The organism is Isoptericola sp. b408, from assembly GCF_030588085.1.
GTDB lineage: Bacteria > Actinomycetota > Actinomycetes > Actinomycetales > Cellulomonadaceae > Isoptericola > Isoptericola sediminis.
This window is the reverse complement of the sequence record NZ_JAUQYQ010000001.1, coordinates 337,969-453,311: the sequence shown is the minus strand read 5'-3', so window position 1 is coordinate 453,311 and position 115,343 is coordinate 337,969. Positions and strand designations below refer to the sequence as shown.

Here is a 115,343-nt window from a genome sequence, read left to right as displayed (position 1 = left end):
ATCGCCCGGGTGCCGAGCCGCCTGGTCGTCTTCTCGAGCTCGCGAGCCAGCCCTCCGGTCCCCTTGCCCGCTCCGCCGCCACCGCGACGGGCCAGCAGCCGTGCCGGCCCGCCGGTGACCCACTGCGTGCGCACCTCGGCCTCGGCCTCGGCATAGGACCGCACCCGACGGTCGTGCGCAGCCGCGTCGAAACGGTCGAGCCCCTCGGTCCGGACGCGCTCGTCCTGGGAGGCCGAGGCGAGGCCGCGCTCGAAGGCCTCGAGGGCCTCCTCCGCGGCGAGCCGGCCGGCGAGGAGGTCGGTACGTGCCTCGGCCAGCCCCGCCTCGCGCAGCGGACCGAGCGCCGCGACGAGCTCCGACCAGCGCTGCAGCGGCAGCAACCGTTCGTGCTCGATCTGCCGGCGCCACTCGTCCTCGTACCGTCGGGTCGCCGCGACCAGCCCGTCGCCGTCCAGCCAGACCGCGAGGTCGTCGTCGGCCCCGCCGAGCAGGTCCCAGGCGCTCGACCAGGCGTCGGCCCACCGGGAGAGCTCATCGGCGTGGGCCGCCAGGTGGTCGCCGGCTGCGAGCTCCCGGACCGTCGCGGCCCAGGGCATGAACGCGCGCAGCGACTCGGTCTTCGCCAGCAGCTCGTCGTAGCGGCGGCGGACCGCGCCGACGACCCCGTCGAGGAAGACGTTGATGTGACGCCCGGCGGACAGCCCGGCCGTCCCGTCGAGCGCCCTCGCCGCCCAGCGCTCCGCCTCCTGAACCTTGATCAGGTCGCCGAGCACACGCGCAGCAGACGCGGGCTCAGGAACGGCCGCGCCCACGACGAACGGCGTCAGCGGCTCGAGCGCCGCCGCCTGCCGCTTGCTCCGGCCGAAGATCCCCGAGGCGTTGGCCGCCTCCAGCGCGGCCTGCACACCGAGCAGGTCGATCTCGAGGACCTCAGGGCGGAATCCCCGGAGGTACCCGGACCACTCGGTGACCATGCGCTCGCAGCTCGTGACGACGTGAGCGGCGTCGTCGACCCAGCCACGTTCCAGGATCGTCCGCAGCGTCGCCCCGCGCGGGAGACGCTCGTCGGTCGCCCGGACCAGCAGCTGCAGCTGGTGCGGGTGGTCGACGTCGTCGAGAGCAGCGCGCAGCGGGCCGCCGAGCCCGTCGGCCCACCGGGTGCCGTCCAGGACGGCACGCAGCGCGTCGCCCACCTCGCCGACCTCCCACTCCCGCTCCGGGGTACGGCCCACGAACCGCCACGGGTGGTCCGGGCGGACGTCGGCGGCGGCGACGACCGGCTGGACGTCGCGGAGGACCTCCCGGAGCTGCTCGACCAGATCGGGACGGTGCGCCACGAGCTCGGCCCTCACGGGCATCGACGGGCCGTCGCCGAGGACGAGGAGCTGGTCGTGCGCACCGTAGGCCGACCAACCCGCCGCGTTGGTCCGGTGGAGTCGTTCCGGGTACCTGCCGAGCTCGAACCGCGAGCTCTGGAGCCGTCGGCGAGCGGCCTCGAGGGCGACCGGGTCGTCCGCCACCCGCGCGGACAGCGACCGCTTGAGCTGTGCGCGCACGACCGCGGCGCTCGACCCCTCGTGGTGCAGGTTCAGCATGAACGGGGCCAGACCGATGGCCTCGACCCGTCGCTGGACCACCGCGAGGGCGGTGCCCTTCTCCGCGACGAAGAGCACCTTCTGACCGGCCAGCACGCACTCGGCGACCATGTTGGTGATCGTCTGCGACTTGCCGGTGCCGGGCGGTCCCTGCAGGACGAAGGTGCGTCCCTCGCGCGCCCAGACGACGGCCTTCCTCTGGGTCGCGTCCGCCGGGATCGGGGTCTCCAACGCCTCGAGCGCGTCAGGGTCGTCGGGCTCCGAGCCGACGACGGGGTCGACGAACGGCTCCGCAGGGGTGTGGACGAGGTGCTTGACCAGCGGCTGCTCGAGGAACTCGTCGCCGTGCTTCGTCAGGTCCTGCCACATCCGGAAGGCCGAGAGGTCGAGCAGAGCGAGCCTCGCCTGCGACTCGACGGCGAACGGGAGACCGCGGTCCGTGACCGCCGCCCGGACGGCGGCGAGGATCCCGGGGACGTCGACGCCCGCGGCGTCGTCCGCGGGTTCGGCGAGCTCCGGGATGGTCAGGCCGTGCTCGCTGCGCAGCCATTCCAGGAGCGCGACGTTCGGCGTCGTCTGGGAGGTGGTGTCCAGGGCGAGGGCGAACTGGCCACGGGTGCGCCGCTCGATGATGCGCACCGGCACGAGGATCAGCGGGGCGTCGAGCCAGGCGCTCTTGTGCTCCCAGCGCAGCAGACCGAGGCACAGGAACAGCGGGTTCATGCCCCTCTCGTCGTGAGCTTCCTTGGCCCGGCGGGCCATGGAACGGACCTCGGTGACGAACTTGCGTCGCCCGACCGGGCCGGGCGACGTCTTCGCCGTGCTGGTCCGCTGCACGAAGACCTTGCGGCTCTTCAGGAACGCCGACTGCTCCTCCGTCTTGAGGTCCGCGGCATCGCGGACGTCACGAGCACGCACGACCTCCGGCAGGTCCTCCCCGTGCAGGAGGGTGAACTCGACGTCCCGGTTCAGCTGGTCCTCGAGGGGACCGAGCACGTCCCCGTCGACCAGCACCGGCTGGACGGACGGCCCGTTCCGCAGGTTGAGCAGCGCGTTCCTCGCGTCGAGGCTGAAGAGCGAGGACTTCCACGTGCGGAATCGCGGCGGGTGCTGATCGACGCGCCTGCCACCGGAGGGGTTCATCGGCTCGGCCACCGCTATCTCGGAGGCCTCAGGAGCACCGTTCGCGCCGTAGACCACGACCTCGACCGAACCGTCGGCCTTCTCGTGCACGGCAGGGAGCGGCGCGACCCCCAGGAGCCGGGCCGCAGCGATGTCGACCACCTCGACCGGGCCCTCCGAGAATCCCTGGGGGAGGCGTTCGAACCGAGCTTCCTTCCTGGCCCCCGCCGGACCGGTCCTGTCATCACGAGCGAAGGCCGTCGTCTCGATCAGGCCGAGGAAGCCGCCCTCGATCAGCATCCTGATGGTGGCGGGGTCGTGGAAGACCGGCCGATCCGGGTACCACTCCTGAGTGCTCCCACGGCGGGGGTCGCGTCGCCAGTACCCGACGAAGATGTGTCCGTGGACGAGGAAGAGGACAGGGAGCAGCCCGACGTGCTCAAGGACGGCAGCCATGAGCACGGTCGTGTCCATGCACGTCCCGAGGCCCCGGCGTGCGACATCACCGTGATCCCGGATCCTCTGGCCCTCGATCCGGTAGTCCCACCCAGGCGGAGGCTCGGAGTAGGAGATCTGCCGCTGGCGCAGCGCCGTGTAGACCGCGTCGACGGTCTCCTCGACACGCCGTGTCGCTCGGTCGCCCTCGAGCTGGAAGGCGTAGAAGGAGGCATCGCCCGTCGTGGCCTTCAAGACGTCGGCAGCCTCCCTGGCGAGGGTGGCGATCTCCGGGTGGTTGGGCCGGACGTACGACGCCAGCAGCGAGCAGGACAGCACGCCATTGCGACCAGCGCTCGACCAGTACTGGTCGAAGAGCGCACGGCGCTCCGCTGTGATCGCGGCAGCGTCAGGTCTCTCCGGGTCCTGTCGGAGAAGGTCCGTGAGTTCGTCGTGCCGTTGGCGGATAGCGGTCAGCTGCTGCTCGCGCCGTGGCTCGCCCTGGCGAAGCCATAGGTCGCGCGGCTGCAGGTCCACCGGCTGCTCGAAGCGCGCAAGCACCGGACCACCGTCGTGCGTCCGCAGCGTGATCAAGCAGTCGGCCCCTCGGCGCTCCTCGACCCGCGCCATCGCACTCGCCGACAACGGCACGTGGATGCTGTCCACACGCAGCCCGGCGAACCCGATCGGCCCCTCGTGCACGACGACGCCGCCGTACCGGACCTCACCGTCGGTGACCGTCACCTCGACCCGCGCATGCTCCAGCGGGGCCGACACGGTGACCTCGAGGTCGTTGACCTGAGGAATCCGGGCGTTAGCCGCCGCCCACGACCACTGGTCGCTGACGGTGGCCCGCAACTGGGCGGAGACGCCGTGCCCCTCGGCGTCGGACTCGGTGGGCTCGACGTTCAGCACTTCGGTCACGGGTTGTTCCTCGCCGGTCGCACGATCACGAAATCCGGCACGTAACCGGCAATCGGGGCAACTGTAGCCCGCGCGATCAGTCTCGAGGCCCGATCACCTCGGACTTCATCTCGACGCAGCGGGTGAAATCTCCGTCGCCCGCCACCCAGCACCCGGCACCTGACCACGCCTCCGATGGCAGGCTGTCGCCATGACCTCGTTCCTCCTCGTCATCGGCGACCGGGAAGCGCTGGGCTGGATCCTCACCGAGTCGCGCACGGCCTTCCCCGCCGCGCGGCGCGCAGAGGTAGCGAATCTGGCGCCCGGCGACGAGGTCTTCCTCTACACGACCCGGGGCGCCTTCAAGAACCCGACCCGCGACCGCGGCCGGGTGATCGGTGCCGCACGGGTGGCCGGTGCCGTGTCCGACCTGGACCCGCCGATCCGCTTCGGAGCACGCGAGTTTCCGTGGGGCTGCGACCTCGAGATCGGGCCCGTCGCCCCGTTCGGCCACGGCGTCGAGATCGCCCCGCTGGTCGGCCGCCTCGAGGCGTTCTCGAGCCTCGGGACGTCCTGGTCCATCAGGCTTCGTCGCCCCCTCGTCCCGCTCTCGCCGGCGGACGCCGCGACGATCCGCGAAGAGCTCGACCGCGTCCCCCTCGCCTCGACGACCGAGCGTCTCGCGCCCTACACCCGCTGGTACGACACACGCGGCTGACTTCACCCCACCGCGGTGCCGTTTTGCCCGGTCTTGACGGTTACGCTTCCAGTGGCCACGGGCAACGGACCCCTGCCGCTCGGCAGGGACGATCCCCGCCCCGGGCCACGAACGAAGCACCACCGAGAGGTACACGCGTGACAGCAACGACGGAGCCGCGGACCACCGAGTTCGAGGCCGCGCCCGGATCGACCGTCGTCGTGCGGGACGAGGAGTGGCTCGTCACGCAGGTGGAGCCGACGGCGGACGGGCACTTCGTCCACGTGGTCGGGCTCTCCGGCCTGGTCCGGGACACCGAGGCGACGTTCTCCACGGCGATCGACGACGTCGCGGTCGCCGACCCGGCCGACGCCGCGGTGGTCGCCGACGAGTCCCCGCGCTACCGCGAGTCCCGGCTGTGGCTGGAGGCGATGCTGCGCAAGACGCCGGTACCCGTCACGGAGGACGCGTTGACGACGGCGCACCGCGCGCTCGCCGACCCGCTGCCGTACCAGTTCGAGGCGGTCCGCAAGGCCCTCGACCCGGACAACCTGCGCCCCCGCATCCTGCTGGCCGACGCCGTCGGGCTCGGCAAGACGCTCGAGATCGGCATGATCCTGTCCGAGCTGTCCCGCCGCGGCCGGGGCGAGCGCATCCTGGTGGTCACGCCCAAGCACGTGCTGGAGCAGATGCAGTTCGAGCTGTGGACCCGCTTCGCCCTGCCGTTCGTCCGCCTGGACTCCACGGGCATCCAGCGCATCCGCCAGAAGCTGCCGGCGAACCGCAACCCGTTCGCGTTCTTCAAGCGGGTCATCATCTCGATCGACACCCTGAAGTCGGACAAGTACGTGGCGCACCTGCGCCGGCACCGGTGGGACGCCGTCGTCATCGACGAGTCGCACAACGTCACCAACGCCTCGACGCAGAACTTCCGTCTGGCCTCGATGCTGGCGCGCCAGACGGACGCGCTGGTCCTGGCCTCGGCCACGCCCCACAACGGCGACCCGCGGTCGTTCGCGGCACTGGTCCGCATGCTCGAGCCGTCGGCGGTGAAGCCTGACGGCGTCGAGCTGGACGAGAAGCAGGTGGAGCGGCTGATCGTGCGCCGGCACCGGCACTCGCCGGAGGTCGCCTCGGTGGTGGGCGACCACTGGGCGGAGCGCAAGCAGCCTCGGAACATCCCGGTGACGCCCTCGCCGGTCGAGGAGGAGATCGCGGTCGAGCTGGAGGACACCTGGCTCTGGCCGACGAGCGGCACCTCCCCGTACTCGGGCCGGGGCGGCGCCACGCTGTTCCCCTGGACGCTCGCCAAGGCGTTCCTCTCCTCGCCGGCGGCCCTCGAGGAGTCCGTCCGCAAGCGGCTGCGGGCCGTGGAGTCCGGCCGGGAGACCGCCGACGACGACGAGTCGCTCGTCGCGCCGGACGACGCCGACACCGCCGGCACCACCGAGGACGAGACCCCGACGCCCGGCACCCGCGCCGGCGAGCGCGCCGCGCTGCAGCGCCTCCACGACCTGGCGACCCGCTCGCTCATCGAGCGCTCGGCGAAGTACGACGCCCTGCGCGACCACCTGCGCGGCATCGGCGTCGGCAAGGGCTCCGACACGCGCGCGGTCGTCTTCGCCGAGCGCGTCGCCACGCTGGGCTGGCTCCAGGACAGGCTGGTCAAGGATCTCGGGCTCAAGGCCGAGAACGTCGCCGTCCTGCACGGCGGGCTCTCCGACGTCGACCAGCAGGCGGTCGTGGAGTCCTTCAAGCTCGCGTCCTCCCCCATCCGGGTGCTCGTCACGGGTGACGTGGCCTCCGAGGGCGTGAACCTCCACAGCCACTGCCACCATCTGGTGCACTACGACATCCCGTGGTCGCTGATCCGGATCGAGCAGCGCAACGGCCGCATCGACCGCTACGGGCAGAAGCACCCCCCGCAGATCACCACGCTCCTGCTGGACCCCCAGCGCACGCGACAGTTCGGCGGCGACCTGCGGGTCCTGACGCGCCTCGTCGACCGCGAGCACCACGCCCACCGGGCGCTCGGGGACACGGCCTCGCTCATGGGCCAGTACTCGGTCGCGGCCGAGGAGAAGAGCATCGCCGACGTCCTGCGCCAGGCCCGCACCCTGGAGAGCGTCGTCAAGGAGGTCGACCAGGTCGCCGACGACGGCGGCCCAGCAGGTCTGCTCGCCCGGCTCATGAACCTCGGCGCGAGCACCGAGACACCGACCCCCGCCCCGGAGCAGGCCCCGACGGGCGGCCGCACGGGGGTGTACGACGACGACCTCGCGTTCCTCGAGGACGCGCTGACGCAGATCTACACCACGCCCGGGCAGGAGCCCTCGAACGGGGTGGCGTGGAAGAAGGCCGCCAACGGCTCGGTCGCGTCGCTGAAGCCCCCGCGGGACCTGCGCCAGCGCCTGGAGGTGCTGCCGCAGTCCTATCTCGCCGACCGGCGCGTCACCGAGGTGCTGCGCCTGGCGACGACGACGGCGCAGGGCACCCGCGAGCTCGCCAACGCCCGCAGCGCCGAGTCGACGTCGGTGTGGCCGGAGGCGCACTACCTCGGCCCCCTGCACCCGGTCGTGGAGTGGGCGTCCGACCGGGCGCTGGCGTGCCTGGGCCGCAACCAGGTGTTCGCCGTCCGCGGCGACGCCGAGATGCTCACCGTGCTGGTCCAGGCGGCGCTGTACAACGTACGCGGCCAGGTGGTCGCGACGTCGTACCAGACAGTCGGGTTCCCGAACCCCGGGAACCCGGGCTTCGCGCTCCCCCAGCCGCACGCGACGGCCGCGGAGGCGATCGGGGCGCTGCACGTCGGCGCCACGAACACCGGCGGCGTCGTCGGAGCGGAGTCGCTCCAGCCGTACGTGCGCCAGGCCGTGCGCTCGGCCGAGAGCGCCGTCGGCGACCAGGTCGCCTCCATCGAGGTGAGCACCCAGCAGCGCGTCGAGTCCTGGCTCCAGCGCAGCGCGTACTGGCGGATGGAGGCGTCCGCCCTGCTGAGCCGCGAGGCCGCGGCCGCCCGGGCCGGGATCACCACCCGGCAGTCCGACGTCGACGAGGAGTCGCGCCTGGCACGGGAGATGCTGCCGGAGCGCACGCTGCTGCGCCCGCTGCTCGTCGTCGTCCCGCCCGGGCTCGACCTGCCGGCCGACGAGCCGACCCGTACCGAGGAGAACATCTGATGGCCGCCAGTGACGCGATCGTCGTCGGCGAGGACTGGATCAGCGAGCACTACTTCGCCACGGACGGCAAGCAGTCGTTCCGCACGAAGGTCCTGGAACGGCGCAAGGCCTGGGACGACGCCGCCAAGGACGGCACGCCGACCACCCGGTCGCGCTTCGTCGCGGCCCGCCCGGAGCTGCTCTCCACCCTGGCCGGGCTCGGCGAGGAGGGCGGCCGGTTCGCCGTCCTGCCCGAGCTGTACGAGCGGCTGCGCGCCGTCCTCGGGTACACGACGGCCGCCCTGCAGGCCAAGCGCGAGGGACCGGTCGAGTGGGTCCACGCGACCGGGCTGGAGGCCAAGGCCCCGCTGGTGGTCGTCGAGGCGGTCGCCGTCAAGGACGTCGAGTCGCTGCTCGCCAAGGGCGACCCGGTCAGGCCCACGCGCACCGACCGCACGCTGCTGGAGCCGTACCAGGTCGACGAGAAGACCGAGATCTTCTCGGTGGCGAGGCTGCTCTCGCACCTGTTCGTCCAGGAGGAGGGCCCCGAGTTTGCGCTCGTGCTGGCCGGCGGCTGGCTGCTCGTGGCGGAGAAGGCCCGATGGGCCGAGGGCCGGTACCTGGCGATCGACCTGCAGCTCGTCGCCGAGCGCGCCGACGACAAGCGCGGCGGCGAGACCGACCGCGCGCTGACCTGCGTCGAGGCCGCCTCGCTCGCCCCGGACCCCGAGGGCAACCTGTGGTGGCCGGGCGTGCTGGATGAGTCGGTCAAGCACACCGTCGGCGTCTCCAAGGACCTGCGCGAGGGCGTGCGGCTGTCCATCGAGATCATCGCCAACGAGGTGGTCAGCCGGCGGGCTGCCCAGGGCCTCGAGCCGCTGCCGCAGGCCGAGGCGCAGAACCTCGCCCGGCAGTCGCTGCGCTACCTCTACCGCATCCTCTTCCTGCTGTACGCGGAGGCCTCCCCCGAGCTCGGCGTGCTGCCCGTCGGCGAGCCGGTCTACGAGCGCGGCTACAGCCTCGACCGCCTGCGCGAGCTCACCCTCGTCGAGCTCGCCGACCCGGCGGCCGAGCACGGCACCCACCTGTACTCCTCGCTCGGCACGTTGTTCCGCCTGGTCGACACCGGGCACGACGGCGGCACCACCGACGCCGAGGCGGGGGACGCCGGGCTGACCTTCCGCCCGCTCAAGGCCGACCTCTTCCTACCGAAGGCGACCGAGCTGATCGACGACGTCGGGCTCGGCAACGCCGCGCTGCAGCAGGTGCTGCGCCACCTCCTGCTCAGCAAGGAGTCGAGGGGCAAGGACCGCGGGTTCATCTCGTACGCCGAGCTCGGCATCAACCAGCTCGGCGCGGTGTACGAGGGCCTCATGAGCTACACGGGCTTCTTCGCCACCGAGGACCTGCACGAGGTCGCCAAGGACGGTGACAACGAGAAGGGCTCCTGGGTGGTCCCGGTGGTCCGGTCCCAGGGCATCGCCGAGAAGGACTTCGTTCGGGAAGATGATCCGGTCACCGGCGAGAAGAAGCCCGTGGTGCACGAGCAGGGCACGTTCGTGTTCCGGCTGGCGGGGCGCGAGCGGCAGCAGTCGGCGTCGTACTACACGCCCGAGGTGCTGACCCGGTTCACCGTCTCCCAGGCCTTGGTGGAGCTCATCGGACCCGACGACCCCGACCCGGAGTCGGTGGAGTGGAAGGGCCGCGAGATCCCGCGCAAGCTCTCCGCTCGCGAGATCCTCGACCTCACCGTCTGCGAGCCGGCCCTCGGCTCCGGAGCGTTCGCCATCGAGGCCGTCCGCCAGCTCGCCGCCGCCTACCTGCGCCGCCGCCAGGCCGAGACCGGCGAGACGATCGAACCGGACGAGTACGCCCGCGAGCTGCAGAAGGTCAAGGCGTACATCGCCCTGCACAACGTGTACGGGGTGGACCTCAACAGCACCGCTGTCGAGCTCGCCGAGATCTCCCTGTGGCTCGACACCATGGGCGAGGGCCTGGCCGCACCCTGGTTCGGCCTGCACCTGCGCCGTGGCAACTCCCTCATCGGCGCACGGCGCGCCGTCTACCGCCGCGACCAGCTCGCCAAGAAGGCGTGGCTCAAGGCCGTGCCCGCAGACGTGCCGCTCGCGCCGACCGACGACGACCGCGCGGCCGGGCGCACCAGCTCGCTCGGCGACGTGGGCGGCCGGATCCACCACTTCCTGCTGCCCGCCGCCGGCTGGGGCAGCGCCGTCGAGGCCAAGGAGGCCAAGGAGCTCGCCCCCGAGGCACTCGCCCGGCTCAAGGCCTGGCGCAAGTCGGTGCTCGTCACGCCGTCGAAGAAGCAATCGGACGAGCTCGTGAAGCTCGGGCACCGCGTCGAGGCGCTCTGGGACCTCACGCACCGGCGCCTCGCGATCGCCGAGCGGCAGATCCGGCGGTCGCTCGATGTGTGGAAGCCCAAGGAGCCGCTCGAGCCCGGCGGCGAAGTCACCCGCGAGCAGATCGAGGAAGCGCTCGCCGATGCGCACGGTGCCTACCAGCGACTCCGCCTCGTCATGGACGCCTGGTGCGCCCTGTGGTTCTGGCCGCTCACCGACGAGCTGACCAGGGTCGACTCCGCCGATGCCTCGGACGAGCCCACCGTCGTCGAGCCGCCGACCCTGGACGAGTGGATCGCCGGGCTCCGCGCGGTGCTCGGCGTCCAAATCAAGACCCGGGTGACCGGTCGCGGCTCTGGCTGGCGTGGCGGGAACCAGGATCTCTTCGACACTTCTTCCTGGGAAGATCTGGGTGCTAAGGAGACCGACGACCTCAGGCTCGCTCAGGTCGATTCACCAGCGCGGTTCCTTGATGACCACCCGTGGCTCCGCGTCTGTCAGAAGGTGGCCAAGCGGCAGGGCTTCTTCCACTGGGAGCTCGACTTCGCGCCTGTCTTTGCCACACGCGGCGGCTTCGACCTGCAGGTAGGAAACCCGCCGTGGGTGCGGCCGCGATCCGACGTCGAGGCGCTGCTCGCAGAGGGCGATCCGTGGTGGCAACTCAAGAACAAGGTCACACAGGCGGAGGTCAAAGCGCGCCGCCAGGAGACACTGTCTCTCCCGAGTATCGAAGAGCTCGTCGTCGGCGGGACCGCTGACGTTGCCGTCACGGCCGCATATGTTGGGGAGGGCTCCAACTACCCGCACCTCGTAGGACTCCAGCCCGATCTGTACCGCTGTTTCATGGAGCAGTCGTGGCGACATCAAGCACCGTCGGGATCGATCGGCCTCATTCACCCGGAGTCGCATTTCACGGACGAGAAGGCCCGTTCGCTGCGCGCAGCAACCTACCGTCGACTGCGACGGCACTGGCAGTTTGTCAACGAGCTTCATCTTTTTGAAGTGCACGGGAACGTCAATTACGGCGTACACGTATATTGCACACCAAAAAGCCAGCCATCCTTCCTTCAGGCCGCATGGATGTACCATCCCGAAACCGTCGATCGCTCCCTGATCCACAACGGGAACGGCACTGAACCGGGGATGAAAGATCCTGACGGAAACTGGGATCTCTCCCCTCACCGAGAGCGGATAACCGCGACCGACTACGAGGCGCTCTCGACATGGCATTCAATCCTCGAGGACTCGAGCACTCAGGTTATCCAGACGCGCATGGTCTATGCGGTAAACCATTCTGCCGCCACCGCCCTTCGCAAACTCGCGACCGCCGATCGGATTGAATCTCTGAACTTCCGCTTTTCGCGCGGATGGGACGAGTCGACAGACCGAAAGAGGGGCCGTTTTGACTCGGAGTGGGGTACCGTAACAGAATACGAAGACACGATCCTTCAGGGCCCCCACATCTATGTAGCCAACCCTGCCTACAAAGTGCCAAACGCTTCGATGAAGCACCAACTCGACTGGTCGCTCATCGATCTGGAAGAGATGGCCCATAATGCGAAACCGGCAACATCATACAAGCCTGACGGGAATCGCAAGGAATACGACGAAGAATATACGCACTGGACTCGCAGGATCTTGTTAGGTGCGGACGGAAGTCCCGCCGACGGTTCGCCCGCCGTTGCCGCTCAATACATCCGTAGCGCAGAAATCGCCAGCCAAGCAGATGGACGCATCGTGCGCGTTGAAACCGTCTCGGCACGGGGCTTTTATCGCCTTGCCTGGCGCAACATGGCCGCCAACCGCAATGAGCGCACGTTGGCACCAGCGCTGATACCCCCCGGCGCTGCACACATTCACACCGTGTATTCTTTCGGGTCACCCAGTGACACCCGGTCGCTCGCTCTGGCCGCCGCAACGATGAGTTCGCTCGTGGCGGACTTCCTCATCCGCGCAGTACCCAAGTCTTCTATCAGTTGGCAAACTGCAAACCGACTTGCATTATCTAGCGGCGAACTGGAAAGCCATCTGCTCTTACGAGTCCTGCGTCTCAACTCTGTCACTGACGCCTATGCCGACCTATGGGCCGAGTGCTACGTCCCGGCATTCCGCGATGACTCTTGGACGGGGCTGCCCGAGCGCACTGGCTGGGCCGACCTCGGCGATGTCGGGCCGCAGTGGGCCCCGGATACTCCGCTCCGTCGGGCCGAGGACCGCCGTCAGGCCACGCTGGAGATCGACGCCCTGGTCGCCCTCTCCCTTGGCCTGACCGCCGACGAGCTGTGCACGATCTACCGCACCCAGTTCCCCGTGCTGTACGGCTACGACCGTAACCGCGACCACTACGACGCCAACGGCCGCCTCGTCCCCAACAGCGTCCTCACCACCTGGCGCAAGCGCGGCGGCAACGACGGCACCTACTCCGACGAGGACCTCACCGCCACCCACCCGGGCAGCAAGGTCGAGTACATCTACGAGCTTCCCTTCGAGACCCTCGACCGCGAGGCCCACATGCGACAGGCCTACGCCGTCTTCGAGTCCCGGCTGCGAGAGCACTCCGATGACTGACCCGTACGGGAGCGTCCCGCCGAACCTCCCACCGCCTCCGCCGTCGTCACCACCACCGCCGGCCCGATACGGCGCGCCGCCTCCGCAGATGCCGCCTCCTCCGGGCTACGGTCCTCCGCCGTCGTCGATGCCGCCACCGGTCCCCGGAACGGGCGCGAGCCGCGATGTTCATCACCACGAGCCCGTTCCTGTTCAACCGGGTCCGCCTGCTGGTCATGCGCCCTACACCCGCCCCGACAAGTCGCTCGTCGCGGCGTACGTCTGGTGGTTCTTCCTCGGCTATCTCGGCGCGCACCAGTTCTACCTGGGCAAGGGCTGCCGGGGCGCCGGATACGTCCTCACCGTCGGATGGTTCCTCATCGCCTGGTTCGTGGACCTGTTCACGCTCCCGGCGCAGGTCAAGCGAGTCAACCACGAACGCCGGGCAGGTCTGCGATGAGGAGTACAGATCGATGAGCGCCAGCGGTCCCGACGGCTACCGCGAAGAGGTCCGCAGGATCTACGTCAGGGACGGTGCTGAGCTCTCCGACTCGCGTACGCACCCGGGATACAGGAGCGACCTCGCACGAGACCGGAACACGAACGACCTCTCGCACACGGTGATCGGTGACCTGGTGGACACCGACGAGTCCTCGGCGGAATCGGCGGATTCCATCCACGTCGGCCGCGACGACGAGGACGACCTCGAGATCCCGGGAGCGCTCCTTGCCTTCGGCGCGGGCATCGCCGTCGGCGCCGCCGGGTTTCAGTACATGCAGCATCGGAGGAAGAAGCGAGAGAGCAAGGCAGCGGAGACCGAGACAGAAGCTCCCACTGAGGCACCTCCGGCCGGTTGGTACACGGACCCGTCGGACAGGACCCAGCGGCGCTACTGGGACGGGAGCGCCTGGACCCACCATGTTGCGTCAGCAGCGGCATCACCGGGGACGCCCGCCGACTGGTACCCGGACCCCTCGGACGCGTCGCAGCTGCGCTACTGGGACGGGAGCGCCTGGACCCACCACGTCGCCCCACGGCCCGGTACCGCCCCGGCGGTCCGCGCGGACGACGTGCCCCGGCCGCGGGAGCTCCCTGCCGGCAGCTCCGAACCCACCGTCTCGATGAGCAGCGCCGAGTGGCAGGCCCACGGCCGCGCCTGGGCGGCGGCAGCCGCGATGGAGCAAGAACTGTGGTGGCGGTTGACCCACGCCCAGATCGTCGATGCCGACCCGACCCTTCGAGCAGCGCAGCACGAGCTCGCTCGACTCACTCCGGAGCAGGGCGCACACCGCATCCGGCTGACCTTGGAGGCCAACCCGCACCTACGCGACGGGCTGGATCTCGCCCAGCTCCTCCGCATCGCAGGCGACGTGCGGACCGCTGAGGATCCCGCGAAGATCGGACGCGTCGACGCCTCACACGACGAGATCGGGGGTCACGCCTGATGAGCACGCTCGCCGGGGGACAGCAGATCCGCGACCTGCTCTGCGGCACTGAGGCGCTGCTCAGCCAAGGCTTCAAGTTCCGCCCCGCCTGGTGGACCGGCCGGGTCGACCCGTCCGTGTCGGGCTGGCTCTATGAGCTCCCCGACGATCCGGGCGGCCGCGGATACCGCCAGATCGACCGGGGCCGGATGATCGCGGTCGCCGATGGCGGCCCTGGCTGGGAGTCTCGCGCCCTGCTGGCGGGATACGTCTGGGGCACGGGCCACCTCGGGTTCCTCGTCGGGCGACGAGCCCGCACGTTCCGCGACACCGCGCCGGCCGACCGGCAGAAGCGGCTGGAATCCTCGGTCGAGGCTCTTGCCGGGGACGGACCGACGGCCGCCTACAGGGTGCTGGACCGCGGTCCAGGATCGATCAAGCACCTGGGCCCGGCGTTCTTCACCAAGTTCCTCTACGTCGCCGACGCGTCGAGGGTCGATCAGCCGGACGGCGCGCTGATCATGGACCAGTTCGTGGTGAAGTCGCTCAACGCGCTCCACGGCTGGTCGGAACCCACCTACGGGTGGTCGCCGTTCCGGTATCCCGAGTGGCTCGCCGTCGCCACCGAGCAGGCAGCTATCGCCTCCGACGAGCTGGGCCGCCCCGTGCGCCGCGACGAGATCGAGCTCGCCTACTTCCGCCACGGCAAGTCCGTCTGACGAAGGAGTCACGATGAAGGCCGACGCACTCACACCGCGGCAGCTGTTCGACGGGAAGATGCATTACGAGATCCCGTCGTTCCAGCGCCCCTACGTCTGGAACGAGGAGGACCAGTGGGCGCCGCTGTGGGAGGACATCCTCCGCGTCGCGGTCAGCTACCTCCCCTCGGAGTCCGGTGCGGCGGTCGACCCGGAGCGACACTTCCTCGGTGCGATCGTCTACGAGTCGCGGCCGCCCGTCGTCGGCGACGTCACCCGTCACCTCGTGATCGACGGCCAGCAGCGCACCACGACGCTCCAGCTCGTCATCGACGCCGTGCAGTCCGCCATATCGACCCGTGGGCACGAAACGCTCGCGGAGGACCTCGAAGACCTGGCCCTGAACAAGTCGGCGGCCTTCCGCGGCAAGCCGGAGCGCTTCAAGCTCTGGCCGTCCCGTCAGGACCGCGCCGCGTTCGAGCAGGCCATGGACGACACCCTGCCGTCCGACGGCGAGCACCGGGTGCTCGAGGCCCACCGATTCTTCAGCGGGGAGTCCCGTGCTTGGCTCGAGGGCAAGCCCGACGAGGACGGCAACCTCCCGCCCGGCACCGAGGAGCAGCGCGCCTGGGCGCTGACCTCGACCCTGCAGGACGGCCTCTACGTCGTCGCGATCAATCTCACCGGGCACGACGACTCCCAGCTCATCTTCGAAACCCTCAACGACCGCGGCACACCCCTGCTCAAGGCCGACCTCATCAAGAACTGGGTCTACAAGGTCGGCACCGACGTCGGGGCCGACGTCGACAAGTGGCCCGACACCCACTGGGTCGACTTCGACGACGAGTGGTGGCGCGCGGAGATCACCCAGGGTCGGCAGATGCGGTCCCGCATCGACATCTTCCTGCAGTACTGGCTCACCATGCGGATGCAGGACGAGGTGAAGACCGAGCAGGTGTTCCGCACATTCACCCAGTACGCCAAGCCGCACATGGCGGACGCGACAGGAGCAGAGGAGTTCCTCGGTGCGCTGCGACGCGACGCCGACACCTACCGGCAGCTCACGCAGCTCGATCCGACCTCACCCCAGGGTTCCTTCCACTCGCGCGTCGTGGAGACCATGGAGCTCGCGGCCACCAGCCCGCTCCTGCTGTGGTTCGTCTCCGAGAACCACGAGGTCCCCGCCTCGCAGGTCGCCGTAGGGCTCAACGCGCTGGAGAGCTGGGTGATCCGTCGTACCCTCGCCCGCGCCACCATGAAGGGCGTCAACCAGCTCATGGTCGCCATCCTGAAGGTCGTGGCCGACGCGCCCGTGGACACTGCTGGGGATGCCGTCCGCGACTACCTCGCCAGGCAGTCCGCGGACGCCCGGTACTGGCCGACGGACGAGCAGATGCTCGCCGTGCTGCCCGGCCTGCGCCTCTACGGCAACATCCGGCAGTCGCGCATCGCCGAGGTCCTGTGGGCCGTCGAGAAGAGCCTGCGGACCAAGTTCAACGAGGACCTTCCCCAGCCGCCGAAGCTCCAGGTGGAGCACGTCATGCCGCAGGGCTGGCGTACCCACTGGGACAGCGAGCCACCACTCGACCCCGAAGCGGCCGCGAATCGCGACCAGCTCGTCAACACCCTCGGCAACCTCACCCTCGTCACCCAGCCGCTCAACGGGTCCCTCTCGCACCGGCCTTGGACAGACGCCGAGGCCTCCGGGATGAAGGCCGGAGGCATGGTCGGACGTGGCAAGCGGGGGCTCCTCGAGGAGTTCGCCCTGCTCGTGCTCACCAAGCAGATCGTCGCCCACCACGTCGATGCCTGGACTGATGACGACATCCGTACCAGGTCCTCTGTCCTCACCGAGGCGATCTGCGGCGTCTGGCCCGGGCCACCCGCCGTCGAACCCATGAGCGCCACCCCGGAACCGCATCAGGCGGACCCCTCCGATGCCGGTGCGGAGGAGCTCACCAAGGTGCCTTGGACCGAGGACGAGCTCAGCGAGCTCGCCGGACGCCTCGCCCCGACCACGATCGCCGTCCTCGACCACGTCGCGACCGAACGTGCCGGCGATCTGCTCCTCGGCACCGACTTCGCAGGCCTGAACCTCACCTCGGCACAGGTCGCCGGTGTCACCGGAGCCCTCGCACGAATGGTCTACACGCGCTACCAGCGGTCCAACCCGCCTATCGGCTTCGTCAAGATCGGCGGCCAATGGCACTACCGCATGGAGACGCACGTCGCCGAGCTGTGGCGGCACGTCCGCGGGGCCCGGTGACGACCGACCCGACGCAGGTTGCGATGAGCGTAGCGAGCGGCCCTCGGCGACGAACAGCGGACCCGACCGACTGGGGGAAGTGCGCGGGCTACGACTTCGGGAACTTCGACTTGAGCACCGCTTCGATGATCGGCTGCAGGTAGTCGAACACTGGCCCGACCTGGTCGGGGTCGATCTTCCTCGAAGCGATGCCGTCGCACAGGTAGAGCCATGCTTCGCCCGCAGCGTACGTCCACGCGCTCGCCACCGCCGCGTTGATCACCGAGCCCGCTCCCGGGACAACCTTGACCAGACTCGCTACTGCAGCCCTGCCTGTGAGCTGTAGTGCGAGCTGGAGGAGGGCGGTACCACCGCCGAGCACCCCTTTGAGGTTCAGACCGTACATACGGGCGATCTGCCCCATCATCCCGAGCTGGATCGGGGCCAGGACCGCTGCGGTGGCCACGGGAACAGGTATGGCAGCGGCGGCGGCGGCAGAACCCGCTGCCGCGGCGATCAGCCCACGCGCCGCGCGGCGCTTCGCCGCCGCATCCAGCTTCTGCGCGGCATCGATCGCATCTCGAAACGTGGCATCAGCCGCCGTCCGCGATTCGTCCAGGAGCTGGACAAGACCAGCGCTCGGGGCCTTCGAGCGGGTGAGGCAGACGATCGGACTGCCGGTGTCGTGCGACCAGAGTCCAGCGACGTGGTTACGGATCCATCGACCGAATTCTTCGATCTCTGCAAGCTCGTCGTCGCGAACCTTGGTCACCACCGCAATCACCGGAACTTTCCGCGCCTCGAGCTCCGCGATCGCTGCTCGGTGTGCGTCCTCGACGCGGCGGGGTCCCTGGTCCCAGCAGAACCATGCGAGGTGGATCCGGTCCTCCTCGGGGCCTTTCTGGATGGTGGACAGTTCGTCCTTGATGATCGTGACAGGGTCGCGCCCGTTCTTTCCCAGTTCGAAACCTGGGAAATCGTAAAGACGCAGCGTGCCGGCCTCGTTGTCGTGTGCCGTGACCTCCTGGGTCACGGGTGCGCCAACGCCCACCTCGGCGCGGATCTCGCCGAAGATGGCGTTGACCAGGCTGGACTTACCAGCACCGGTGTTCCCCAGCACCGCAAGGTTGAAGCGCGGCACGACCTCGTGGAGTCTTTCCCACCCATTCGCCAGGTGTTCGGCCGCCTCGTCCTCGGTCAGGTCATGAGCATCGTCAGATCGTCGGTCGGCCGAGTCCGGCTCGTCCATCGACGCATATTGCCCTTGGGCCTCCTTCCACTGGCGGAGGAAATCTTCAGGGAGGCCGCTCGAACTCATGGGCGGAGGCTACCGGTTGTCGGATCAACGAATGGCAGGCCGGGCGGGTGAAGTCTTGGCCGCACACCCCCGTCGACGTGCACAGTTGCCCCGGGAGTCTGAAACGATGCGCAGGTGAGCGAGCTTCTCCCCGTCGTCCAGGCCGAGTCCCTGCGCACCGCCCTGCTGGAGTACCTCGGCACGACGTTCGCTCTCGCCGACGCCAGCACCCGTGCCTCGCTCGAGGAGTTCCTCGCCTCGCCGACGACGGGGCTGTTCCGCGGCCCGTACGTACGCCTGCGGCTGCCCTTCCGCCCGGCCGAGGACGGCTGGCGCGACACCCTCGACTGGTACGGCGGCTATCCCACCCCCTACGGGCACCAGGCAGCGGCGTTCCGGCGGCTGTCCTCCCTCGGTCCGGACGGGTCGATGCGCCGTCCGGAGCCGACGCTGGTGACCACGGGCACAGGGTCAGGCAAGACGGAGTCGTTCCTCTACCCGATCCTCGACCACGTGCTGCGCGCCCGCCGCGCCGGGATCCCGGGCACCAAGGCGATCATCCTGTATCCGATGAACGCCCTGGCGAACGACCAGGCGAAGCGCCTCACCGAGCTGCTCACCGGCGACCCGGACCTCCGGGCGGTCACCGCGGCCCTCTACACGGGCCAGCAGGGCCCGGACCGGTCCAAGGTCTCCGCTGCTGGGCTCATCACCGACCGGGCCGTCATCCGGGACACCCCGCCCGACATCCTGCTCACCAACTACAAGATGCTCGACCAGCTCCTGCTCCGGGACACGGACGCGAGGATCTGGTCGGCCTCCGCACGGTCGCTGCAGTACCTCGTGCTCGACGAGTTCCACACCTACGACGGCGCCCAGGGCACCGACGTCGCGATGCTGATCCGCCGCCTCGGTCTGGCGCTCAAGGCCCACTGCCCGACCGAGCCTGACGCCCGGGCCGCCGCCGGGCTGACGGAGGACGACGCCGACCGGCCGCTCGGCACGGTGACCCCCGTGGCGACGTCCGCGACCCTCGGGGACAAGGGCGACCCGTCCGCGATGCTCGACTTCGCCCGCACGGTGTTCGGCGAGGACTTCACCGAGGACGCCGTGGTCACCGAGTCGCGGCTCTCGCTGGCCGAGTGGGTGGGCGACGCCGCGCGCACCGTCGCCGACCGCGGGCTCGCCCCCATCGATCCTGAGCCGCTGGTCGTCGACGCCCTCGGTGCCGACCTCGGCGGCTGGACGGGTCACGACCTCCCCCACCTGCGCGACGTCGAGCCGGACGCCCTCACCCGCGCCGTCGTGGCGCACCTGTACCGCGAGCGCCCCGAGCGCGCGAAGGACGACGACGTCGTCGAGCCCGGATGGCCGCGTCCCGACCTGACGACCGAGACCGACGGGGGCCTGCTCACGCTGCTCAAGGCGCACCCGCTGGTGCAGCGTCTCGTGGAGGCGACCGGCGACGCCGCCGACCTCGCCGAGCTGCCCCCGATCCTGACCGACCACTTCGGGGACCCGGCCCGGGCCCCGCGCGCCGAGGCGTTCCTCGCCGCCGTCCTCTCCGCGCTGTCCCACCTGCGCACGACGGTCGGGCGGTCCGCGCTGTCCGTCGACGTCCACCTGTGGATCCGCGAGCTCACCCGCCTCGACCGCACCACCGCGGGGGTGGCGCAGTTCAGCTGGCAGGACGACGGCGTCGCGACCGACCCGGACGTCGAGGTCGACGACGGGAGCCGCACGTTCCCCGCCCTGTTCTGCCGGCACTGCGGCCGGTCCGGCTGGGGCGTCACGCTGGCCCCGACCGGCACGGACCTGGACACCCACGACCGCGACATCCGCGGGCGGCACCTGCGCGGCGACGACCGCTTCCGCGCCCTGGTCCACGCCCCGGCCGAGGGCGAGCGCGCCGAGAGCGGCGAGACGGTCGAGAACCTCTGGTGGTTCCTCGTCGAGCAGCGGCGCCTGGTCTCCGCACCGCCCTCCGAGGACGACGCGGACGGCGGGGTCCTGCCCGTCCTGGCGCACCGCATGGACGACACCGGCGGCAAGCCCTCGAAGGACGACGACTGCCCCTCCTGCGGGCAGCGCGACGGCATCCGGTTCCTGGGCTCCGCCATCGCGACGCTGCTGTCGGTGTCGCTGTCGAGCCTGTTCGGCACGGCCGGTCTCGACACCGCCGAGAAGAAGGCGCTCGTCTTCACCGACTCCGTGCAGGACGCCGCCCACCGCGCCGGGTTCGTCCAGTCGCGGTCGCACGCCCTGACGCTGCGCGCGGTGCTGCGCCACGCCGTCGGCGACGACGCCGTCGACCTGGACACCCTCGTGGACCGGGTGATCGCCGCGGCCGGCAACGACGCCAAGAAGCGCTACCGCCTGCTCCCGCCGGACCTCGCCGAGCGCGAGAAGTTCGCCGCCTTCTGGCAGGCCGAGACCTGGGCGAAGGTGCACCACTCGGTGCGCAGGCGGGTCCGGCGCCGGCTGCTGCTCGACGTGCTCCTCGAGCACGGCCTGCGCTCCGCCGTCGGCCGCACGCTGGAGGCCACCGGCACCGTCGTCGCCGAGGTCCGGGCCGAGCCCGAGGTCCTGCTCACCGCCGCGCGCAGCACGCTGGCCGAGGTGGACCGCCAGGGCGTCCTCGAGGGCTTCGAGCCGACCGAGACCGAGCTGGTCGCCTGGGTGCGCGGCGTGCTCGAGCACATGCGCACCCGCGGCGGGATCGAGCACGAGTGGTTCCAGAAGTTCCGCGAGGAGGACGGCAACCGGTGGTGGATCACCGGCGGCCGACGGCGCCACGAGGGCATGCCCGGGTTCGGCAAGGGGTCCAGCGCCCCGTCCTTCCCCCGGGTCGGCGGCTCCGTCAGCGGCACGGCCGGCAAGGTCCGGACCGGCGGCGAGGACCTCGAACCGGTGGCCTCGCCGCGCGGCTGGTACGCGACGTGGACGGTCAAGTGCCTGCGCACCGACACCTCCGAGGCCGCGACCCTCGCCCGGCTGCTGCTCAGGCACCTCGCCCGGCTCGACGTCGTCGGGTCGCTGCTGAGCTCCTCCGGGGCCACGACCTACCACCTGGCCCCGCACGACGTCGTGGTGCGGGGCGCCGCCCTCGACCCCCTCCTCGGTGGGGAGCTGTGCCTGGAGTGCACGGACTGCGGCTCGCAGACGCCCGGGGGCGCCACCGTCGTCGACCAGCTCGACGGCGCCCCGTGCCTCGTCGCGCGCTGCACCGGGCGGATGCGCCGCCACGCGCTCGCGCACAACTTCTACCGCGGGATGTACGGCGACTCCGACCCGGCCCGCGTCGTGGCCCGCGAGCACACCTCCATGCTCGAGGACGAGGTCCGGCTCGCCTACGAGACGGCGTTCAAGTCCACGAACCCGGAACCCGACGCGCCGAACGTCCTGGTCGCCACCCCCACGCTGGAGATGGGCATCGACATCGGCGACCTGTCGACCGTCATGCTCTCCTCCCTGCCGCGCTCCGTCGCCTCCTACCTGCAGCGCGTCGGGCGCGCGGGCCGCCTGACCGGCAACGCCCTGGCCCTCGCCTACGTCACCGCCCGCGGCGACCAGCTGCCGCGGTTCTCCGACCCCTCCTCGGTGGTCAACGGCGCCGTCCGACCGCCGGCCACGTACCTCGACGCCGAGGAGATCCTGCGCCGCCAGTACGTCGCCTCGATCGCCGACGAGCTCGCCCGCCGCCCCGACGCGCCGCACCCGCGCACCGCGCAGGACGCCCTCGGGTCGAGCGAGCCCGGGTCGTTCCTCGGCGAGCTCGTCGCCGTCGCCGAGACCGAGGGGCCGGCGCTCCTCGACCGGTTCCTCGACGGCTTCGAGGAGGTGTCCGACGCCGTGAAGGACCGGCTGCGCACCTGGGCGCTGCCGTCCGTGGACGCGGCCTCCGGCGAGGCCGTGCCCTCGGGGCTGGCGGCCCGCGCGCACGCCGCGTCGATCGAGTGGCGCACCCGCCTGGAGGCTCTCGCCCACCGCGAGCAGGAGATCCAGAAGGCGATCAACGCCCCCGACGGCCTGCGGGTCAAGGCCGATTCCCCCGCCGCGACCAGCGACGACGAGCGGGCGCTGCGCACCGCGCAGGCGGCGCTGCGCCTGACCCAGCACCAGCGCGGCCGGGCAGCGTCCGAGCACTGGGTCGGCGTGCTCGAGGAGCACGGTCTGCTGCCCAACTACACGCTGCTCGACGACTCCGTGGCCCTCGAGGTCTCGCTGTCCTGGATCGACCCGGAGACCACCGAGTTCCGCGACGAGCACCTCGAGCTCAACCGCGGGTCGGCCCAGGCCCTGCGCGACTTCGCCCCCGGCTCGACCTTCTACGCCCGCGGGTACGCGATCGCCATCGACGCGCTCGACCTCGGGCGAGACGACGACGCCGTGCGCACCTGGGCCTGCTGCCCCGCCTGCGGGTTCTCCGCGGACGTCACCGACGCCGGCGGTCCCGGGGCCGATCCCGCCCCGACGACGTGCCCCCGCTGCGGCGACCACGGCATCGCCGACGTCGCGCAGCAGGTCGAGGTGGTCGAGCTGAAGCGCGTCTCGTCGGTCATCCGCCGCGAGGAGGCCACGATCGACGACCGCAGCGACGAGCGGGACCGCGAGCGGTACACGATCCGCACGCTCGCCGACGTCGACCCGGACGACGTCGCGCGGCAGTGGTTCGTCGAGGACCACGGGTTCGGCGCCCGCTACCAGCGGCAGATGACCATCCGCTGGCTCAACCTCGGCAAGGCCTCGGCCCAGGGGGCGACGGTCCAGCTGGCCGGCCAGCCGCACGACGTCGCGAAGTTCCGCGTGTGCGAGCGGTGCGGCAAGCTCGACACCTCCACCGGCGCCAACCGGGCCTCCGAGCATCGTCCCTGGTGCCCGCTGCGCCGGGCGAACGAGGAGCAGGTCCGCACGGTCGCGCTCGCGCGCTCCCTGACGACGGAGGGCCTGGTGCTGCGCCTGCCCGAGTCGGTGACGCTCGGCGACGACTTCTCCCTGCCCTCGCTGCGGGCCGCCCTGCTGCTCGCGCTGCGGATCCGGATCGGCGGCGACCCGGACCACCTCGAGGTCACGACCGTCGTGGACCCCAGCCCCGCGGCCGGCCGGCCCGCCGAGGCGCTGCTGCTGCACGACGTCGTGCGCGGCGGCACCGGCTACCTCGCCGAGCTCGCCGACCACGAGGTCGTGTGGACGATGCTGCGCGACGCCTGGGCCCACCTGGAGGACTGCCGCTGCCAGCAGGACGGCCGGCTCGCCTGCGAGCACTGCCTCCTGCCGCATGCCGGGCTGCACGAGGTCGACCGCGTCTCGCGCGCCGCGGCCGCCCGGCACCTCAAGGCGATCCTGCTCGGGCGGTCGCAGGTCGCCGCGGAGGACGAGGTCCCGACGTCGAGCCCGTGGACCGTCACCGTCGACGAGCCCGCGCGCACCGACCCCGAGTCGCACATCGAGCTCCTGTTCCGCCAGGTGCTGCGCAAGCGGCTCGAGCAGCTGGGCGCCACCCTCACCGAGAAGCCCGGACCGAACGGCAGCACGTGGTCGGTCACCATGCCGGGCGGGGCGCACTGGCGGCTCGAGCCGCAGGTGCTCGTGACCGACGCCGGCACCCGGCCCGACTTCGTGCTGCGCAGCGACCGCCCCGGCATCCCGCCGACGGCGATATTCACCGACGGCTGGCGGTACCACGCCTCCCCCGCGGCTAACCGGTTAGCCGACGACGCCCGCAAGCGTCAGGCGCTGCGCCAGATCGGCTACCAGGTGCTCGCCTTCACGTGGGACGACCTGGACGGGGCCGGCGACGCCGACCAGGTCCCGTGGCTGCACCCGCAGGCCACGGCGGCGGTGCTCAGCGAGGCCAAGGACCAGCTCTCCCCGGCGATGCTCGGCCTCGTCACCCGCCCCGCGCTCGAGCTGCTGCTCGACTGGGTGCAGCGACCCGACGTCGAGGGACGCCGTCGGCTGGCGCGGTGGATGCCGATGCTCGCCGCCCCGTCGCTCACCGGCGGTGTCATCTCCACCGACGTCGGCATCGACCAGGTCGCGCTCGACGTGCTCGACGGCTCGCCGCTCCCGCCGGGCACCAAGTTCGGCGGCGTCTGGCGCCAGGGCTCGCTGGCGATCGGCGTGCGCGACTTCGCGCTCGGGGCGTACGAGATCGGCGTCGTCCTGGACGACGCCGACGACGCCCTCGGCCCGGACCACCGGGACTCGTGGCGGGAGTGGCTGCGCCTGTCCAACCTGCTCAACTTCCGCGACGACCTGCCGCTGAGCATCGTCACCCGCTCGGGGCTCGAGGGCACGGAGGCACCGGTCGGGGCGGCCGGCGAGGCCGCGAGCGCCGCCGAGGAGGCGAGCCGCGTCGAGGACGCCCTCCGGACGAGCCTCGTGAACCACCCGTCGTGGCGGCAGGCGGCCCGCCTCGCGACCTCGGCCGAGCACGACCTCCTGGTCGAGATCCTCGACCTCGCGGGGCTCGGCGTCGAGGCGCCGACCATCGGTGACGAGGTCGGCGACGGCGTCCCGCTCTCGCTCACGTGGCCCGACCGCAAGGTGACCGTGCGGTCCGACGACCTGGACCCGACGACCACCGCCGACCTCGTCGCCGAGGGCTGGACCGTCCTCGACCCCGACGCCGACACCATCCGCACGGCTCTGAGCCGCTGACCCGGAAGAAGCACCACCGATGCCCCAGATCATCCTCGGACCGTCGTTCGGCAAGCTCGACGGCGCCGTGCGCAAGGCCGCGTTCGCGTTCCTCGAGAAGCTCCAGGAGAGCGACGCCACCCCCGGCCTCCACATCGAGCCGATCAACGGGTCCGCCGACTCCCGCATCCGCACCGGGCGGGTCAACGACTTCTGGCGGGCCGTGCTCGTCAAGGTCCAGGGCCAGGCCGCCGAGGCCCACTACGTCTACCTGGGCACCTACCCGCACGACGAGGCGATCTCGTACGCGAGGAACGCCGTCGTGCGCGTCAACCCGCGCAACGGCATCGCCGAGCTCGTCAAGGCCGACCAGCTCGTCGAGCCGACGCTCGAGGAACGGGTCACCCAGGTCCCGAGCAAGCCCAGGCCGAAGCCGGACGACGTCGACCTCACGACGTACCCGCTGCTGCAGACCCAGGGCATCGCGGTCGCGGACCTCCTCGACCTCGGCATCGACACCGACACGGCCGTCGACGCCGTGACGGCGGAGACCGAGGACCAGATGCTGGCCGTGGCCCAGCGGGCACCGGCCGCCTGGCAGGGGGACGCCCTGCTGGACCTGTCCATCGGCACGGGGCTCGCGGCGGTCAAGGAGAAGCTCGGGCTCACCGCGCCCCCGGTCACCCCCGACCCGCGCAGCGACGAGCAGCTCCTCGACGCGCTCAAGCAGCCCGCCGCCCGGATGGACTTCGCGTTCATCGAGGACGACGCCGAGCTGCGCGCGGCGATCGAGGACGACGACTTCGGGCGGTGGCGGGTGTTCCTGCACCCGGAGCAGCGCGACTACGCGTTCCGGCCCCGCAACGGCGCCTTCCGGCTCTCCGGCGGTGCCGGCACCGGCAAGACGGTGGTGCTGCTGCACCGGGCCCGGCACCTCGCCCGGGCGAACCGCGACGCCCGGATCGTCCTGACCACCTTCAACAAGACGCTCGCCGCCTCGCTCGCCGAGACGCTGCGGATGCTCGACCCGACGGTGCCGATCGCCGAAGCTCCGGGCGATCCCGGCATCCACGTCGCCGGCGTCGACGCGCTGGCGCGCCGCGTCCTGGCCCGGGCCGAGGGCAAGCACTCGGCGTCCCAGGCGTGGGGCGAGACCGTCGCGTCCGTGCTCGGCCCGCGGTCGCCCTACGTCCTCGGCGTCACCACGGCCGCGCGGTGGGACGCCGCGATCTCGAGCGCCGGGTCCGAGCTCCCGGCCGAGCTGCGCAGCCAGACCTTCTTCGTCGCCGAGTACTCGACCGTCGTCGTGCCGAACCGGATCGTCAGCCGCGACGACTACCTCCGGGTGCGGCGCCCGGGGCGCGGAGTCCCGCTGACCCGCGCCCACCGCGTCGCCGTGTGGGAGGTCATCGAGGCCTACCGCGCCTCGGCCGACGCGGCGGGCTCCACCGACTGGGACGAGAAGGCGATGATCGCCGCGGCGCACCTCGACACCGTCGCAGCGGGGGGCGGCGACCGGCTCGCCGACCACGTCCTCGTCGACGAGGCCCAGGACCTCGCGCCGGCCAAGCTGGTGTTCCTGCGGTCGCTCGTCGCCCCGGGCCCCGACGACCTCTTCCTGGCCGAGGACTCCCAGCAGCGCATCTACGGCCAGAAGATCGTGCTGTCCCGGTACGGCATCAACGTGCGGGGACGGTCCCGGCGCCTGACCCTCAACTACCGCACCACCGCGCAGGTGCTGCACTACGCCGTCGGCGTGCTGGCCGGCGAGGGATGGGTGGACATGGAGGCCGAGGACGCCTCGGCCAACGGCTACCGCTCGGCGCGCTCCGGTCCGACCCCGCACGAGGTCGGGGTGACCTCCCTGGTCGACGAGTACGAGCGGACCGGCGACCTGGTGCTCGGCTGGCTCGAGCAGGGCGACGCCCCGGAGACGATCGGCGTGCTGGTGCGGACCAGGACGCTCGGCGACAAGGTGGTGCACGCCCTCAGCGAGCGCGACGTCAAGGCCAAGTTCGTCCAGGACGACGCCACCGCCGGCACCGGCAGCGTGCTCGTCATGACCATGCACCGGTCCAAGGGCATGGAGTTCAAGCGGGTCGTGCTCTTCGGCGTCTCCCCCGACGAGACCGGCTGGGGCGTCGGACTCTCCTCGCTGCCCGCGGCCGACCGCGCGGACGCCGAGCTGCGCGAGCGGTCCCTGCTCTACGTCGCCGCCACCCGCGCGCGGGACGAGCTGGCCGTGCTGTGGAACGGGCGTCGCAGCGAGCTGCTGCCGGGGGCGGCGGAGGGCTCCTCGGTGACGGCAGACCGGTGAGAGCAGGAGATTTCACCCTCGGGCACGGGACGGCGGTCCGCAACGGTCGGGCCGCCTTCCCGTAGCGTCCAAGGGTCCCTGACCTGCAAGGAGGCCCTCATGCCCGCAGTGATCCTGACCTGGAACCCGGAGCGGTCCGACCTCGACAGCGCGGAGTGGAGCGAGGAGATCGCCCATACCAGGGCGGGAGGACTGGTGGACGGGCAGTGGTCCGTCGGCAACCGGCGGGCGATCCCGGAGGGCCAGCGCGCGTACCTCCTTCGCCAAGGGGCCGAGCCGCGGGGAGTCATCGCGAGCGGATGGACCACGTCGGAGGTGTTCGAGGACGAGCACTTCTCGGACCCCTCGCGCACCGCGCGCTACGTCGAGGTCGTCTGGGACACCCTCGTCGAGCTGGAAGCACCGCTCCGGACCACCGACCTGCTGGCCGAGGTTCCGGAGGTCAGCTGGAACAACATCATGGGCTCGGGGATCGACATCCCGGACTCGGCCGTGAACCTCATCGAAGGCCTCTGGAGCGACCACCTCGATGGCTCCGGCTACGCCGCATCGGTTCCGACCTCCGCCGACAGCGAGGGACAGGGCTTCGAGCCCGGCACCGCTGCTCGTCGAGCCGTCGAGAATCATGCGCAGCGCCTCCTCGAGGGTTACTACCGCGCCGCCGGCTGGCAGGTGGAGGACACGCGGGTCGGTCGCCCCTACGACGCCGTCGCACGGCGAGACGGCGAGGTCCGCTACCTCGAGGCCAAGGGCACCCAGGGCCCCGGGACGAAGGTCATGGTCACCGCGGGCGAGGTCCAGTTCGCCGTCGACCACCCCGGCCAGTGCTCGATCGGTGTCGTCACGGGTATCAAGCTGACCGGATCCGGCGAGGTCGTCGCTGGGAGCGGGCAGCTCGAGGTGTTCGACTGGAACCCCCTCGAGGACGAGCTGGAGCTGGTCTCGCTCCGCTGGACTCCACCGCGTCACGACAGGTCGGAGCAGGAAGCCTCTGCAGGGGGAGAGTCATGACGGACCCTCGCCTCAAGCCCCGCGCATCAGAGACCCACAGGCCGCTTCCCGACATCGTCACCGAGCGTCGCCGTGCCGATGCCGTCCAGCACCTCCAGCGGTACTTCCGCGACGTCACGGCGACCAGCGGCTGGGCGGGGAGCCGGTTCGAACGTCTCGCCGGCGGTGGTGACGCCCCGGGTGTGGTCGACCACTTCACCGCGGACGACCTCGTCGCCGTGAGCCTGCTCTCCGTCGAAGTCCCGCCCTTGGCTGCGCTGCAGATTCTCGAGTCACGCAAGCGGGAGATCGACACTCTGCTCGCCGCCTTACCGGACCGGGTCGACCTCGTGGACGTCGACCCGTCGACCATCGACGAGAGCTGGCCGGCCTGGAGGCTCTGGTCGGAGCTGAGGAGTGTGCCGGGGATCGGCTGGGTCACGGCAGGCAAGCTCCTCGCTCGGAAGCGGCCTCACCTGGTGCCGGTCTACGACACCGTCGTCCAGCGGGCAGTGAACCCCGACGGGTCGTTCTGGGTCTGGCTCGCGAGCGCTCTTCGGGCCGACGACCGTGCGCTGCACCGGCACCTGCTCTCGCTCCGCGAGGAGGCGGGCATCGGTCACGACATCTCAGCCCTGCGGGTCTTCGACGTGGCCGTGTGGATGGACAACCAGAACCGCTAGACCCCTGCCGTCACAGCTTCGACGCGCGGAATCCCGCCGCCTCCGCAGCGCCCGGCGTCGCGAAGCACCGCTCGGGCACCGTGACGTCGTAGAAGCGCCCGCCGGGGACGTGGTAGATGTGCTCGCCCTCGCTGTTGATGTTGCCCTTGACGACGCAGTCCTCGTCGACCGCGCGGGGCGCCGCCGGGCCGGACCCCTCCGTGAAGCCGCCGTCGCCGGTCGAGGCCCCGGCACTCACCCCGTCGACCGGCTCGAGCGAACCGCGCTCGACCAGGCCCCCGGCGGGCAGGCGCTGGTCAGGACACGTCGACAGCACCCGTTCCATCGCGTCCTGCTCGGCATCGGTGACCCAGAGCTCGTAGAGCTGCTTCACCGCGACCTGGCGTGCGACGTACTCGCAGCGGAAGGTCTTGTTCGGCGGCAGCCACGTCGCGGTGTCCCCGGCGCCCTTCCGCTGGTTCTCCTCGCCCTTCGACGCCAGGAGGTTCAGCGGGTCGTTGGCGAAGATCTCCCTGGTCCCCGGCGACCACTGCCGGGCCCCCTTCTGCCAGGCGTCGGCGAGGGCCACGACGTGGTCGATCTGCACGAGCTCGCTGGTCCCCCACCCCCGCTCGAAGGCGATCGTCTCGCCCGCGTACGGGTCGTGGAAGGTCCCCGCGGCGACGACGCACCCTCGGGTGCCCGCCCTCACGACGACGTCCGTCAGGTCCCGCTGCAGCACGTCGTTGCGGGTGTCGCACCCGTTGCGGTCGACGTCCGACCAGGCAGGGCCGAACCGGTCACGGTCGTAGCCCGTCATCGGCGCCCGTCCCTTGACCGTCAGGGTCGCCACCGCGGCGAGCGCCGACCCCCGGGCGGGGTCGGCGCTCGCCGCCGTCGTCGGCTCCGGGCTGGGCGCCGGGCTCGGCTCCGCCGCCGGCTCGGAGACGTCCGCGGGCTCGGGCGCCGGGTCGGCCGACTCCTCCACGTCGTCGGCGCCGACCGTCGGCGACAGGGTCTCCGACACCACCGGCGCGGCCTCCGGAGGCGCCGGAGTCCCGCCCGACGCGGTGCCGACCACGATCAGCGCCGTGACGGCGACGGCACCGACGATCGTGGCGTCACGGCGAGCCGTGCGCCCCCACCAGACCCGGGTCGTGACGATCGCCCAACCCGCGCTCACGGCGAGGTAGAGGAGGGCGAACGCCAGCGCGATGCGCCACCCGCCGAGGAGACCGACGAGGGCGACGAGCCCCAGCCCACCGAGGCCGACCCAGAAGGCTGGTCGACGGGTGTCGACGGTCGAGCGCGGCATGTCCGGTCGGCCTCAGTGGAAGGTCGGCTCGGTGGCCGCCCCGGTCGGACGGCGGTCAGCGGTCTCGGACGGGGCTTCGACGGGCGGCTCCGGCGACGTGTGGAACAACGTGAGGTCGTCGCCGGCGAGCCGGCGGGAGACGTCCACGCGGACGGCGACGTCGGCCGTGGAGCGACGCTCGACGATGTCGTCCGCCGTCACCGTGCCGGCGGCCATCGTGGGCAGCCAGACCGCGGACCGTGTCACGTAGTGCTTCCGCTCCTGCTTGGCCACGGGACCGAACATGTCGGCGACCAGCATCGTCGAGGTGCCCGCTGCCGCCCGGTAGAAGTCGGGTTCGAGCACGTGCTCGCCGTCGCCGTGCGGGCCGAGCCGACCGACCCGTCGTGTGGGCAGCGTGATGAGCTCGTCGTGGACGGCCTCTCGCAGCTGGGCCACGGCCCGCTGCGTGAGTGCCTCGGCCGCACGACCGGACTCCCAGAACTCCGTGAAGAGCCGTCGAGGACCGTGCGCGCTGGACACCGTGTCGAGGTCCGGGGCGATGAACCCCGCGTCGTCGTCACGGGCCTGCTGGGTGCGATGCGCCTCGTAGGCGTCGTCGAAGCACTGTCCCGCCCAGCCGACCGGGTGCAGCCTGCGGACCGCGGAGACCACGGTCGCTCGCCCGATGTCGTCGTCCTCGGCGGTGCGGGCGACGGCGAAGGCCGCCGGGAAGGTCTCGACGACGCGGTCGTCCAGCCGGCTGGACGACGGGGCGACCGACCCTCGCGGATGGTGGAGCACCCACCCGACGATCGTCGCCCAGTCGACGAGGGTCTCGTACAGCTGACCGAGCCGGGCGGACTCGCGCCCGTAGTACACGACGTCCTCGGACGCCTGCCGCCGCCGGTCGGCCACCCGCTGCACGTCCCACGCATAGGCACGGGTCGCGCGATAGAAACGATGGTTCGCCACGGCGATCAGGGCGAGGGAGACCGCGACGACGCCGCCGACCCCGACGATCCAGTCGACGACCTCTTCCGGCTGCCCGTCGTAGCGGAGCCACGCGAGGACGACGCCGAGAGCGACGAATCCTGCCGTCAGCAGCACGCGCCACCGCCGCACGAGCCGCTTCTGGGCGGCCTCGAGCGCCTCGTGCGGGGGCACCTCGACGGTCAGCCGTTCGCGCGACTCGTCACGCAGCCGGCGGAACTGCTCCAGCCGTCCGGAGACGTCGTCCAGCAGACGCCACAGTACGGATGCCGACGCGGCGCCCTGCCACGTGCGGAACTCCTCGCGTTCGGCGAGCGCCGCGTCGTACGAGGCCCGGACGTCGTCGCGGGTGCTCGTCGCGGCCCCGTGCTCGGCCTCGGCCGCGGCGAGAGCCGCCGTACGGTCCCGTCGGGCCTTCGGGGCGCGCCGACGGTCCGCCGACTTCCGCCCCTTGCCGTCACCGCCGTCCTCCGTGGTCCCGCCGGGAGCGTCCTCGGTGTCCGCGTCCGACGGCGAGCCGTCCGCGGGCGTCCCGCCCGCCGACGCCTCCTCCGGCGGCGCCGGGGTCAACAGCTCGTCGAGCGCCGCCTGCGCCCGCTCGACCTCCCGCTCGGAGTCCTCCAAGGCGGTCTGCCAACCCTGGACACGATCGTCGAGCCGCCGCTCGACGCGACGGGTGACCGTCGGGTCCGTCGGGGCGATGGTCTCCCCTCCGTACTCGTACGTGTTCGTCGGGTCCGGCACCACCCGGTCCGCCGGGAGGATCTCCCGCGTCCCGGCGTAACGGGGCGTCGGGACGGCCTGCGGAAGCTCGCCGCCGTCGACGGCGGCGAAGGCCACCGCCCGCAGCTCCCCCCAGGACCGCGGGTCCGGGACGGCGACAGCGCTCGCCTCCCTCTCCAGCTCGTCCCGGCGAGCCTGCTCGTCGACGGACCGCAGGTAGTCCGCGGCCGCTCCGGACACCGTCTCCGGCCTGCCCGGACGCAACCTGATGACCGTGTCACCGCCCCCGCCGACGACGACGTTCGTCGCGCTCTCCTCCAACCGTGCGATGCGTCGGCCCAGGACCCAGCGCGGCACCGTGGCGAACGTCGTCGCGTTGAAGCGGGCCGCGTCCAGGACTCCCCGCAGGAACCCGCTCTCCCGGCGGTCCGCCCGCTCGACCTGGACCGGGCCGTCGGACCTCCAGGGCGAGGTGCCGACGAGGTGACGGGTCAGGTCCTCGACGATCCGGTCGGGGTCGACGGCGAGCCGCGCCCACTCCACGAAGGCACCCGCGCCGCTCGCCTCCCCGTCCACCTCCTCCAGGGCGCGTGCGAGGAGCCGCGCCTCCAGGTCCTCGCCGATCACGGCACGGACGTGCACGCGGACGACCTCGACCTCACGGCCGTTGACCGTCGACTGCGGGGGCGCGAGGACCTCGAAGACCCCGGCGTCGACGCCGGCGAGGACACCGCCGCACACCACCATGGCCGTCGCGGTGTGCCCGACGGAGTTGCCCGGCGAACGGACGAACACGGTGGAACGGTCGACGTCGGGCCGGTCCTCCGCGGACACGACGACGTTGACGTCCCAGCCCTCGACGATGGCCTCCTTGGACAGCCCCGAGGCGCCGCTCACCGGCGCCAGCAGGTTGATCCGCAGGAGCGTCGTCGAGTGCCCGTCCTCCTCGGTCGAGCGGGGCAGGGCGTCCCGCAGGGAGTCCGCGACGCGTTCGGCGGCGTCCAGGAGCGCCGTGTCGTGCGCGGCACCGAGGGTCACCGACTGGGCCACGACGACCCGGACCGTGCTGAGCCGTCGTCGGCCGACGAAGCGGAACAGGTCGTCCGTCTCGCGCGTGCCGCACGCCACGAGCTCGGCGTCGACGCGTGGCGGTCCGGCGGACTCCACCTCCACGCTCGCCGGGGTGACCCAGAGCGACGGCACGACGAGACCCTCGTCGGCCCAGAGGGCGACGGTCTCCCGGAGCGCGGTCCCGTCCTGGTCGTCACCGACGACGAAGACCGTCAGCTCGCTCATACCCACACCGACTTCCCCGCCGGGGCGGCGTCGAGCGCCTCGACCGCACGGTGCAGGTCGCCGATCGCGGCGAGGATCTGGTGGCGCAGGTCGTACGTGGGCGGGAACTCGAGAGCCTCCGACCTCCTGCCGACCTCGAGGAAGTGGTTCTCGTAGGTCGTCCGCAGCGCGTCGAGGCGGTCGAGGACGAACGTCTTGCGGCTCTCCGCGTCACCCTGTGCCGGCTCCGCGTCCGGTCGACGGTTCTCCCCGCTGACGATCCACCGCTTGAGCTCGACGCTGAAGGTCTCCTCGTCGCCGGCCACGCCACCCGCGCCGCCGAGCGTCACCAGGCGGTCGTAGGGCTGGATCGGCTGCAGCGACTCCTGGCTGTTGACCTCGACGAGCGCGAGCACGATCGACTCCAGGACGACGGCCAGTCCCTCGGGTCCGTTGATGGCGAGGTTGCGCAGGGTCGGGCTGGGGAACGGCAGGAAGTCGCCCCCGGACCCGGTCCGGGACGGTACGAAGACGGCCGCCGACCCCTCGTCGAGGTAGATGTGCTTGAGCGTCCCCGCGACGAACCACCCGCGGATCATGGCGTCGAGGACCTCCGGCGACATCGGGAGGGACTCGTTGAGCGGACGGGCCCGACGCCAGCGCCAGAACTCCGCCCGCGAGTCGGGCGCCTTGTTCTTCGCACCCCAGTCGCTGGCGATGGGTCGCATCAGCGAGTCGAAGACGACCGGCTCGTAGGGCGCACCGAGGTGGGTGAAGACGTCGATGAAGCCCCCCGCGCCGTCGGTGTACGACTTCTCGATGTCGTCCGACCACTGGTCCCGCGTCTCCAGCACCCGGCGGAAGACGTCGCGTGCCGGTGACTTGTCCGGCAGGGGGATCTCACCGAACTTGTTGAGGTGCCGGACGCTGTTCTGCCCGTGGACCTGGACCAGCACCGCCGGGTTGATGGACACGAGCGGCTCCGCCGCCTGGAGGGCGGCACCGAGCTGGTTCTCGAACCGCCGCAAGCGGTCGGCGTGCTCCGTGGGCGTCGACTTGCCGGGGTCGAGGTAGTCCCGCAGCCCCTGCGCCATGTAGGACCCGACGGCCGTCCCCTCCTTGGTGAGCCAGTGGCTCGCCCGTTCGACGAGCTTCTCCTGGCCCGAGGCCACGACGAAGGCGGCCCGCGTCGGGACCGCGGTCGACGACGGAGCCAGGTTGTGGTCGCGCGGCACCCACGACGTCGTCCGCCGGATGAGTTGCTGGTCGGTCCCCTCGGGCTCGTCCGTGCCGAGCATGACCTGCAGCTCCGCGTCGCTGCGGGCGCGGCGAGGGTCGTCGGAACCAGTAGTCCGCTGCACGAGCCGCTCCAGGATCACCGGGTAGTCGTCCGGGGAGTCCAGGAGGAACTCGTTCGGCGCGGGCCGGAGCCGCACCGGGATGACGTCGCCCTCAGGCCAGGTGGAGACGGGCGATCCCACCTGGTCACGCTCGTGCGCGAGCCGTTCGTGGGCGTAGCGGACGGCCATGGCGAGCGGCTCGACGAAGCCGGTCAGGAGGTCGGGCAGCAGGGCGGCCGCGAGCTCCCGCAGCTCCGCCTCGGCCTGGTAGTACAGCCTTCCGACACCCTGCTTCACCGCCGCCGAGAGGGCATCGGACGTCGGGGTGATGAGCCCCCCGTCCGGGTCGCCGAGCTGCTGGGCGACCGGGGTCGCCAGGTCCTCGCCCCAGCGCTTGTACCGGGCGGCCTCCTGCTGCAGCTCGTCGCGGACGAAGTGCAGCTCGCTGACGAGCTTGTGGAGCACCTGCTCGGTGACCGCGGCGCCGCTCACCGCGACCTGACGTGCCGTCTCGGACACCAGGTGGTCCTGGATCTCCGTGACCCACTCCCTGCCCACGGAGTACCGCGCCTGCCGGACGGAGGTCAGGAACTCGCTCGACCGGTCGCGGACCGCGCTGACGATCAGGCTGTGCACCCGCGCGTGCTTCTCCCCCTTGGGGGACATCTCGGACCGGATCCGCTGAGTGATCTGGCCGGCGAGGCTCAGCCCCTCCTCCTTCTGCGTCGGGGGCCGCAGCGCGTCGATGACGTCGTTCCGGTCCTCGCCCCGCTCGTCCAGCCGCGACCGGCTGAGGAACCCGCGGAAGACCTCGTCCGCCGTGTCCCGGACCAGCTGCTTCTCGGTCCGGTCGTCGTCGTGACCACGACGCTTCTCGTGCTCCCGCGTGATGCGGTCCACGACGGTCCGGGCGAGGTGCTCCGAGGCGTAGTCCGCGAAACGGTCGCGCCCGAGCCCGACGCGGGCCGACCCGATCGCCGAGAACGGCGTCTCCGTGCCGGCACGGTGGATCGGCAGGCGGTCCGGGACGCTCGCTGCGGCCGAGGCCCAGTTCCCCTGGAGGAACGCCGTGAAGCTGTCCTGCAGCGCGGCGCTCGCCACCCACGACGCGATGGAACGTCCCATGGCGCGGTAGATGTCGTTCTGGGTCTTGTACGTGACGCTCGAGTTCTGCGCGCCCACCAGGAACGGGTAGCGGGGCCCGCTCCGCTTGTCCGTCCCGCCGAGCGTCACGCCGTACCGGGCGAACAGCTCCGTCGTGGCGTCGGACGGACCCAGCGAGTTCCAGTAGCCGTTGAGCAGCTCGGCCAGCGTCGCCAGCGAGTTCGGCCGGACGCCGCGGCGCGCCTCCTCGGGCAGGTAGTCGAACACGTCCGGGGCGTAGAGGAAGCCGACGGACTCGTCCGCCCACTTGTCCGCGAACGACCGGATGGCGTCGCACACGTCGATGACGGCACCCGCCCCGGAACCACCCGCGATGGACGAGATGACGATCACCGTCGGGTCGGCCGCCGTCGGGGCCGACGTCCCCCCGAGGAGCCGTGAGACGTCGGCGAGCTCGCCCGCGACCTCCGCACCGGTCAGCGCACGACGGGCCCTGTTGAGGGCTTCGCTGATCCTGTCCAGACCGGCCACCGCGATGATCCGACCGAGGGTCCGGTACTGGCCGGCCCCCTTCGACGCCGGCACGTTGACCTTGTTCGGGTCGGGACGCCACGTCGACACGGCGTCACGCAGCCGCTCACCCGGCACCTGGAGCAGTGCGCTGTCGATCGTGCGGTAGTCGAGGCCGGACGCCACCAGACCCTGGTAGTCCCGGGCCGGGAGCTGAGCAGGCAGGTCCCGGTCGTTGCCGTCCGCGTGGGTGGGCACGTCCACGTGCAGGAACTGCCACGCCTGGGGGATGTCACCGGTCCAGCCGGCCTGGGCGAGCCGCCGCTGGAGATCCTCGCGGATCACGCGCAGGGTCTTGCCACCGGAGCCGCCGACGCCGACGAGGAGGAACGGTCGCAGCATGCGCTGCTCCTTTCGCTGTGGTTGATGCTGAGAGATAGAGAGCGCGATCGCTACCAATCGATACGCGGGGGCTGGTCGTCGTCGGGCGCGGACGACGACGGCGGTGACGCGCCGAGCCCGTCGGCGGGCTCGCGGCCCGACCGTCCCCGCCGGGGGGACGCCGGCCCGGATTCCTCGCCGAACACCGACGGCGGACCGTCCGACGACGACGGGTCCGGGGCGGCGGCCGTCTCCCCACCCTGCGGGGCGGTCGCGTCCTTGGCCCTGTCCTTGGCCCTGGGCCGCCGCGACGGGGTCGGTCGCCCCGCCTGCTCCGCCGCTCGCGCGGTGCGCGCACGACCCGCTTCGGCGATCAGCTCGGGCCACTCCGTGTACCCGGCGAGCTCCGTCTCCCAGCTCTCGATCACCGCCCGGGTGCTGCCGCCCGGCGTCTCGGCGAGCAGCACGAGGTCGGCGTCGAGCGACGCCGTCTCCGCGCCCGCGCCGGTGCCCGACGCAGGGTCGGGGACCAGGTAGACGTGGCGGGTGCCCGGGAACTCGACCGGCGCGGAGCTCGCCGTGCTGTCGAGCGTGTGCGACGGCACGTCCATGCCGGTCAGGACGATTCCGTCACCGCGCGCCCGCACCCGGCCGCGGTAGGCCTTCCACGGCCACCACCACGGCCCCCGGCGGTCGAACGTCAGCCCCGGGACCTCGAACCGCGACTTCCTGGCCCCCTGAGCGACCGGGTAGAAGTCGTCCGGTGTCAGCAGCTGTCCGCCGTCACGCCGCCGCACTCCTCCGGCCGTGACGGTGACCGGCACGCGCGCCCGGCGGAGGTCCTGACCGAGGGGGTACCGATCCGTCAGGTGCCGGCCGGCGAACGCGACGAGCCAGGCGAGCAGGCCGGCGAGCGCGAGGAGTCCTGCGGTCAGCCCCCACCGCGTGCCCTCGTCGACCGGCCGGAAGATCGAGCCCTCCACCGGGACGTCGAGCGTGATGGTCTCGTCGGTGTGCGCACCGGAGACGACGACCGTCAGGTCACCGGAGAGGGCACCGTCCGCACCGTTCTGCGCGGTCAGCGTCACGGGTACCGACGCCGTGGCACCGGGGTCCAGGGCGACGCAGCCCCCGGGCGCGACGGCCTCGTCCACGGTGAGCGTGATCTCCCCCGCGTCCTTCGGGCCCTGGACCGTGGACGGCTCGATGCAGACCTCGGACTCCCCGTCGGACGGCCCCTCGACCTGGAGTGCCGCCTCACCGGGAGCGTCGACGGTCATGCTGCCCACGTCCAGGCGGGTCGGGGTGATCGTCGGATAGCTCGGCGGCAGCCTCGTCGGGAGCCTCGTGCCGACAACGATCGGCCCGAGGTCCACGTCGTGGGGACTGCTCGACGCGCCGGCGGTGACGGACACGTCGACCTCGGAGGCCGCGCGCCGGGTGTCGAGCTCGACGGGGACCGTGTAGGTGCCGTCCCGCCGGGCGGTGACCTCGGCAGCGCTCCCATCGACCTGCACCGACAGGTCCAGGGGTTCTGAGAACAGCTCCGGGCCCGCCACCGAACCGTCGGCGGACCGAGGCGTGATCACCACGGTGTTCTCCTGGCCCAGGACCAGTCCGCCCTCACGCGAGGCCGAGGCGATGTCGAGGTCCGCGCCCCACCGGTAGTAGAGGTCGACGACCGTCGCCCCCTCGGCGTCCAGCAGCCAGTCGCCGACGCCGTCAGGGCCTGGGGTCACGTCCGTCACGAAGAGGCGGTCGTTCTCGTGCGTGGTGATCGTGGAGCCACCCGCCTCGACGGTTCCCGGTGCGACCTGGTGCGTGTCGCCGGCAGGGCTCGTGAGCCGCGCGGCACTCGCCCCCTCGTCGAGCTCGTGCACCACACGGAAGGACCCGACGGCGGCGTCCGCGTGGATCGTCACCGGGCAGTCCCGCGGGCACTCGAGAGAGCCGTCGCCCGCCGGGGTGTAGCCCTCCATCAGCGCCCCGGCACCACCGAACAGCCTGCGCAGCGCGGACGGCTGGTCGGCCCGCAGATAGGCACCGCCCGTGGCCCCCTCCGGGGCCGGCGACGTGCCGCACTCGACCTTGCCGCCGGCGCCCTCGGCCACGGCCTTGAGCTGCAGGCGGTCCTTCCGCGTCACGGTCTCGTCACCCTGGGCGAACAGCGCGAGGGCGATCACCGTCGTCCGCGCGGCCCGGACGTCGTCGACCAGCCCGTCCGGTGCGCACAGCTCGGCCAGCGCTTCCTCGTCCGTGGGGTCGGCGCCGTCCGGACCGACGTCGAGCTTGCCGTCGGTGAACCAGAGGATGGCCGAGCACGAATCGGTGTCGAGCCGTGCCCGCTGCGCGTCGACGGATCTCTGGGCGTCGCGCAGCGCCTTGCGGTAGTCGGTGTTCTGCGCCTGTTTCCGGTCCGGGAGCTGCGTCGAGATCGTGTCGCGCATCTCGGCGCCGTGCGCCCCCGACGGTGATCCCCATCCGACGACCTGCGTGTACTCCGTCCCGAAGACGGCGAGCTCGGTGACGACCTCGGCCCCCGCTGCCTCGAGCGTCTCCAGGGTGTCGACGGCCACGAGGACCGCGCCCACCCGCTGGTCCTCCGGGTCGGTCGTCCTCAGGCTCGCGGACTCGTCGACGACGACGGAGGCGACCAGGGTGTCCGTCCTCGCCACGCACGCCGCGAGCTCGGCGAAGGCGTCCGCGCCCCGGTCGCTGAGGTCGGCGGCGCCGGCTGGGACCGTTCCCACGACGGACAGCGCGATGACGGCCGCCACCAGTCCGGCGAGGCCACGCGCGCGGCCGGGACGGCCGGTCACTTCGCCAGCTCCGTGGCCAGCAGGAACGCACTGAACGCTCCCGCCGCCAGACCGACGAGCATCCCGACGACGGCGACCTGCGACCAGAGGGGGCGGGGCCGGAAGTCCGGGTGTCGACGTGCCGACTGCTCCTTCGCTCGTTGGACGCTCCACAGGATCGTGCAGACGATGGCGCCGAGGACGTAGCCGGTGCTCGTGAGGACGACGACCGCGCCCGAGGTCACGACCGTCGTCGCGGCGACGCCGGCGACGATGCTCAGCACGGCGCACGACGCCGCCGCGATGGCGCCGAGCCTCGGCGGAGAAGGCGCCGGTGTCCTCGCCGTCGTGAGCGGATCCGGCGCCGTCGGCAGATAGTCAGAACTCACGTGCTCCTCCACAGCGAGCGGGTCGCGGCGGATCTCGATCCGGTCGAACCCGAAACCACAGGATATGAATCAGTTGCAGCCTCTGACCCGCCGCCGGCGCGCACTGACGATCCGAGAAAGCCGAGGTGTTCAAGTGTAGACAAATGGGCATACATGGTGAGACCACACATGAACGACCACTCTCGAAAAGCCTCTTCGCGGGTCGCGGATCTCCCAGAAATCCGCCAATCAAGACCAAGGAGGTGTCGCATAATTTCACCCGGCAACTGACGAATGACGGGTTGTCACACCGCCGGTAGCCATGCCTCCGCCTTCTCCAGCCGCTTGCGCACGGCCTCCCCGCCGATCTCCTCGATCCACGACCGGTCCCCGACCACGACGAGCAGCGTCCGCGCCCTCGACAGCCCGGTGTAGAGCATCTTCCGGGCCCGCTCGACGTCGCGGATGCCGTTGACCGCCAGCACGACCACGGGCCGCTCGAGCCCCTTGAAGCCGAGCACGTGCCCGTAGAACACGTCCTGCTGCGCGAAGAACGCGTCCCAGTAGGCGGCGTGCCCGCCGAGCTCCACCTCGTTGACCTGCTCGGGATGACGCCGCCCCGTCGCGAGCAGCACGACGTCACCGGGATCCCACCCCTCGTCGAGCAGCGCCTCGACGGCGTCGTCGGCAGCGTCCAGCGCCTCGTCGGCCGGCACGTCGACGAGCCGCACCGGGGGCCCGTCGAGCCCGCGCGGCTTCACGACGGCCGGGGACAGCGATCCGAAGACCTGCGCGATCTGCTTCGTGGACCGCAGGTTCTCGTCCAGCGTCACGGGCGTCAGCTCCAGCGGCACCCGCCCGTCCCGCGGGAAGACCCGCTGGGCGTCGTCGAGGAACGCGTACACGCCGCCGCACTCGGCGTCCCGCAGGCAACGCAGCAGCGAGGGCCACCACAGGTCGCCGAAGTCCTGCGCCTCGTCGACGACGACGGCGTCGAACAGCTCCTCCGGCGCGCGCTCGCCGGCGAGCCGCCCCAGCTCGAGCGGCAGGTGCCGCTCCCAGTAGTCCGGGTCGTCGTCGCGCCCACCGGCGGCGCCCCAGGACACCGGCAGGTCGTGGAACAGCCCGACGTACGCAGGCCGCTCGCGACGCGGCCACATCGCGGTGATCCGCTGGAAGTACCGCCCCAGGCCGCGGGAGTAGCAGAGCAGCGCCACCCGCTCACCCGCGCGGGTCCGCCGTCGGGCCTGCTCCAGCGCCAGGTAGGTCTTGCCGGAGCCCGCGCCCCCGAGCACCCGCATGCGCCGCACCTGCGACAGCGCGTCGAGGATGCGCACCTGGTCGCGGGTCATCTGCTCCAGCCGTGTCTCGTGCTCCACAGCACGGGTCAGGTGCTCCGACTGGCTGGGGAACCCGCCCGCGATGAGGTCGACCAGGCCGTCCACCGCCGCGTGGTCCAGCGGCTCGTACCCCTGCCCATGACGCTCGACGGCGTGCTTGACGTGCTCGGCGACCCCACCGGACCGCTCGAGGTCGTCCCGCCCGATCAGCATGTCCCGCGGCAGGTCGAGGGAGTCCCACCCGCCGGAGACGTACCGGTGCGGGAACGCCACGAGGTGCGCCGTGCGCGCCCTCGAGGCGAGCTCGCCCCGCTCCTGCAGCAGCGCCTGCAGAGCGTGCCGGGAGCCCTGGACCTGCGCGACCGGGTCGATGCGGTGCCGTGCCGGCCCGCTGCCCTGGTACCAGGCGCCGTCGGCACGCTCGATGTGCCCGCCCTTGACCTCGATCGCCGCGACCCCGACACCGGGCCAGGCGACGAGCAGGTCGATCTCGTACTCCTGGTCGCCCTCCTGCAGGTGCACCCCGTGGCAGACGACGGCCTCGTCCGGGAGCTGCTCGCGGAGCGCCTCCCAGACCGCCCGTTCCGCGCCGCCGTCGTCCGGGAAGTCGGGTGTCGGGGGGTAGGTGCGCGGCATGTCCCTTTCGTACCCGACGGGACGCCCCCGGTCACGCACCGGCCAAGGACTGGTTCGCCGAGTCACCTGATTTCACCCTCGCCGCGCATCGGTGGGCGCGTCAGGTCACCGTCGCCTTCCAGGCGGGGGACCAGAGAGAACCCGTCGGGTGTCTTCGGGTCGTACTGGACGACGGCGTTCAGCTCCCGCAGGCCGGAGCGCCACGACGTCAGGCGGTGCCGGTCCACCGAGCGCAGCCCGCGGCCGTCCAGGTCACGGACCGCGCAGCCCAGCATCATCAGGTGGTAGCTGCCGCGGTGCTTGTCGTGGATCAGCCACGGCAGCCGGGCCAGGATCCGCTCGTCGAGCTCGGGATGCATCGCTCCTCCTTCGTCCCAGGAGCCGGCCGATGGCCCGAGACACACCTGTGCCCCGGAGGCCATCGACGACCCCGCACTTCCCCACACCGATCAGCGCGGGGCCGGTCTTCCTCCTGGGGCACCGTGCGCGAGGAGCGCGGTTGCCGGACCGGCACGCGGAGGACGTGTCGCCGATCACTCGTTGACCTGCACCGATGTGTACCGGACATCCCAGGCGGACCGCAACCCTGTCCCGCTCCGGCGAGTCTTCGCCACAATGGCCCGCATGCCGCCCAGCCCTGCGCCCCGCACCCCGGCAGCCCGACGGCCGGTACCCGCCACCGCGGTCGCCGTCGCGGCCGCTCTCACCCTCGCGGCCGCTCTCACCCTCGCGGCCTGCTCCTCCGTACAGGCACCCGCACCGGACGACGCCGCACCCGCGGCATCCACACCGACCACGTCGGCGGCCTCCCCCACACCGAGCACCCCGTCGCCCGAGCCGTCAGCGGAACCGTCCCCGACGCCGTCGGGCACCCCCACGCCCACCGAACCCGAGCGCCCGACGTTCGACCCCCGTACCGAGCGCGCTTTGCAGACGATCGCCGCGATGGAGACGAGCTTCGGAGCGGGCGCCTTCGCGGTCGAGGGCAACGGGGACGGCGCGGAGTGGAAGCTGGAGCTCGCCCAGGGCGACGATCGGCTGAAGGTGAAGGCGGAGGCGGACACCACCGGCGTCGCTCCGACGGACACGAAGCGCGACGATCTCGACGACGACGACCGCGCGGCCCTCGGCAGCGCACGGGTCAGCCTCAGCCAGGCGATCGTGCGCGTCGTCGAGGCGTCCGGCGGCATCCTGGACGAGGCCGAGCTCGAGGAGGACGACGGCACCGCTCTGTGGAAGGTGTCCGTGCGCCTGGGCGACGACGACGTGGACTACCGCGTCGACGTCACCACCGGCGCCGTCTGGCGTGACGACTGAGGGCCGTCATCGCCAGTGGCCACCACGGCCGGCGTCACTTCACCGAGACCTCGACACCGCCGGAGAAGGCCGAGTCGTGGAGCTCCAACGTCGCGGGCTTGGCGTCCTTTGGCATGTCGAAGACGACGATGCCGTCCACGGTGTTGCCGGGGTTGATCTCGTTGAGGAAGCTGTTCGAGTCGTCGAGGTAGATCGCCGCCTCGGAGTCCGCCGAGTGGGTGCGGCCCTCGGTGTCGACGAGCTTCTGCGAGCTGCCGTCGAAGTACTGCGCCTCGTCGCCGATGTTCTCCACCGACATGTGGACGAGCACGAACTTCCCCTGGGCCTCGGTGTTCAGGTACTCGTTGCCGATCTTCTCGACGCCGCGCTCGAGCTCGGTCACCGTGAACTCGAACTTGCCGTCCCGGACCGGGTCCCCGATTCCCGCCGGCTTCGCGTCCGCGTCGGCCTGCTCCTCGGCACCCGACTCGTCGCCCGCGGCGTCGTCAACACCGTCCGTCGTCTCCTGGTCCTCCGCGGGGGCGTCCTCCTGGGTGCCGCTGTCCTCGGAGGAAACCTCGGCCGTCGTGCCGGCAACCGCCGGATCCTCCTCACCGCCACCACTGACGGCACTGCCGACGATCGCGAGGCCGACCAGCACGCCGAGGCCCGTCAGGACCTTGTGACGGGCGAACCAGCTCTTCCGGGGCGCGTCCGCCCCGGGCTGCGCGGGGGACTGCTGCGGAGGGACGGGCTGCTGCGCAGGCTGCGGGGACCACTCGGGGTGCTGCTGCTGGTCGGACATGATCGCTCCTTCGTCGGGCCGGTGATCGAACGAGATCGATCCTCGGTCCGGACGGTCCCCGCACGGATCCCCCGGGCGGTCGGACCCGGCGACCCCATCGGGGGACCCTCGGGCCTCCCGGCCGACCCGATCGGGTGACGCCCGGCGTCGGTGGCGGGCCGTACGCTGCCGAGCATGTACCCGCCGTCGTCGAGTCCCGCCGAACCGACCCACGGGCCGGCATCCGGGTCCTTCGGCGAACACGGCTCCGGAGGCCCCGGCGACCCGTACGCCGCCGCGCCTCCCGGCCCGTACTCCGTGCCGCCGTCCCCGGCCCCGTACCCCGGCGTGGCGCCGCATCCGTACCAGCAGCACGGTCCGTACGCCGTCGCCTCGTACCCGACGACGGTCGCCGCCCCCTGGCAGCCCGGACGCCGTCGTCGGCCCTGGAGCACCTGGGGTTCGATCGGCGCCGTCACCGTCACCTGGTTCTGCGCCGTGACCGGTGCAGCCATGGACTCACCCGCCGTGGCCGCGACCACGCAGAGCGCCCTGTTCCTCCTGTGGATCGTCGTCGCGTCCGGCGTGGCGGCGGCCGTGTGGTGGAGAGCCGCGTATCCGGTCGCGGTCTGCCTCGCCACCGCCGCGGTCGGGATCGTGAGCCCGCTCGGTGCGGTGGCCCCGCTGCTCGCGCTGCCGTGGGTGGTGGCACGCACCGACCTGCGGCGCAGCCTGATCTGCACCGGGGCGACGGCACTCGCGCTGGTCTCGGCGTTCTGGCGTGACGGGTCTCGCGAGGGCGAGAACGTCATCTTCTCCACGGCCCCGGACGCCGGCGGCGCCGTCGCGTACATGACCCCGCTCGGCTACGTGATCCTGGGAGTGCTCGCCATCGGGCTCGCCGTCGGCGTCGGGATGCTGCGCCGCGTCGCCACCCGGGCAGACGCCGACGCGGACGCCGCCCGTTCGGCGGCGACCGCCGAGTCCCGGCGCGCCGACACCCTGGAGCAGCAGTCGGAGTCGTTGCGCACCGAGCTCTCCCGCCAGGAGGAGCGCGACCTCATCGCTCGCGAGATGCACGACACGGTGGCGCACCAGCTGTCGTTGATGTCGCTGCAGGCCTCCGCCCTCGAGGTGTCCTCCGGCGACGCCCAGACAGGGGACGCCGCCCGGTCGATGCGGAGCTCGGCCCACCGGGCGCTGGAGGAGATGCGCACGCTCATCACCTCGCTGCGCGAGGGCGCCGAGGACTACGCCGGACGCGACTGGACGCTGAACGACCTGGCGGACCTGCTCGACGGGGCGGGCTCGCGCGGGGTGGACCTGGTCGCCACGGTGTTCGTGAGCGACGGCGACGCCGCACCGCCGACCCTGACCCGCAGCGTCTACCGCGTGGTGCAGGAGTCGCTGACCAACGCGGCGAAGCACGCGCCCGGCACGCGGGTCGCGGTCAACGTCCGGGCCCGGCCGGGCGCCGGCGTGGACGTCACCGTGCGCAACCCGGCGACGGCCGGCGACACCCAGGTGCCGGGCGGCGGGTCCGGGCTGCGCGGGATGCGCGAGCGGTGCGAGGCGCTCGGGGGCACCTTCGACGCCGGCCGCCAGGACGACGGGTCGTTCCTCGTCCGGGCGCACCTGCCCTGGTCGCCCGGCCCTGCGCACTGACCGCGAGCGCTGCCGACCGACGACCGCTGTCGCAGGTGAGCAGTAACGTCGCCCTCGTGACACGGGTGATGGTCGTCGACGACGACACGATGGTGCGGCAGTTCCTCCGGCAGATCCTGACCGCGCGGGGACTGGACGTCGTCGCCGAGGCCGCGGACGGTGACGAGGTCGTCACCGGCGTCCAGGCCCACCACCCCGACGTGGTGCTGATGGACCTGCGCATGGCCCGGACGGACGGCGTCCGCGCCACCGCCGCCGTCGCCGCCCTGCCCGATCCGCCCGGCGTCGTCGCGATGACGTCGTTCGACACCGAGTCGGCCATCCTGGACGCCGTGCACGCCGGTGCCGCGGGGTTCCTCGCCAAGGACTCCGGCCCCGACGAGCTGGTCGCCGCCGTCGAGGCCGTCGCCGCCGGGGAGGGTGCCCTCTCCCCGCGCGCGGCACGGGTCGTGATGGACCAGGTGGCGGCGACCCCGACGGCGCGCGGCCGGGAGGAGGCCCGCGCGGCCCTCGCCCGGCTCACCGACCGCGAGCGGGAGATCGCCCACGGCGTCGCCGAGGGGCTGACCAACGCCGAGATCGCCGGCCGCCTCTACCTCGGCGCCGCGACGGTCAAGACACACCTCGGCAACGCGTGCCAGAAGCTGGGGGTCAACCGCGTGCGGCTGGCGCTGCTCGTGGACCGCGCGGCCTGACCGTGCGCCACCATGGACCCGTGGACGACGCGACCCGCTGCCCCTGCCTGTCCGGCCTGCCCTATGGCGAGTGCTGCGGCCCGCTGCACCGCGGCGAACGCCCCGCACCGACCGCCGAGGCCCTGATGCGCTCGCGCTACAGCGCGTTCGCCGTCGAGGACACCGCCTACCTGGGCGCGACCTGGCACCCGAGCACCCGCCCGGCGGAGCTCGACCTCGTCCCGGGGCGCCGCTGGCGCCGCCTCGACATCCTCGCCACGGACGCCGGCGGACCGTTCGACGACGCCGGCACGGTCGAGTTCGTCGCCATGTTCCGGGACGACGACGCCACCCGCGGCCGGCTGCACGAGCTCAGCCGGTTCGTGCGCGAGGACGGGGCGTGGCGGTACGTGGACGGTGACGTCCGTCCCTGACGCGTCCCGCCCGTCGTCCGCCCACGGCGAACCCGGAAATTGAGTCGGGGTGACTCAAGTTGTACCTCTCGGAACCACCCACGAGAGGAGCCCCCCATGACTGTCACCCTGACCCGCACCCCGCTGACCGACGCCCTGTTCGGCGACCTGCGGACCACCCGCCCGACCACCACGCCGGACGCCAAGCCCGCCGCGGACGTCTACCGCGACGGCGAGGACCTCGTCGCCCGCCTCGACCTGCCCGGGATCGACCCGGCCGAGGACGTCACCGTCGAGATCGAGGGCCGCAAGCTCGTCGTGCGCGGCGAGCGCAAGGACCCGCGCAGCGAGGAGTCCGAGGGCCGCCGCGTCTCGGAGGTGCGCTTCGGCGCCTTCCGCCGCGTCGTCACGCTGCCGAAGGCCGTCGAGGCCGAGGCGGTCACCGCGTCCTACGACGCCGGTGTGCTGACGGTGACCGTGGCCGGCGTTTTCGCCGGCACGACGCCGCGACGCATCGAGGTAACGACCGCGGCCTGACCGCCCGCCCTGCACCGGGGCGACGCAACCTGATGACGGCGCCCGACCACCCGGTCGGGCGCCGTCGTCATGTCCGCGGCGAGCGGGCCGCGGCCTGCACCGATGAGTTCGCGGAGCCGTCCCGGTCGGACCCGCACAGGCATCCCCACGCCTGTGGCCGACCCGACCGAAGGAGCAGGGCATGAGCGACCGCAACACCCTCTGGACGGCCGTGCACGAGGAACGGCGCCGGCTCGCCGACGACCTCGCGCAGATCTCCGCGGACCAGTGGGACGTGCCGTCGCTGTGCCCCGGCTGGACGGTGCACGACGTGCTGGCGCACCTCGTCGACTCGGCGTCGACGACCCGCTGGGGGTTCGTGCGTCAGATGTTCGCCGCCCGCGGCGACTTCGACCGCGCCAACGAGGCCGGGATCGAGCGGCACCGGGCTGCCGACCCGCGGCAGACCCTGGAGGCCTTCCGCGCCGTCACCGACCTGACCAGCACGCCGCCCGGCCCCCTGGCCACCCGACTGGTCGAGGCGTACGTGCACGGCGAGGACGTCCGACGCCCCCTGGGGATCGAGGCCGCCTATCCCCCGGAGCACGTGGCGACGGCTCTGGAGTACATGACCCGCACCGGCGCGACGTTCGGCGGCGGCCGGGAACGCGTCGCCGGGCTGTGCCTGCGCCCTGTGGATACCGACCACCACCTCGGCGAGGGCGCCGCCGTCCGCGGCAGCGCCATCTCGCTGCTCCTGGCGGCTTCGGGACGGCCTGTGGACGCCGCCGAGCTGTCCGGAGCGGGCGCCCCCACGTTGACCGCACGGCTCGGGTAGGCGACGCCGCCCCTCGTCGAGCCTCCGGATGTCCCCGGGCGCCGGAGCGGGCACCATGGACCCGCCCACCGACTGGAGGTCCGATGCCCCGCCCCGTCCACCGACGCGACGACGTCCGCCCGGAGGAGGCCGACCACGACTACCTGCCCGGCCTGCCCCAGCGCTGGCTCCTGCCCTGGTACGACCTGGTCGCCCGGGTCCGGGGCGTCCACCGGATGTACCGGCGCACCGTCGAGATCGCCGGCGTGGTCGACGACGCCCACGTGCTCGACGTCGGCTGCGGCACCGGCAACCTCAGCCGCGAGGTGCTGCGCGCCGCGCCCGACGCCGTCGTGACCGGCCTGGACCCCGACGGCGACGCCCTGCGCCGCGCGGCCCGCAAGCTGCGCCGCGGCGACTCCGGCGAGGTCACCCTGATCCGCGGGTTCGCGCACCGCCTGCCGGTGCCGGACGCCAGCCAGGACCACGTCGTCTCCTCGCTCGCGCTGCACCACGTGCCGCTCGAGGAGAAGCAGCAGCTCGCCGCCGAGATCCTGCGCGTCCTGCGGCGCGGCGGGCGGGTCACGATCGCGGACTTCGCCGGGGACCATGCCGCGAGCCACGGGGACGACGGCGGGACTGCGGACGCGCAGCACGGCGACGGCGCGCACGCCCACCGCACCGGACGCGGCCACCGCCACGGCCGCGGTCACCAGGGTCACGGCGGTGCCGAGCACCAGCCCGGCCACGGCCCCGGCAGCACCGCCTACGACGCGGACAACGCCGACGGTGGCATCGAGAAGCTCCTCACCGAGGCAGGTCTCCGGGACGCCTGCGCCGTGGAGCGCATGCCCCTGCTCGGCGACTCCGTGGTGTTCGTGCAGGCCCAGCGAGCCTGAGTCGACTTCACCCCGCTCCCCGTCGGCGAGTGCTCGGGACCCGGCAAAGAGTGGGTTCCGTCGCGTCCCGCCCCGGAGAGGAACCCTCATGTCGATCCACCGACGCCTCGTCGCCGTCACCGCCACCTGCCTCGTCGCCCTCGGGCTGACGGCCCTCCCGGCGCACGCCGACGACGTCGTCGTCACCGAGTCCGACGGCGTCTTCCAGGCCGACGGCACCTACCAGGCCTCCTCCACGTGGGCACCGGGGAACACGGCGACGCTGTCGGCGTCCTGCTCGCCCGACGGCGACGCCACCGTGGCGGTGCGGTTCGACGCCACCGACGAGGGCGTCAACATGTTCGACTTCTTCCCGACCCTGGAGGTCTGGGGCCTGAGCGACTCCGGGTTCATCCCCGCCGGCACGCTCGGAGGGTCCGCCGCGATGCGCGTCGTCTCCGGCGAGAAGAACACCAAGGCCACCACGGCCTCGTTCTTCGTCGCCACGAGCGGAGACCTCGTCATCTATCCCGTCACCTTCGAGGTCCCGCACCTGAACTGCCCCAGCGGCAAGGGCGCGATCCCGGCCGACGGCGAGTAGTCCCGACCCGGGAGCCGAGCGGCAACTTCACCCGGGGGAGCCGTGGCGAGCGTCCGGAGGCGGGCGCACAGTGGGCCGGAGAAGCCCGCGTCACGGTCGACGCGGCGACGCCTTTGTCCCCGGCCCCCGGGCCGCACCGACGCACGCGCGGTGGGCACCGCGGCGAGCGCCCCCGTCGCGCCACCCGGCCGCGACCTCGTCGTCCTGCCTCCCAGGAGCCCACCATGAAGCGCGTTCTCTCCGTGAGCGCGGCCGCCGTGGCCGCGCTCGTCCTCACCGCGAGCCCGGCGCTCGCGGACAGCCACGTGCCGTCGGACACGATCGCCGACGGTCTGATCACCCCGCTCAGCCTCGCCGCCGGCCCGCACGGCACCACGTTCGTCAGCCAGAACTTCGTCGGCCTGCTCACCGCCGTCGAACAGGACGGCAGCACGATGGACCTCTACAGCTCCGGCGGCGCGGAGGTCGGTGGTGTCAGCTACCGCAACCGCACGGTCACGTTCACCCAGACCGGTGAGACACAGACGGTCATGACGCAGCGGCTCAACAGCAAGGGCGGTCCGGCCGGAGACCCGAAGGTGCTCGCCGACGTCGGCGCCTACGAGGAGTCCGAGAACCCCGACGGCGGGGTGGTCTACGGTTTCCGCGACACGCCGGAAGACTGCGTCGCGCTGCTGCCGCCCGACTTCCCGGGCCGGTACACGGGGATCGTGGACTCGCACCCGTACTCGACGACGACCCGGGGAGCCACGACCTACCTGGCCGACGCCGGGGCGAACGCGATCCTGGGGATCAGCCGCCAGGGGGACATCCGCACGGTGGCGGTGCTCCCGCCGATGCCGACGACCCTGACCGAGGAGATCGTCGAGGCGCAGGGCCTGCCGGACTGCTTCGTCGGCGAGACCTACTGGTTCGAGCCGGTCCCGACGGACGTCGAGTTCGGCCCGCGAGGGGTGCTGTACGTGTCCCTGCTGCCGGGCGGTCCGGAGGACGACTCGCTGGGCGCTCGCGGCGCCGTCGTCACGGTCAACCCGCGCACCGGCGCCGTCGCGCTGGTCGCCTCCGGCTTCTTCGGGGCGACCGGTGTCTCGGTGGACGGCCAGGGCACGGTGTACGTCGCCGAGATGTTCGGCGGGCAGATCACCATGGTCGAGCGGGACGGCACGAGGTCGGCCCTGGACACGGTCCCGCTGCCGGGCGACGTGGACGTCACCCAGCACGGCCTGCTCGCGACGGTCAACGTGCTGCCGGGCGACGGGGTCCCGCCCGACGGGCAGCTCGTGAAGTACACCTTCACGCCCGGCCTGCAGTGAACGTCGTCCCGGGTGCCCGGCCCGTCACCGGCCGGGCACCCGGGACAGGCGCGTCAGCGGGCGGTGATCCAGTAGCGCCGCTTCGGCACGCCGTACGGGACGGGGCGGACGTCCTCGAGGACGCCGCCGCACGCCTCGATGACCTTCGCCGACCCGAGGTTGTCGTCGTCGCAGGTCACCAGCACCTCCTCGACCCCGAGACCGGCCAGCCGCTCGACGGAGAGCCGGAGCATCTCGGTGGCGTACCCACGGCGGCGGTGCTCCGGGGCCACGCCGTAGCCGACGTGCCCCCCGAGGTCGTGCAGGAACGGGGTCAGGGAGTGCCGGATCGAGACGCGGCCGACCAGCACCCCGTCGACCTCGGCGACGAGGAAGTCCGCGCGCACGCGGTCCGGGGGCAGGTCGGTGCCATCGGCCTCGCGCGCGACCTGCGCGAGGATCTCGTCCCACGTGCCCTCGGCCAGCAGCACGTCGAAGTGCTCGGCGGCCATCTGCGCGTGCATCCGGCGCAGGGCGGCTTCGTCGTCGGGGCGGGGTGGGCGCAGGATCATCGGCACAGGGTCAGTCTGACGGGCGTCGGCCACGGGGTGCACGGCGTTTTTCCGCAGGTGCTCAGGGCACGGACCGCGAGGTGTGAGCGCCCCGGGCACGATGCGTGAGTGCCGGGACAGCGACGTGTGCGGGCCGAGGGCGGTTGCGAATCGCGGGGTGTCGGCGAAGCCGGATTCGCGCCCGCTGAACGTGATGCGATCACGGATGGCGTGAAATTCACGCCATCCGTGATCGCTTCACGCCGTGGTGACGCCGTTCCGTGCGTGCTGACACCCCGTGGCAAGACATCGTCGACCCGACGGCGAGGGCTCGGCGACAGCTCGGCGACGGCCCGCCCTGTGGACAGCAGCGGTAGCTTTCAGCGCGCCGTGCCGCCGTAGTGGGCGGCCAGCCGGCGCATCCCCTCGTCGAGGCTGACGGCGGGACGCCATCGCAGGTCGGCCCACGTGGCGCGCTGGTCGAACCAGTGCGCGGTGGACAGCTGCTCGGCGAGGAAGCGCGTCATCGGCGGCTCGTCGTCGCCCGGACGCACCCGCCACACGGCCTCGACCGCGCCGCCCGCGGCCCGGGCCAGCCCGGCCGACACCCGCCACCGCGGCGGCTCCACCCCGGCGGCCCGGCAGATGCCGGTGAGCAGGTCGGCCACGGGACGCGGCTCGCCGTTGGTGATCACGTAGGCCCGGCCGCGCACCGCGGACGGCTGGTCCGCCAACCGGTCCAGGGCCGCGACGATCCCGTCGGCAGCGTTGTCCAGGTAGGTCGTGTCGATGAGCGCCGCCCCGTGCCCGAGCAGCGGGAGGCGCCCGGACGACGCCCGGTCGATGACCCGCTCCACGAGCTGGGTGTCCCCCGGGCCCCACACGATGTGCGGCCGGACCGCCACGACACGCAGCCCGCGGCCGGCACCCGCCCGGTCCCGTCCCAGGGCCAGCAGCTCGGAGGCGGCCTTGGTCCGCGCGTACTCCCCACGAGCCCGGTCCGGGTCGGCCGGCCCGGCCCCCACGCCGACCAGCGACGTCCCGGTGTGCGCCACCGACGGCGAGGACACCTGCACGAACCGCTGCACCCCGGCCCGCTCGGCGGCGTCGAGCAGCGTGCGCGTGCCCTCGACGTTCACGGCGGTGAACTCGGCGGGGTCCCCGGCCAGCGAGACCTTCGCGGCCAGGTGCACGACGGCGTCGACCCCGTCCACCGCGGCGGCCACGACCGCCGGGTCGGTCACGGACCCGGCCACGTCCTCGGCGCCCGGCACGCCGGACGGGCGACGCTGCAGGGTGCGCACCGTCTCGCCCCGGGCGACCAGGGCGCGCGCCACCGCCGACCCCAGCAGCCCGGACGCGCCGGTGACCAGCACCGTCACGGCAGGGTCACCCGGCCGCCCGCCAGGATCCCGGCCGCCCAGTCCGCGAGCCGGGCGCGGTCGATCTTGGAGTTGTGCCGCACGTCCGTGGGCATCTCCGGCGCCAGCAGCACCGCCGCCAGGGGGACCGACGACACCGCGCGCACCGCGGCGTCCAGCCGTTCCGGGGCCCGCCCGGGGCGGGCCGACCCCGCTCCGGGGACCGGTTCGACGACGGCCACGGCCTGCTGCACCCCGGTGGGCCCGACGCCGACGACCGCCGCCCGCCGGACGCCGTCGGCCCGCTCGACCGCCTGCTCCGGGCCGACCGGCGCCAACGGTCCGGCCGGCGTCGTCAGCACGTGCGCGAGCCGCCCCTCGATCCACAGCCGCCCCGCGTCGTCCAGGTGGCCGACGTCGCCGGTGCGGTGCCAGTGCCCCGCGGGGGTGTCCCGCTCGGCGGCGACGTCGGTGAGCCAGCGCCGGTCGTATCGCTCCTTGAGGTGCGGGGCGCTGACCAGCACCTCGCCCAGCACGCCCGGCGCGTCCGACGGCGTGCCGGTGGCCGCGCCGTCGTCGTCCAGGGCGCTGACCAGCACCCGGCCGGCCCCGACGGGCCGTCCCACGCACACGCCCGCGTCCGGGGCGTCGGCGACCTCGTGGATGCCGTCGAGGGTGATGTCGGTGACCAGCAGGCACTCGGTCATCCCGTAGGGGGTGTGCGCCTCGGCGGCCGGCATCAGCGACCGGGCGGCCTCCAGCAGCTCGGCGCTGATCGGTGCGCCGGTGGACAGGAACGTCTGCACGCGGCCGAGCGCCTCCCGGTCGACGGCGGTGAGCCGGTCCGCGGTGTCGACGACGTGCAGGATCCCCGCCGGGGACAGGAAGACCATCCGGGCGTCGGCGGCCTTCACGGCGTCGGCGACCGCGCGGGCGGTGAGCGTGCGCGGGGCGGAGACGTCCATGTCCGGTGTGACCGACCGCGTACCGAGCGCCGGGCCGAGCAGCGCGAAGGGCGCGAACCCCGTGACCAGCCCTGTCTCGGGGCCGACGGCGAAGTGCGTGGCCAGGGCGTCGCGCAGCGCGGACAGCCGACGGTGCGTGTACAGCACACCCTTGGCCGGCCCCGTGGAACCGGAGGTGAACAGCACCGCCGCGTCGTCGTCCGGCCCGGGCTCGGGCGGCAGGTCCACGCCCTCGCCGGTGCGCGCGACGTCGATCAGCTCGTGCTCCACCCCGAGCACGCGGCGTCGCACCGGGTCCAGGGGATCGACGGCGATCCGCACCCCCGGCCAGCCCATCGTGCGAGCGGCCGCGAGCGCCGTCGTCTCCCCGAGGAGGTACTGCGGCCAGGCGCCGCGCTGGGCCCGGGTCAGCCCGCGCACACCCAGCCCGGCGTCGGCCACGACGACCACGGCACCGATGCGCAGGCACGCGTACACCAGGGCCGTGAGGGTGGGTCCGGGCCGGACCAGCAGGGAGACACGGTCGCCGCGGCGCACCCCGATCTCGTGCAGCCCGGCGGCGATGCGCCGCACCTGCCGGTCGAGCGCCTGCCAGCTCACGCGGCGACCCGCACCGGTGGTCGTCAGGTCGAGGACGGCCGGCTCGGTGCGCGACGCCGGGTCCGCGGCGCGCTCGTCCAGCCCGGCCCACATCGGCCGGAACGCTGGAACGCCGGCGGCGGTCGAACCCGAAGCCGACGCGGTGTCGGGGGACGACGCGCGCGTGGGCGTCATCCCCGAAGTGGAGGGCCCCCCGGGGCCCGTGAACGCGTCCGCGCGCGCGTCGTCCCCCGACACCGCCGATCCCAACCAGCGCAGCACGGTCGGCGCGTAGTCGACGTCCTCGGCGATCAGGTGCCCGGCGTCCTCGAACCGGTGCACGCTCGCCCGCGGCAGCCGGTGGACGAGGTCGTCGAGGTAGCGGTCGGAGAACACCGGGTCCCGCGCCCCCCACAGCAGCAGGGCCGGGACGTCGAGCCGGCGCACCCCGTCGGCGATGCGGTCCAGCTCGGGGCGGCTGACGTGCTCCGGCGAGGCGGGGATGTCGGCGACGAACTGCTCGATGCCGGCCCGGTCGTCGGCGGCGCGGTAGGGCAGCCGGTAGGCGTCCGCGACGTCGCGGGCCAGCCGGGGGCGGGCCAGGCCGAGCGTCGTCTCCAGGAACGCCCGGGTGGTCCGGGTGCCCCACCGGTGGACCCCCCGGGCCAGGGCGAGCCGCAGCGGAGCGGGGATCGCGGCGTCGTCGGGCTGGTGCACGGCGGTGTTGAGCAGCACGACGCCGGCGAGCCGGTCGGGGTGGTCGACCGCCCAGCCGAGGGAGACGACACCGCCCCAGTCGTGCCCGAGGGTGACGACCGGACCCTCCAGGTCCAGGTCGGCGGTGAGGGCCGACAGGTCGGCGACACGGTCGGCCAGGGTGCGGTGTCGGCCGGTGCGGGCGGACAGCCCCATCTCGAGCTGGTCGACGGCCACGACGCGCCAGGCGCCCTGCACGCCGTCCGGGTACTCCCCGACCGCCGCGGCCGCCTCGATCGCCCGGTCGGTGGCCGTCTCCAGGAGGTCGCGCCACAGGTAGGACCAGGTGGGGTTGCCGTGCACGGCCAGCACGGTGCCGACCGGGCGGATGCCGTGCGCGGACAGCTCGGCGCCGTTGTCCAGGTAGTGCCAGTCGCCGCGGACGTGGCTGAACCGGGCGAGGCCGGGCAGTCCCGGCGGGACGGTGCTGGCGGGCCGGGGCGTCACCAGGCCAGCTCCAGCATCGCGGTGTTGATGCCGGAGCCGACCCCCATGAGCAGCACCCGGTCGCCGGCGCCGAGGGTCTCCGCCTCCTGGGCGAGCGTGATCGGCACCGAGGCGGGTCCCACGTTGCCGAGGGTGGGATAGGTGGTGGGGACCCGCGCGCGGTCCAGGCCGACGGCCTCGACGATGGCGCGGGTGTGCACCCGGGACACCTGGTGGGTGACGTAGCGGTCCATGGCCTCCCAGTCCCACTCGGGGATGGCGTCCTTCCAGGCGTCGACGACTAGCTCCAGGCCGCCCTCGAGCAGCCCCTCGGCGTCGGTGAACATGCCCTCCGGGCTGCCGATGCACAGGCGGTGGTGCTGGGTGGCGGCGCGGGTCACCCCGCCGAGGACCCGGTGCCCCTCGGGGTGGGCGTCGGCCGGGCCGAGCACCGCGGCGGCCGCCCCGGACCCCAGCGTCAGGGAGGCGAACTCCTCCATGAAGCCCTCGCGACCGCGGTCCTGGGTGAGCAGCCGGTCGACGGTGGTGCGCTGGATGTCGTCGGCGTCCTCGCCGTTGACGATCACGGCGTACCGGATCTGACCCGACTCGATCATGCCGGCGGCGAGCGACATGCCGTTGATGAACCCGAGGCACGCGTTCGCTACGTCGAAGTTCACCGCCGAGCTCGGCAGCCCGAGGCCGTGGTGCAGCCCCACGGCCACCGACGGCTCCAGGTGCTTGCGGGTCACCGAGGTGTTGATGAGCAGGCCGACCTCGTCGGGTTCGACCCCGGCCAGCTCGAGGGCCTCCCGCCCCGCCGCGACGGTGGCGGAGTCCGCGTCCTCCCCGGGAGCCCAGTTGCGCCGCTCCTCGACCCCGGCGACCCGCTCGAGCAGGTTGCTCGGCAGCCGCAGACGCTTCAGGGCGGGCGCCAGGCGTTCCTGGATCGCGGACGACGTCGTGACGAGGGACGGCAGCCGCCGGGTCACGGACAGCAGCGCGACGTCGGCGAACCGGGTGGTGGCGTTTCCAGTCACACGAGCTCCAGACATCCGGACGCCCGCGCGACGCCGGAACGACGACAAGTCACCGGACCGGCGCGTGACGGTCGGCCGGGGCGTCCCGCAGGACACCCGTTGTTGAGAGTAGGACGGTCGGGCGGCGCCCGCCGTTCCGCCCGGCCGCTGTGTCGCACACCACCGGTGGACGAAACGCCCCAGACCGGGGCGAGTCGGGACGGCGCCGGCCGGGCGGCAGTCTCCCCGGCCACCCGTAGTCTGGTCGGGTGCCCGAGACACCCGCCGCCCTCCCGCCGTTCGCCTCCGACAACTACGCCGGCACCCACCCGGACGTGCTGGCCGCCGTCGCCGCGGCCAACGACGGGTTCAGCGTCGCGTACGGCGACGACCCGTGGACCGCGCGACTCGACGAGCGCACCGCCGAGGTGTTCGGCCCCGGGGCGCTCGCGTTCCCGCTGACCAACGGGACCGGTGCGAACGTCGTCTCCCTCATGGCGCTGTCCGAGCGGTGGGGCGGCGTCGTCGCCTCCGACCTCGCGCACGCCAACACCGACGAGAACGGCGCCCCCGAACGCGTGGGCGGGCTGAAGATCCTCCCCTGCCCGTCCACGGACGGGCGGATCACGCCCGACGACGTCGCCCGCTGGGCCGGGCAGCGCCACGACGTGCACCGCGCCCACCCCGGCGTGCTGACGCTGACGCAGTCGACCGAGCTCGGCACCGTCTACTCCGTCGACGCGACGCGTGCCCTCGTCGAGGCGGCCCACGGGCTCGGCATGGCCGTGCACGTGGACGGCTCCCGGCTCGCCAACGCCGCCGCTTCCCTCGACTGCTCGTTGGGCGCCCTGACCCGTGACCTCGGGGTGGACGTGCTCTCGTTCGGCGCCGCCAAGAACGGCGGCATGATCGGGGAGGCCGTCGTCGTCCTCGCCCCCGAGGACGCCCCGCAGGTGCCCGGGTCCGGGTACGACGGCGCGGCCCGGCGTCGCGCCGCGGCCGACGCGGTGCCCTACCTGCGCAAGGCCACGATGCAGCTCGTCTCCAAGACCCGCTACGTCTCCGCCCAGCTCCTGGCCCTGCTCGGCGAACCCGGCGAGCCGGTCGACGCCGCGGACGGGTCGGCAGCACCGCTGTGGCACCGCAACGCGGCGCACGCCAACGCGATGGCCCGGCGCCTGCGGGACGGGCTCGGGGCCGCCGACGTGCTCGACGTGACGCCGGGACCGGCCGGGACCGAACCGGACGAGCTCGTGGTGCCCCAGGGGATCCGGGTGACCCGGCCGGTCGAGGCGAACGCCGTCTTCGCCACGCTGCCGCGCGAGGCGGCCGACCGGCTGCGCGAGCGGAGCCGGTTCTACGACTGGGCGGCCGGCGAGACCCCGGACCGCGTCGAGGTGCGGTGGATGTGCTCGTGGGACACCCCGGCCGACGCGGTCGACACCTTCGTCGCGGCCGTCGCCGCGGAGCTGTCCTGACCCGGGACGGCGCGCCTCGGGTCGATTCGGCCTCCGGCACCGACCGGGGTTAACGTCGTGCCGACGGGTCGCGACGGTGCGGTCCGGACCGCACACCAGGCCGAGGAGGCGTCATGACCGACGGGGGCACCACCGGACACACCGCCACCGCGTCCACGCACATCGCCGAACCCCCCGAGCGGGTCTGGGCCGAGCTGATGCACCCCGGCGCGCGCTGGATGCTGGGCGCCAACATCGAGACCGACTTCCGCCCGGGCAGCCCCGTCACCTTCGAGGGGCACTTCTTCGGCCGCCAGTTCACCGACAAGGGCCGGATCATCGCCGTCGAGCGCCCGCGGCTGCTGCACTTCACGCACTTCTCCCCGCTCGGCGAGCGGCCGGACGTGCCCGAGAGCTACCACGAGATCCGCATCACGCTGGAGCCCGACGACGGCGGCACCCGCGTCGAGGTGGTCCAGGCGAACATCGACACGGCGGAGCACGCCGCCCGGTCCGAGCAGCACTGGTGCCAGGCGCTGGCGACCCTCGCCCACCGCGACACCGCCCCGACAGCGGGGTCATGACCCCCACCTCCCGGTGGACGACGGCCGTCCTGACGACGGCCGTGCTCGCCCTGGCCGCCTGCAGCACGCCCGGCACGACCCCCACCCCCAGCGCGGGCCCCTGGGAGTCGAGCGCGGGGCCGACGCCGTCCGGCACGCCGTCCGCGAGCCCCCGACCGAGCCCGTCGCCCACGCCGTCGGCGTCGAGCACGCCCGGTGCCGCGGCGGAGGGCAGGACCGACGCCGACGACCCCCTGGCCGGGATGTCGCTGGAGGAGAAGGTCGGTCAGCTGCTCGTGGTCGGCGCGCCGGTCGCCGAGGGGGGCGTGCACGCCCCCACGCGGACCGCCGTCGTCGACCACCACGTCGGCAACGTGTTCCTGCACGGCCGCAGCGAGGCGGGGCTCGCCGCGACCCGCGAGCTGGTCGACGCCTACCGGGCGCTCGCGCCGTCGTCGGCCCCGCCGATGCTGGTGGCGACCGACCAGGAGGGCGGCGCGGTCCAGGTGCTCCGCGGGGCCGGGTTCTCCGAGATCCCGGCGGCCACCCGGCAGGCGACCTGGCCGCGCGCCCGGCTGGAGCGCCTCGCGACCCGTTGGGGCACCGAGCTCGCCGACGCGGGGGTCGACCTCAACCTGGCGCCGGTGATGGATCTCGTCCCGGCGGGCAACCAGCAGGCGAACGCCCCGATCGGCTACTTCTCGCGCAACTACGGGAACACGGCCCGGTCCGTGGTCGACGGGGCCACGGCCTTCTCGGCCGGCATGCAGTCCGCGGGGGTCGAGCCGGTGATCAAGCACTTCCCGGGGCTGGGCCGGGTCACCGAGAACACCGACACCACCGCGTCCGTCGTGGACGACACCATCACCGCCGGGTCGAAGGACGTCGAGGTGTTCGCCGCCGGGATCGACGCCGGGGCGCGGTTCGTCATGCTGTCCAACGCGGTCTACACACGGATCGACCCGGACCAGCAGGCCACGTTCTCCCCCGCCGTCGTGGCGATCCTGCGGGACGACCTCGCGTTCGACGGCGTCGTCATCACCGACGACGTCTCCGCGGCGGCCGCCGTGGACGACGTGGCCCCGGCCGACCGGGCCGTCGCCGCCGTCGAGGCCGGCGTGGACCTCGTGCTGGCCTCCGCCGACCCCTCCGTCGTGCCCGCGATGGCCGACGCCCTCGTGGAGCGGGCCCGCGCGGACGAGGAGTTCGCGGCGCAGGTGGACACCGCCGTCGAGCGGGTGCTCGCCGCCAAGGCCGACCTGCCGGACTGACGCGCGCTCAGTCCTCGTCGGCCAGACCCAGGACGTCCAGCGTCCAGGCGTGCTCGAAGGCGATCTCCTCCCAGCGCGCGTAGCGGCCCGAGACGCCGCCGTGGCCGGCGGACATCTCGATCTTCAGCAGCGCCGGGGCGCCGGCGGCCCGCAGCCGGGCCACCCACTTCGCGGGCTCGACGTACAGCACGCGGGTGTCGTGCAACGACGTCACCGCCAGGATGCGCGGGTAGTGGGAGGCGTCGTCGGGCACGTTCTCGTACGGGCTGTACGAGCGCATGTAGGCGTAGACCTCGGCGTCGGCCAGCGGGTTGCCCCACTCCTCCCACTCGACCACCGTCAGCGGCAGCGACGGGTCCAGGATCGAGGTCAGCGCGTCGACGAACGGCACGCCCGCCAGCACGCCGGCGAACAGCTCCGGCGCCAGGTTCGTCACCGCGCCCATGAGCAGCCCGCCGGCGCTGCCGCCGTCGGCCACCATGCGCTCCGGGCTCGTCCACCCGGCGTCGACCAGGTGGCGGGCGCAGGCGACGAAGTCCGTGAACGTGTTGCGCTTGTGCTCCAGCCGCCCGCCCTCGTACCAGGCGCGGCCCAGCTCGCCGCCACCGCGGACGTGGGCCACGGCGAAGACGACGCCCCGGTCCAGCAGCGACAGCCGCGGCACCGAGAAGAACGGGTCGACGCTGATCTCGTAGGCGCCGTAGCCGTACAGCAGCAGCGGCGCCGGGTCCGCCCCGGTCCCGGCGGAGTCCAGCGTCACGGCGTCCCGCTTCCACACCAGCGAGATCGGGACGCGCGTGCCGTCCTCGGCGGTCGCCCATGCGCGCTGCTGGGCGTAGTCGGTGGGCTCGTAGCCGCCCAGCACCGGCTGCTGGCGGCGCACGAGGCGCTCCCCGGTGGCCAGGTCGACGTCGAGCACCGTGGCCGGCGTGACGAACGACGTGTACTCCACCCGGACCAGCGGCGCCGCGAACTCGGGCGTCTCGCCCGGCGCGGCGGAGAAGAGGGCCTCGGGGAAGTCCAGCTCGCGGGGCGTCCACGGGGCGTCCGGCGCGAGGGTCGCCAGCGTGACGACGGCGACCCGCGGGGTCGCGTCCCGGCGCACGCCCAGCACGACGTGGTCGGCGAACGCGTCCACCGACTCCAGACGGACCCCGGGGTCGTGGGCCACGACGACGGTCGCGTCCGCCGGGTCCAGGCCGTCGGCCCCGCCGTCGTCGTGCCCGTCGTGGCGCGGCGGCACGTCCGTGACCGCCAGCTCGAAGTTCTGCGCCCCGTCGTTGTGCAGCACCAGCAGGGCGTCGCCCCGGCCGGGCAGGACGGCGTGCTCGACCGTGTACTCGACGCCCTCGCGCCGCCGCCAGACGGGCCGGAACGCGCCGGTCGGGTCGTCGGTCTCGAGCAGCCAGCACTCGCCGGTCATCTTCGAGCCGAGCTCGATCTGCAGGTACTGCTGGGAGCGGGACAGCCCGACCCCCACCCAGAACCGCTCGTCCGGCTCGTGGAAGACCTGGACGTCGTCGGCCACCGGGGTGCCGACCTCGTGCCGCCAGATCGTGCACGGCCGCCACGCGTCGTCGACGGTCGGGTAGAACACGTACCGCCCGTCGGGGGTGATGACGGCGCCCGGGAACGTCCCGTCGATCTCGTCCGGCAGGTCGGTCCCGGTGCTCAGGTCGCGCACCCGCAGCGTGTAACGCTCGTCGCCGGTGGTGTCGACCGCGTGGACGAGCCGGTCACCCCGCGGGGCCACCGCGAACGACCCGAGCGAGAAGAAGTCGTGCCCGGCCGCCGCCTCGTTCTGGTCGAGCAGCACCTGCTCGCCGGCGGGCACCTGCCCCGGCTCGAGGACCGGCGGCGTCCAGTCCTCGGGGTCGGTCACCGGCACGCGCGCGTGCACCGGGTACTGCTCGCCCTCGGTGAAGCGCACGTAGTACCAGTGCCCACCCAGGCGGGTCGGGACCGACAGGTCGGTCTCGAGCGTGCGGTCCTTGATCTCGCCGACGATGCGTTCGCGCAACGGCCGCAGCCCGGCGAGCTGGTCCTGGGTCCAGGAGTTCTCGGCCTCCAGGTGCGCGAGCACCTCGGGGTCCTCCTTGGCGCGCAACCACTCGTAGTCGTCGACGAAGGAGTGGCCGTGGTGGCTCCGGGTGGTGGGTCGGCGGTCGGCGGCCGGCGGGGTGCCGGGCTCGGGCAGGCCTGCGGTGGCGGCGTCGTCGTGCACCCGGCCAGCGTACGTGTCCGGCCGCCGTGTCCCCGGTGCGGGCTCTCGCCGGTACCCGCCGCGGACGCCGTGACGGGTGCAGGGCCCGTCAGCATCGCTTGGCCACGGCGGTCGGCACGCCGCACACGGTTGATCACGTCTCGGCAACAGTTTTTCTGCTCCCCGAGGCCGAATCGGCCCGTCGTGGCGGTTCTGCCCGCCTCCACAGGCGTCTCGGAGGCGCCGGTGTGACCTACAAGTGTCATCCAGGTCACACCACGCGGCTACACTGCCCGGCACGCTCGCACCACGAGATCGTCAACAGGGCCTTCAGCGTCACTGCATGGCTGTCGAGGGGTGCAGCGCAGTCCCGGGTGGACCCGGGCGCACGACCCTGACCCACCGGAGGACTCGTCCGATGACAGCGGACCGACTCGACCTCGCGAGGAGGACCCGGCGCGCGATCGCCGCCGTCGCTCTCGCGTTGCTACCGGCGATGCTCGTCGCGCACCCCGCGACCGCAAGCACCGACGACGCCACCTGCCAGCCCGACAACGAGACGGCCTGCGTGGCCGGCATGGTCCTGACCGCCGACAACGACCACGTCGCGGGTGTGGAGCTGCTCGTGACCGGCGAAGGGTTCACGGCGGACCTGATCACGACGGACGAGCGGCCCGTGGCGGTCGCCGTGCCGGAGGTCGGGCGCTACGTCGTGGCCATCGACCCCTCGACGCTCCCCGACGACCAGCAGCTGCCCGAGGGCGCCGAGCTCGAGAGAGAGGTCGTCGCCCAGACCGGGGCCACGGCCCGCGCCGCCTTCCGGGTCGGCAGCGGTGCCGAGGCACCCGCGGCGCCGTCGGAGACCGCCGAGGACACCGAGGGCGCCACGACGGCGCCGGAGGGCGGCGACGAAGGCGTGGGCGCCGCCCCGGAGGGCGACGCCTCCCAGCGCGACTTCAACTGGGGTCAGCTGTGGCAGCAGATCGGCTCCGGGCTGCGGTTCGGGCTCCTGCTGGCCCTGGCCTCCATCGGCCTCAACCTCGTGTTCGGCACGACCGGGTTGTCGAACTTCGCCCACGGCGAGCAGTTCGCCCTCGGCGCCGCGCTCGGCTTCCTCACCATCAACGTGATGGGCATGCCGATCTGGCTCGGCGGCATCCTCACGATCGCGGTGTGCGGCATGACGGGCTGGGCCCAGGACGCCGGGATCTGGCGTCCGCTGCGCAAGCGCAACGTGCCGGTCATGCAGCTCATGATCGTCTCGATCGGCCTCTCGATCACGCTGCAGTACGTCATCCAGCTGCTGATCGGCGGTGGCTCCGAGCGGATCCTGTCGTCCAACCCGCGACCGATCACGATCGTCGGCATCACCCTCAGCGCCGCCTCGTGGATCTCCATGCTGGTCGCCCTGGTGTGCGTGCTCGGCATCGCCTGGTTCCTCACCCGGACCCGGATCGGCCGCGCCACCCGTGCCGTGTCGGACAACCCGGCGCTGGCCTCGGCGACCGGCATCGACCCCGACAAGATCATCCGCCTCGTGTGGGTCATGGCCACCGGGTTCGCCGCGCTGGCCGGCCTGATGTGGGGCACCTCGTTCGGCTCCTTCAACTGGCAGCTCGGCATCCAGCTCCTGCTGCTCATGTTCGCGGCCGTCACCCTCGGAGGCCTGGGCACCGCGCTCGGGGCGTTCGTCGGATCGCTGCTCATCGGCCAGGTCGTCGAGCTGTCGAACCTCGTCATCCCCAGCGACCTGCGCTACGCGTCGGCCCTGGTGATCCTCATCCTCGTGCTCCTGTTCCGGCCGCAGGGCATCCTCGGCCGCCGCGAGCGGGTCGGCTGAAAGGAGTCACACCATGGAAGAGTTCCTGCGCATCCTCACGCAGTCGGCGGGCGAGATCCTCGCCCCGACCACGGCGGCCTTCGCGATCGCCGCGATCGGCCTCAACCTGCACTTCGGGTACACCGGACTGCTCAACATGGGCCAGGCCGGCTTCATGCTCCTGGGCGCCTACGGGTTCGGCATCACGCTGACCCTCGGCGGCCCGATCTGGCTCGCCTTCCTCATCGCGATCGCCGCCGGCGTCCTGTTCGCGCTCCTGCTGGGCATGCCCACGCTGCAGCTCCGGGGCGACTACCTGGCGATCGTGACCATCTCCGCCGCGGAGATCGTCCGATGGTTCGGCCGGTCCACCCTCTGGCAGGAGTGGACCGGCGGCGCCTCCGGTCTGCAGGGCCGCTACTACAAGGACCCGTTCCACGCGCTGTCGTTCCTGCCGGAGGGCCGCTTCGCCCTCGGCCCGTTCGAGTACATCAACACCGGGTCGGACTCCTGGTTCACCCGCATCTTCGCCTGGGGCCTCGTCGCGCTGGTGCTGATCTTCGTCTGGCTCATCACGCGCAGCCCCTGGGGCCGCGTGCTCAAGGGCATCCGTGAGGACGAGGACGCCGTGCGGGCGCTCGGCAAGAGCGTCTACTCGTACAAGCTGCAGGCCCTCGTGCTCGGCGGGGCGATCGGCGCGCTGGCCGGCGTGGTCTACGCGATACCCCTGGCGATCTCCCCCGACTCGATGGGCGGGCGCACCATGACGTTCTTCGTCTGGACCGTCCTGCTGCTCGGTGGTGCCGCGACCGTCTTCGGTCCGGTGCTCGGGTCGATGATCTTCTTCACCGCCTACATGTTCATGCGCACCGGGATGCGCGCCCTGTCCGAGGACACCGCCGTCGGCACCGTCATCTCCACCACCCAGGTGGAGTACATCGGCGGCATGCTCGTGGGCATCACCCTGATGTGCCTGGTGATCTTCCGGCCACAGGGCATCCTCGGGAACAAGAAGGAGCTGGCGTTCAATGTCCGTTGACGAGACGACGACGGCCCGCAGCACGTCGCTGGCGGACGTCGCCCACGAGCCCGGGGCGGCCAAGCCCGACCCGATCCTCGTCGCCGACCACGTCGTGCGGCGGTTCGGCGGCATGACGGCGGTCGACGTCGACCACCTGGAGGTCCAGGAGGGCGTCATCACCGCCCTCATCGGGCCGAACGGTGCCGGCAAGACCACGTTCTTCAACCTGCTCACCGGGTTCGACACCCCGAACACCGGCGAATGGACCTTCCAGGGACGGTCGCTGTCCGGCAAGAGCGGTGCCGCGGTCGCCAAGGCGGGTGTGGTCCGCACCTTCCAGCTGACCAAGGCGCTGGGACGCCTCACCGTGCTGCAGAACATGCTGCTGGCCTCCCGGGACAACCCCGGGGAGAACCTGTGGCTGTCCTGGCTGCCGTTCCTGTGGAAGAAGCACGAGGCCGACTCCACCGAGAAGGCCATGGAGATCCTCGCCCGGTTCAAGCTGGACACGAAGGCGAACGACTACGCCGGCTCGCTGTCCGGCGGTCAGCGCAAGCTGCTCGAGATGGCCCGCGCGCTGATGACCGACCCGACGATGATCATGCTCGACGAGCCCATGGCGGGCGTGAACCCGGCGCTCGTCCAGTCCCTGCTCGGGCACGTCCAGGCGCTGCGCGACGAGGGCATGACCGTGCTGTTCGTCGAGCACGACATGCACGCCGTCCGGCACATCAGCGACTGGGTCGTGGTCATGGCCGAGGGCCGGATCGTGGCCGAGGGGCCGCCCAGCAGCGTGATGAAGGACGAGGCCGTGGTGGACGCCTACCTCGGCGCCCACCACGACACCGACCTCGGTGACGACTCGCTGCTCGACCCGGCGGTCCTCGCCCGGTACGAGGCCGAGGAGGAGGAACGATGAGCCAGACCACCACCGCTCCGCGGGAGACGCCGATCGACGACGTCCCCACGGAGGATCTCCTGCTCCACGCCGACAACCTCGTGGCCGGCTACCTGCCCGGGGTGAACATCCTCAACGAATGCTCGCTCAAGGTCCGTCAGGGTGAGCTCGTCGGGATCATCGGCCCCAACGGCGCCGGGAAGTCGACGCTGCTCAAGGCCCTGTTCGGCCTGGTGAAGATCCACTCGGGCACCGTCACGCTGCAGGGCAAGGACATCACCGGGATGAAGGCCAACAAGCTGGTCGCCCAGGGTGTCGGGTACGTGCCGCAGAACAACAACGTGTTCCCCTCGCTGACGGTCGAGGAGAACATGCGGATGGGCACATTCCTCAAGCCGAAGATCTTCAGCGAGCGCTGGCAGTTCATCGGCGACCTGTTCCCCGTGCTGCACGACCGCCGCGCCCAGCGGGCCGGCGCCATGTCGGGTGGTGAGCGTCAGATGGTCGCGATGGCCCGGGCGCTCATGATGAACCCGTCGGTGCTGCTGCTCGACGAGCCGTCCGCCGGCCTGTCGCCGGTGCGCCAGGACGAGACGTTCCTGCGCACCCGCATGATCAACAAGGCCGGCGTCTCTGTGATCATGGTCGAGCAGAACGCCCGTCGCTGCCTGCAGATCTGCGACCGCGGCTACGTGCTCGACCAGGGCACCGACGCCTACTCCGGCCCCGGGCGCGAGCTGCTCAACGACCCGAAGGTCATCTCGCTCTACCTGGGCACGCTGGCCGAGGACGTCGAGGAGGCCGACCAGGCCCGGGAGGCAGATCAGGCCCGGGAGGCCGACCAGCTGCCGGAGAGCGACGCGACGGACCAGGCCGAGCGCACGGACGTCGCCGAGCCGGCCACGGAGACCCCGCGGGCCTCCCGGGACGGGGAGGCCTGAGGGGGGGACCACTCCCCGGCGAGTCAGGGCGGTCCTGCGCGACTCAGGACGGCCCTGCGCGACTCAGGACGGCCCTGCGCGAGTCAGGACGGCCCTGCGCGACTCAGGACGGCCCTGCGCGAGTCAGGAGTCCTGACGGATGAGTGAGGACGGCGGGCGTCCGGGTTTACCCGGGCGCCCGCCGTCGCCGTCCTCCGTCGAGAACCCGTGTTCGGAGCGCATGGTCGCCCGTCGGTCGACCGCGGGTCAGGACGCATGACGGCCCGGGACCGCCTCCGCCCGGATCCGCCGTCAGGAAGCGCGGCCGACGGCGGCGCTCCGGCGACGTCCCAGCCGTCGGTAGTACGCCTCGCGCATGGACGCTCCCGGGTCGTACCGATCGGCCAGGTCGTCCCAGCCCAGCCGCACCAGTTCGACACCGGCCTCGGCGATCTCGGCGTGGCGTCGCTCCTGACGCCGCAGCACCTCGATCGGCACACCGAAGGACCCTCCCGAGTACTTCACGGCACCGTCGAACTCGACACCCACGCCGATCTCCGGCCAACCGAAGTCGACGAACCGCGTGCCCGACGTCGTCGCCACCTCCATCTGGCACTCGGGCCGGGGCAGGCCGTCGTCGATGGCGATCAACCGCGCGACCGTCTCGCCGGGGGATCCCGATCGTGGGTCGCAGACGTCGAGGAGCCGGCGTGCCTGGATCATTCCGCGCTTGCCCGCCGAGGCCGTCATGATCCGCGAGACCTCCCTCGGGTCGGCGCCGCGGCGAAACAGGGAATCGGCCACCACGAGCGCTCCCTCCGGCGACAACGTCCGCAGACAGTCCACGAGCGTCCGCTCGGGCGAAGTCACCGGAACGCCCTCGATCAGGCCCTGTTCCCGGGTCGGCAGGCACGTGAAGTGCCGCCGCACCGTCGGCTCCGCCGTCAGGGAGACCCGCGGCTTCACGACGTGCGTGACATGGACGAGCGCAGGGGTCGCATAGGTCCACGCACCGTGCAGCATCGCGGCGGTCGCATGACTGAACCAGATGCGGCTGCGCGACGAGCTCACCAGCGCCCGGACACCCGCCAGGACGGCCTCGGCGTGCTCGGTGTCGCCGTGGCCGGTCGGCGTCATGACGCCGCGGTCCGACCTCAAGGCTCCTTGCGCCACCTGGGCCGCGATGCGGTCGCGGTCCGCACGGGAGAGGTCCACCGCTCGAGGGACCGTCGGTGGGCACGCCCGGTCGGCTGACAGCATGGTGCGCAGCGGTGAGCCGGGCACCGCCATCGTCGACAGGATCTGCTCGAGGCGGTGGATGGCGGGGAGGTGCGGTGGATCGCTCATGCGACGAGGCTCGCGCGACACGGCCCGCGGAGGGCGGGTCGTGCGGGCCTTCGGTGGACGAACGGCGCTGTGGACGACCGACAGCCCGCACTGCTGCTCAGGGGCGACGTGCGCTCCCGGGGGCTCCTGACCGGCCGGAACTCGTCCTGCCTCGCGGCACAGCACCCTGACCCGCCGGGCAGCACCCTGACCCGCGGCGGAGCGCGAACGCCGAGGGGCAGCTTGTGGACGACGACGGCCCGGTCCCCTCCGCAGAGGAGACCGGGCCGTCGTCAGCAGACCGGGATGAACATCCCGGCAGGCTCGACCGGGGCGTCAGCCGCCGATCTGGCCCTCGATCTGCCGCACGTAGGTGTACGTGTTGTCGTCGCCGTACTCGTAGATGCCGATGAACGCGGACGACGGGTCGTTGTCCTCGTTCAGCGGGCCGGTGCCCGACGGACCGGTGTAGTCGATCTCCTCACCGGCCTCGAGCGCCTCGACGCCCTCGGCGAAGGTGGTGACCTCGGTGCCGCCCTCGGCGCCGGAGACGGCCGCGATGTTCTCGGAGATCGTCACGCCGTCGGTACCCTCGCCCCGCACGGCGGCCAGGGCCGCCAGGATGGTGGCGTCGTACGACTCGGCCGCGTAGGAGTACCCGTCGAGGGACGAACCCTCGTTCTCCTCGTGCCAGGTGTTCAGGCGCTCCTTGAAGTCGTCCTCGGCCTGCGCACCGGGCAGCGTGCCCTGGACGCCGGCGAGGGTGCCCTCGTCGAAGTCACCGCTCCAGTCGGACAGGTTGCCGTCCGTGAAGTAGGTGGTGCCGTCGAAGTCCCAGCCCTGGGCGACGAGCTCGTTCACCGCGGCCACGGTCTCCTCGAAGGCGATGACCACGAGGGCGTCCGGGTCGGTGCCCAGCGCCGCGGAGACCTGCGAACCGAAGTTCGTCTCACCGGGCGGGAACTCCTCGCCGGCGCCGTTGGCGCCGTAGACGACCGTGCCACCGCCGGCCTCGATCGCGCTCTGGGTGTGGTCGCGCAGACCGGTGCCGTAGGCGTCGTTGAGGACGATCATGGCGACGTCCTGGTGGCCGCCGTCGAGGATCAGCGAGCCCAGCGCGGCGCCCTGGACGGTGTCCGGCGGGGCGGTGCGCGTGTAGAAGTCTCCGTAGCCCGACAGGTCGGCGGCGGTGTTCGCCGGCGAGATCTGCATCACCTGGGCCTCGGCGAAGACGTCGACCACACCGAGGGAGACCGACGACGACGCAGCGCCGATGACGGCGTCCGCACCCTTGGAGATGAGGTCCGTGGCGGTCGAGTTCGCGACCGTCAGGTCGGTGTTGTCACCGGAGTCGCCCCACTCGACCTCGACGTCGCTGCCGAGCACGCCGCCGGCCTCGTTGATGTCCTGGATGGCCAGACCGACGCCGGCGATCTCGGGCGGGCCGAGGAAGGACAGCGTGCCGGTCACCGGGAGGATGGTGCCGATGGTCAGGGGGTCGGCCGACCCTTCGTCCATCGACTCCTCGGAGGTGTCCGCGGCCTCGTCGGCCGAGTCGTCGGAGCCGCAGGCCGTCAGGCCCAGGCTGAGCGCCGCGGCGAGGGCGAGGCCCTTCGCGGCCGTCATGCGTCGAGTCATGAGTTTCCCTTTCGGGGTCGGGCGTGCCACGGCACTCAATGCCGCATGTAGTGGCGCTGAAACTAGTCCTCATGTGTGACATACATGTGTCAGATCCGTCACTCTCGACAGATCGTGACGAACCTGTGATCTGGCTCACCCCGGCGACATCGGCCTGCCGGCCTGCCGGATTCCGCAGGATTCCGGGCGAACAGCATGGTCACGGTGCTGCCGACCTCCCCACCACCACCGTCACGGCACCGCCCGCGTCGAGGCGGCCGCCCCGTCCGGGACCGGACCACGGGAGCTCACACCGGGTACAGATCGACTCACGGGGCACCCGAGCCGGGGTCAGGACCGGCCTTCGGACGCCGTCGCGGGTGATGTTCGGGACAATCGGACCGAGAATCTCGCCGATGTGCTGGTGCGAGGACTTCCGCTCGCGTACCGTTAGGGCCGTTGCAGTGTCTTGCTCGTACCGGACGGACCCCCGTCCTGCGTCGGGAGGCGGGGTCGTTCAGGATTGACCCCGGCGCACCGGCGGACCTTGGTTCCACAAGAGTTTGACGACGAACACCGTGATGCGCGGTCCCCGACAGGCGGGGGCTGCGAGCTCTTGAAGGAGTACCCATGGCCACCGGAACCGTGAAGTGGTTCAACAGCGAGAAGGGCTACGGCTTCATCGCTCCCGAGGACGGCACCGCTGACGTGTTCGTCCACTTCTCCGCGATCCAGACGCAGGGCTACCGCAGCCTGGACGAGGAGCAGAAGGTCGAGTTCGACGTCACGCAGGGCCCGAAGGGTCCGCAGGCGGAGAACGTTCGCCCGCTCTGATCTCTCGTCCGCGTGCTTCCTGACGGCGGCACGCACCAGAGACTCGCACGGCCCGCACTCGCTGCCTCACGGCGGCGGGTGCGGGCCGTTGTCGTCTCCAGGGACCGCCCGCCCCACCCGGTTCCCCCGGGAACCCCGGGGGACCACGAACCGTTCCACCACCATGGGATTCCTCGACCGACTCCTCGGCAGGTCACGTGACGAGCGCTCCATCCCCGGGATGACGGGCGGAGGCACCCCGCGCGGGTACGCCACGCCCGCACCGTCGTCCGCGGACCCGCGAAGCGGGGGTCCCACCTCGCACCGTTCACCCGACGACGTGGCGATCGACCGCTACCGCTACCTGCTGCGCACCGCCCCGCCGGACGCCGTCGAGCAGGCCCATGCCGAGGCGTTCGCCCAGCTCACTCCGGAGCAGCGCCGCCAGGTCCTCACCGAGGTCGGCGCCACGGTGCCTGCCTCCGAGCGCGCCACCACCGACGACCCGCAGTCGCTGGCCCGGATGGCGACCCGCGCCGAGATGCGCAACCCGGGCACCCTGGAGAACACGTTCCGCTCCGGCGGGCCGGGGGCCGCGGCCGGTGCCAGGGGCCCGAGCTTCGGCTCGATGATGGGATCCAGCCTCCTCGGCACGGTCGCCGGTGTCGTCATCGGTTCGGCCGTGGCCAACGCGATGTTCGGTCCGGCGTTCGGCGACCCGACGACGCCGGTCGCCGAGGACGCGGCCGCTGCGGGCGAGGGGGAGGCCGGCGAGGCCGGCGAGGCCGGGGCGGACGCCGGTGCCGACACCGAGGCCGCGGGCATGGATGCCGGCGGCGCGGAGGCCGCCGGGGACGACGGCATGTTCGGTGGGTTCTTCGGCGGCGGCGAAGAGGGCGGCGGCGGCCTCGGCGACTTCTTCGGTGGCGACGGCGGCGGTTTCGACTTCTGACTCGCGCAGTCCCGTCCTGACTCGCCGCAGATCGCCCTGATTCGCGGGTCGGTGGTCGGGGGTCGCGGGTCGGTGGTCGCGGGTCGGTGGTCGGGGGTCGGGGGAAGCCTCAGCGAGCGGTGAGGCGCAGGAACGCCCCGAGCTGCTGCAGGTCCGTCACCGACGTCGGCAGGTAGTCCGTCAGCCGCGGCGAGCGGATCACGACCGCCCGCCATTGCCCCCGGGAGACCGCGACGTTGATCCGGTTCCGGCTGAGCAGGAACCCCATGCCCCGGGGCACGTCCTCCGGCGAGGAGGCGGCCATGGACAGCACCGCCACGGGCGCCTCCTGCCCCTGGAACTTGTCGACCGTGCCGACGCGCACGTCGTCCAGGCCGGCCCGGGCCAGCGCGCGGCGGATCGTGTGCACCTGCGCGTTGTACGCGGCCACGACGATGACGTCCGCAGGCCCGAGGTCCCGCGGCTCCGCGCCGACGGTCCGGACCCAGGGCCGGCCCAGCACCGCCCGGACCTGCCGGACCACCTCCTCGGCCTCCTCGGCCGAGGACACCGCCCGGCCGGCGTGGTCGACGAGCACCTCGTGCACACCGGGCTCCACCGGGTCCAGCGACCGCCCGTGGACCGAGGCGTGGGCGTGCAGCCGACCGGAGTACGCCAGCTCGGACACCGCCGTGCACAGCGCCGGGTGCATCCGCCGGGACGCGGGCAGGAAGTAGCCGAACTCCTCGGGCAGCGTCTCGTGGCCGTCGGCGAGCCAGCCGAGCGCCGAGCCGGCGACCCCCGGGTCGGGGTGCGCCCCCTGGGACACCTGCGGCAGCTGCTGCGGGTCGCCGAGGAGCAGGAGACGTGCCGCCGCCCGCGCGACCGCGACCGTGTTGGCGATCGCGAACTGACCGGCCTCGTCGATGACGAGCAGGTCCAGCCCCTCCGGCGCCCATCGGTCGTGCGCGAAGTCCCAGGCCGTCCCTCCGACGACGCAGCCACGTCCCGCGTCGTCGGCCTCGGCGGCGAAGGCCTGCAGCCCGTCGGCGTTGACGTCCTGCCACGGGGTCCCCGACTGCGCCGGCGAGACGCCGGAGGGCAGCTTCTTCGCGACCTGCTCGGCAGGGACGCCGGCGGCCAGCACCCCGTGCAGCAGGTTCTCCACGACGGCGTGCGACTGCGCCACGACGCCGACCCGCCAGCCGTCGGCGACCAGCGCCGCGATGACGTGGGAGGCGAGGTAGGTCTTGCCGGTGCCGGGCGGACCCTGCACCGCGAGGTAGGACCGGTCGAGCGCCCGCACCGCCCGCTCCACGGCCGCGACCACGTCGGGCTCGCCGTCCGGCCCCACCGCCGGTGTTGGCAGTCCCCCGGCGACCCGGGCGGGGCGTCGCTGGAGCAGGTCCGTCATCGGCCCGGCGGGCAGCCGCTCCGCCATCGGCACGCCTGCCGCGGCACCGGAGCGCCAGGCCTCCAGCGCCGCCCGCCCGGCCTCCTCGGTGGCCGTCTCCAACGGGCCGGCGGGGACGTGGCTGTTGACGCTCAGGGCGCACGGCAGGTCGTCGTGCGTCTCCTGGCCGGCCCCCACGTGCTCCCGCACGGTGAAGACGTCCAGCTCACGGTCGCCGTCGACGACCCGCTCGACCTCGGCGATCGCCATCTTGCCGTGGAACCACCGCTCGGCCAGCGGTCCCACGTTCGCGACCACCGGTGGGCACGGCACGTCGTAGAGCAGGAACGCGCTCGCCCCTGCGCGCAGCTCGCTGCCCTCCACGGCGGGACACGCCAGGGCCAGGAGCCGCGACGGCGCCCGCTTGCCCGGCTCGACCTCCCAGTCGCGGAGCACCCGCCCGCCCTCGACGACCGCGGCCGACCGGCGGCCCGGCCACTCGGCGGGCGGAAGCTGCATGCGGGAGAAGTGCGCCTGCCAGAACTGCTTGCCCTCGCGCCGGTGGTAGCCGACCGCGGCACCCAGCAGGCTCAGCGCGCGGGCAGCCGCCCGCTCGGCGGGCTCGTGGGGGTGCGCGTGCGCGACGGCGTCCCGGATCTCGGCCTCGAGCGCCTCCCGGGCGGCTCTCTCCGGGTTCTCGGGGGTGGGCTCCTCCAGGGGCAGCGGCTCGGCGACCGGCCGCTCGACCGGGCCGACCACCTCGTCGTGCGCCCAGCGCAGCCAGTCCAGCAGCCGCAGCGTGGACAGGCAGTCGTACCGGTTGTAGTCGAGGATCTCCTCGCGGCGCTGCGCGGCCTCGTCGTGCTCCCCCGCAGCCAGCAGCTCGCAGTACTCGGCGTACTCGACCACCGACGTCGCGGCGTCGGTCACGCCGGACCGCGCCGCCTCGTCGCCCATATACAGCGGTTCGAGCTTCTTGATCGACCGGGACCGGTCGGAGATCCGGATCGCCGACCGCACCGTGGCGTACAGGTCGACGAGCACTCCGGAACGCAGCAGCTCGTCGACCTCGTCCTCGTACACCCCGTGCCGGGCCGCGATGGACAGCAGGTGCGTCCGTTCGTAGGCGGCGTAGTGGTAGACGTGCATGTCGGGCCACCGACGACGGCGTTCGGCCATGGCGTCGACGAACCGCACCAGGGCGTCGGCCTCGTCGGCCCAGGTGTCCGCCCACAGGGCGTGGAACGACGGCCGCCCCTCGGCGTCGAGGTCACGGGTGACCCAGCCGAAGAGGTAGTCGATCCCCGACTCGGCCGGGGTGAGCGCGTCCGCGGGGGCCCACAGCGGGTCGCCCTCGAAGTCGAAGAAGACGTCGCCGTCGCTCGGCGGCGGCAGTCGTTCCACGGGCGCCGGGTCGGTGAGCGCCCAGCGCAGCTCGCGTGACCCCTCGGGCGTCTCCAGCAGCACCGAGCCGTCGCCCGGGTCGGTGCCGAGCTGCAGCGCGGCCTGCCGTTGCAGGCCGGCGAACCGGTCGGCCGCCATCCCCGCCGGGGGCTGCTCGGCACAGGCCAGGTCCTTCATCGTGGTGAGGCCGGCGGCGGCGAGCCGAGCGCGCTGCGGGGCGTAGACGCCGGCCACGAGCAGCACGTCCGAGTGCGTGGCCGCGGACTCGGCGCAGTCCGGGCAGACGCCGAGCCGCTGGCAGGCGACGTGCCCCGGGGCGTCCCACTCGACCGGCGCTCCCTCCTCGACGTGCCGGGCGACGACGTCCAGCAGCCGGTCACGCCGCGCCCGGAACACCGGCAGCACCTCGGCGAGCGCGTGCTCGGTGATCTCGCCGGTGCCGAGCACCAGGTGGGCGTGCTCGGTGGGGTCGATCCCGGCGGCGAGGAGCTGGTCGGCGTACGCGGCGAGCTGCAGCACGGCCCGGACCTTCTCCCGCCGGGCGAGCTTGGTGTCCCAGACGGCGTACCGCGGCCGGCCGTCGCTCGGGCCGGCGTCGCGCACCAGGAAGTCCGCCCGCCCGTGGAAGCTCCCGTCGAAGAACGCCGCCTGGTAGACGACGTCGGCCCCGCGTTCGAGCCCGGCGAGCGTCGCGGAGTGCGCGGCGACGAGGTCGTCGTACGCCATGCGCCGCGGCGCCGGGAGCTCGAGCACCCCGCCGGGGCCGCCGTCGTCGGGCGAGGTGCCGAACCGGGCCCGGAAGTCCTCCAGCACGGACGCCTCGTGCGCCTCGCCGAGCGCGACGGTGCGCGCCAGCATCTCGTCGGCGTCCCGGGGCCGCTGCGGCACCCGGCCCAGGACCTCGTCGAGGCGGCGCAGGAGCGCGTGCTCGCACTCGGCGGCCACCACCAGGTCGCTGGCCGAGTGCACGAGCCGCGGCTCACCGGCGCCGTCCAGGAGGAACATGTCCCAGGTCTACCAGCGACCGCCGACATGGACCTGAAGGGGATGTTTCCGCCATAGTGGGGCCGCACGACGCCGAAGGAGACCCATGACCGTGCGATTCAACCCCCCGCCCGGCTGGCAGGTCCCCCCAGGGTTCCGGCCAGACGCGCACTGGGCACCCGACCCCTCGTGGCCCCCGGCGCCTCCGGGATGGCAGTACTGGGTGGAGGACTCCCCGCCCCCGCCCCAGCCTGCGCCTGCGCCTGCGCCTGCGCCTGCTGCGACGACGCGCGCCGCAGCCGTGCCTTCCGCCCCGCCCCAGGGTGCGGGCGACCCGGGGGCGACCACGGTCATGGCACCCGTGCGGCCCGACGCCGGTCCGCCGCCCGCACCGTCGGCCACCCGGGCCTCGGCGCACGGGTCCGCGCGGCCGGTGCACGACCCGCACCCCACCGCTCGCGCCACGACGCCGGTCCCGCCGCAACAGCCCGCCGCCGCGCCGCCGAACGCACCGGGCCACGACACCAACCGGGGCGAGGCACGCGCCGGTCGGCGGCAGCGTCCGGCGACCGTGCTCGTCGCGGGGGTCGCCGTCGCCTGCCTGGCCCTCGGGGTCATCGTCGGCGTGATGTTCTCGATGGTGCAGACCGGTGACGCCCGCCAGGCCATCGCCGACGCCGAACGGCAGGTCGAGCAGGCCGCCGCGCTGGAGGCCGAGGTCACCGAGGACAAGGCGGCGCTCTCCGAGCGTGCCGCCGAGCTCGAGGCACGGGAGAGATCCCTCAAGGAGCGCGAGTCCGAGATCGCGGAGAAGGAGTCGCAGCTGGTCAGCCGACAGGCCGAGCTCGACGACCAGGCCGCCCAGCAGCAGCAGCTGCAGCAGCAACAGCAGCAGGGGAACGACAAGAGGGACGACGACGGCGGCGGCCAGTGGTGGTACTGGAACTGCGACGCCGCCCGTCAGGACGGCGCCGCGCCGATCTACCAGGGCTCGCCCGGCTACCGCAGCGGTCTCGACCCCAACGGCAACGGCATCGCCTGCGAGGAGGGGGAGTAGCCGTCAGCCGGCCGGCCGGCCCACGGCGTCCCACCAGGCGTCGAGGCTGCCGGCCGGCGCCAGGGTGCGCAGTCCGAGCTCATCCTCGAACGACGGCTCGCCGTGCTCGTCGGGGTCGGGCAGCATCCGCTGCTCGTCGTCCGTCAGGTCCTCGACGCAGAAGGTCACCTTGAGCTGAGCCTCCACGGGGTCCTCGGCCGGCTCGGCGCAGGAGACGACGCCGGACCCCTCCGGTTCGGAGACCGCCATGTAGAAGGCACGCTCGGCTCGGACGTCCGTCCCGCAACCGACGCGTCCGGAGGCCTGGCGGGTGGTTGCCGTGGTGTAGACGAGGTGGCGTCCCGGCTGCTCGGGGACCTCCGCCTCGCCCGGCGGAGCCGTCGGTTCCGTCGACGGCAGACCCTCCGTCGCGCGTCGCTCGGCCACGCGACGGTCCATGTCCGCGTGGTGCGCGGCCACCGCCTCGACGATCGCCGTCGTCGGTGCGTCGGCGGCGCCGTCGACCGTCACCCGCGGCACCCCCGGAGCGGGTCGGCCGGCCAGCGCCTCCCCCGTCCGTCTCCCCTGTTCATCACCGCCGGGGACGACGACGGGCTGCACCGACGTGATGAACATGGCCTCGGCGGTGGCCGTCACCCGGACGCGGAGATCATCCTCAGCGCACCCGGCGAGGCCCGCGGCCACCGCGGTGCCGTCGTCGCCGTCCCACACGCCGCTCAGCGCGCCGGACGCCGCCGGGACGACCGCCCCGACCACGGCCACCGCCGCGACGCACCCGGCCGCGAGCGTGGCCCGGTACCGCAGGCGCTTGCGCCGGCTCGACCGCAGCACCTCCTCGAGGTCCAGCTGCGACGGCGGGACCTGGGCGGTCGTGCGGCGCAGTCGGTCGATCAGTTCGTCGTCGTTCATCGGTCGCTCCTCAGTCCGTCGAGGTCGAGCAGTGTGCGCAGGCGGTGCAGCCCTCGGGATGCGGTGGACTTCACGGTGCCGGTCGGGAGGCCGAGCTCGCCGGCGACCTCGGCCTCGGACAGTTCGAGCAGGTGGCGCATCACCACGACACGGCGTTGCTTGACGGGCAGGAGCAGCAACGCCCGCACGACGGCGTCCCGGTCGTCGACCGTGCCTGTCTCGGCCCGGCCCGGCGGCGGCCGCCCCGTCCACGACGGCGCGCCCGACAGGTCATCGTGGCTGGTGGACACCTCGCGGCGGGTGCGCCGCCAGGTGTCGATCCGCACGTTGGCCAGGATCCGGCGGGCGTAGGCCAACGGGTCACCGTCGCGTGCACGGCCCCAGTGCCGGTAGGTGCGCTCGAAGGTCTGCTGCACGAGCTCCTCGGCGCGGTGCCGGTCTCCGCACAGCAGGTACGCCATCCGGTGCAGCACGTCGGTGTGCGCCCGCATGAAGGCGGTGAACTCGGCGTTGCGGTCCGCGTGGGTCAATCGCACCTCGACGTCGGTGTCGCGACCTGCCCGCGCGGAGTCCCGCACCGGTGGCGCCGTCCCCTCCGCTCTCCTGGCTGTCATGATCGGTACACGCAGCAGCCGGCCCCAAGGTTCCACCGGATCGCGACCGCTTCCGCGGATCGCGACCGCTTCCGACCGGTCAGTCGGCCACGCGCAGCGATCCCAGGATGCCGTTCAGCAGCTCCTGACCGTCCTCTCCCGTGGGCAGCTCCAGGTGCACCGTGTACTGCTCGCCGACGTCGAGCTCGACGTCGATCCGGACGTCCTGAGCCTCGACCTCGACCTGGCGGCCATAGGCCTCCGCCGAGGCCCCGTCGCCCGTGTCCCAGATCCACCAGGATCCTGACGTCGGCGTGACCACGACCCGCCGGGCACCGTCGACCTCGAGGAGGTACATCGTCTGCTTCGGCGGCGCGGAGACCATCCAGGCCGCGGACGGCGGTGTCGGACGGACGGCGACGACGGCCGGGGCGACCCCGAACCCGTCGTCGTCCGGGCTGACGGCCATCACCGACCCGGGGTCGTCCGTCCACGGACCGACGTCCTGCCAGTCGTCCGGGACGCCGAGCCGCAGGCGGCCCGCCTCGATCTCGCGCCATCCGGCAGGGAGTCCCGCCCCGGCGTCGAGGGTGTGCACGCTCTGCGACGACCGGATCTCCCGTTCGACCGAGAGGTTGTCCACCACACCCTGCAGGACGTCGCGGCCGGCGGCCGTGTCCGGCACGTCGCCGATGATCACCTCGTACTTCGCGCCGACGTCCGTGCTCACCGAGAGCACGGCGCGGAGCGTGTCCCCGGACCCGGCGACCACACGCATGACGGTCAGTCCCGCGCCGGGGACGTCGGGGAACGTGGCACCCGGGTCGTCGACCGTCCAACCGAGGTTCTGGGAGTAGAAGATGTACCCGGATCGCTCTGTCGCCCCGACGCTGACCGTCAGGTCCGCGATCCCCCCGGTCCGGCCGGTGACCTCGAAGAACCTGTCCCGACGGACGACCGGGCCGTCCGCCTCCCAGTCCGCGGGCAGGCTCACGACCACCGGCCCGAGCCACACCCGCACCCGGTCCGCCGCGCCGTCGGCCGCCCGGGGGACCGTCTCGCTCGGCCCGGGACCGCCGGGCAGCACCGCACCGGTGAGGGGCCGGTCGACCAGCTCGGGCAACGCCTGGACCCCGCCGACGGCGAGCACGAGCGCCAGGGCGCCAGTTCCTCCGGCGAGCACGACGCGGCGGGCGCGGACACGGCGCACCGCGCGCCGTGCCATCCGGTCGGGGTCGAGACCGGGTGGCACCTCGAGGTGGTCGACGGCCTCGCGCAGCTCCGCGAGCAGCGGGTCCTGGGCGTTCACGCGTCCTCCTCGGTGGTCGTGGTGAGCACGGCCCGCAGGGCGGCCAGCCCGCGCGACCCGGCGGACTTCACGGTGCCGCGGGCCAGGTTGAGCTCGTCGGCGGTCTGCTGCTCGCTCCGGTCCAGCAGATGGCGCAGCACGACGACGCGGCGCTGCGTCTCGGGCAGCATCTGCAGGGCACGCACGAGCCGGTCCCGCTCGGCGACGTGCCGGGCGTGGTCCGGGGCGTGCTCGGAGGCGCCGAGGTCCGACGTCCCGGGGGCCGGGTCGCGCAGCACCTCACGGCGCGTGCGGCGCCACGTGTCGATCCGGGAGGTCGCCACGACCCGCCGCGCGTAGGCGAACGGGTCGCTGCTGATCCGCGGCCAGGCACGATAGGTGCGCTCCAGCGCCGTCTGGACGAGGTCGTGGGCCCGGTGCTCGTCCCCGCAGAGCAGGAAGGCGATGCGGTACAGCCCCGCGGTCCGGGCACGGGCGAAGGCGGTGAACTCGGCGACCGCGGTGGTCGGCGTGGCCTCCTCGTGGACCGCGGTCGACGGTGCCCGGACGGTGTCCGTCGTCCCCGGCGAGGCGATCGGGACCTGGATCATCTCGCCCATCAACGCTCCTGCTCCCGAGGCTCCATGCACCGTAGACGCAGCAGCGATGGCGAAAGGTTCCGCCCTTCACAGATCTGGTCGGCAGCTCGTGCCGTGATCGGCAGCCTGAGCTGCCGAGCCGAGCACGAGCTGCCGACCAGACGCGCCGGCGAGCAGCCCCGGGTCAGCGCCCGCCGGGGAACGGGATCACCGGGCAGGTGAACGAGGCGACGACCCCGCCGTCCATGGCCGCTCCGGCGTCGATGGCCGCCTCGACCTCCTCCGCCGACCCGAGCATGCCGTCGTCGTTCAGGTCGCCGGCCTCCAGGACGTCGTCGAAGTCCTCGTAGAGCACGGCGGTGACCTGCCAGCGGCCGCCGTTGTAGTCGGTGTCGCCCGGGGCCGCCTCGGCGACGTTGGCCTGGGCGCCGCCCAGGTCGTAGATGGTGTCGAACGAGTGGTCCGGCGCCCCCGTGCCGGACAGGTCGTTCGGCGTCCCGACGGTGCGGTAGGCGACGCCGTCGACGTAGAACGCGGTGCCCTGGGTGACCCCGGCCTGCGCGGCCACGGCCGGGACCAGGACGGCGCCGGCGGCGAGCGCCAGCGACCCGGCGACGGCAAGAGTGCGGTTGCGGTGCATGATCGTCCTCCTCACGGGACCGAACCCCGGTGGCCGGCCCTCTGCGTCCAGCCCACCGCGCGGCGCCGCGCAGGTCCATGACGAGGGCCTTACGGGCTGCTCACGGGGTCGTGACACGCTCGGGAGCTCGTCCCTCGGCCGACCGGGTGCCTGGTGCTCCCGGCGCTGCTAGCGTCCCGAGCACCGAGGAGAGGACGGGCACCGATGCCGCGCAGAGCCCTCGTCCCGGCCGTCCTCGTCACGCTCCTGCCGCTGGCCGGATGCGTCGGGAGCAGCGACTCCGCCTGGAGCGAGGCGCTCGCGGGTCGCGCCTTCGGCGACACCAGCTCGTCGGCCTTCCTGCCGGAGGACCTCGTGGCGGCGATGCCCTCGAAGGCCTACGTCGACACCGGCCTGGATCACGACTTCAGGTTCTCCGCGGTCGTCGTCTCCGGGGAGTTCACCGCCGTGGAGAACGGCCGTGCCATGGACTGGAGCACGGACGACGGCGACGAGGTGCCGTGGGACGCCGAGGCTGACACGCGCACCCTGCGGACGACGTTCGAGGTCGACCGGACGATCGACGTCGCCGATCAGGTACCCGCTCCCGGGCCGGGGGACTCCCTCTCGGTCCAGGTCGTGGTCGACGGCTCCGACGATGCCGAAGCGGTCGCGCAGGGCCTGCTCGACCTGGGGCCGAGCGTCGTCTTCCTCGCCGAGCTCCCCGAGGGCGACGGGGACTGGAGGATCGCCCTCGACGGTGCCCTCGTCGCCACCGTCGACGGATCGAGCGGTGTCCTCGAGCTGCCGGTCGTCGCGGCGGCCGGGACGCGCGGCGACGCCGACGACCTGCTCGGGGCCGGGACGACGATCGACGACCTCGACCGCGCAGCCGGCGTCGCGGCGGAGGTCTCGGTGGCGAACGACTGAACAGTCGTGTGCTGTACCGGGTCTCACGAGCGTCTTACGGACTCCTGACAGGTCCCTGACATGCCTGCTCAGCGCCGCGTGGCGCCCACGCACGGGCCTAGGCTGACTGCATGGTCCGGGTCCTCGTGGTCGACGACGACACCACCGTCGCCGACGTGGTGGTCGCCTACCTCGAGCGCGCCGGCATGGCGGCCGAGCACGTGACCGACGGCGTCGACGCCCTCGTCGCCGCCCACGAGCGGCCGCCGGACGCCGTCGTCCTCGACCTCATGCTGCCCGGGCTGGACGGGATCGAGGTGTGCCGGCGGCTGCGCGCGGACCGGCCCCGCCTGCCGGTGCTCATGCTGACCGCCCGCGGCGAGGAGGACGACCGCATCACCGGCCTCGAGGTCGGGGCGGACGACTACGTGACCAAACCGTTCAGCCCGCGCGAGCTGACCCTGCGCGTGCAGTCCGTGCTGCGGCGGGCGGGCACCCCGGCCGACGGCGCCGCCCCGGCCGGCGAGAGCCCAGCCGCGCAGGACGGACCGTCGCCCACGTCCGCACCGCCGTCGGGAACCCTGCGCGACGGCGACCTGACCGTCGACGTCGCCGCCCACCGGGTGCTGCGCGGCGGCTCGGAGCTGGCGCTGACCGCCCGCGAGTTCGACCTGCTGGTCTGGTTCCTCGCGCACCCCGGCCAGGTGCACGACCGCGAGACGCTGCTGCGCGAGGTGTGGGGCTGGGAGTACGGCGACCGGTCCACCGTGACGGTGCACGTGCGGCGGCTGCGGGAGAAGGTCGAGGCCGATCCGTCCGCCCCCACGCGGCTCGTGACCGTGTTCGGCGTCGGCTACCGCTGGGACGCCCGTCCCCCGGACGCTGCGGAGGGCGCGACGTGACCCCGCTGGAGGGGGTCGGCCTCTCGGCCGGGGTGGCTGCCGTCGTCGGGCTCGCCGGGGCGGCCGGCGTGCTGGCGCTCGGACGACGCCGCCCGTCCGTCGCCGCGACGCTCGCCCCGCTGGTCGTCGTGGCGTCGGTCGCGGCCGGCGTCTACGCCAGTGCCCGCGCGATGTTCCTGTCGGAGAAGGACTCCACGACGGTGCTGTGGCTGCTGCTCGCCACCGTCCCCGTGGCGCTCGTCATCGGGCTGGTGCTCGCCCGGCGCACCCACCACCTCGCCACGGAGCGTGCCGAGGCCGTGGCGGCCCGGGACCGGGACCGGGAGGTCGAGGCCCGACGTCGCGAGCTCGTCGCGTGGGTGTCCCACGACCTGCGCACGCCGCTGGCCGCCGTCCGCGTGCTGACGGAGGCGATGGAGGACGCGGTGACGACCCCCGCGGACGCGGCGGCCGGCATCCTCGCGGAGAACCGTCGCATGAGCGACATGGTCGACGACCTGCTGGCGCTGTCCCGGCTGCAGTCACCGGGTTTCGAGCTGAACCGCGAGCCCACGGACGTCGGGGACCTCGCCTCGGACGCGCTGGCCGCCGCCGGCCCCGCCGCCGCGGCCGCCGGCGTGCGGCTCACGGGTGAGGTGACCGTGCCCGTCGTCGTCCCCGTGGACGCCCGGGAGGTCGCCCGGGCGGTGGGCAACCTGGTGTCCAACGCGGTGCGGCACACCCCGGCCGGGGGCACCGTGTGCGTCCAGGTCGAGGACGACCACGGGTCGGCCGCCGTCGTGCACGTCACCGACGGCTGCGGGGGCATCCCCGCGGCGGACCTGCCCCGCGTGTTCGAGGCCGGCTGGCGCGGTACCGCGGCCCGCACCCCGGGGTCCGGCGGCGCCGGCATCGGCCTGTCGATCGTGCGCTCGGTCGCCGAGGCGCACGGCGGCGCCGTCACGGTCGAGAACGTCGACGACGGCCGCGGCTGCCGCTTCACGCTCACCCTGCCGGGGTGACCTCCAGGGGGACCTCCTCCGTCGACCCGTCGACGTAGGTGACCTGCGCGAGGGCCGAGAACGACTCCTCTCCCGGCGCCCACAGCGCGAACCAGCCGTCGTCCATCGACGCCGCGACCTGCTCGCCGTCGGCCGTGGCCACCGTGACGGCCTCGACCTCGTCCCCGACCCGGCCGAACGCGGCGGTCACCGCGCCCTCACCGCTCGGGCCGTCCGACCAGGACGCCGTGCCGGACTCCGCGACCACGAGACCGCTCGGCGCCGGCTCCGGCACCTGCTCGGCACCGACGGACTCCGAGGTGTACACCTGCGGGTCCCCGTCGGTCGTCGTCACGAAGCACTCCGCGAGCGCCCCGTCCCCGGACAGCAGCACGTACGTGTAGTCGCCACGCACCTCGGCGAGCACCGGGTCCACCGGGATCTCGGTGATCGGCGACCCCTCGCCGGCCGCGTCCTCGTCGATGGCGTGGGCCGCCGTCGGGCAGGAGGCGGCGTCCTGCGCCGCGGCGGCGGGGTCGACGACCTGCGGCGTCGGCGTCCACGACGCGTACGCCTCCGGGCCGCCGAGCGTCGTCGACACCACGACCCCGGCCGCCACGGCAGCCACGGCCCCCGCGAACACACCGGTCGCCACCCCGGCCCGCGAGCGCCGCGCCGGGGCGAGGTAGCGGTCCGGCACGGTCCGGTCCGTGGCCAGCACCCGCGCCAGGTCAGGGTCGTCCGGGTGCCCCGGGGCACGCAGGTGCCGTGCCGGGTCCAGACCGCCCAGGTCGTCCAGCAGCGGTGACCTCATGGCCTCTCCTCCTGCAGCCTGCGCAGCACGGTCGCGGTGTCGCGGGGCACCTCGGAGTACGCCAGCAGCCGCTTGCGGGCCCGGGTGAGCCGCACCGAGAAGGTGGACGGACGGCACTCCAGCACCTGGGCGGCCTCGCGGGCGGACAGCCCGTCCCACGCCACGAGCGCCAGGACCTCCCGGTCGGCGTCGCCGAGCAGGTCCCAGGCGCGGCGCAGGTCGGCGCGCTCGGCCGCGGCGTCGTCCGCACCTCGGGCCTGCGCCGTCGGCTCCCGCTCCAGCCGCACCCCGAGGGCCTGCCAGCGGCCCTGCGTGCGCACCTGGGTGGACAGGACCTTGCGCGCGACGCCGAAGAGCCACGCGCGCGCCGCGGTCGGCACGTCCTCCACCCTCCGCCAGGCGACCAGGTAGGTCTCCGAGACGACGTCGTCGACGATCGCCGGCGCGGCACGACGCGCGACGAACCGCACCACCTGCTCGCGATGGTCCACCCACAGGCGCGTCAGGCGCTCGCGGGCCGCGGCGTCGTCCACGCTCGTCCTCCCGATCCCTCGTCCCCTTCATGGCCGGCAGGGCCGGTGCTGCTCCACCGTACTGGGAGACGGTTGCCCTGATCGATGGGCTCGCTACCCTCGTGCAGGACCGCGGACGCCGACGCGCGTCCTCGACGACGACGTGAGGAGCGTCAGGATGCGCACGAGACTTTCCCGGACCGTGGCCACCGGCGTCGGCGTGACGGTGCTGGCCCTGGGGACGGGCGTGGTCGGCACGGCTCCGGCGACGGCCGACATCGGCGAGCCGGTCGGCACGATCGGCGAGGGTTCGTCCGACGGCGGGAACCTGCCCGCGGGGAACCTCCCCGGCGTGCCCGAGCCCGGCAGCCCGGAGGCCGAGTGGGTCGCCTGGGCCGCCGCGGAGCGGGCCGAGGCCGAGGCCACGGACTGGAAGGCCGACTCGGCCGCCCGCGGGTGCGAACTGGTGGAGGTCTCGATCGCCGACGAGGTCGATCCCGCCTACAACGAGGCGATGGGCGCCCCCGCCGACCTGGTCACGCACCGGGTCGAGATGGTGGAGACCTGCGAGGGCCCGACCGCGTCGGGCGGGATGACGCTCGAGACCGACGGCACGGCGAGCACGACCGCGATCGGGTCCGGCAGCGACTGCGACAGCACGAAGGGTCCCGGCACGATCTGCATCTACAAGTCCAGCGGGCGGATCTACTCCTCGTGGAAGTACCGCGGATCGGGCAGCGTCTCGGGGTTCCTGCGGATCTACCAGATCTCGACGTCGGCCTCGAGCTGCTACCGCGGCAGCACCTGGCTCACAGGCCCGTCGCGCACGTGGAGCAGCGGGATGACGCGCAGCATCTCCAAGACGCGCACGACGTACTCGGGCTACTCGGCGCACATCTGGAAGAAGGTGTGGCACGGGCACACCGACTGGGGCAGCACCTGCTCGAGGCTCTGAGCCGCGGCTCACAGGACGTGCGCGAGGAACTCCTGCAGCCGCGGCTCGGTCGGTGCGTCGAGCACCTGGGCGGGCGGACCCTGCTCCACCACCACGCCGTCGTCCATGAACACGACGTGGTCGGCGACCTCGCGGGCGAACCCGATCTCGTGGGTGACCACGACCATCGTCATGCCGGACCGGGCGAGGTCCTGCATGACGGCCAGCACCTCGCCGACCAGCTCCGGGTCGAGCGCGGAGGTGGGCTCGTCGAAGAGCATGAGCTCGGGGTCCATCGCCAGCGCGCGGGCGATGGCGACGCGCTGCTGCTGGCCACCGGAGAGCTGGGCCGGGTAGTGGTCGACCCGGTCGGCGAGCCCGACCCGGTCCAGCAGCTCGACGGCACGCTCCCGAGCCGCGGCCTTCGACAGCCCGCGGACCTGCACGGGTGCCTCGGCGACGTTCTCCAGCGCCGTCAGGTGGCCGAACAGGTGGAACCGCTGGAACACCATCCCGATCCGCGAGCGCTGGGCGGCGATCCGGCGCGGGTGCAACCGGTGCAGGACGCCCCGGGCGTCGTGCCGGTAACCGAGCAGCTCACCGTCGACGTGCACCGACCCGGCGGTGATCTGCTCGAGCTCGTTGAGGCAGCGCAGCAGGGTGGACTTGCCGGAACCGGACGGTCCGAGGACGACGGTCACCGAGCCCGGCGGCACCACCAGGTCGACGCCGCGCAGCACGTGCAGCGCCTGGTCGCCGTGGCCGAAGACCTTGTGCACGTCCCGGGCCTCGACCATGGGGGTCGTCGTGGCGGTCATGGGGTCACCTCCGCGAAGGGGTCGTCGGTGGTCGTGCCGGCACCGCGGATCGCCGCCTGCCGGCTCAGGCGTCGCGGGCCGCGTCCGGAGCCGGGTCCGGACCGGCGACCGCGCCGGCCGCCGGTGGCGCCGCCGTCGAACCCCCGCCCGTAGTACCGCTCGACGGCGGACTGGCCGACCATGAGCACCGAGGTGATGAGCAGGTACCACAGCGCCGCCACGATGAGCAGCGGGATGGGCTGGAACGTGCGGGTCCCGATCGCGGAGGTGGCGTAGGTGATCTCCAGGGTGAACGGCACGGCGACGACCAGCGAGGTCGTCTTGAGCATGGAGATGGTCTCGTTCCCCGTGGGCGGCACGATGACGCGCATGGCCTGCGGCAGCACGATGCGGCGCAGGATGCGCGGCTCGGTCATCCCCAGGGCGCGGGCGGCCTGCGCCTGGCCGGGGTCGACGGAGCCGAGCCCGGCGCGGACGATCTCGGCGAGGTAGGCGGCCTCGTTGAGGGCGAGCCCGACGAGCGCCGCCCAGAACGCCGTGATGACGTCGCGGGTGTCGAACACGAAGAACTCCGGCCCGAACGGGATGCCGAGGCTGAGCCGTGGGTACAGCACCGAGATCAGTCCCCAGAACACGAGCTGGGTGTAGATCGGGGTGCCGCGGAAGAACCAGATGTAGGCCCAGGAGACCGACCGCATCACCGGGTTGTCGCTGCGCCGCATGATCGCCAGGAGCACGGCGAGCACGACGGCGATGGCCATGGACCCGAAGGTGAGCACGAGCGTCCAGCCGACGCCGCGCACCACGTTGACGTCGCGCAGGTACAGCCAGACCGTGTCCCAGCGGAAGTTCGGGTTGGTGACCAGCGCGTGCACCACCATCGCGGCGAGCACGAGCATCACGGCGGCGGACAGCCAGCGCCCCGGGCGCGGGACCGGGCGGGCGTTCAGGGGCTCGGGCAGGTCGGTCGGGGGCCCACCGACGGCGGTTCCCGAGGCGGTGGTGAGCGCCATCAGACGGAGGGGTCGAGCTCGGCGGTGGAGAGCGCGCCCTCGGCGTTGCCCCAGCCGTCGAGGATCTCGGTCAGGGTGCCGTCGTCCATGAGCTGCTGCAGGGCGCCCTGGACGGCCTCGGCGAGCGCGTCGTCGTCCTGGGCGACGACGACGCCGTACGGCGCGGCGTCCGTGATGTCGCCGAGGGTCTCGACCGCGCCCCCGGTCTGCTCGACCGCGTACGCCGTCACCGGGGAGTCGGCGTACATGGCCTGCACCTTGCCGCCGACGAGGTTGGTGGTGACGTCGGCCTGGGAGTCGTAGGGCAGCACCTCGACGGGGTCGGCGCCGTCGGCCTCGCAGTCCGCGGACGCCTCGTCGAGAGCACCCTGCTGGACGGTGCCGGTCTGCACGCCCACGGTGGTGCCGCACAGGTCGCCGGCGTCGACGCCGTCCGGGTTGCCGGCGGCGACCGCGAGCTGAGAGCCGGCGTCGAAGTAGCTGACCATGTGGGCGACCTGCAGCCGCTCGGCGTCGATGGTGAACCCGGAGATGCCGACGTCGTACTTGGTGCCGACGGCCGGGATGATCGCGTCGAAGGTGGACGGCTCGACCTCGGCCTCGAGTCCCAGGGTGGCCGCCACCGCGTGGGCGATGTCGACGTCGAACCCGACCGGGGTGACGCCGTCGGGGGCGAGGAACTCGGCCGGGGCGTAGGACAGCTCGGCGCCCACGGTGAGCACGCCGTCCTCGGCGACGTCCTCGGGGACGAGCGCGACGAGCTCCGGGTCGGCCTCGAGCGTCGAGGCGTCGAACGCCGGGGCCGTCGGTGCGTCCGACGCGTCCGCGGAGGCGCCGCCACCGGCGGGGGCGGCGAGGTCCTCGGACGCGGTGGTGCAGCCGGCGAGCAGCGCGACGGCGGCGACGGCGGACAGGGGCAGGGCGGTGCGGGCGCGCATGACGGCTCCAGGGATCGCGTGGAGGAGGACGACGCTCCCGCCCGGTCAAAGCCGCGGAGCGCTTATGCAGCAGTATGCATACCTATTCCATAGATCCTCAAACCACGGCACCATGACGTCCGTCACGCCACCGCTCCCCCACCCCCCGGGCGCCGTGCCGGGTCGCGCCCGAGGAGCGAGCCGGCACGGGGCACGACAAAGGTCCGGGTCCTTCCGTGGCGCCGTCGTCAGACGGGAAGCGCAGGGCGCGCAGCGCCCGTGAGCGCGACGGCGCCACGGAAGGACCCGGACCTCGTCAGGAGCGAGAGAGACCTACGTGTCGTGCTCGATGATCCCCATGTCCTCGCGGTGGTCGTCGACACCACCGGGCGGGAAGTCGGTCCGCTCCGGCTTGGAGCGCAGCGCCATGATGGCGAGGGTCAGTCCGCCCCAGACCACCAGCAGGGCGACGACCATCATGATGATCGCGGTGGTGCTCATCGCGAGGCCTCCTTCCGCACGGCGGGGTCCTCGACCGGCGGGTACGGCGGCCAGGCCCGGGGCAGGTCCGGCCCGCGCCAGCGGAACGCCCAGAAGACGATCGCACCGACGACCAGCAACGCCACGGTGCCCCACCCTGCATAGAGCAGATACGTCTCATCGTAGTCCCCGTAGGGCTCGTCGATCCGGATCAGGATCGTCTGCACGAGCATGATCGCGAGCATCACCGGGATGATGGCGCCGACGCAGGCGTACCACCACGCGCCGAGCTGCGTCGTCGAGACGGCGTTGAGGTGGTAGCGCAGCTCGGGGGCCCGGCGGTAGACCCACACCACGAAGACGCACATGAGGATCGCCGAGGCGACGATGCCCATGTTGTTGACCCAGTAGTCGACGGTGTCGAGCAGGATCAGGCCCGTCGTGGTGCTGAAGCCGACCACCGAGACCGTACCCAGCACGCCACCGAGCCACAGCACCGCCGCCGTGCGCGACAGGGCGAACTTCTCCTGCAGCGCCGCGGAGACGACCTGCAGGATCGAGACCAGCGACGTGAACCCGGCCATCACCAGCGAGCCGAAGAAGAGCGCGCCGAACAGGGCACCGGCCGGCATCTCGGAGACGATCGCCGGGAACGTGACGAACGCGAGCCCGACGCCCGCGATGCCGAGCTCACCGACGCCGACGCCCTGCTCCAGGGCCAGGAACCCGAGGGCGGAGAAGACGCCGAGCCCGGCCAGCATCTCGAAGCCGGAGTTGGAGAACGCGACCACCAGGCCGGGGCCGGTCATGTTGGACCGACGACGCCGGTACGAGGCGTAGGTGATCATGATGCCGAACGCCACGGACAGCGAGAAGAAGATCTGACCGTAGGCGGCGATCCACACGTCCGGGTCGCCCAGCGCGTCCCACTGCGGGGTGAAGAGCGCGTTCAGCCCTTCCGCGGCCCCGTCGAGGGTCAGCGCGCGGACCACCAGGGCGCCGAAGGCCACCAGCAGCAGCGGGATGAAGACGATGTTCGCCCGCTGGACACCCTTGACGACACCGGCGGCCAGCACCGCGATGACCACGACCCACACCAGCACGAGCGGGATCAGGACGGCGGCCACGAAGTCGAAGGTGAGCCACGGGTCGGCACCGCCGACGTCGGCGAGCTGGAGGTGCTCCCCGAAGAAGAAGGCCTGCGGGTCGTCACCCCAGTCGAGACCGAAGGAGTAGACGAAGAAGCTGGCCGCCCAGGCGACCACCGCCGCGTAGTAGACCGCGATGACGATGCAGATCATCACCTGGAACCAGCCGAGCGACTCGAGCCAGCCCTTGATCCGCCGGAACGCCTGCGGGGCGCCGCCGCGGAACCGGTGACCGATCGCGTAGTCGAGGAACAGGATCGGGATGCCCGCCGTCAGCAGCGCGATGAGGTAGGGCACGAGGAACGCGCCACCACCGTTCTCGTACGCCACGCCGGGGAACCGCCAGATGTTGCCGAGCCCCACGGCGGAGCCGATCGCCGACAGGATGAAACCTACCTGTCCGGTGAACTGCTCCCGCGGGGCGGTCTGGTTGTCAGCACTCACGGGTCACACACCTTCCGCGCTGGTCGCCGCGTCGTCAAACCGGTCTCTCCTGGTGATCATCGGGCACATTCCCTCGACCGGCATGTCGAGCACCGGGACGAAGCCGCCGGTCAGCCAAGCAGTCGGGCGACGTACCCGCCCCGCAGGCGGCCCTCCGGGTCCAGCCGGTCGGCCAGCACCCGGAACTCGTCGAACCGGGGGTAGGCGGCGCGCACCGCCACGGGGTCGGCGGTGAACACCTTGCCCCAGTGCGGCCGCGCACCGAACGGGGCGAGGGTCTCCTCGATCAGGGGCAGCACCCTGGCGACCTCGGGCGCCCGGGGGAGCCAGGTGAAGTGCAGCCCGATCGAGTCCTCGGCGAAGGGGCTCAGCCACAGGTCGTCGGCGGCCACGGTGCGGACCTCACCGGTCATGAGCAGGGGCGCCACCACGCTGCCCAGGCCCCGCATCGCCTCCACGGCCTTCACCGCGTGCTTCCGGGGCAGCAGGTACTCGCTCTGCAGCTCCTCCCCCACGGACGGGGTGTGGTCGAGCCGGAAGTGGCTCAGGCGCTCGTGGGAGGGGCCGGGGACACCGTGCTGCGCGGTGCAGGCACCCGGGTCCACCCCGGGCACCGGGTGCACGTCGTGCTCGGCCCAGTGCAGGTCGGGCAGGGCGTCGGGACGGTGACCCCGCCCCTCGGACACCACCGACTTGAACCAGGCCGTGCGGATCGTCGGCTCGTCCCACCGCGTGAAGAGGCTGACGGAGTACGCCGAACCCGTGACGTCGTCGAACCGGTCGAGCACGGCGTCCCACGAGAGGTCCAGCGCGACGTCCTGCCGCACCTGGAACGCGGGCACGGTGGTTAGCTCGATCCGGGTGACGATGCCGAGCACCCCCAACGACACCACGGTCCCGGCGAACACCTCCGGGTCGGTCTCCCGCGTGATCCGGCGCAGCTCGCCGGCCGTGGTCATGAGCTCGAGCGCGACGACGGCGCCCGCGAGGGACCGGTTGGTGTCGCCCGAGCCGTGGGTGGCGGTCGCGACCGCCCCGGCGACGGAGAGGTGCGGCAGCGACGCGAGCTGGGTCAGCGCCCGTCCGTGGGCGTAGAGCACCTGCGACACCTCCCCGTACCGCATCCCCGCGTTGACCGACACGACACCGGTCCCCGGGTCCAGGTCGACGGCCGGGCGGCCGTCGTCGAGGCGGTCGACCTGGACGTGGGTGCCCGTGGTGTCCGCGAGGTCGTTGAAGGAGTGGCGTGATCCCAGCGCGCGGACCGGGCCGCCGACGACGAGCCGGTCGGCGAGCTCCTCCAGGGAGGTCGGGCGCACGAGATCCCGTGCGGCGTAGTCGATGTTCCCGGCCCAGTTCCGCATGCGGCCCAGCGTGCCACGGCTGGTCAGACCGCGCGCAGGAAGGCCTCGAGGTCGACGGTGACACGCGCCACGGCGGCTCGGTCGGGCGCCTCGGGAGCCCGCTGCCACTGCAGCTCCGGTCCACCCGGCCGGGGCGGTCCGCCCGGCCAGCGCCACCGCGCCGAGCGCCGCCCGTCGATCAGCACGGTGTGGACGAAGGCGTTCCGTCGCCCCGGCTCGGGCGCGCGGGGGTCCGCGAGGACGCGGCGGGTCTCGCCGTAGGAGCTCAGCAGCTCGTCGTAGGCGCACAGCAGGTCGGCGACACGCCCGCCGGACGGCGCCGCGGGGGCGCCGGACACGACGGACTCGTGCACGGCCGGGGTCGTGACCAGGGTCAGCCCGTCGAGGTCCTCCGCGCCCGGGACCTCCACGACCTCGCCCAGGTCCCGCAGCACGGCCAGCCCGGCACGTAGCACCGTGCGGGTCAGCCCGGACCACTGCGACAGGTCCTGGACCGTGGCGTAGGCGCGGGCAGGCAGCCAGCGACGCCACAGCTCCAGGACGGCGGACTCGCGGTCGAAACCGTGTCCCAGAGGCCCGTAGCCGGCCGGGACACGGTCGTCGAAGGCCACGTAGGTCGACCGGCCGTGCTCCGCCGGACCGCTGATCAGCACCTTCCGCAGCTCGGCGTGCATGAGGATGTGGGACACGGCGACGCCCGGCGCGTCGGCACCGAGGACGCCCCGCTCGACGAGGGCCGTCGCGAGCTCGCCGCGGGTGCGCGGCCCGGTGGCGACCTCGGCCGCGACGGCGGCGACACCGGGACCGGGGTCGTCGAGCCCCCAGGACCTCTCGGTGGACGCCATCGTCCGGGCGACGCGGGGGGCGGTGAGCTCGAGCAGCCAGCGGACGTCGACGGGCAGCACGAGGTGCCACGTGGGTCGCAGGACGTGGGTGCGCAGGATCTGCCCGTCGTCGAGCGCGGCGAGCGCGGTGGCCTCGTTCCCGCGGGCGGACGTGGCGAGGCGGCGCGTGAGCCCCCAGAGCGTGGGCCGCACCTCCTGCCCCTGCACGGCCAGCAGGTGTCCGACGGCGGCCGGCAGGTCGGGCAGGTCGGGTCCGCGCAGCCGCTGGGACCGCAGCCGGGCCGCCCGGACGGTGGCGGCGTCGACGCTCATGGGAACACCCTGCCCCTCCCCACGGCCGGACACGCCCGCCGGGGTCGTGTCCGGTCAGGCGCTCGTGGCCCGCTCCTCGGCGATCACCGGGATCCGCCCGTCCATGCCGACCATCTCCAGCACCTCGGTGACGGCCTCGGACGGCGACCGCAGCTGGACCGGGGCGCCGACCTCCTCGCCGAACATGTAGACCTGCAGGATGAAGGCGACTCCCGAGGAGTCGATGAACGTCACGTCACGGGTGTCGAGGACGATCGGCTCCGCTCCCGGCCGGGCGGCGACCGACGCCATCGCATCGCTCGCCGACTCGCGCAGGGCCGCGTCCACCTCGCCCCACAACATCAGCAGCGTGCCGCCCTCGTCGTGCTGGCAGGAGATGCCGGACCCTGCGTCCGGGTCCATGTCCGTCGCGCTGTCGTAGTCCATCGGGCTCGTGCTCCTGTCATGCCAACGGCGGGCTTCGCGGTCGGATGCCCCCTTCGGTCCTGACCACGATCGAGTGTTCACCCCTCCGACCGGTTCGTCCAGCGGGACACGGCACGAAGGAGCCGGGGATTGCTCAGGGAGACGCCTCGGGGTCGGTGACGTCCGCCACCTGGGCGTTCAGCGCTCTGAGCAAGGCGTCGGCGTCGAGCGTCACCCCGACACCGTGGCCACCGGCCCCGACGGATACGGTACCCGCTGCAGGGATCCTCGCATCGGCAACCACGGGCCACGCGTGCCGCGCACCGAACGGCGTGATGGTGCCGCGCTCGAACCCCGTGACCTCCCGCGCGACCTCGGCGTCCGGCATGGAGAGACGGTTGACGCCGAGCAGCGCCCGCAGCCGGGGCCAGGCGATCGTCCGGGCCCCCGGGACCAGCACGAAGAGGTAGTCGTCGACCCCGCGGCGCACCACCATCGTCTTGAGCAGATGGTCCGGCGACACGCCCCGGGCGGCCGCCGCCTCGGCGAGGGAGCCCACGCGCCCGTGCCGCCGGACGACGTACTCGAGGCCGGACGCCTCCAGCGCCGCACGGACCCGGCGCTCCGGTTCGGGCTCGACGTCGTTCACGGGGACTCGCCCAGTGCGCGGTCGGCGATCTCGACGGCGTCGGGCTCGGGATCGTGCTCGGTCCGCACCGTGCGCCAGTACTCCGCTCCGTCCCGGGTGCGGCTCACCAGCCCCTGGTCGACCATCGCCCGGCGCAGGGCGACCGGGTCGCGGGCCAGCTCACCGAGCCGGTCGGTCAGCTCGCGCTCGGAGACCGGCTCGAGCAGGCGTGGCATCGCGACGGTCGCGAGGTAGCCCGTCACGGCGACCTTGTCGCGCCACCGGCGGGGATTGCGCTCCAGGCGACCGTTCACGAGGAACCGCCGCGGGTCGTCGCTCGAGGACGTCCGGTTCACGGGGTCGTGTCGGACCCGTCCGCCGAGGTCCCGTCGTCCGTGCCGTCGTCCGCCGAGGTGGCGTCGAGCTCGTCACCGGTCCCGTCGGTGCGGGAACCCGCGACCTCCTCCTCGCGCTGGGCGTACTCGCTGTCGTCGCCGGTCGGCTCGGGGGCGCTCTGCTCCGACGTCGAGGAGCTGGTGGTCGAGGACGTCGATCCGCTGCTCGAGTCGGTGCCCGAGCTGTCCGTCCCGGAGGTCGGCGTCGGGCTCGAGGACGGGGTCGGGCTGGTCGACGGCGACGGGCTCGTGGTCGGCGTCGGGCTCGACGACGGGCTCGGGCTGGTCGACGGCTTGGGGCTCGAGGACGGCTTCGGGCTCGGGCTGGTCGACGGCTTGGGGCTCGAGGACGGCTTCGGGCTCGGGCTGGCCGACGGCTTCGGGCTGCTCGACGGCTTCGGGCTCGACGACGGCTCGGACGTCGAGCCGCTCTTCGCGTCGGACTTCTTCGTGGTGCTCTTGGAACCGCCGCCCGAGGTGTCCTTGGTGCTCGATCCCGAGCCCTTCGTCCCGGTGCTGTGGGTACCGGACCCCGAGGCCGTGGACCCTGAGCCCTTCGACGACCAGCCGGCACCCCCGGCGGTGGCCACGTCGTGGCTCGACGCCGCGCGGTCGGGAACCGGACCGGCAGCGAAGAACTCGAAGTGCCAGGGCTCGGGCTTGCTGCCGTTCGGGCGCGCCCAGGTCGGGTTGTCCCAGCCGTAGTCGGGGGCGTGCACGCGCATCCAGACGTACTCCGCGGAGTAGCCGGTCGAGATCGGCGAGCTGAGGTCGAGCGCGAGGCCCCACCCGTGGTTCGACGTACCCGGCACCGCGGCCAGGTGCGGCTTGGCGGCCCGGACCGCGACCTGCGACTCGTACGACCGGTAGGAGTCGGTGATCGGGATGTCGACGCCGAACCGGGCCCGGTACTCCGCGTTGAGGGCGGCGAACTGGGCGGCGGCGTCGCACCGCAGGAGGTGACCGGGAGCGGAGGCGATCCCGCAGAGCACGGAGGCCGGGATGCGTCCGTTGCTGAAGCCCGCGGTCGACCCGGCGTGCTGGTCGACGACCGCCTGGAGCGTCGCGGACAGCGACCCGGCACCGGTGAGCGGCATACCGTTCGCCGTCACCGCCACCCCGTCGTCGGAGACGAAGGTGCCGTCGGGCAGCTCGGTCACCGCGGGACGGATGTCGACGACGAAGGACGCGGAGGCCGGGTCCAGCAGCGCGGCCAGGTGCGTCGCCGCCACGACGATGTCGTCGAAGGTCACCGCGCCGTGGTCGTGCGCGTCCTCGTCGTGCGTCTCGATCTGGCCGGCGGCCCCGAGCGCGAGGCCCTGGGCAGCCGCGCCGACCGAGCCCTGCACGCCGGCCGTGAGAGCGTCGCCCTGCCACACGTGGCGGACCTGGAACGTGGACTCACCCTCCACGAGGCTCTCCCAGGTGGGCAGCTGCAGACCGAGTCCCGGGAAGGCGCCGACGTCCTGGGGCAGCGGTTCGACGTCGTCCACCTCGGCGGTCGGGGCCGCGCCGGGGGCGGGAGCCGCGTCCTGCGGGGCGGCGGCCTCCTCGACCACGCCGTCCTGCTCCGGCGCGCTCTTCTGCTGCTGCTGCTCCGGAGCGTCCTTCTCGTCCTGCGGGGCCTCCGACGGGGCCGGGGAGAAGGACGGCGACGGGGCCGGCTCCGGGGACGCCTCGGCAGGCGGACGGAGGGACCCCCCGGTCAGCTCCTCGGGGGCGACGAGGTCGTCGGGCGAGGACACGGGCGGACCGGCCGGCGGGATGTCCGCGGGCGCCGGCTCGACGACCTCCGGCAGCTCCGCGTCGTCCAGACCCGGGACGGCCTCCGCCTGCTGCTGCGCGACATAGGTCGTCAGGAGCGCGCCCAGCTCGGCGGCAGCCTGCTGGACCTCCGGTCCGAGCTCGCGTCCGTCCTCCAGCGCGGTCAGCTCGGCCTGCTCGATGACACCCAGGACCTCGTCGATCGACGCCGGGCCAGACCGCGAGGCGGCGCCCACCACGCCGAGCTCGAGCGGCTCGCTCTGGACGGGTGCGGAGAACGTCGGGTGCTGGCGGAACTCGTTCCAGGGCGTGCTCGCGACCGACCCGGCCATGAAGCCCGCGGCCAGCACGACCGCCCCGGCCCCTGCCCCGACGACCCGCCCGAGGCGACGTCCGCGACGGCGACCGCCCGCGGCGAGATGAGCATCGTCGGACGTCAGAGGGCGCGCCACGTCCTCGCTGTCGATCTCCGTCGAATCGAGCTCGTCCGCCACGTCGTACCCTTCTCGACCCCGTTTGTCCTGGCTGGACGCATCTTCGCACAACACCTCGAGGATACGTGGCCCCTGTCACATTCCACCACCTACTGTGTGCCACGCATTCGCTGCCCGCCACCCCTCCGGCACCGACGAGCGGGCGAAGTTTTCCCGGCCCGGGACGGGGCACACTGGCGTCATGAGGACGTCGGACGCGGACACCCCGCGACGCATCGACCTGAACAGCGACCTGGGCGAGGGCGTGAGCACCTCGGAGCACGCCGGGGACGCCCGCATGCTCGAGATCGTCTCGAGCGCCAACATCGCCTGCGCGTTCCACGCGGGCGACCCGGCGACCATCCACCGCACGGTCCACGCGGCGGTCCGTCGGGGCGTGACCGTCGGGGCGCACGTCGCCTACAACGACCGCGAGGGGTTCGGGCGCCGGGACCTGGAGGTGCCCAGCGACGAGCTCCGGGCCGACCTCGTCTACCAGCTGGGGGCGATCCGCGAGATCGCCCGCAGCGCGGGCACCACGGTCCGCTACGTCAAGCCGCACGGGGCCCTCTACAACACGGCGGCCGTCGACGCGCGGGTCGCCGAGGACGTCGCCGCCGCGGTCGTCACCGTCGACCCCGAGCTCGTCCTGCTGGGCCTGCCCGGCAGCGTCGCCCTCGACGCGGCCCGTGCGGCGGGTCTCGTGACGGCCGCCGAGGCGTTCGCCGACCGCGCCTACACCGCCACCGGCCGGCTCGTGCCGCGCAGCGTGGAGGGAGCCGTCCTGCACGACCCGGAGGAGGTCGCCGCCCGGATGCTGCGCCTGGTCCACGAAGGTGTCGTCCGGTCGATCGAGGGCACGGACGTGACGATCGTCGCCGACTCCATCTGCGTGCACGGCGACACCCCGGGCGCCGCGAGGATGGCGGCCCGGCTGCGGGAGGTGCTCACCGGGGCCGGGGTGAGCCTGCGTCCGTTCGTGACGTCATGACGCCGCAGATCCGGCCGGTGGGCGACGACGCCGTCCTGGTCACGTTCGACGCCCCGGGATCGGCCGTCGCCCTGCACCGGTCGCTGCGACGCCGGCCGCTGCCCGGCGTCGGGCACACCGTGCCGGGCGCGCGGACGCTGCTGATCCCCTTCGCGCCGGGCCGCACCGACGCCGCGACGCTCGCCCGGGCGCTGCGGACGCTCACCGCGGACCCGCCGCCCGACCCGGAGGAGGCGCACCGGCACGAGCTCGCCGTGGTGTACGACGGCGAGGACCTGGCGACCGCGGCGGAGCTGCTCGGATGGTCCGTCGAGCAGCTCGTCCGCCGGCACACGACCGCCACGTGGCGGGTCGCGTTCATGGGGTTCGCCCCCGGCTTCGGCTACCTGGCGGGCGACGACCCCGCCCTGTCCCTGCCGCGCCGGGACACGCCCCGCACGCGGGTCCCGCCCGGTGCGGTGGCCATGGCCGGCGACTACAGCGGGGTCTACCCGCGCGAGAGCCCCGGAGGATGGCAGCTGCTCGGGCGGACCGACGCCGTCGTCTGGGACACCGCACGCCGGGCACCCGCCCTGTGGCGGCCCGGGGACACCGTGCGCTTCGCCCCGGCACGGGAGGTGGCCACCGTCCGCGTCCCGCGGCCGTCGACCCCGCCGGGCGCTCCCGCCGACCCGGTGCTGGAGGTGCTGGCTCCCGGGCTGCAGACGCTCGTGCAGGACCTCGGCCGCCCGGGGAGCGTGGACCTCGGGGTCTCCGGCTCCGGTGCGGCCGACCCCCGCAGCTTCCGGGCGGCGCAGCGGGCCGTCGGCAACCGGACGGACGCCGCCGCGCTGGAGACGCTCGGCGGCCTGAGGCTGCGCGCCCTGCGCCCCGCCGTCGTCGCCACGGCGGGCGCGGCCGCCGACCTCGAGGTGACCGGCGGGACCGGGCTCTCCCGGGCTCCGCTCCCCGGCCGGCCGTTCGTCCTGGCCCCCGGCGAGGAGCTCTCCGTCGGCGCGCCGCGCCGGGGGCTGCGCACCTACGTGGCCGTCCGCGGCGGCCTCGACGTCGCCCCGGTCCTGGGGTCGCGTGCCACCGACCTGCTCGCCGGCCTGGGACCGGACCCGCTCGCCGCCGGGGACGTCCTCGGTACCGCCGGGGACGCCGTCGAGGCCGTGGCGACCGCGGACACCGGCGCCCCGGATCCCAAGAGGCTGCCCGCCCCCGGCGACGTCGTGACGCTGCCCGTGGTCCTCGGCCCCCGGGACGACTGGTTCACCCCCGACGCGCTCGACCTGCTCGCCTCCCAGGAGTGGGAGGTGACGGCCCGGTCGGACCGCGTCGGCCTGCGTCTGACCGCGGAGCAGCCGCTCACCCGGACCGCGACGGCACAGGGTGCCGAGCTGCCCAGCGAGGGTGCGGTGACCGGTGCGCTGCAGGTACCGCCCGACGGCCTGCCCGTGCTGCTCGGACCCGACCACCCGTTGACCGGCGGATACCCGGTCGTGGCCACCGTCGCGGCCTCGCACCGGTGGCTGCTCGGCCAGATCCCGCCCGGTGCGCGGATCCGGTGCCGGCCGGTCCGGACCTGACCGCCGACCGGGCATCCGTCGACGACGCCGCGTCACCGCCCACTGTGCGCAACATCTCCACGAGTCGCCCCGACGTCCCCCCGGCACCCAGGGCGCTGACCAGGCAGAATCGGGCCATGACGTCAACGCTGACCATGCCGCCGGCCCGCGCGAAGCAGCGCGGGGCCACCCGGATCGCCGCCGCCAGCCTGCTCGCCCTGGCGATGATGCTCGGCGCGTGTTCCGCCCCGGCGGACGTCCAGCAGTTCATCGACGACGCGCAGAGCCAGGCCGAGGCCATCGAGGGCGACCTGCGCGAGCTCGAGGAGCAGGTTCCCGACGTCCCCGACGAGGTGCAGACGTCCATCACCGACGCCGTGGCGTCGGCTCAGGCCGCCACGGACGAGGCCCGCACCGCCCTCGACCAGGCCGCGGAGTCCGAGGACGGGGCGGTCGTGGCGCTGCAGGACGCGCAGGTCGCGCTCGAGGCGGCCTCGGCGGAGGTCGCGAACGCGACGGAGGAGGCCCGCTCCGCCGGGTCCGAGCAGGTCGCCGACCTGCTCGCCCAGCTCCAGACCCAGCTCGACGAGCTGCGCGGCGAGACCGAGGACGCCGCCGGCTGACCCGACCCGGTCCGGCAGGGCCCTCAGTCGAGCCAGGCGGTCGCGGCACCGACCAGCAGGGCGACCCCGAGGTCGAGCGTCGGGTCGAGGACCGGCGCGAACTCCGGCGAGTGGTTCGGTGCGACGCCCGCGGGCAGGCTGCCCATCCCGGCGAGCGACGCCGGGTCGACACCGGCGAAGAGCGCCGGATCCGCCCCGCCCACGTGCCAGTAGACGAGCGGGGCCCCGGCGGCCGCCGCCAGCTCCCCGACGTCCTCCGAGCCCGCGATGGGCGGCATGGCGACCACGGCGGGAGCCCCGCCGGCCCGGCGGATCGCGTCGCCGTGCGCCGTCAGGACGTCCCCCAGCGCCGCGCCGGTGCGGTGCGAGGCCTCGGGTTCGTTGACCAGCACCCCGAACCCGGCGATCTGCTCGTACTCGGGCGGTCGCGGCGCCCCCGAGGCCACGGCCTCGGCGTCGACGATCCGGTGCACGGCCGCGAGCACCCGCTCGCGCACGCCCTCGTCGAACGTGCGGACGTTGACCAGCAGCTCGGCCCGGTCGGGGATGATGTTGGCCTGCGTCCCGGCCCGGATCGACCCCACGGTCACGACGGCCTTCTCCGCGATGCCGACCTCGCGGGACACGACGCCCTGCAGCCGCTGGACGACCGCGGCCGCCAGGAGCACGGGGTCGACCGTCGACTCGGGGCTGGAGCCGTGACCGCCGCGTCCGTGCAGGGTCACGCGCAGGGAGTCGGCCGCGGCCATCGCGGGTCCCGGCGTGAGGTTGACCGTCCCGACCGGGAACGGCATCACGTGCTGCCCGAGCACCACGTCGGGGGTCCCCACCCGCTCGTACAGCCCGTCCTCGACCATGGCCCGCGCCCCGGCGCCGACCTCCTCGGCGGGCTGGAACAGCACCTGCAGCGTCCCCGACCACTCCCCGCGACGTGCGGCCAGGGCGTCGGCGGCACCCAGCAGACAGGTGACGTGCACGTCATGACCGCAGGCGTGCATGGTGCCGGTCTCCTGCGAGGCGTACGGCAGGCCGGTGCGCTCCGTCACCGGCAGCCCGTCCATGTCGGCGCGCAGCAGCACCGTCGGCCCGTCGCCGTTGGCCAGCACGCCCACCACGCCGGTACCGCCGATCCCCCGGTGCACGGCGTACCCCCGGTCGCCCAGGCGGTCGGCCACGATCCCGGCGGTGCGGTGCTCGGCGAACGCGAGCTCGGGATGGGCGTGCAGGTCGGTGCAGATCGCCGTCAGGTCGGCGCCGGTGAGGGTGCTCATGGCGGCATGATGCCGCGCCACGGGTGCCGCCGCCGCTCCCGGGTGCCACCATGGCGAGATGCCCGAGGATCGCGACATCACCCTGCGCATCGGTCACGAGGAGCTCGTCGTCCGGCAGCGCTACGAGACCGCCAGCATCGCCAACGACGTCCTGATCGGCCTGTGGTTCGTCGTCGGCTCGGCCCTGTTCTTCTCCGAGTCCACGGCCACCGCCGGCACCTGGCTGTTCCTGCTGGGCAGCATCCAGATGCTCCTGCGCCCGGGGATCCGCCTCCGGCGACGCCTGCACCTGCAGCGACTGGGCTCCCCGCACGCGGAGACCGCGCGCGACTTCTGAGCGTGTCGCCGCTCGCTGCTCAGTCGGGGTCGACGGGATCCAGCGGCTGCTCGTGGTCGTGGTTGACCGTGCCGCGACGCCAGTAGCCGGCGATCGACATGCGGTCCGCGCCCAGGCCGAGCTCCCGGCGCAGGTGACGGCGCACGGGCACCAGGTCCCCGGCCTCACCCAGCCCGACGACGTACTCCCCGTCGTCCAGGGGACCCAGGGCACGGACCGCCTCGGCGAGCTGGCCCGGGCCGTCGGTGCGGTAGAGGATCTCGACGTCGGCACCGCCGAGCTCCGACTCCACGAACTCCTCGTCGACGTCGTCGCCGATCTCGACGATCGCGGTCACCCGCACGTCCGGTCCGACGGCCGCGACCCACCGGGCGGCGGCGGGCAGGCCGGTCTCGTCGACGGCCAGCGTGAGTCGGTCGACGCCGTCCGGCGCCCCGTGGCTGACGTGCGGTCCGGCGAGCACCAGCTCGTCGCCGGCCTCGGCCCGGGCGGCCCAGGCCGACGCCTGACCCGCGTTGCCGTGCAGCACCCAGTCCAGGTCGACCTCGGCCACGCCGTCCCGCGTCCGCGCGTCGCGGACGGTGAGGTCCCGGGACACCGAGACGCCCGCGGTGGGCCGCTGCAGGCCGCCGTCGGGGGCGAGCGTGGGGGCGTGCAGCTCGCCGGTGGCCGGGTCCGGCAGGAAGACCTTGACGTGGTCGTCCGGGCCGGGGGCGCGCAGAGCGGCGAGGGACGACGGCGCGGCCGGGTCGGCGCCGTCCACGTCGCGCAGGGTCGTGCGCACCATGGACCCGGTCAGCTCGTGCACGGCGTGCACGCGGACCCGTCGCGGGACGAGGTCGAACGAGGAGCGGGGTCGGGACGACATCTTCCGATTCCATCACGCCCGACGCCCAGCCCGACCCGTACGGAGCACCGCCGCCCGACCTTCCGCAGCAGCCCTTCCACCCGCCCACGGGCCCCGGATGACCTCGTCGTCCGACGATGCTGACCGGTGTCTGCGGGATCAGCCGGCGCCCGGTCCGCCGGGGCGGCGGACGTCGAGCGACGAACCGCGAGGTCGGTGACACTGGAGGGGTGAGCGATCCGTACCAGCCGCCTCAGCCGGACGAGCCGACCCCGCCGTCCGGCGCGAACCCGCCGCCCGGGTACGGGCAGCAGCCGCCCGGCTACGGGCAGCAGCCGCCCGGCCCCTACGGCACGCCCCCGCCGGAGAACCCGCAGCAGCCCGGGCAGCAGCAGCCCGGTTATCCCCCGGCGGGCTACCCGCCGCCGTACACCCCGGACCCCCCGGGCAAGGTCATGGGGATCGTCGGCTTCGTGCTCGCGTTCGTGTTCGCCCCGGCGGGCATCGTCGTGTCCGCGCTGGCGCTGTCGGACTCGAAGAAGGTCGGCTACGACAACGTCCTGGGCAAGTGGGGGCTGTGGTTGTCGATCATCTTCACGTCGATCGGCGTGCTCCTGGTGATCGGGTACCTCGTGTTCTTCATCGCCGTGTTCGGGACGATGGGCACCGAGATGACCGTGTCGTCGGGCGTCCTGTCCGGCGTCTGATCAATCAGCTTGCGTCCCTTGCGACAATGAGAGGTCGTGAGCACCGAGCCCTCCCCCGCCCCGCAGCCCGTCGGCGACCCTGGTCGCCCGACGGGCGGTAGCCGACGGCGGCGCCGCGGCCGCGGGAAGGGGCGCGGTCCCGGCGCCGGGACCGCGGGACCGACCCGTGTGAGCCGTGCCGAGCTCGACCGTGCCGCGGAGATCCGGGACGCCGTCGTCGTCCCGGAGATCACCTACCCGGAGCAGCTCCCCGTCTCGGCCCGACGCGAGGACATCGCCGCGGCGATCCGCGACCACCAGGTGGTGGTCGTCGCCGGCGAGACCGGGTCCGGCAAGACGACCCAGCTGCCCAAGATCCTGCTCGAGCTGGGCCGCGGGCGGGCCGGGCAGATCGGGCACACGCAGCCCCGACGCATCGCCGCGCGGTCCGTCGCCGAGCGGGTGGCCGAGGAGCTCGACGTCGAGCTCGGCGGTGTCGTCGGCTACCAGGTGCGGTTCACGGACACCTCGTCCGACGAGACGCTGGTCAAGGTGATGACGGACGGCATCCTGCTGGCGCAGATCCAGCGGGACCCGGAGCTGCTCGCCTACGACACGATCGTCATCGACGAGGCGCACGAGCGGTCGCTCAACATCGACTTCCTGCTCGGCTACCTGTCCCGGCTGCTGCCCCGGCGCCCGGACCTGAAGCTCGTCATCACCTCCGCGACCATCGACTCCGAGCGGTTCGCCGCGCACTTCTCCCCGGCCCACCTGGCCGAGGTCGGTGGCGCACCGCCCGCCGTCGTCGAGGCGCTGCCCGACGCCGCCCCCGTCGTCGAGGTCTCCGGCCGCACCTACCCGGTCGAGATCCGCTACCGCCCGCTGGTGCCCGACGCCGAGCAGGGCACCGGGAAGAAGAAGGCGGCCGGCGGTGACGAGAAGGACCTCGTCACCGGCATCGTCGAGGCCTGCGACGAGCTGATGCGCGAGGGGTCCGGCGACATCCTCGTGTTCCTCTCCGGCGAGCGCGAGATCCACGACGCCGCCGACGCCCTCGAGGGGCACCTGAAGGAACGCGTCCGCGACCCGAAGCGCCCCGACCACGTCGAGATCCTGCCGCTGTACTCGCGCCTGTCGTCCGCCGAGCAGCACCGTGTGTTCCAGTCCCACCCGGGCCGGCGCATCGTGCTGTCCACGAACGTCGCCGAGACGTCGCTGACGGTGCCGGGCATCCACTACGTCGTCGACCCGGGCACCGCCCGCATCTCGCGGTACTCCAAGGCCACCAAGGTCCAGCGCCTCCCGATCGAGCCGATCAGCCAGGCCTCCGCGAACCAGCGCTCCGGGCGGTCCGGGCGCGTGGCCGACGGCATCGCGATCCGCCTGTACTCGCCGGAGGACTTCGAGAACCGCCCGGAGTTCACCGAGCCTGAGATCCTGCGCACCTCGCTCGCCTCGGTCCTGCTGCAGATGATCTCGGTGGGCGTGGTCGGCTCCCCCGACGACGTCGCACGGTTCCCGTTCGTCGAGCCCCCGGACACGCGCGCCGTCCGCGACGGCGTGAATCTGCTGGCCGAGCTCGGCGCCCTCACCCTGCGCGACGGGGAGACCCGGCTCTCCGACGTCGGACGCCGGCTGGCCCGGCTGCCCATGGACCCGCGGCTCGCCCGGATGGTCCTCGAGGGGTCACGGCTCGGCGTCGCCCGCGAGGTCGCCATCATCGCCGCGGCGCTGTCGATCCAGGACCCGCGGGAGCGTCCCGCCGACTCCCGCGAGCAGGCCGACCAGTCGCACGCCCGGTTCACCGACCCGACGTCGGACTTCCTCACCTATCTGAACCTGTGGGAGTACCTGCGCGAGCAGCAGCACCAGATGGGCTCCTCGGCCTTCCGCCGGCTGTGCAAGAGCGAGTACGTCAACTTCCTGCGGGTGCGCGAGTGGCAGGACGTCGTCGCCCAGCTGCGGCAGATGGCGAAACAGCTCGACGTCGACATGCGCTACCGCCCGGCCACGACCGGCCCCTCCGAGACCGACGGCGCGGCGCCGGACGCGGAGAGCTGGAAGCGGCCCTGGGACGGCGACACCATCCACCGGGCGCTGCTGTCCGGGCTGCTGTCCCAGATCGGCATGCAGGACACCGGCGAGATCAAGGCGTCCTCCGTGGCACACCTGCGGGGGGAGGCCCGGGCGCGGGCGTTGCGCCAGGCCGCCAAGCGGGCCCGGAACGAGTACCTCGGCGGACGTGGCGCCCGGTTCGCGATCTTCCCCGGTTCCCCCCTGAGCAAGAAGCCGCCGGCGTGGATCATGGCCGGCGAGCTCGTCGAGACGTCCCGGCTGTGGGCCCGCGACGTCGCGCGCATCCAGCCCGAGTGGGCCGAGGAGCTCGCCGGCGACCTGGGCAGACGCACCTACTCCGACCCGCACTGGTCGACCAAGCAGGGTGCCGCCGTGGCCGTGGAGAAGGTGCTGCTCTACGGCGTCCCGATCGTCGCGGACCGCAAGATCCTGTACGGCAAGGTCGATCCCGAGGCGGCGCGGGAGATGTTCATCCGGCACGCTCTGGTCGAGGGGCAGTGGACCACGCACCACGCCTTCTTCGCCGAGAACCGTCGGCTGCTCGCCGAGGCCGAGGAGCTCGAGGCGCGGTCGCGTCGGCGCGGGCTGGTCGCCTCCGAGGACGACCTGTACGCGTTCTACGACGAACGGGTCCCCGAGTCCGTGGTCAGCGCCCGGCACTTCGACTCCTGGTGGAAGAAGGCCCGCCGCGACGACCCGGACCTGCTGACCTTCACGCTCGACCAGCTCGTCGACGCCGAGGCGGTGGACACCTCCGAGTTCCCGGAGACGTGGACCCAGGGCGAGGTCACCCTGCCGCTGACCTACCAGTTCCAGCCCGGGACCGACGCCGACGGCGTCACGGTCCACATCCCGCTGTCGATCCTCAACCGGGTCTCCCCCGACGGGTTCGACTGGATGGTGCCCGGGCTGCTCGACGAGCTGTGCACGGCCACCATCCGGTCGCTGCCCAAGGCCGTGCGCCGCGAGCTCGTGCCGGCACCCGACGTCGGCGCCGCGGTCGCCGGCTGGCTGCGGGAGAACACCCCCACCTGGGAGGACATGACCCGGGCGGGCGACATGGCCTCGCCGTTCCACGTCGAGTTCTCCCGGGCCGTCCGGGCGCTGCGCGACGTGGTGATCCCGGACGACGTCTGGGACGACGAGCGGGTCGAGCGACTGCCCGGCCACCTGCGGATGACGTTCCGGGTCGAGGGCACCGCGGACGCCGACGGCCGCGCACGCGACGGCGGGCCGGCCGGTGGTGGCCGCCGCAAGTCCGGGAAGAAGCAGCGCGGACGGGGCGCCGCGCGGTCGACCGGTCCCGTCGTGCTCGACGAGTCGAAGGACCTGCTCTCGCTGCAGAAGAAGCTCGCGCCGCAGGCGGAGGCGGCGGTGCGGTCGGCCGTGAAGGGGGCGGTCGGCGTGGCGCTCGAGGAGGCGGCGCGGGCCACCTCAGGTCGCTCTGGAGCGCCCGGGGTCGAGGCGTCGGACGCGCCGCCTCGCTCACGGGCCCCGGGGGGCCCTCCGCTACGGCTGGACGGCGGCGCAGCCGACACCCCGACCCCCGGCTCCGCAGGTTCGTCCGGGTCCGGGCGGTCCGACGGCGGTACCAGCGCCGGGGCTTCCGGTGCTGGGTCCGTCGTGGCGGAGCAGGCGGGGCTGACCACGTGGCCGGAGCTGCCGGGTGGTGAGCTGCCCCGGACGGTGTCCACGGATCTTGGCGGAGGCGTCGTCGTGCAGGGGTACCCCGCGCTGGTCGAGGAGCCGGGGGCGAAGGGCTCGCCCCCGTCGGTGGCGCTGCGGGTGCTGGCCGCCGCCGCGGAGCAGGACGAAGCGCACGCCCGCGGGGTGCGCCGGCTGCTGCTGTCCGAGACGGCGCTGCCGACCGGGCGCATCACCTCGCGGTGGTCCGCGAAGCAGTCGCTGACGCTGGCGGCCGCCCCGTACCGGAACACCGACGCCCTGGTCGACGACCTGCAGCTCGCCGCCGTCATCGCGCTGACCAGCGCGGACGAGGACAAGGCTCCCGGGACGCCGACCGGGGGACCCGTCGCTGTACAGATTCGTGATGCGGACTCGTACGCGAAGGCCCTCGCGTTCGTGCGCCGGCACCTGGAGGACGAGGTGCACCGGGTCGTGGGCCACGTCGTCGCCGCCCTCACCGCCTGGCGGACGGTCGAGAGCGAGGTCAAGGCGTCCTCGTCCCTCGCGCTGCTCAACACCCTCCAGGGCATCCGGGAGCACGTCGCGGGCCTGGTCCACGACGGTTTCGTCTCCGCGACCCCGCCGCGCCGCGTGCCGCATCTCGTGCGCTACCTGCGCGCTGCCTCGTACCGGCTGGAGAAGGCCGAGGCGAACCCCCACCGCGACGCCGAGCTGGCGTGGCGCGTCCAGGACGTCACCGGCGTGTACGAGAAGGCGCGCGAGGCCTACGCCGCCGGGGCCGCCGACCCGGCCCGCGTCGCCGAGCTGGCCGAGGTCCGGTGGCTGCTGGAGGAGCTGCGGGTCTCGCTGTTCGCCCAGCAGCTCGGCACCGACGGGTCGGTCAGCGAGAAGCGGATCCGCAAGGTGCTCACCCCCGGAGGCTGGTAGGCGGACCTCGTGATCAGGGTCGGACCAGGGCGTTCCCGGATGCCGGAGCGTCGTCGTCCCGCCTAGGGTCGGACCATGAGCAATCCGCAGAAGGACTCCGCAGCCAGTTCCCGCAAGCTCTACCGCCCCCGCCAGGGCCGAGTCATCGGCGGCGTGTGCGCCGGCATCGCGGACTACTTCGGGTGGGACCGGACCCTCGTCCGGGTCCTGACCGTCGCGTCCATCTTCATCCCCGGCCCGCAGGTGCTGGCGTACATCGTGTTCTGGATCCTCATGCCGGACGAGCGCAAGGCGTTCGCGGCCTGACCGGGGGCTGACCAGCGGGACGCGGTCGCCGCCCGGTCACCGGCCGCCGACCGGCCCGCGGCTCATCGCTCGGAGGTCGACAGGCCCGACGCCGCGCCGAGCCGCCCCTGCAGCGCGTCCATCCGCTCGAGCACGGGGGTGGCGTCCGCGTCCAGGGGTTCGCTCGCCACGTAGGCCGCGCGCAGCACCTCGACCTGCTCGCGGATCGCCTCGCGCACCGCGGACCGTTCCGCGGCCTCCTCGAGACGCTCGAGCAGCCGCAGCAGCGCATCGAGCGCGACCGGCGCGTCCACCCCGTAGGTCCGCAGCGCGGTCACGACCGACCGGACGAGCTCCTCCGCCGTCGGCCACGGGACGACGAGGCGCACCGTGCCGTCCGCGTCGGTCCGCCCGCGCGGCGCCGGCTCCCGGGACACGACCCGGACGAGCCCGTTGCCCAGCGCGTCCAGCGCCGAGGCGGCCGTGTACGGGTCGTTGGCACCCTGGGACAGCGCACGGACGGCCATCTCCGTGAGGTCCTGCACGGCGAAGCCGACGTCCTGGTGCGGGGTCCGGGCCGGTCCGAGGACGACCCCGGTGCGCACGGCGTCGGTCAGGCCGTCCAGGTCGCCCCGCACGCGGGCGAGCGGCTCGCCCTCGATCACGTGGTCCCCGGGGCCGACGACGAGCTCGATCCGCCCGTCGCAAGCCTTCGCGCTCCGCACCAGCCCGGCGAGATCGACGTGCTCGACGTGACCGCTCCCGTTCGCCCGCACCTGCGGCGGTCCGTCGAGCTCGGCGTCGGCCGTGACCTGGTGGTCGGCGGGGTCGGCCGGGAACACCCGGTCCACGGCCGTCTCGAGCTCGTGCCGGACCCGCTGCTCCAACGTGGTCACCTGGACGGACTGCGCGATGTGATGGATGAAGAACACCAGCACGGCGACGTTGACGACGGCCAGGACGATCGCGAGGTGGATGGCGAGGGTCGGGACGGACTCTCCGGACCCCTGCGGCTGGATGTCGCCCAGCACGACGAGGGCGTACAGGAACGTCGCGGTGAAGGTCGCCAGCACCCACTGGTTCGCGCGGTCCGCCATGAAGTTGCGCACGAGCCGCGGCCCGTACACCGAGGACGTGGTGGCCATGACCGAGATCGTGATCGAGAAGGACGTCGCGGCCACGGTCAGCACCGACCCCGCGATGGCGGTGAGGACCGCCCGCCCCCCGTCGGCGCTGAGGGAGTCCAGCAGCGTCAGGGTGATCCCGGCATCCTGCAGGGTCCGGTCGACGACGACCATCGCCCTGGCGGTCACGAGCGCGACTGCTCCGAGCACGGCGGGCAGGAACCAGAAGGACTCCCGCGCACGGGACAACCAGGCGCTGATCATGGGCTCACCGTAGCCGGGCGACGGAGTACGGTCGAAGAAGGCGACGGCGGCCCGATCCCAGGAGGACGACATGAGGATCACGCACGAGCAGGGCGACATCACCACCGCCGCGGTGGACGCGATCGTCAACGCGGCCAACTCCTCGTTGCTGGGCGGCGGCGGCGTGGACGGCGCCATCCACGCCGCGGCCGGGCCGCGGCTGCTGGAGGCCTGTCGCGAGCTGCGACGTACGACCCTGCCCGAGGGGCTCGGGGTGGGCGACGCCGTCGTGACACCGGGGTTCGACCTGCGGGCCGACTGGGTGGTCCACACCGTCGGCCCGAACCGGCACCGGGGCGAGACCGACCCCGAGCTGCTCTCCTCCTGCTTCCGCACGTCCCTCGGACTCGCGGCGGACGCCGCGTCCCGCACGGTCGCGTTCCCGGCGATCGGCGCCGGCGTCTTCGGCTGGGACGCGGAGGACGTCGCGCGGATCGCGGTCGAGACCGTGCGGGTCTGGGACGAGGAGAACCCGGCAGCGCTCCACGAGGTGCGGTTCGTGCTGTTCAGCGCGGAGGTCCGAGCGGCCTTCGCCCGCGCCCTGGACGGATGAGCCGGGCGGACGTCGGTGGCGTGCGGCAGGCTGCGGGCATGACCACGGCTGCACGATGCTTCGGCGACGGCGACCCGCTCTACGCGGAGTACCACGACACCGAGTGGGGTCTCCCCGTGCACGGGGAGAGCGCCCTGCTCGAACGCATCGCGCTGGAGGGGTTCCAGTCGGGACTGTCGTGGCTGACGATCCTGCGCAAGCGCGAGGCGTTCCGTGAGGTCTTCCTCGGCTTCGAACCGGCAGCGGTCGCGGCCATGACGCCGGACGACGTGGAGCGGCTGATGTCCGACGCCCGCATCGTGCGCAACCGGGCCAAGATCGAGGCGACGGTCGCGAACGGCAGGGCCGTCGTCGCCCTGCACGCGGCGGGCCGGAGCCTCGACGAGCTGTTCTGGTCCTTCGCCCCGCCGCCGCGGGACGAGCGCCCCGCGACGCACGCCGAGGTCCCCGCCACGACACCGGAGTCGGTCGCCCTGGCGAAGGCCCTCAAGGCCGAGGGGTTCCGGTTCTTCGGGCCGACGACGGCGTACGCGGCCATGCAGGCGTGCGGGCTGGTCGACGACCACCTGGCCACGTGCCCCGTCGTCACCGGTCAGGGGGTCGCGTCCGGGCGATAGCGCTCGGCGTCCCCCGGTGACACCTCGTGCCCCGGGTGCCCGGCGGTCCGGCGGTCCTGCTTCATCCGTGCCTCGGCGAGGTGCCGCACACCTCCGGCGAGCTCCTCGCGGGCACGCCGCTCGTGGTCGCGGAACACCTGCCAGTACCCGTCGTCGTACTCCTCGACGATCTGGAAGGTCCAGCGGCCCGGGAGCACGTTGCGGCCGACGAGGTCGTCGGCGATCCGCCGCGCCACCTCGTCGTGCCCGGCCTCGCGGAGCTGGTCGACAGCGGCACCGAGCGCCAGGTCCGCCTCGCCGGTGAGCTGGTGGAAGGTGTACAGGTGCCCACGGGCGCGCTCGACCGTCTCCAACGCCTCGCTCAGCGCGCCGAGCGCCTCGACCGTGGCGTCGGAGACACCGGGGGGCGTCGTGTGCTCGCCGTCGGGCAGGTCGGTGTCACTCATCGCTGCATGCTAGGCACGGCTGCCCGCTGCTCACCCCTCGGAACCCCGGCCGTCGCGCAGGGCCCGTCGCGCCGCGGACCAGGCCCCGGTCGACCACAGGGCCAGCGCCACGAGCACCGGCTGGAAGAACAGCCGGCCGAAGCGCTTGGCGTCTGTGTCCAGGCCGAAGCCGTCCCTGTGCTCGAGCCACTGCGCCACGTTGCCGGGGAAGATCACGACGAAGAAGGCCGCCGCGACGAGCCCCACCGCGACCTTCCACCGGGACAGGGCGACCAGGGACCCGCCGATGACGATCTCGACGACGCCCGAGGCCAGCACCGTGACGTCCTCGTCGACCGGGAACCATCCCGGCACCTGGGCCTGGAACTCCTCCCGGGCCACGGTGAGGTGCGCGACGCCGGCGCCGAGCAGGGCCGTGCCGAGCCAGAGTCGGGCGATCGTCCGGGGCAGCGAGGTGGGGGTCGGCCTGGTGAGCTCGGCGAGGTCCATGCCGCCGATCGTCGCACCGGCGCCGCGGCGGTGCAGCGCAACGCGCGCGGACGGCTCCGACCTGGTCGAATGACGCCATGGATGAGTTCTCGCAGGACGCGGTGACCGGAGCCCCCCACGACGACCTGCGCGCCACCCCGACGGCGCACCCGTCCCAGCGCCCCCACCTGGCCGCCGTCGTCGAGGACCGCCTCTACGCCGTCGCGGGCCGCGTGCTGCGCCGCTTCGGCTGGCGTCCCCGGTTCCAGGTGTACACCGGGTACGGCTCGCCCGAACGGGTCCGGGTGCTGGCCCGGATGCTCCTGGCCCCGGCCGGCGCGTCCCGGCGCGACGAGCGACGGCCGCTGCGCCGCGGCTTCCGGCACTTCCTCACGGTGCCGGCACCCGACAGCCCGGTCCGGGTCCGGATCGGTGGGCACGAGGTCGAGGACGTGACCGACCGGTCCGGGTACGTCGACCTCGAGCTGGACCTGCCCTCCCGGGAGCCGTTGCCGGCCGGGCTGCAGGAGGCCGAGCTGTCCAGCCTGGGGTCGCCGGACGGACCGGAGGTACCCGCCCCCGTGCTGGTCCTCGGCCCGGAGACACGGTTCGGCGTCGTCAGCGACATCGACGACACGACGCTGGTCACCGGTGTCCCCCGTCCGCTCCTGGCCACCTGGAACACGTTCGTGCGCCGGGCGGGCTCCCGCCGCGCGGTGCCCGGCATGGCGGCGCTGTACCGGGAGCTCGAGGAGACCCATCCCGCGGGCGCGTTCTTCTACGTCTCCAACGGCGCCTGGAACACGGCCGGGGCGCTGCGGGCGTTCCTCGCGCGGGAGGACTACCCTGCCGGGCCGATGCTGCTGACCGACTGGGGGCCGACGCTCACCGGGTGGTTCCGCAGCGGCCGGGAGCACAAGGCCGCCAGCCTCGACCTGCTCATGTCGTGGTTCCCGCACGTGCGCTGGCTGCTCGTCGGGGACAACGGGCAGCACGACCCGGAGATCTACGCGGAAGCCGTCGACCGGTGGCCGGACCGGATCGCCGCCGTCGCGATCCGGCAGGTCGCCGGGGCGGACCGCGCCCCGGTCACCGACCCCGCGTCCGGGACGACGGACCCGCTGGACGACGCGGCGGCCCCGACACCGGTGATCCGGGGCGAGGACGGCACCGTCCTCGCGCGGGGTCTCGGCCGGGTGCCCGGGGTGCTCCGGGACTGAGTCGCGCCGTGCCGTGCTGACTCGCCGAGCCTGGTACTCACTCGCGCCGGGATGCGGCCGGCCGGCCGGCGGTGGTCAGGCGCCGAGCTCCTGACCGCTCATGGCGTGGATCGAGGCCATGACCTCGTCGGTGAGCTCGCGGCGGGCCTGCGCCGGCCGCATGCCGGCGGGGAGCTGCCGCTGCGGCGCGATCGGGGTCCCGAAGTCGACCTGGATCCCCCGGTACGGTCGGGGCAGGCGCCGGCCGACCGGCTGGACCCGGTCGGTCCCGCGCAGCGCCACCGGCACGATCGGCGCGGGTCCGGCCAGCGCCAGCCAGGCCACACCCGTGTGCCCCTTGTGCAGCCGGCCGTCGCGGGACCGGGTCCCCTCGGGGTAGATCCCGAACGCGTCCCCGCGCTGCAGCACCAGCAGGGCGTCCTGCAGGGAGCGCTGTCCGGCACGGGGGTCCTCGCGGTCCACGGGGATGTGACCCATGGTGGTGAAGAACCAGCGGTAGACGCGCCCCTTGAGCCCCCGACCGGTCCAGTACTCGGCCTTCGCGATGAACGTGACGTGCCGCGGGGTCACCAGCGGGATGATGATCGAGTCGATGAACGACAGGTGGTTGCTCGCGAGGATGACCGGCCCGCGTCGCGGCACGTGGTGCAGCCCCGTGACCCGGGGCCGCAGAAACACGTACACCAGGAGCGACAGGATCAGCTTGAGGACGCGGTAGGTCACCGGCCTATTGTGCCCGAGCCGGTCCGGCGACCGTCCGCGTCGGCGTCTCAGCCGAGGCTGACGAGGTAGTCCTCGGCGTCGTCGTCCCAGGCCAGCTTCACGGCACCCGCCTCCTCCGCACCGCGGCAGAACTGCAGGAAGCCCCGGTAGCCGAGTGCCTTCTCGGAGAAGTCCGGACGCTGCTTGCGCAGCAGGTTCTTCAGCCCGGACAGCGGCGTGCTGTCCCCGGCCTCGCCGACGACGACCCGCAGCAGGTCGAACGCGTGGGCGCTGTCCGGCTGCGCGGGCAGCTCGACCACGGGGTCACCCGTCGACGGTCCCTCGGACAGCACGACGAAGTCTCGGTCGGCGAGGTAGCGCAGGAACTCCGTGAACGTCCGGAACCCGTAGTCGGACTCGGTGAACGTCGGCTCCTTGCGCACCAGCGTGCGCTTGAGCTGGGACGCCGTGACGGAGCCGGACGAGGAGGCCTGCAGCCCGGCGAGCGTCTGGGCGACCTTGACCTCCATGCTCGGCGGTTCGCCGGCGGGGGTGTCGTCCTCGTCGACCTCGGGCGCCAAGGAGGCCTGCGGCGCCGGTTCGGGCGCCGGCTCGGCCTTCTTGCGTCGGCTCTTCGCGCCCGATGCCGGGGCCTCGATGGCCTCGGCGGCCGTGGTCGGGGTCGTGGTCCGTCGGCCGCCACGAGCCGTCGCCCCCGTGGCGGCGCCGGACTTCCTGCCCGACGACTTCTTGCGCGCTGACTGCTCGGCCTCGTCGGGCACGTCGACGCCCTCGAGCCGGTCGTAGAAGAGGAACTCGTCGCAGGCCCCCGGCAGCAGGCGGGACGTGGACTTCTCCACGCCGACGCCGATGACGTTCTTGTCGAGCTCGCGCAGCTTGGTGACCAGCGGGGAGAAGTCCGAGTCGCCGGTGCACATGACGAACGTGGTGATGTAGTCGCGTTCGAACGCCATCTCGATCGCGTCGACGACCATCTTGATGTCGGCGGCGTTCTTGCGCGACGCCCCCATGCGCTGCGGCATCTCGATGAGCTCGACCTGGTGGCGGGTGAGCATGCGGCGGTCCTCGTCGAAGTAGGACCAGTCGGCGTACGCCCGGCGGGTCACGACCCGGCCGCGCACGGCCAGGGCGTCCGCGATCGGACCGAAGTCGAACTGCATCCCACCCAGGTGCTCCCGGGCGCCGAGCGCCAGGTTCTCGTAGTCGAGGAAGACAGCCAGGCGCTCTTCACGTTCCATGACCCCCACCCTACGGCCCAGGACCCAGCAGGCCCGGTCGGGGCGTTGCGAGACGGTCGGGGGCGCGAAGGCGGCACCAGCACAGCCGTGTCTAGAAGGAGCCGTCATGAGTGACGAATGCGAGATCGGCGGTACGTCGATCGCGCCGCCCGAGGAGCCCCAATGAAGGCTCGAGCAGGTCAGCGACCAGATCGCCCGTCGACAGACCGGACAAGCCGGAGCCGCCCGTCCGGTCAGGGCATGATGCGAGGCGCTACTGCTGTGAAGCGTTCGATGTGCAGACGCACACGCTTTGCGAACTGTGGGCAGCCCGCCCGAGCCAGGTAGCTGGGGAGGTCTGCGCTGGGGTCCTTCTTGCGGTGGTACTCCCACTGATGGCGGGCGACGTCGCGGACGACATCGGGGTGGCCGTCGTCGACCAGCAGGAAGAGCTCCTCGGGCGTGCAGATCTCGTATGGCAGCCCATCAGTCACCGGCTCGGGCAGCTTGAGAAATCCTCCATCGCAGGTCAAAAGCTTGTCGACCCCTCCGGCGACCGCTGCTGCATGCACGTGCCGGTCGTAGGGGTCCGCGATGGGCGCATCGGGGATCGCCGGGTAGTCCTCGATCCGCTCCCACATCGACTTGGCGATCCTGTCGGAGACGACCGTCAGTGCCTTGCCGTCCATGTCGGGGTGGTCCTTGCGCAGGTTGTTCAACGTCTCGACGCGGATATCCTCGGTGTAGCACGTCACGAAGATGTTGTGGTTCGATCCGGCCTCGAGCAAGAACAGCCAGTCACGCAACGAGCGCGAGTAGAGAACGTTCGCATCGACAAGGATCCGCACCACCACACAAGCAGGCTACCTGCAGCCCTTCCGCGCGGCCGAGTGGACTACCCGGCTGCGCGGAAGGCGGTCAGAGCCCCAGTTCGTCTTCGAGCTCCAGCAGCTCGTTCAATGCTGCCCGCCGTTCCTTGATGAGTTCGTGCCGGAACGCTCGGACGTCCTCGGTCTTCAGGCGCGTGTGGGACCCGACCTTGTGGGCGTCCAGGCGTCCAGCGCGCACGTGTTTCATCAGGGTCGGACGGCTGACGCCGAGAAGACTGGCCGCAACAGACGTGCTTACCTCTTCGGGCCAAGAACTAACCGATACCGACCCTCCTGCAGCGATCTGCTGGAGCACCTTGGCCAGGAATCGCGTGAAGTCTTGCGACAGGTGGACATCATCGGGAAGCGTG

Annotated in this window: 88 protein-coding genes, 1 pseudogene and 1 riboswitch (2 of these 90 only partly in view); of the genes and pseudogenes, 44 read left to right on the top strand and 45 right to left on the bottom strand. The window is 72.9% G+C overall.

Going from position 1 to position 115,343, the window contains the following annotated elements; genetic code table 11:
• Window positions 1–4,076 carry the 5' portion of a DUF4011 domain-containing protein gene (locus tag Q6347_RS02040; protein WP_304606531.1) on the bottom strand. The gene continues 2,185 nt to the left of window position 1, outside the view, so only the first 4,076 of its 6,261 coding nucleotides appear in the window; its start codon is at window positions 4,074–4,076; the stop codon falls past the left edge of the window.
• Window positions 4,077–4,266: 190 nt separating this feature from the next.
• Between Q6347_RS02040 and Q6347_RS02035 the strand changes: the two genes are divergently transcribed.
• The 7 genes from Q6347_RS02035 (at window position 4,267) to Q6347_RS02005 (ending at window position 17,205) form a co-directional block, all read left to right on the top strand.
• Window positions 4,267–4,773 carry a hypothetical protein gene (locus Q6347_RS02035; RefSeq protein ID WP_304606530.1) on the top strand — a complete coding sequence of 169 codons (507 nt, stop codon included), beginning with the start codon at window positions 4,267–4,269 and terminating at the stop codon, window positions 4,771–4,773.
• A 137-nt stretch (window positions 4,774–4,910) separates the two neighbouring features.
• Window positions 4,911–7,931 (top strand): helicase-related protein, encoded by a 3,021-nt coding sequence (locus Q6347_RS02030; protein WP_304606529.1) that lies wholly within the window; start codon window positions 4,911–4,913, stop codon window positions 7,929–7,931.
• Window positions 7,931–12,838 carry a DNA methyltransferase gene (locus tag Q6347_RS02025; RefSeq protein ID WP_304606528.1) on the top strand — a complete coding sequence of 1,636 codons (4,908 nt, stop codon included), beginning with the start codon at window positions 7,931–7,933 and terminating at the stop codon, window positions 12,836–12,838. Before Q6347_RS02030 ends, Q6347_RS02025 begins: the two co-directional genes overlap by 1 nt.
• 127 nt (window positions 12,839–12,965) lie before the next feature.
• Window positions 12,966–13,277, top strand: a complete 312-nt coding sequence (locus tag Q6347_RS02020; protein WP_304606527.1) for a TM2 domain-containing protein — start codon at window positions 12,966–12,968, stop codon at window positions 13,275–13,277.
• A gap of 13 nt (window positions 13,278–13,290) precedes the next feature.
• Window positions 13,291–14,262 (top strand): DUF2510 domain-containing protein, encoded by a 972-nt coding sequence (locus Q6347_RS02015; RefSeq protein ID WP_304606526.1) that lies wholly within the window; start codon window positions 13,291–13,293, stop codon window positions 14,260–14,262.
• A complete protein-coding gene (locus Q6347_RS02010) occupies window positions 14,262–14,960 on the top strand; it encodes a hypothetical protein (RefSeq protein WP_304606525.1) in 699 nt (232 codons plus the stop codon). Before Q6347_RS02015 ends, Q6347_RS02010 begins: the two co-directional genes overlap by 1 nt.
• Window positions 14,961–14,973: 13 nt before the next feature.
• Window positions 14,974–17,205, top strand: a complete 2,232-nt coding sequence (locus tag Q6347_RS02005) for a DUF262 domain-containing protein (RefSeq protein WP_304606524.1) — start codon at window positions 14,974–14,976, stop codon at window positions 17,203–17,205.
• Window positions 17,206–17,293: 88 nt separating this feature from the next.
• Here Q6347_RS02005 and Q6347_RS02000 read toward each other — a convergent pair whose 3' ends face one another.
• Window positions 17,294–18,502 carry a GTPase gene (locus Q6347_RS02000; RefSeq protein ID WP_304606523.1) on the bottom strand — a complete coding sequence of 403 codons (1,209 nt, stop codon included), beginning with the start codon at window positions 18,500–18,502 and terminating at the stop codon, window positions 17,294–17,296.
• 114 nt (window positions 18,503–18,616) lie between these two features.
• Between Q6347_RS02000 and Q6347_RS01995 the strand changes: the two genes are divergently transcribed.
• The 4 genes from Q6347_RS01995 (at window position 18,617) to Q6347_RS01980 (ending at window position 29,113) form a co-directional block, all read left to right on the top strand.
• The gene (locus Q6347_RS01995; RefSeq protein ID WP_304606522.1) at window positions 18,617–25,144 is read left to right on the top strand and encodes a DEAD/DEAH box helicase; all 6,528 of its coding nucleotides are present in this window, start codon (window positions 18,617–18,619) and stop codon (window positions 25,142–25,144) included.
• Window positions 25,145–25,163: 19 nt separating this feature from the next.
• Window positions 25,164–27,440 (top strand): 3'-5' exonuclease, encoded by a 2,277-nt coding sequence (locus Q6347_RS01990; protein ID WP_304606521.1) that lies wholly within the window; start codon window positions 25,164–25,166, stop codon window positions 27,438–27,440.
• Window positions 27,441–27,539: 99 nt separating this feature from the next.
• Complete coding sequence (locus Q6347_RS01985; RefSeq protein ID WP_304606520.1) at window positions 27,540–28,451, top strand: protein NO VEIN domain-containing protein; 912 nt, start codon at window positions 27,540–27,542, stop codon at window positions 28,449–28,451.
• Window positions 28,448–29,113 (top strand): DUF6308 family protein, encoded by a 666-nt coding sequence (locus tag Q6347_RS01980; protein WP_304606519.1) that lies wholly within the window; start codon window positions 28,448–28,450, stop codon window positions 29,111–29,113. Before Q6347_RS01985 ends, Q6347_RS01980 begins: the two co-directional genes overlap by 4 nt.
• Window positions 29,114–29,123: 10 nt before the next feature.
• Here Q6347_RS01980 and Q6347_RS01975 read toward each other — a convergent pair whose 3' ends face one another.
• From Q6347_RS01975 to Q6347_RS01945, 7 genes are all read right to left on the bottom strand, one after another.
• The gene (locus Q6347_RS01975; RefSeq protein ID WP_304606518.1) at window positions 29,124–30,407 is read right to left on the bottom strand and encodes an HNH endonuclease family protein; all 1,284 of its coding nucleotides are present in this window, start codon (window positions 30,405–30,407) and stop codon (window positions 29,124–29,126) included.
• A gap of 12 nt (window positions 30,408–30,419) precedes the next feature.
• A complete protein-coding gene (locus tag Q6347_RS01970; protein WP_304606517.1) occupies window positions 30,420–33,398 on the bottom strand; it encodes a hypothetical protein in 2,979 nt (992 codons plus the stop codon).
• Window positions 33,395–36,733, bottom strand: a complete 3,339-nt coding sequence (locus Q6347_RS01965; protein ID WP_304606516.1) for a tubulin-like doman-containing protein — start codon at window positions 36,731–36,733, stop codon at window positions 33,395–33,397. Before Q6347_RS01965 ends, Q6347_RS01970 begins: the two co-directional genes overlap by 4 nt.
• Before the next feature lie 50 nt (window positions 36,734–36,783).
• Window positions 36,784–39,531: a hypothetical protein gene (locus Q6347_RS01960; protein WP_304606515.1), complete on the bottom strand. Its 2,748-nt coding sequence runs from the start codon at window positions 39,529–39,531 to the stop codon at window positions 36,784–36,786.
• On the bottom strand, window positions 39,528–39,794 hold the full coding sequence (locus tag Q6347_RS01955; protein ID WP_304606514.1) for a hypothetical protein: 267 nt from the start codon (window positions 39,792–39,794) through the stop codon (window positions 39,528–39,530). The genes Q6347_RS01960 and Q6347_RS01955 overlap by 4 nt, the downstream gene beginning before the upstream one ends.
• 389 nt (window positions 39,795–40,183) lie before the next feature.
• Complete coding sequence (locus Q6347_RS01950; RefSeq protein WP_304606513.1) at window positions 40,184–41,854, bottom strand: nuclease-related domain-containing DEAD/DEAH box helicase; 1,671 nt, start codon at window positions 41,852–41,854, stop codon at window positions 40,184–40,186.
• 62 nt (window positions 41,855–41,916) lie between these two features.
• The gene (locus Q6347_RS01945; protein ID WP_304606512.1) at window positions 41,917–42,213 is read right to left on the bottom strand and encodes a hypothetical protein; all 297 of its coding nucleotides are present in this window, start codon (window positions 42,211–42,213) and stop codon (window positions 41,917–41,919) included.
• 68 nt (window positions 42,214–42,281) lie between these two features.
• A riboswitch (SAM riboswitch) is annotated at window positions 42,282–42,400 on the bottom strand.
• A 78-nt stretch (window positions 42,401–42,478) separates the two neighbouring features.
• Between Q6347_RS01945 and Q6347_RS01940 the strand changes: the two genes are divergently transcribed.
• Entirely contained in the window at window positions 42,479–43,171 is a 693-nt protein-coding gene (locus Q6347_RS01940) for a PepSY domain-containing protein (protein WP_304606511.1), read from the top strand.
• Between the two features lie 34 nt (window positions 43,172–43,205).
• Here the strand turns inward: Q6347_RS01940 and Q6347_RS01935 are convergent, their stop codons facing one another.
• On the bottom strand, window positions 43,206–43,955 hold the full coding sequence (locus Q6347_RS01935) for a DUF4352 domain-containing protein (RefSeq protein WP_304606510.1): 750 nt from the start codon (window positions 43,953–43,955) through the stop codon (window positions 43,206–43,208).
• A 327-nt stretch (window positions 43,956–44,282) separates the two neighbouring features.
• Between Q6347_RS01935 and Q6347_RS01930 the strand changes: the two genes are divergently transcribed.
• The 8 genes from Q6347_RS01930 to Q6347_RS01895 all read left to right on the top strand — a co-directional run bounded on the left by Q6347_RS01930 (window position 44,283) and on the right by Q6347_RS01895 (window position 50,811).
• A complete protein-coding gene (locus tag Q6347_RS01930) occupies window positions 44,283–45,599 on the top strand; it encodes a sensor histidine kinase (RefSeq protein ID WP_304606509.1) in 1,317 nt (438 codons plus the stop codon).
• A gap of 35 nt (window positions 45,600–45,634) precedes the next feature.
• Complete coding sequence (locus Q6347_RS01925) at window positions 45,635–46,294, top strand: response regulator transcription factor (protein ID WP_304602880.1); 660 nt, start codon at window positions 45,635–45,637, stop codon at window positions 46,292–46,294.
• A 20-nt stretch (window positions 46,295–46,314) separates the two neighbouring features.
• Entirely contained in the window at window positions 46,315–46,707 is a 393-nt protein-coding gene (locus Q6347_RS01920; RefSeq protein WP_304606508.1) for a YchJ family protein, read from the top strand.
• Window positions 46,708–46,803: 96 nt separating this feature from the next.
• The gene (locus Q6347_RS01915; protein ID WP_304606507.1) at window positions 46,804–47,223 is read left to right on the top strand and encodes an Hsp20/alpha crystallin family protein; all 420 of its coding nucleotides are present in this window, start codon (window positions 46,804–46,806) and stop codon (window positions 47,221–47,223) included.
• Between the two features lie 181 nt (window positions 47,224–47,404).
• The gene (locus Q6347_RS01910) at window positions 47,405–48,040 is read left to right on the top strand and encodes a maleylpyruvate isomerase family mycothiol-dependent enzyme (protein WP_304602882.1); all 636 of its coding nucleotides are present in this window, start codon (window positions 47,405–47,407) and stop codon (window positions 48,038–48,040) included.
• Window positions 48,041–48,123: 83 nt separating this feature from the next.
• Complete coding sequence (locus Q6347_RS01905; RefSeq protein WP_304606506.1) at window positions 48,124–48,918, top strand: class I SAM-dependent methyltransferase; 795 nt, start codon at window positions 48,124–48,126, stop codon at window positions 48,916–48,918.
• An 88-nt stretch (window positions 48,919–49,006) separates the two neighbouring features.
• Window positions 49,007–49,498 carry a hypothetical protein gene (locus Q6347_RS01900; RefSeq protein WP_304606505.1) on the top strand — a complete coding sequence of 164 codons (492 nt, stop codon included), beginning with the start codon at window positions 49,007–49,009 and terminating at the stop codon, window positions 49,496–49,498.
• 224 nt (window positions 49,499–49,722) lie between these two features.
• Window positions 49,723–50,811 carry a ScyD/ScyE family protein gene (locus Q6347_RS01895; protein ID WP_304606504.1) on the top strand — a complete coding sequence of 363 codons (1,089 nt, stop codon included), beginning with the start codon at window positions 49,723–49,725 and terminating at the stop codon, window positions 50,809–50,811.
• 53 nt (window positions 50,812–50,864) lie between these two features.
• On the opposite strand, the gene Q6347_RS01890 is transcribed toward Q6347_RS01895, so the two are convergent.
• From Q6347_RS01890 to Q6347_RS01875, 4 genes are all read right to left on the bottom strand, one after another.
• Complete coding sequence (locus tag Q6347_RS01890) at window positions 50,865–51,362, bottom strand: GNAT family N-acetyltransferase (protein WP_369810791.1); 498 nt, start codon at window positions 51,360–51,362, stop codon at window positions 50,865–50,867.
• A gap of 359 nt (window positions 51,363–51,721) precedes the next feature.
• Complete coding sequence (locus tag Q6347_RS01885) at window positions 51,722–52,723, bottom strand: NAD(P)-dependent oxidoreductase (protein ID WP_304606502.1); 1,002 nt, start codon at window positions 52,721–52,723, stop codon at window positions 51,722–51,724.
• Window positions 52,720–55,449: an alpha/beta fold hydrolase gene (locus Q6347_RS01880; protein WP_304606501.1), complete on the bottom strand. Its 2,730-nt coding sequence runs from the start codon at window positions 55,447–55,449 to the stop codon at window positions 52,720–52,722. The genes Q6347_RS01885 and Q6347_RS01880 overlap by 4 nt, the downstream gene beginning before the upstream one ends.
• Window positions 55,446–56,468, bottom strand: coding sequence for a 3-oxoacyl-ACP synthase III (locus Q6347_RS01875; RefSeq protein WP_304602889.1), 1,023 nt, complete (start codon window positions 56,466–56,468; stop codon window positions 55,446–55,448). The genes Q6347_RS01880 and Q6347_RS01875 overlap by 4 nt, the downstream gene beginning before the upstream one ends.
• A gap of 248 nt (window positions 56,469–56,716) precedes the next feature.
• Here Q6347_RS01875 and Q6347_RS01870 point away from each other — a divergent pair, with 248 nt between their 5' ends.
• The 3 genes from Q6347_RS01870 to Q6347_RS01860 all read left to right on the top strand — a co-directional run bounded on the left by Q6347_RS01870 (window position 56,717) and on the right by Q6347_RS01860 (window position 59,738).
• Window positions 56,717–57,925 (top strand): low specificity L-threonine aldolase, encoded by a 1,209-nt coding sequence (locus Q6347_RS01870; protein WP_304606500.1) that lies wholly within the window; start codon window positions 56,717–56,719, stop codon window positions 57,923–57,925.
• Between the two features lie 113 nt (window positions 57,926–58,038).
• The gene (locus tag Q6347_RS01865; RefSeq protein ID WP_304602891.1) at window positions 58,039–58,488 is read left to right on the top strand and encodes an SRPBCC family protein; all 450 of its coding nucleotides are present in this window, start codon (window positions 58,039–58,041) and stop codon (window positions 58,486–58,488) included.
• Complete coding sequence (locus tag Q6347_RS01860) at window positions 58,485–59,738, top strand: glycoside hydrolase family 3 N-terminal domain-containing protein (RefSeq protein WP_304606499.1); 1,254 nt, start codon at window positions 58,485–58,487, stop codon at window positions 59,736–59,738. The genes Q6347_RS01865 and Q6347_RS01860 overlap by 4 nt, the downstream gene beginning before the upstream one ends.
• 7 nt (window positions 59,739–59,745) lie before the next feature.
• Here Q6347_RS01860 and Q6347_RS01855 read toward each other — a convergent pair whose 3' ends face one another.
• Window positions 59,746–61,962, bottom strand: a complete 2,217-nt coding sequence (locus tag Q6347_RS01855; RefSeq protein ID WP_304606498.1) for a S9 family peptidase — start codon at window positions 61,960–61,962, stop codon at window positions 59,746–59,748.
• 397 nt (window positions 61,963–62,359) lie between these two features.
• Between Q6347_RS01855 and Q6347_RS01850 the strand changes: the two genes are divergently transcribed.
• The 4 genes and pseudogenes from Q6347_RS01850 to Q6347_RS01835 form a co-directional block, all read left to right on the top strand.
• Window positions 62,360–63,781 (top strand): branched-chain amino acid ABC transporter permease, encoded by a 1,422-nt coding sequence (locus Q6347_RS01850; RefSeq protein WP_304606497.1) that lies wholly within the window; start codon window positions 62,360–62,362, stop codon window positions 63,779–63,781.
• Between the two features lie 13 nt (window positions 63,782–63,794).
• Complete coding sequence (locus Q6347_RS01845; protein WP_304606496.1) at window positions 63,795–64,799, top strand: branched-chain amino acid ABC transporter permease; 1,005 nt, start codon at window positions 63,795–63,797, stop codon at window positions 64,797–64,799.
• A complete protein-coding gene (locus tag Q6347_RS01840; protein WP_171246090.1) occupies window positions 64,789–65,700 on the top strand; it encodes an ABC transporter ATP-binding protein in 912 nt (303 codons plus the stop codon). Before Q6347_RS01845 ends, Q6347_RS01840 begins: the two co-directional genes overlap by 11 nt.
• A pseudogene (locus tag Q6347_RS01835) lies at window positions 65,697–66,473 on the top strand (ABC transporter ATP-binding protein); the annotation flags it as partial. The gene Q6347_RS01840 and the pseudogene Q6347_RS01835, both read left to right, overlap by 4 nt.
• Before the next feature lie 438 nt (window positions 66,474–66,911).
• Here the strand turns inward: Q6347_RS01835 and Q6347_RS01830 are convergent.
• Together Q6347_RS01830 and Q6347_RS01825 are read right to left on the bottom strand one after the other, a co-directional pair.
• Window positions 66,912–67,946, bottom strand: coding sequence for a hypothetical protein (locus Q6347_RS01830; protein ID WP_304606495.1), 1,035 nt, complete (start codon window positions 67,944–67,946; stop codon window positions 66,912–66,914).
• A 315-nt stretch (window positions 67,947–68,261) separates the two neighbouring features.
• Window positions 68,262–69,563: an ABC transporter substrate-binding protein gene (locus Q6347_RS01825; RefSeq protein ID WP_304602897.1), complete on the bottom strand. Its 1,302-nt coding sequence runs from the start codon at window positions 69,561–69,563 to the stop codon at window positions 68,262–68,264.
• A 609-nt stretch (window positions 69,564–70,172) separates the two neighbouring features.
• Here Q6347_RS01825 and Q6347_RS01820 point away from each other — a divergent pair.
• Both Q6347_RS01820 and Q6347_RS01815 read left to right on the top strand, forming a co-directional pair.
• The gene (locus Q6347_RS01820) at window positions 70,173–70,376 is read left to right on the top strand and encodes a cold-shock protein (RefSeq protein ID WP_171246087.1); all 204 of its coding nucleotides are present in this window, start codon (window positions 70,173–70,175) and stop codon (window positions 70,374–70,376) included.
• 319 nt (window positions 70,377–70,695) lie between these two features.
• Window positions 70,696–71,307 carry a hypothetical protein gene (locus Q6347_RS01815; protein WP_304606494.1) on the top strand — a complete coding sequence of 204 codons (612 nt, stop codon included), beginning with the start codon at window positions 70,696–70,698 and terminating at the stop codon, window positions 71,305–71,307.
• Between the two features lie 109 nt (window positions 71,308–71,416).
• Here the strand turns inward: Q6347_RS01815 and Q6347_RS01810 are convergent, their stop codons facing one another.
• Window positions 71,417–75,088, bottom strand: coding sequence for a TM0106 family RecB-like putative nuclease (locus Q6347_RS01810; protein WP_304606493.1), 3,672 nt, complete (start codon window positions 75,086–75,088; stop codon window positions 71,417–71,419).
• Between the two features lie 331 nt (window positions 75,089–75,419).
• On the opposite strand from Q6347_RS01810, the gene Q6347_RS01805 reads away from it, so the two are divergent.
• Window positions 75,420–76,124 (top strand): excalibur calcium-binding domain-containing protein, encoded by a 705-nt coding sequence (locus Q6347_RS01805; RefSeq protein WP_304606492.1) that lies wholly within the window; start codon window positions 75,420–75,422, stop codon window positions 76,122–76,124.
• Window positions 76,125–76,127: 3 nt separating this feature from the next.
• Here the strand turns inward: Q6347_RS01805 and Q6347_RS01800 are convergent, their stop codons facing one another.
• The 5 genes from Q6347_RS01800 to Q6347_RS01780 form a co-directional block, all read right to left on the bottom strand.
• Window positions 76,128–77,033, bottom strand: coding sequence for a hypothetical protein (locus Q6347_RS01800; RefSeq protein ID WP_304606491.1), 906 nt, complete (start codon window positions 77,031–77,033; stop codon window positions 76,128–76,130).
• Window positions 77,030–77,647, bottom strand: coding sequence for a SigE family RNA polymerase sigma factor (locus Q6347_RS01795; RefSeq protein WP_304602902.1), 618 nt, complete (start codon window positions 77,645–77,647; stop codon window positions 77,030–77,032). Before Q6347_RS01795 ends, Q6347_RS01800 begins: the two co-directional genes overlap by 4 nt.
• Window positions 77,648–77,726: 79 nt before the next feature.
• Window positions 77,727–78,935: a hypothetical protein gene (locus tag Q6347_RS01790; protein WP_304606490.1), complete on the bottom strand. Its 1,209-nt coding sequence runs from the start codon at window positions 78,933–78,935 to the stop codon at window positions 77,727–77,729.
• The gene (locus Q6347_RS01785; RefSeq protein WP_304602904.1) at window positions 78,932–79,534 is read right to left on the bottom strand and encodes a SigE family RNA polymerase sigma factor; all 603 of its coding nucleotides are present in this window, start codon (window positions 79,532–79,534) and stop codon (window positions 78,932–78,934) included. The genes Q6347_RS01790 and Q6347_RS01785 overlap by 4 nt, the downstream gene beginning before the upstream one ends.
• Before the next feature lie 163 nt (window positions 79,535–79,697).
• Window positions 79,698–80,153 carry a hypothetical protein gene (locus Q6347_RS01780; protein ID WP_304602905.1) on the bottom strand — a complete coding sequence of 152 codons (456 nt, stop codon included), beginning with the start codon at window positions 80,151–80,153 and terminating at the stop codon, window positions 79,698–79,700.
• A gap of 204 nt (window positions 80,154–80,357) precedes the next feature.
• Between Q6347_RS01780 and Q6347_RS01775 the strand changes: the two genes are divergently transcribed.
• The 3 genes from Q6347_RS01775 (at window position 80,358) to Q6347_RS01765 (ending at window position 82,944) form a co-directional block, all read left to right on the top strand.
• Window positions 80,358–81,062, top strand: coding sequence for a hypothetical protein (locus Q6347_RS01775; protein ID WP_304606489.1), 705 nt, complete (start codon window positions 80,358–80,360; stop codon window positions 81,060–81,062).
• 110 nt (window positions 81,063–81,172) lie between these two features.
• The gene (locus tag Q6347_RS01770; RefSeq protein ID WP_304606488.1) at window positions 81,173–81,943 is read left to right on the top strand and encodes a response regulator transcription factor; all 771 of its coding nucleotides are present in this window, start codon (window positions 81,173–81,175) and stop codon (window positions 81,941–81,943) included.
• The gene (locus Q6347_RS01765) at window positions 81,940–82,944 is read left to right on the top strand and encodes a cell wall metabolism sensor histidine kinase WalK (RefSeq protein WP_304606487.1); all 1,005 of its coding nucleotides are present in this window, start codon (window positions 81,940–81,942) and stop codon (window positions 82,942–82,944) included. Before Q6347_RS01770 ends, Q6347_RS01765 begins: the two co-directional genes overlap by 4 nt.
• Here the strand turns inward: Q6347_RS01765 and Q6347_RS01760 are convergent.
• Together Q6347_RS01760 and Q6347_RS01755 are read right to left on the bottom strand one after the other, a co-directional pair.
• Entirely contained in the window at window positions 82,928–83,737 is an 810-nt protein-coding gene (locus Q6347_RS01760) for a hypothetical protein (protein WP_304606486.1), read from the bottom strand. The genes Q6347_RS01765 and Q6347_RS01760 overlap by 17 nt on opposite strands.
• A complete protein-coding gene (locus tag Q6347_RS01755) occupies window positions 83,734–84,270 on the bottom strand; it encodes an RNA polymerase sigma factor (RefSeq protein WP_304606485.1) in 537 nt (178 codons plus the stop codon). The genes Q6347_RS01760 and Q6347_RS01755 overlap by 4 nt, the downstream gene beginning before the upstream one ends.
• A gap of 157 nt (window positions 84,271–84,427) precedes the next feature.
• Here Q6347_RS01755 and Q6347_RS01750 point away from each other — a divergent pair, with 157 nt between their 5' ends.
• Window positions 84,428–85,204: a hypothetical protein gene (locus Q6347_RS01750; RefSeq protein WP_304606484.1), complete on the top strand. Its 777-nt coding sequence runs from the start codon at window positions 84,428–84,430 to the stop codon at window positions 85,202–85,204.
• Window positions 85,205–85,212: 8 nt separating this feature from the next.
• Here Q6347_RS01750 and Q6347_RS01745 read toward each other — a convergent pair whose 3' ends face one another.
• From Q6347_RS01745 to Q6347_RS01695, 11 genes are all read right to left on the bottom strand, one after another.
• The gene (locus Q6347_RS01745; protein WP_304602911.1) at window positions 85,213–86,001 is read right to left on the bottom strand and encodes an amino acid ABC transporter ATP-binding protein; all 789 of its coding nucleotides are present in this window, start codon (window positions 85,999–86,001) and stop codon (window positions 85,213–85,215) included.
• Window positions 85,998–87,014: an amino acid ABC transporter permease gene (locus Q6347_RS01740; RefSeq protein WP_304606483.1), complete on the bottom strand. Its 1,017-nt coding sequence runs from the start codon at window positions 87,012–87,014 to the stop codon at window positions 85,998–86,000. Before Q6347_RS01740 ends, Q6347_RS01745 begins: the two co-directional genes overlap by 4 nt.
• A complete protein-coding gene (locus Q6347_RS01735; RefSeq protein WP_304606482.1) occupies window positions 87,014–87,952 on the bottom strand; it encodes an ABC transporter substrate-binding protein in 939 nt (312 codons plus the stop codon). Before Q6347_RS01735 ends, Q6347_RS01740 begins: the two co-directional genes overlap by 1 nt.
• A 312-nt stretch (window positions 87,953–88,264) precedes the next feature.
• Complete coding sequence (locus Q6347_RS01730; RefSeq protein ID WP_171246766.1) at window positions 88,265–88,432, bottom strand: methionine/alanine import family NSS transporter small subunit; 168 nt, start codon at window positions 88,430–88,432, stop codon at window positions 88,265–88,267.
• The gene (locus tag Q6347_RS01725) at window positions 88,429–90,003 is read right to left on the bottom strand and encodes a sodium-dependent transporter (RefSeq protein WP_304602914.1); all 1,575 of its coding nucleotides are present in this window, start codon (window positions 90,001–90,003) and stop codon (window positions 88,429–88,431) included. Before Q6347_RS01725 ends, Q6347_RS01730 begins: the two co-directional genes overlap by 4 nt.
• A 110-nt stretch (window positions 90,004–90,113) precedes the next feature.
• Entirely contained in the window at window positions 90,114–91,367 is a 1,254-nt protein-coding gene (locus Q6347_RS01720; RefSeq protein WP_304606481.1) for a D-arabinono-1,4-lactone oxidase, read from the bottom strand.
• Window positions 91,368–91,390: 23 nt separating this feature from the next.
• Window positions 91,391–92,524 (bottom strand): DNA glycosylase AlkZ-like family protein, encoded by a 1,134-nt coding sequence (locus tag Q6347_RS01715; protein ID WP_304606480.1) that lies wholly within the window; start codon window positions 92,522–92,524, stop codon window positions 91,391–91,393.
• Between the two features lie 54 nt (window positions 92,525–92,578).
• Window positions 92,579–92,950 carry an STAS domain-containing protein gene (locus Q6347_RS01710; RefSeq protein WP_171246762.1) on the bottom strand — a complete coding sequence of 124 codons (372 nt, stop codon included), beginning with the start codon at window positions 92,948–92,950 and terminating at the stop codon, window positions 92,579–92,581.
• A 133-nt stretch (window positions 92,951–93,083) separates the two neighbouring features.
• The gene (locus tag Q6347_RS01705) at window positions 93,084–93,578 is read right to left on the bottom strand and encodes an aminoacyl-tRNA deacylase (RefSeq protein WP_304606479.1); all 495 of its coding nucleotides are present in this window, start codon (window positions 93,576–93,578) and stop codon (window positions 93,084–93,086) included.
• Window positions 93,575–93,913 (bottom strand): DUF2087 domain-containing protein, encoded by a 339-nt coding sequence (locus Q6347_RS01700; RefSeq protein ID WP_304602918.1) that lies wholly within the window; start codon window positions 93,911–93,913, stop codon window positions 93,575–93,577. The genes Q6347_RS01705 and Q6347_RS01700 overlap by 4 nt, the downstream gene beginning before the upstream one ends.
• A complete protein-coding gene (locus tag Q6347_RS01695; RefSeq protein WP_304606478.1) occupies window positions 93,910–96,210 on the bottom strand; it encodes a M15 family metallopeptidase in 2,301 nt (766 codons plus the stop codon). Before Q6347_RS01695 ends, Q6347_RS01700 begins: the two co-directional genes overlap by 4 nt.
• Window positions 96,211–96,391: 181 nt before the next feature.
• Here Q6347_RS01695 and Q6347_RS01690 point away from each other — a divergent pair, with 181 nt between their 5' ends.
• The 3 genes from Q6347_RS01690 (at window position 96,392) to Q6347_RS01680 (ending at window position 99,353) form a co-directional block, all read left to right on the top strand.
• The gene (locus tag Q6347_RS01690; protein WP_171246758.1) at window positions 96,392–97,180 is read left to right on the top strand and encodes a LamB/YcsF family protein; all 789 of its coding nucleotides are present in this window, start codon (window positions 96,392–96,394) and stop codon (window positions 97,178–97,180) included.
• The gene (locus tag Q6347_RS01685; RefSeq protein ID WP_304606477.1) at window positions 97,177–98,751 is read left to right on the top strand and encodes an urea amidolyase family protein; all 1,575 of its coding nucleotides are present in this window, start codon (window positions 97,177–97,179) and stop codon (window positions 98,749–98,751) included. The genes Q6347_RS01690 and Q6347_RS01685 overlap by 4 nt, the downstream gene beginning before the upstream one ends.
• 116 nt (window positions 98,752–98,867) lie before the next feature.
• Window positions 98,868–99,353 (top strand): hypothetical protein, encoded by a 486-nt coding sequence (locus tag Q6347_RS01680; protein ID WP_304602921.1) that lies wholly within the window; start codon window positions 98,868–98,870, stop codon window positions 99,351–99,353.
• Window positions 99,354–99,376: 23 nt separating this feature from the next.
• On the opposite strand, the gene Q6347_RS01675 is transcribed toward Q6347_RS01680, so the two are convergent.
• Window positions 99,377–100,624: an amidohydrolase gene (locus tag Q6347_RS01675; protein ID WP_304606476.1), complete on the bottom strand. Its 1,248-nt coding sequence runs from the start codon at window positions 100,622–100,624 to the stop codon at window positions 99,377–99,379.
• Window positions 100,625–100,682: 58 nt separating this feature from the next.
• On the opposite strand from Q6347_RS01675, the gene Q6347_RS01670 reads away from it, so the two are divergent.
• The gene (locus tag Q6347_RS01670) at window positions 100,683–100,961 is read left to right on the top strand and encodes a YrhK family protein (protein ID WP_171246754.1); all 279 of its coding nucleotides are present in this window, start codon (window positions 100,683–100,685) and stop codon (window positions 100,959–100,961) included.
• Between the two features lie 19 nt (window positions 100,962–100,980).
• Here the strand turns inward: Q6347_RS01670 and Q6347_RS01665 are convergent, their stop codons facing one another.
• Window positions 100,981–101,829 (bottom strand): siderophore-interacting protein, encoded by an 849-nt coding sequence (locus tag Q6347_RS01665; RefSeq protein ID WP_304606475.1) that lies wholly within the window; start codon window positions 101,827–101,829, stop codon window positions 100,981–100,983.
• A 209-nt stretch (window positions 101,830–102,038) separates the two neighbouring features.
• On the opposite strand from Q6347_RS01665, the gene Q6347_RS01660 reads away from it, so the two are divergent.
• The 3 genes from Q6347_RS01660 to Q6347_RS01650 all read left to right on the top strand — a co-directional run bounded on the left by Q6347_RS01660 (window position 102,039) and on the right by Q6347_RS01650 (window position 107,453).
• Window positions 102,039–102,515, top strand: coding sequence for a hypothetical protein (locus Q6347_RS01660; RefSeq protein WP_304606474.1), 477 nt, complete (start codon window positions 102,039–102,041; stop codon window positions 102,513–102,515).
• A 36-nt stretch (window positions 102,516–102,551) separates the two neighbouring features.
• Window positions 102,552–107,147 carry an ATP-dependent RNA helicase HrpA gene (hrpA, locus tag Q6347_RS01655; RefSeq protein WP_369810790.1) on the top strand — a complete coding sequence of 1,532 codons (4,596 nt, stop codon included), beginning with the start codon at window positions 102,552–102,554 and terminating at the stop codon, window positions 107,145–107,147.
• Between the two features lie 75 nt (window positions 107,148–107,222).
• Window positions 107,223–107,453: a PspC domain-containing protein gene (locus Q6347_RS01650; protein WP_171246750.1), complete on the top strand. Its 231-nt coding sequence runs from the start codon at window positions 107,223–107,225 to the stop codon at window positions 107,451–107,453.
• Between the two features lie 62 nt (window positions 107,454–107,515).
• Here the strand turns inward: Q6347_RS01650 and Q6347_RS01645 are convergent, their stop codons facing one another.
• The gene (locus tag Q6347_RS01645; protein WP_304606472.1) at window positions 107,516–108,820 is read right to left on the bottom strand and encodes a DUF2254 domain-containing protein; all 1,305 of its coding nucleotides are present in this window, start codon (window positions 108,818–108,820) and stop codon (window positions 107,516–107,518) included.
• A gap of 70 nt (window positions 108,821–108,890) precedes the next feature.
• On the opposite strand from Q6347_RS01645, the gene Q6347_RS01640 reads away from it, so the two are divergent.
• On the top strand, window positions 108,891–109,412 hold the full coding sequence (locus Q6347_RS01640) for an O-acetyl-ADP-ribose deacetylase (protein WP_171246739.1): 522 nt from the start codon (window positions 108,891–108,893) through the stop codon (window positions 109,410–109,412).
• 38 nt (window positions 109,413–109,450) lie between these two features.
• On the top strand, window positions 109,451–110,029 hold the full coding sequence (locus Q6347_RS01635) for a DNA-3-methyladenine glycosylase I (protein ID WP_304602928.1): 579 nt from the start codon (window positions 109,451–109,453) through the stop codon (window positions 110,027–110,029).
• On the opposite strand, the gene Q6347_RS01630 is transcribed toward Q6347_RS01635, so the two are convergent.
• Window positions 110,005–110,475, bottom strand: a complete 471-nt coding sequence (locus Q6347_RS01630) for a hypothetical protein (RefSeq protein ID WP_304602929.1) — start codon at window positions 110,473–110,475, stop codon at window positions 110,005–110,007. The genes Q6347_RS01635 and Q6347_RS01630 overlap by 25 nt on opposite strands.
• 30 nt (window positions 110,476–110,505) lie before the next feature.
• The gene (locus Q6347_RS01625; RefSeq protein WP_304602930.1) at window positions 110,506–110,964 is read right to left on the bottom strand and encodes a hypothetical protein; all 459 of its coding nucleotides are present in this window, start codon (window positions 110,962–110,964) and stop codon (window positions 110,506–110,508) included.
• 77 nt (window positions 110,965–111,041) lie between these two features.
• Between Q6347_RS01625 and Q6347_RS01620 the strand changes: the two genes are divergently transcribed.
• Entirely contained in the window at window positions 111,042–112,163 is a 1,122-nt protein-coding gene (locus tag Q6347_RS01620; protein ID WP_304606471.1) for an App1 family protein, read from the top strand.
• A 75-nt stretch (window positions 112,164–112,238) separates the two neighbouring features.
• On the opposite strand, the gene Q6347_RS01615 is transcribed toward Q6347_RS01620, so the two are convergent.
• From Q6347_RS01615 to Q6347_RS01600, 4 genes are all read right to left on the bottom strand, one after another.
• The gene (locus Q6347_RS01615; RefSeq protein ID WP_304602932.1) at window positions 112,239–112,886 is read right to left on the bottom strand and encodes a 1-acyl-sn-glycerol-3-phosphate acyltransferase; all 648 of its coding nucleotides are present in this window, start codon (window positions 112,884–112,886) and stop codon (window positions 112,239–112,241) included.
• Window positions 112,887–112,933: 47 nt separating this feature from the next.
• Window positions 112,934–114,124, bottom strand: a complete 1,191-nt coding sequence (locus tag Q6347_RS01610) for an NYN domain-containing protein (protein ID WP_304606470.1) — start codon at window positions 114,122–114,124, stop codon at window positions 112,934–112,936.
• Window positions 114,125–114,357: 233 nt separating this feature from the next.
• Window positions 114,358–114,957 carry a PIN domain-containing protein gene (locus tag Q6347_RS01605; RefSeq protein ID WP_304606469.1) on the bottom strand — a complete coding sequence of 200 codons (600 nt, stop codon included), beginning with the start codon at window positions 114,955–114,957 and terminating at the stop codon, window positions 114,358–114,360.
• 64 nt (window positions 114,958–115,021) lie between these two features.
• Window positions 115,022–115,343 carry the 3' portion of a helix-turn-helix domain-containing protein gene (locus Q6347_RS01600; RefSeq protein ID WP_304606468.1) on the bottom strand. Its footprint extends 110 nt past the window's final position, so the window shows 322 of its 432 coding nt (coding positions 111–432); its start codon lies off the right edge, out of view; it ends in the stop codon at window positions 115,022–115,024.

Coding starts and splice junctions, on each gene's coding strand:
- Q6347_RS02035 (WP_304606530.1), top strand. CDS start 4,267: ATGACCTCGTTCCTCCTCGTCATCGGCGACCGGGAAGCGCTGGGCTGG.
- Q6347_RS02025 (WP_304606528.1), top strand. CDS start 7,931: ATGGCCGCCAGTGACGCGATCGTCGTCGGCGAGGACTGGATCAGCGAG.
- Q6347_RS02020 (WP_304606527.1), top strand. CDS start 12,966: ATGCCGCCACCGGTCCCCGGAACGGGCGCGAGCCGCGATGTTCATCAC.
- Q6347_RS02015 (WP_304606526.1), top strand. CDS start 13,291: ATGAGCGCCAGCGGTCCCGACGGCTACCGCGAAGAGGTCCGCAGGATC.
- Q6347_RS02010 (WP_304606525.1), top strand. CDS start 14,262: ATGAGCACGCTCGCCGGGGGACAGCAGATCCGCGACCTGCTCTGCGGC.
- Q6347_RS02005 (WP_304606524.1), top strand. CDS start 14,974: ATGAAGGCCGACGCACTCACACCGCGGCAGCTGTTCGACGGGAAGATG.
- Q6347_RS02000 (WP_304606523.1), bottom strand. CDS start 18,502: ATGAGTTCGAGCGGCCTCCCTGAAGATTTCCTCCGCCAGTGGAAGGAG.
- Q6347_RS01990 (WP_304606521.1), top strand. CDS start 25,164: ATGCCCCAGATCATCCTCGGACCGTCGTTCGGCAAGCTCGACGGCGCC.
- Q6347_RS01985 (WP_304606520.1), top strand. CDS start 27,540: ATGCCCGCAGTGATCCTGACCTGGAACCCGGAGCGGTCCGACCTCGAC.
- Q6347_RS01980 (WP_304606519.1), top strand. CDS start 28,448: ATGACGGACCCTCGCCTCAAGCCCCGCGCATCAGAGACCCACAGGCCG.
- Q6347_RS01975 (WP_304606518.1), bottom strand. CDS start 30,407: ATGCCGCGCTCGACCGTCGACACCCGTCGACCAGCCTTCTGGGTCGGC.
- Q6347_RS01970 (WP_304606517.1), bottom strand. CDS start 33,398: ATGAGCGAGCTGACGGTCTTCGTCGTCGGTGACGACCAGGACGGGACC.
- Q6347_RS01965 (WP_304606516.1), bottom strand. CDS start 36,733: ATGCTGCGACCGTTCCTCCTCGTCGGCGTCGGCGGCTCCGGTGGCAAG.
- Q6347_RS01950 (WP_304606513.1), bottom strand. CDS start 41,854: ATGCCGCGCACCTACCCCCCGACACCCGACTTCCCGGACGACGGCGGC.
- Q6347_RS01945 (WP_304606512.1), bottom strand. CDS start 42,213: ATGCATCCCGAGCTCGACGAGCGGATCCTGGCCCGGCTGCCGTGGCTG.
- Q6347_RS01940 (WP_304606511.1), top strand. CDS start 42,479: ATGCCGCCCAGCCCTGCGCCCCGCACCCCGGCAGCCCGACGGCCGGTA.
- Q6347_RS01935 (WP_304606510.1), bottom strand. CDS start 43,955: ATGTCCGACCAGCAGCAGCACCCCGAGTGGTCCCCGCAGCCTGCGCAG.
- Q6347_RS01915 (WP_304606507.1), top strand. CDS start 46,804: ATGACTGTCACCCTGACCCGCACCCCGCTGACCGACGCCCTGTTCGGC.
- Q6347_RS01910 (WP_304602882.1), top strand. CDS start 47,405: ATGAGCGACCGCAACACCCTCTGGACGGCCGTGCACGAGGAACGGCGC.
- Q6347_RS01905 (WP_304606506.1), top strand. CDS start 48,124: ATGCCCCGCCCCGTCCACCGACGCGACGACGTCCGCCCGGAGGAGGCC.
- Q6347_RS01900 (WP_304606505.1), top strand. CDS start 49,007: ATGTCGATCCACCGACGCCTCGTCGCCGTCACCGCCACCTGCCTCGTC.
- Q6347_RS01895 (WP_304606504.1), top strand. CDS start 49,723: ATGAAGCGCGTTCTCTCCGTGAGCGCGGCCGCCGTGGCCGCGCTCGTC.
- Q6347_RS01890 (WP_369810791.1), bottom strand. CDS start 51,362: ATGATCCTGCGCCCACCCCGCCCCGACGACGAAGCCGCCCTGCGCCGG.
- Q6347_RS01865 (WP_304602891.1), top strand. CDS start 58,039: ATGACCGACGGGGGCACCACCGGACACACCGCCACCGCGTCCACGCAC.
- Q6347_RS01860 (WP_304606499.1), top strand. CDS start 58,485: ATGACCCCCACCTCCCGGTGGACGACGGCCGTCCTGACGACGGCCGTG.
- Q6347_RS01850 (WP_304606497.1), top strand. CDS start 62,360: ATGACAGCGGACCGACTCGACCTCGCGAGGAGGACCCGGCGCGCGATC.
- Q6347_RS01845 (WP_304606496.1), top strand. CDS start 63,795: ATGGAAGAGTTCCTGCGCATCCTCACGCAGTCGGCGGGCGAGATCCTC.
- Q6347_RS01840 (WP_171246090.1), top strand. CDS start 64,789: ATGTCCGTTGACGAGACGACGACGGCCCGCAGCACGTCGCTGGCGGAC.
- Q6347_RS01830 (WP_304606495.1), bottom strand. CDS start 67,946: ATGAGCGATCCACCGCACCTCCCCGCCATCCACCGCCTCGAGCAGATC.
- Q6347_RS01825 (WP_304602897.1), bottom strand. CDS start 69,563: ATGACTCGACGCATGACGGCCGCGAAGGGCCTCGCCCTCGCCGCGGCG.
- Q6347_RS01820 (WP_171246087.1), top strand. CDS start 70,173: ATGGCCACCGGAACCGTGAAGTGGTTCAACAGCGAGAAGGGCTACGGC.
- Q6347_RS01810 (WP_304606493.1), bottom strand. CDS start 75,088: ATGTTCCTCCTGGACGGCGCCGGTGAGCCGCGGCTCGTGCACTCGGCC.
- Q6347_RS01805 (WP_304606492.1), top strand. CDS start 75,420: ATGGCACCCGTGCGGCCCGACGCCGGTCCGCCGCCCGCACCGTCGGCC.
- Q6347_RS01800 (WP_304606491.1), bottom strand. CDS start 77,033: ATGAACGACGACGAACTGATCGACCGACTGCGCCGCACGACCGCCCAG.
- Q6347_RS01795 (WP_304602902.1), bottom strand. CDS start 77,647: ATGACAGCCAGGAGAGCGGAGGGGACGGCGCCACCGGTGCGGGACTCC.
- Q6347_RS01785 (WP_304602904.1), bottom strand. CDS start 79,534: ATGGGCGAGATGATCCAGGTCCCGATCGCCTCGCCGGGGACGACGGAC.
- Q6347_RS01780 (WP_304602905.1), bottom strand. CDS start 80,153: ATGCACCGCAACCGCACTCTTGCCGTCGCCGGGTCGCTGGCGCTCGCC.
- Q6347_RS01775 (WP_304606489.1), top strand. CDS start 80,358: ATGCCGCGCAGAGCCCTCGTCCCGGCCGTCCTCGTCACGCTCCTGCCG.
- Q6347_RS01770 (WP_304606488.1), top strand. CDS start 81,173: ATGGTCCGGGTCCTCGTGGTCGACGACGACACCACCGTCGCCGACGTG.
- Q6347_RS01760 (WP_304606486.1), bottom strand. CDS start 83,737: ATGAGGTCACCGCTGCTGGACGACCTGGGCGGTCTGGACCCGGCACGG.
- Q6347_RS01750 (WP_304606484.1), top strand. CDS start 84,428: ATGCGCACGAGACTTTCCCGGACCGTGGCCACCGGCGTCGGCGTGACG.
- Q6347_RS01745 (WP_304602911.1), bottom strand. CDS start 86,001: ATGACCGCCACGACGACCCCCATGGTCGAGGCCCGGGACGTGCACAAG.
- Q6347_RS01740 (WP_304606483.1), bottom strand. CDS start 87,014: ATGGCGCTCACCACCGCCTCGGGAACCGCCGTCGGTGGGCCCCCGACC.
- Q6347_RS01735 (WP_304606482.1), bottom strand. CDS start 87,952: ATGCGCGCCCGCACCGCCCTGCCCCTGTCCGCCGTCGCCGCCGTCGCG.
- Q6347_RS01730 (WP_171246766.1), bottom strand. CDS start 88,432: ATGAGCACCACCGCGATCATCATGATGGTCGTCGCCCTGCTGGTGGTC.
- Q6347_RS01720 (WP_304606481.1), bottom strand. CDS start 91,367: ATGCGGAACTGGGCCGGGAACATCGACTACGCCGCACGGGATCTCGTG.
- Q6347_RS01715 (WP_304606480.1), bottom strand. CDS start 92,524: ATGAGCGTCGACGCCGCCACCGTCCGGGCGGCCCGGCTGCGGTCCCAG.
- Q6347_RS01710 (WP_171246762.1), bottom strand. CDS start 92,950: ATGGACTACGACAGCGCGACGGACATGGACCCGGACGCAGGGTCCGGC.
- Q6347_RS01690 (WP_171246758.1), top strand. CDS start 96,392: ATGAGGACGTCGGACGCGGACACCCCGCGACGCATCGACCTGAACAGC.
- Q6347_RS01685 (WP_304606477.1), top strand. CDS start 97,177: ATGACGCCGCAGATCCGGCCGGTGGGCGACGACGCCGTCCTGGTCACG.
- Q6347_RS01680 (WP_304602921.1), top strand. CDS start 98,868: ATGACGTCAACGCTGACCATGCCGCCGGCCCGCGCGAAGCAGCGCGGG.
- Q6347_RS01675 (WP_304606476.1), bottom strand. CDS start 100,624: ATGAGCACCCTCACCGGCGCCGACCTGACGGCGATCTGCACCGACCTG.
- Q6347_RS01670 (WP_171246754.1), top strand. CDS start 100,683: ATGCCCGAGGATCGCGACATCACCCTGCGCATCGGTCACGAGGAGCTC.
- Q6347_RS01665 (WP_304606475.1), bottom strand. CDS start 101,829: ATGTCGTCCCGACCCCGCTCCTCGTTCGACCTCGTCCCGCGACGGGTC.
- Q6347_RS01650 (WP_171246750.1), top strand. CDS start 107,223: ATGAGCAATCCGCAGAAGGACTCCGCAGCCAGTTCCCGCAAGCTCTAC.
- Q6347_RS01645 (WP_304606472.1), bottom strand. CDS start 108,820: ATGATCAGCGCCTGGTTGTCCCGTGCGCGGGAGTCCTTCTGGTTCCTG.
- Q6347_RS01640 (WP_171246739.1), top strand. CDS start 108,891: ATGAGGATCACGCACGAGCAGGGCGACATCACCACCGCCGCGGTGGAC.
- Q6347_RS01635 (WP_304602928.1), top strand. CDS start 109,451: ATGACCACGGCTGCACGATGCTTCGGCGACGGCGACCCGCTCTACGCG.
- Q6347_RS01630 (WP_304602929.1), bottom strand. CDS start 110,475: ATGAGTGACACCGACCTGCCCGACGGCGAGCACACGACGCCCCCCGGT.
- Q6347_RS01625 (WP_304602930.1), bottom strand. CDS start 110,964: ATGGACCTCGCCGAGCTCACCAGGCCGACCCCCACCTCGCTGCCCCGG.
- Q6347_RS01620 (WP_304606471.1), top strand. CDS start 111,042: ATGGATGAGTTCTCGCAGGACGCGGTGACCGGAGCCCCCCACGACGAC.
- Q6347_RS01610 (WP_304606470.1), bottom strand. CDS start 114,124: ATGGAACGTGAAGAGCGCCTGGCTGTCTTCCTCGACTACGAGAACCTG.